The 115,343-nt window shown below is 70.9% G+C and carries 95 protein-coding genes and 4 tRNA genes (2 of these 99 only partly in view); 60 read left to right on the forward strand and 39 right to left on the reverse strand.

What is annotated here, in order from left to right; translation table 11 throughout:
- From nuoL to recQ, 4 genes are all read left to right on the forward strand, one after another.
- Positions 1-1,319, forward strand: the 3' portion of a protein-coding gene (gene nuoL / locus OG272_RS29605) for an NADH-quinone oxidoreductase subunit L (protein ID WP_327728226.1). 577 nt of this gene lie to the left of the window's left edge; the window shows 1,319 of its 1,896 coding nt (coding positions 578-1,896); the start codon falls outside the window, past its left edge; the stop codon is at positions 1,317-1,319.
- 5 nt (positions 1,320-1,324) lie between these two features.
- Positions 1,325-2,896 (forward strand): NADH-quinone oxidoreductase subunit M, encoded by a 1,572-nt coding sequence (locus tag OG272_RS29610; protein WP_327728225.1) that lies wholly within the window; start codon positions 1,325-1,327, stop codon positions 2,894-2,896.
- Positions 2,893-4,542, forward strand: a complete 1,650-nt coding sequence (gene nuoN / locus OG272_RS29615) for an NADH-quinone oxidoreductase subunit NuoN (RefSeq protein WP_327728224.1) — start codon at positions 2,893-2,895, stop codon at positions 4,540-4,542. The genes OG272_RS29610 and nuoN overlap by 4 nt, the downstream gene beginning before the upstream one ends.
- Before the next feature lie 227 nt (positions 4,543-4,769).
- Positions 4,770-6,866 carry a DNA helicase RecQ gene (gene recQ / locus OG272_RS29620; RefSeq protein WP_328223848.1) on the forward strand — a complete coding sequence of 699 codons (2,097 nt, stop codon included), beginning with the start codon at positions 4,770-4,772 and terminating at the stop codon, positions 6,864-6,866.
- A gap of 452 nt (positions 6,867-7,318) precedes the next feature.
- Here the strand turns inward: recQ and fahA are convergent, their stop codons facing one another.
- The gene (gene fahA, locus OG272_RS29625) at positions 7,319-8,563 is read right to left on the reverse strand and encodes a fumarylacetoacetase (RefSeq protein WP_327728222.1); all 1,245 of its coding nucleotides are present in this window, start codon (positions 8,561-8,563) and stop codon (positions 7,319-7,321) included.
- A gap of 204 nt (positions 8,564-8,767) precedes the next feature.
- Here fahA and OG272_RS29630 point away from each other — a divergent pair, with 204 nt between their 5' ends.
- The 3 genes from OG272_RS29630 (at position 8,768) to OG272_RS29640 (ending at position 12,377) form a co-directional block, all read left to right on the forward strand.
- On the forward strand, positions 8,768-10,033 hold the full coding sequence (locus OG272_RS29630; protein ID WP_327728221.1) for an ATP-grasp domain-containing protein: 1,266 nt from the start codon (positions 8,768-8,770) through the stop codon (positions 10,031-10,033).
- 95 nt (positions 10,034-10,128) lie between these two features.
- Positions 10,129-11,331 carry an NAD(P)-binding domain-containing protein gene (locus OG272_RS29635; protein ID WP_327728220.1) on the forward strand — a complete coding sequence of 401 codons (1,203 nt, stop codon included), beginning with the start codon at positions 10,129-10,131 and terminating at the stop codon, positions 11,329-11,331.
- Between the two features lie 239 nt (positions 11,332-11,570).
- On the forward strand, positions 11,571-12,377 hold the full coding sequence (locus OG272_RS29640) for an HAD family hydrolase (RefSeq protein ID WP_326578967.1): 807 nt from the start codon (positions 11,571-11,573) through the stop codon (positions 12,375-12,377).
- A gap of 127 nt (positions 12,378-12,504) precedes the next feature.
- Here the strand turns inward: OG272_RS29640 and OG272_RS29645 are convergent, their stop codons facing one another.
- Positions 12,505-13,239 (reverse strand): LysM peptidoglycan-binding domain-containing protein, encoded by a 735-nt coding sequence (locus OG272_RS29645; protein WP_327728219.1) that lies wholly within the window; start codon positions 13,237-13,239, stop codon positions 12,505-12,507.
- An 857-nt stretch (positions 13,240-14,096) separates the two neighbouring features.
- Here OG272_RS29645 and OG272_RS29650 point away from each other — a divergent pair.
- The 4 genes from OG272_RS29650 (at position 14,097) to OG272_RS29665 (ending at position 18,683) form a co-directional block, all read left to right on the forward strand.
- A complete protein-coding gene (locus tag OG272_RS29650) occupies positions 14,097-15,107 on the forward strand; it encodes a polyprenyl synthetase family protein (RefSeq protein WP_326578963.1) in 1,011 nt (336 codons plus the stop codon).
- 247 nt (positions 15,108-15,354) lie between these two features.
- A complete protein-coding gene (locus OG272_RS29655) occupies positions 15,355-16,722 on the forward strand; it encodes a DUF2092 domain-containing protein (RefSeq protein ID WP_327728218.1) in 1,368 nt (455 codons plus the stop codon).
- Between the two features lie 70 nt (positions 16,723-16,792).
- Complete coding sequence (locus tag OG272_RS29660) at positions 16,793-17,773, forward strand: ATP-binding cassette domain-containing protein (RefSeq protein WP_405895251.1); 981 nt, start codon at positions 16,793-16,795, stop codon at positions 17,771-17,773.
- On the forward strand, positions 17,760-18,683 hold the full coding sequence (locus OG272_RS29665) for an ABC transporter permease (RefSeq protein ID WP_328223855.1): 924 nt from the start codon (positions 17,760-17,762) through the stop codon (positions 18,681-18,683). Before OG272_RS29660 ends, OG272_RS29665 begins: the two co-directional genes overlap by 14 nt.
- Before the next feature lie 56 nt (positions 18,684-18,739).
- Here OG272_RS29665 and OG272_RS29670 read toward each other — a convergent pair whose 3' ends face one another.
- From OG272_RS29670 to OG272_RS29720, 11 genes are all read right to left on the reverse strand, one after another.
- Complete coding sequence (locus tag OG272_RS29670; RefSeq protein ID WP_328223856.1) at positions 18,740-19,336, reverse strand: NAD(P)H-dependent oxidoreductase; 597 nt, start codon at positions 19,334-19,336, stop codon at positions 18,740-18,742.
- A 279-nt stretch (positions 19,337-19,615) separates the two neighbouring features.
- The gene (locus OG272_RS29675; protein WP_405895252.1) at positions 19,616-21,244 is read right to left on the reverse strand and encodes an amidase family protein; all 1,629 of its coding nucleotides are present in this window, start codon (positions 21,242-21,244) and stop codon (positions 19,616-19,618) included.
- Positions 21,245-21,626: 382 nt separating this feature from the next.
- Positions 21,627-22,037, reverse strand: a complete 411-nt coding sequence (locus OG272_RS29680) for a DUF4913 domain-containing protein (RefSeq protein ID WP_328223858.1) — start codon at positions 22,035-22,037, stop codon at positions 21,627-21,629.
- Positions 22,034-23,785, reverse strand: a complete 1,752-nt coding sequence (locus tag OG272_RS29685) for a TraM recognition domain-containing protein (RefSeq protein WP_328223859.1) — start codon at positions 23,783-23,785, stop codon at positions 22,034-22,036. Before OG272_RS29685 ends, OG272_RS29680 begins: the two co-directional genes overlap by 4 nt.
- A 292-nt stretch (positions 23,786-24,077) precedes the next feature.
- Complete coding sequence (locus OG272_RS29690) at positions 24,078-25,532, reverse strand: ATP/GTP-binding protein (RefSeq protein ID WP_326585667.1); 1,455 nt, start codon at positions 25,530-25,532, stop codon at positions 24,078-24,080.
- Positions 25,533-25,567: 35 nt separating this feature from the next.
- Positions 25,568-27,061, reverse strand: a complete 1,494-nt coding sequence (locus tag OG272_RS29695; protein ID WP_326578948.1) for an SCO6880 family protein — start codon at positions 27,059-27,061, stop codon at positions 25,568-25,570.
- 155 nt (positions 27,062-27,216) lie between these two features.
- Complete coding sequence (locus OG272_RS29700; RefSeq protein ID WP_326578945.1) at positions 27,217-28,410, reverse strand: hypothetical protein; 1,194 nt, start codon at positions 28,408-28,410, stop codon at positions 27,217-27,219.
- A 1-nt stretch (position 28,411) separates the two neighbouring features.
- Positions 28,412-29,215, reverse strand: a complete 804-nt coding sequence (locus OG272_RS29705) for a hypothetical protein (RefSeq protein ID WP_327728213.1) — start codon at positions 29,213-29,215, stop codon at positions 28,412-28,414.
- 31 nt (positions 29,216-29,246) lie between these two features.
- On the reverse strand, positions 29,247-29,543 hold the full coding sequence (locus OG272_RS29710) for a hypothetical protein (RefSeq protein WP_037693804.1): 297 nt from the start codon (positions 29,541-29,543) through the stop codon (positions 29,247-29,249).
- 439 nt (positions 29,544-29,982) lie between these two features.
- Entirely contained in the window at positions 29,983-30,243 is a 261-nt protein-coding gene (locus OG272_RS29715) for a hypothetical protein (RefSeq protein WP_326578939.1), read from the reverse strand.
- Complete coding sequence (locus OG272_RS29720) at positions 30,240-30,764, reverse strand: DUF6668 family protein (RefSeq protein ID WP_326585666.1); 525 nt, start codon at positions 30,762-30,764, stop codon at positions 30,240-30,242. The genes OG272_RS29715 and OG272_RS29720 overlap by 4 nt, the downstream gene beginning before the upstream one ends.
- Before the next feature lie 291 nt (positions 30,765-31,055).
- Here OG272_RS29720 and OG272_RS29725 point away from each other — a divergent pair, with 291 nt between their 5' ends.
- The 4 genes from OG272_RS29725 (at position 31,056) to OG272_RS29740 (ending at position 36,429) form a co-directional block, all read left to right on the forward strand.
- Positions 31,056-32,090: a peptidoglycan DD-metalloendopeptidase family protein gene (locus OG272_RS29725; protein WP_326578937.1), complete on the forward strand. Its 1,035-nt coding sequence runs from the start codon at positions 31,056-31,058 to the stop codon at positions 32,088-32,090.
- Positions 32,091-32,170: 80 nt separating this feature from the next.
- Positions 32,171-33,058, forward strand: coding sequence for a hypothetical protein (locus tag OG272_RS29730; protein WP_328223860.1), 888 nt, complete (start codon positions 32,171-32,173; stop codon positions 33,056-33,058).
- A gap of 7 nt (positions 33,059-33,065) precedes the next feature.
- Positions 33,066-35,807, forward strand: coding sequence for a hypothetical protein (locus OG272_RS29735; RefSeq protein WP_405895253.1), 2,742 nt, complete (start codon positions 33,066-33,068; stop codon positions 35,805-35,807).
- Entirely contained in the window at positions 35,797-36,429 is a 633-nt protein-coding gene (locus tag OG272_RS29740) for a hypothetical protein (RefSeq protein ID WP_327728210.1), read from the forward strand. Before OG272_RS29735 ends, OG272_RS29740 begins: the two co-directional genes overlap by 11 nt.
- A gap of 51 nt (positions 36,430-36,480) precedes the next feature.
- On the opposite strand, the gene OG272_RS29745 is transcribed toward OG272_RS29740, so the two are convergent.
- The 3 genes from OG272_RS29745 to OG272_RS29755 all read right to left on the reverse strand — a co-directional run bounded on the left by OG272_RS29745 (position 36,481) and on the right by OG272_RS29755 (position 39,674).
- Positions 36,481-37,437, reverse strand: a complete 957-nt coding sequence (locus OG272_RS29745) for a M28 family metallopeptidase (RefSeq protein ID WP_326578929.1) — start codon at positions 37,435-37,437, stop codon at positions 36,481-36,483.
- 121 nt (positions 37,438-37,558) lie between these two features.
- Positions 37,559-38,581: an EamA family transporter RarD gene (gene rarD, locus OG272_RS29750; protein WP_327728209.1), complete on the reverse strand. Its 1,023-nt coding sequence runs from the start codon at positions 38,579-38,581 to the stop codon at positions 37,559-37,561.
- A gap of 238 nt (positions 38,582-38,819) precedes the next feature.
- Positions 38,820-39,674: an SDR family oxidoreductase gene (locus OG272_RS29755; protein WP_327728208.1), complete on the reverse strand. Its 855-nt coding sequence runs from the start codon at positions 39,672-39,674 to the stop codon at positions 38,820-38,822.
- 91 nt (positions 39,675-39,765) lie between these two features.
- On the opposite strand from OG272_RS29755, the gene OG272_RS29760 reads away from it, so the two are divergent.
- On the forward strand, positions 39,766-40,188 hold the full coding sequence (locus OG272_RS29760; protein ID WP_327728207.1) for a helix-turn-helix domain-containing protein: 423 nt from the start codon (positions 39,766-39,768) through the stop codon (positions 40,186-40,188).
- A gap of 46 nt (positions 40,189-40,234) precedes the next feature.
- Here the strand turns inward: OG272_RS29760 and OG272_RS29765 are convergent, their stop codons facing one another.
- The 5 genes from OG272_RS29765 to OG272_RS29785 form a co-directional block, all read right to left on the reverse strand.
- Positions 40,235-41,323, reverse strand: a complete 1,089-nt coding sequence (locus OG272_RS29765) for a 2-oxoacid:ferredoxin oxidoreductase subunit beta (protein ID WP_405895254.1) — start codon at positions 41,321-41,323, stop codon at positions 40,235-40,237.
- Positions 41,316-43,253 (reverse strand): 2-oxoacid:acceptor oxidoreductase subunit alpha, encoded by a 1,938-nt coding sequence (locus OG272_RS29770; RefSeq protein ID WP_327728205.1) that lies wholly within the window; start codon positions 43,251-43,253, stop codon positions 41,316-41,318. Before OG272_RS29770 ends, OG272_RS29765 begins: the two co-directional genes overlap by 8 nt.
- Before the next feature lie 305 nt (positions 43,254-43,558).
- Positions 43,559-44,218, reverse strand: a complete 660-nt coding sequence (locus tag OG272_RS29775; protein ID WP_326585665.1) for a response regulator transcription factor — start codon at positions 44,216-44,218, stop codon at positions 43,559-43,561.
- An 860-nt stretch (positions 44,219-45,078) separates the two neighbouring features.
- A complete protein-coding gene (locus OG272_RS29780; protein ID WP_405895255.1) occupies positions 45,079-46,410 on the reverse strand; it encodes a sensor histidine kinase in 1,332 nt (443 codons plus the stop codon).
- 286 nt (positions 46,411-46,696) lie between these two features.
- Entirely contained in the window at positions 46,697-47,938 is a 1,242-nt protein-coding gene (locus OG272_RS29785) for a sensor histidine kinase (protein WP_405895256.1), read from the reverse strand.
- A 309-nt stretch (positions 47,939-48,247) separates the two neighbouring features.
- Here OG272_RS29785 and OG272_RS29790 point away from each other — a divergent pair, with 309 nt between their 5' ends.
- From OG272_RS29790 to OG272_RS29850, 13 genes are all read left to right on the forward strand, one after another.
- Complete coding sequence (locus OG272_RS29790; RefSeq protein WP_326578913.1) at positions 48,248-48,667, forward strand: NADH-quinone oxidoreductase subunit A; 420 nt, start codon at positions 48,248-48,250, stop codon at positions 48,665-48,667.
- A complete protein-coding gene (locus tag OG272_RS29795) occupies positions 48,658-49,434 on the forward strand; it encodes an NADH-quinone oxidoreductase subunit B (protein ID WP_405895257.1) in 777 nt (258 codons plus the stop codon). Before OG272_RS29790 ends, OG272_RS29795 begins: the two co-directional genes overlap by 10 nt.
- On the forward strand, positions 49,431-51,299 hold the full coding sequence (locus OG272_RS29800) for an NADH-quinone oxidoreductase subunit C (RefSeq protein WP_405895258.1): 1,869 nt from the start codon (positions 49,431-49,433) through the stop codon (positions 51,297-51,299). The genes OG272_RS29795 and OG272_RS29800 overlap by 4 nt, the downstream gene beginning before the upstream one ends.
- Positions 51,296-52,264 (forward strand): complex I subunit 1 family protein, encoded by a 969-nt coding sequence (locus OG272_RS29805; RefSeq protein WP_327728200.1) that lies wholly within the window; start codon positions 51,296-51,298, stop codon positions 52,262-52,264. The genes OG272_RS29800 and OG272_RS29805 overlap by 4 nt, the downstream gene beginning before the upstream one ends.
- A 113-nt stretch (positions 52,265-52,377) precedes the next feature.
- Positions 52,378-52,887: a 4Fe-4S binding protein gene (locus OG272_RS29810; protein WP_327728199.1), complete on the forward strand. Its 510-nt coding sequence runs from the start codon at positions 52,378-52,380 to the stop codon at positions 52,885-52,887.
- 50 nt (positions 52,888-52,937) lie between these two features.
- Entirely contained in the window at positions 52,938-53,660 is a 723-nt protein-coding gene (locus tag OG272_RS29815; protein WP_405896091.1) for an NADH-quinone oxidoreductase subunit J, read from the forward strand.
- The gene (gene nuoK / locus OG272_RS29820) at positions 53,660-54,076 is read left to right on the forward strand and encodes an NADH-quinone oxidoreductase subunit NuoK (RefSeq protein WP_326578905.1); all 417 of its coding nucleotides are present in this window, start codon (positions 53,660-53,662) and stop codon (positions 54,074-54,076) included. The genes OG272_RS29815 and nuoK overlap by 1 nt, the downstream gene beginning before the upstream one ends.
- A complete protein-coding gene (locus tag OG272_RS29825; RefSeq protein ID WP_328223868.1) occupies positions 54,073-56,067 on the forward strand; it encodes an NADH-quinone oxidoreductase subunit L in 1,995 nt (664 codons plus the stop codon). Before nuoK ends, OG272_RS29825 begins: the two co-directional genes overlap by 4 nt.
- Positions 56,068-56,073: 6 nt before the next feature.
- Positions 56,074-57,681 (forward strand): NADH-quinone oxidoreductase subunit M, encoded by a 1,608-nt coding sequence (locus tag OG272_RS29830; protein ID WP_327728197.1) that lies wholly within the window; start codon positions 56,074-56,076, stop codon positions 57,679-57,681.
- Positions 57,678-59,234, forward strand: a complete 1,557-nt coding sequence (locus OG272_RS29835) for an NADH-quinone oxidoreductase subunit N (RefSeq protein ID WP_328223869.1) — start codon at positions 57,678-57,680, stop codon at positions 59,232-59,234. Before OG272_RS29830 ends, OG272_RS29835 begins: the two co-directional genes overlap by 4 nt.
- Before the next feature lie 162 nt (positions 59,235-59,396).
- A complete protein-coding gene (gene htpX / locus OG272_RS29840; RefSeq protein ID WP_326578897.1) occupies positions 59,397-60,260 on the forward strand; it encodes a zinc metalloprotease HtpX in 864 nt (287 codons plus the stop codon).
- Positions 60,257-60,655: a YccF domain-containing protein gene (locus tag OG272_RS29845; protein WP_327728195.1), complete on the forward strand. Its 399-nt coding sequence runs from the start codon at positions 60,257-60,259 to the stop codon at positions 60,653-60,655. Before htpX ends, OG272_RS29845 begins: the two co-directional genes overlap by 4 nt.
- 13 nt (positions 60,656-60,668) lie before the next feature.
- Complete coding sequence (locus OG272_RS29850; protein ID WP_326578893.1) at positions 60,669-61,838, forward strand: barstar family protein; 1,170 nt, start codon at positions 60,669-60,671, stop codon at positions 61,836-61,838.
- A 63-nt stretch (positions 61,839-61,901) separates the two neighbouring features.
- On the opposite strand, the gene OG272_RS29855 is transcribed toward OG272_RS29850, so the two are convergent.
- Positions 61,902-63,158, reverse strand: coding sequence for an APC family permease (locus tag OG272_RS29855; RefSeq protein WP_326578891.1), 1,257 nt, complete (start codon positions 63,156-63,158; stop codon positions 61,902-61,904).
- 220 nt (positions 63,159-63,378) lie between these two features.
- Between OG272_RS29855 and OG272_RS29860 the strand changes: the two genes are divergently transcribed.
- Positions 63,379-63,645: a GlsB/YeaQ/YmgE family stress response membrane protein gene (locus OG272_RS29860; RefSeq protein WP_327728194.1), complete on the forward strand. Its 267-nt coding sequence runs from the start codon at positions 63,379-63,381 to the stop codon at positions 63,643-63,645.
- A gap of 112 nt (positions 63,646-63,757) precedes the next feature.
- Here the strand turns inward: OG272_RS29860 and OG272_RS29865 are convergent, their stop codons facing one another.
- On the reverse strand, positions 63,758-64,246 hold the full coding sequence (locus OG272_RS29865) for a YajQ family cyclic di-GMP-binding protein (RefSeq protein WP_286256176.1): 489 nt from the start codon (positions 64,244-64,246) through the stop codon (positions 63,758-63,760).
- Positions 64,247-64,412: 166 nt separating this feature from the next.
- On the opposite strand from OG272_RS29865, the gene OG272_RS29870 reads away from it, so the two are divergent.
- Together OG272_RS29870 and OG272_RS29875 are read left to right on the forward strand one after the other, a co-directional pair.
- Positions 64,413-64,494, forward strand: a tRNA-Tyr gene (locus OG272_RS29870).
- 123 nt (positions 64,495-64,617) lie between these two features.
- On the forward strand, positions 64,618-64,824 hold the full coding sequence (locus tag OG272_RS29875; protein WP_326578885.1) for a hypothetical protein: 207 nt from the start codon (positions 64,618-64,620) through the stop codon (positions 64,822-64,824).
- A 25-nt stretch (positions 64,825-64,849) separates the two neighbouring features.
- Here OG272_RS29875 and OG272_RS29880 read toward each other — a convergent pair whose 3' ends face one another.
- A complete protein-coding gene (locus tag OG272_RS29880) occupies positions 64,850-65,506 on the reverse strand; it encodes an NAD(P)H-binding protein (protein WP_326578883.1) in 657 nt (218 codons plus the stop codon).
- A gap of 133 nt (positions 65,507-65,639) precedes the next feature.
- On the opposite strand from OG272_RS29880, the gene OG272_RS29885 reads away from it, so the two are divergent.
- Entirely contained in the window at positions 65,640-66,713 is a 1,074-nt protein-coding gene (locus OG272_RS29885) for a hypothetical protein (RefSeq protein WP_326578881.1), read from the forward strand.
- 222 nt (positions 66,714-66,935) lie between these two features.
- On the opposite strand, the gene OG272_RS29890 is transcribed toward OG272_RS29885, so the two are convergent.
- On the reverse strand, positions 66,936-68,231 hold the full coding sequence (locus OG272_RS29890; RefSeq protein WP_405895259.1) for an amidohydrolase family protein: 1,296 nt from the start codon (positions 68,229-68,231) through the stop codon (positions 66,936-66,938).
- Positions 68,232-68,607: 376 nt separating this feature from the next.
- On the opposite strand from OG272_RS29890, the gene OG272_RS29895 reads away from it, so the two are divergent.
- The 6 genes from OG272_RS29895 to OG272_RS29920 all read left to right on the forward strand — a co-directional run bounded on the left by OG272_RS29895 (position 68,608) and on the right by OG272_RS29920 (position 71,555).
- Positions 68,608-68,680: transfer RNA gene (locus tag OG272_RS29895), tRNA-Thr, on the forward strand.
- A gap of 46 nt (positions 68,681-68,726) precedes the next feature.
- Positions 68,727-68,799: transfer RNA gene (locus tag OG272_RS29900), tRNA-Met, on the forward strand.
- A 91-nt stretch (positions 68,800-68,890) separates the two neighbouring features.
- Positions 68,891-69,055, forward strand: a complete 165-nt coding sequence (rpmG, locus tag OG272_RS29905) for a 50S ribosomal protein L33 (RefSeq protein ID WP_006347275.1) — start codon at positions 68,891-68,893, stop codon at positions 69,053-69,055.
- Between the two features lie 118 nt (positions 69,056-69,173).
- The gene (locus OG272_RS29910) at positions 69,174-69,626 is read left to right on the forward strand and encodes a MaoC family dehydratase N-terminal domain-containing protein (RefSeq protein ID WP_328506297.1); all 453 of its coding nucleotides are present in this window, start codon (positions 69,174-69,176) and stop codon (positions 69,624-69,626) included.
- Positions 69,627-69,633: 7 nt separating this feature from the next.
- Positions 69,634-70,062, forward strand: coding sequence for a MaoC family dehydratase (locus tag OG272_RS29915; RefSeq protein WP_328223886.1), 429 nt, complete (start codon positions 69,634-69,636; stop codon positions 70,060-70,062).
- A gap of 437 nt (positions 70,063-70,499) precedes the next feature.
- Complete coding sequence (locus OG272_RS29920; protein WP_405895260.1) at positions 70,500-71,555, forward strand: UDP-N-acetylmuramate dehydrogenase; 1,056 nt, start codon at positions 70,500-70,502, stop codon at positions 71,553-71,555.
- 46 nt (positions 71,556-71,601) lie between these two features.
- Here OG272_RS29920 and OG272_RS29925 read toward each other — a convergent pair whose 3' ends face one another.
- Together OG272_RS29925 and OG272_RS29930 are read right to left on the reverse strand one after the other, a co-directional pair.
- Complete coding sequence (locus tag OG272_RS29925) at positions 71,602-72,633, reverse strand: adenosine deaminase (protein ID WP_326578867.1); 1,032 nt, start codon at positions 72,631-72,633, stop codon at positions 71,602-71,604.
- A gap of 133 nt (positions 72,634-72,766) precedes the next feature.
- Positions 72,767-73,993 carry a pyridoxal phosphate-dependent aminotransferase gene (locus tag OG272_RS29930; protein ID WP_326578864.1) on the reverse strand — a complete coding sequence of 409 codons (1,227 nt, stop codon included), beginning with the start codon at positions 73,991-73,993 and terminating at the stop codon, positions 72,767-72,769.
- A 251-nt stretch (positions 73,994-74,244) separates the two neighbouring features.
- Between OG272_RS29930 and OG272_RS29935 the strand changes: the two genes are divergently transcribed.
- The 11 genes from OG272_RS29935 to OG272_RS29985 all read left to right on the forward strand — a co-directional run bounded on the left by OG272_RS29935 (position 74,245) and on the right by OG272_RS29985 (position 88,590).
- Positions 74,245-74,317: transfer RNA gene (locus OG272_RS29935), tRNA-Trp, on the forward strand.
- A 114-nt stretch (positions 74,318-74,431) separates the two neighbouring features.
- Positions 74,432-74,719, forward strand: a complete 288-nt coding sequence (gene secE / locus OG272_RS29940) for a preprotein translocase subunit SecE (protein ID WP_326578862.1) — start codon at positions 74,432-74,434, stop codon at positions 74,717-74,719.
- Between the two features lie 77 nt (positions 74,720-74,796).
- Entirely contained in the window at positions 74,797-75,657 is an 861-nt protein-coding gene (gene nusG / locus OG272_RS29945; RefSeq protein ID WP_327728187.1) for a transcription termination/antitermination protein NusG, read from the forward strand.
- A gap of 179 nt (positions 75,658-75,836) precedes the next feature.
- Positions 75,837-76,271: a 50S ribosomal protein L11 gene (gene rplK / locus OG272_RS29950; protein ID WP_020132675.1), complete on the forward strand. Its 435-nt coding sequence runs from the start codon at positions 75,837-75,839 to the stop codon at positions 76,269-76,271.
- Positions 76,272-76,374: 103 nt separating this feature from the next.
- Entirely contained in the window at positions 76,375-77,100 is a 726-nt protein-coding gene (rplA, locus tag OG272_RS29955) for a 50S ribosomal protein L1 (RefSeq protein WP_033528317.1), read from the forward strand.
- A 184-nt stretch (positions 77,101-77,284) separates the two neighbouring features.
- A complete protein-coding gene (locus tag OG272_RS29960) occupies positions 77,285-78,151 on the forward strand; it encodes a hypothetical protein (RefSeq protein ID WP_405895261.1) in 867 nt (288 codons plus the stop codon).
- An 82-nt stretch (positions 78,152-78,233) separates the two neighbouring features.
- A complete protein-coding gene (locus OG272_RS29965; RefSeq protein WP_327728185.1) occupies positions 78,234-79,130 on the forward strand; it encodes a hypothetical protein in 897 nt (298 codons plus the stop codon).
- Between the two features lie 293 nt (positions 79,131-79,423).
- Complete coding sequence (gene rplJ, locus OG272_RS29970) at positions 79,424-79,954, forward strand: 50S ribosomal protein L10 (protein ID WP_326578849.1); 531 nt, start codon at positions 79,424-79,426, stop codon at positions 79,952-79,954.
- A 125-nt stretch (positions 79,955-80,079) separates the two neighbouring features.
- Complete coding sequence (gene rplL, locus OG272_RS29975; RefSeq protein WP_326578847.1) at positions 80,080-80,463, forward strand: 50S ribosomal protein L7/L12; 384 nt, start codon at positions 80,080-80,082, stop codon at positions 80,461-80,463.
- A 647-nt stretch (positions 80,464-81,110) separates the two neighbouring features.
- Positions 81,111-84,596, forward strand: coding sequence for a DNA-directed RNA polymerase subunit beta (rpoB, locus tag OG272_RS29980; protein WP_326578845.1), 3,486 nt, complete (start codon positions 81,111-81,113; stop codon positions 84,594-84,596).
- A 94-nt stretch (positions 84,597-84,690) separates the two neighbouring features.
- Complete coding sequence (locus OG272_RS29985; protein ID WP_046913803.1) at positions 84,691-88,590, forward strand: DNA-directed RNA polymerase subunit beta'; 3,900 nt, start codon at positions 84,691-84,693, stop codon at positions 88,588-88,590.
- 91 nt (positions 88,591-88,681) lie between these two features.
- On the opposite strand, the gene OG272_RS29990 is transcribed toward OG272_RS29985, so the two are convergent.
- The 6 genes from OG272_RS29990 to OG272_RS30015 form a co-directional block, all read right to left on the reverse strand.
- On the reverse strand, positions 88,682-89,689 hold the full coding sequence (locus OG272_RS29990; protein WP_327728184.1) for a M48 family metalloprotease: 1,008 nt from the start codon (positions 89,687-89,689) through the stop codon (positions 88,682-88,684).
- A gap of 35 nt (positions 89,690-89,724) precedes the next feature.
- Positions 89,725-90,231 carry a Pycsar system effector family protein gene (locus tag OG272_RS29995; RefSeq protein ID WP_326578840.1) on the reverse strand — a complete coding sequence of 169 codons (507 nt, stop codon included), beginning with the start codon at positions 90,229-90,231 and terminating at the stop codon, positions 89,725-89,727.
- Positions 90,228-91,202 (reverse strand): hypothetical protein, encoded by a 975-nt coding sequence (locus tag OG272_RS30000; protein ID WP_328223888.1) that lies wholly within the window; start codon positions 91,200-91,202, stop codon positions 90,228-90,230. The genes OG272_RS29995 and OG272_RS30000 overlap by 4 nt, the downstream gene beginning before the upstream one ends.
- Positions 91,203-91,246: 44 nt before the next feature.
- Positions 91,247-93,391: a hypothetical protein gene (locus tag OG272_RS30005; protein ID WP_327728182.1), complete on the reverse strand. Its 2,145-nt coding sequence runs from the start codon at positions 93,389-93,391 to the stop codon at positions 91,247-91,249.
- On the reverse strand, positions 93,388-94,143 hold the full coding sequence (locus tag OG272_RS30010; RefSeq protein WP_327728181.1) for a hypothetical protein: 756 nt from the start codon (positions 94,141-94,143) through the stop codon (positions 93,388-93,390). Before OG272_RS30010 ends, OG272_RS30005 begins: the two co-directional genes overlap by 4 nt.
- Before the next feature lie 146 nt (positions 94,144-94,289).
- A complete protein-coding gene (locus OG272_RS30015; protein WP_326578832.1) occupies positions 94,290-95,018 on the reverse strand; it encodes a Crp/Fnr family transcriptional regulator in 729 nt (242 codons plus the stop codon).
- A gap of 312 nt (positions 95,019-95,330) precedes the next feature.
- On the opposite strand from OG272_RS30015, the gene OG272_RS30020 reads away from it, so the two are divergent.
- The 7 genes from OG272_RS30020 to OG272_RS30050 all read left to right on the forward strand — a co-directional run bounded on the left by OG272_RS30020 (position 95,331) and on the right by OG272_RS30050 (position 104,930).
- Complete coding sequence (locus OG272_RS30020; RefSeq protein ID WP_326578830.1) at positions 95,331-95,825, forward strand: DUF1707 and DUF4190 domain-containing protein; 495 nt, start codon at positions 95,331-95,333, stop codon at positions 95,823-95,825.
- A gap of 289 nt (positions 95,826-96,114) precedes the next feature.
- On the forward strand, positions 96,115-96,486 hold the full coding sequence (gene rpsL / locus OG272_RS30025) for a 30S ribosomal protein S12 (protein ID WP_003948652.1): 372 nt from the start codon (positions 96,115-96,117) through the stop codon (positions 96,484-96,486).
- 2 nt (positions 96,487-96,488) lie between these two features.
- Complete coding sequence (rpsG, locus tag OG272_RS30030; protein ID WP_005481264.1) at positions 96,489-96,959, forward strand: 30S ribosomal protein S7; 471 nt, start codon at positions 96,489-96,491, stop codon at positions 96,957-96,959.
- Between the two features lie 39 nt (positions 96,960-96,998).
- Positions 96,999-99,125: an elongation factor G gene (gene fusA, locus OG272_RS30035; RefSeq protein WP_326578767.1), complete on the forward strand. Its 2,127-nt coding sequence runs from the start codon at positions 96,999-97,001 to the stop codon at positions 99,123-99,125.
- A gap of 155 nt (positions 99,126-99,280) precedes the next feature.
- Positions 99,281-100,474, forward strand: a complete 1,194-nt coding sequence (gene tuf / locus OG272_RS30040) for an elongation factor Tu (RefSeq protein WP_327728180.1) — start codon at positions 99,281-99,283, stop codon at positions 100,472-100,474.
- Between the two features lie 167 nt (positions 100,475-100,641).
- A complete protein-coding gene (locus OG272_RS30045; protein ID WP_405895262.1) occupies positions 100,642-103,815 on the forward strand; it encodes a glycosyl hydrolase 115 family protein in 3,174 nt (1,057 codons plus the stop codon).
- Between the two features lie 26 nt (positions 103,816-103,841).
- The gene (locus OG272_RS30050) at positions 103,842-104,930 is read left to right on the forward strand and encodes an endo-1,4-beta-xylanase (RefSeq protein ID WP_405895263.1); all 1,089 of its coding nucleotides are present in this window, start codon (positions 103,842-103,844) and stop codon (positions 104,928-104,930) included.
- Positions 104,931-104,942: 12 nt separating this feature from the next.
- On the opposite strand, the gene OG272_RS30055 is transcribed toward OG272_RS30050, so the two are convergent.
- From OG272_RS30055 to OG272_RS30065, 3 genes are all read right to left on the reverse strand, one after another.
- Complete coding sequence (locus OG272_RS30055) at positions 104,943-105,542, reverse strand: Uma2 family endonuclease (protein ID WP_326578760.1); 600 nt, start codon at positions 105,540-105,542, stop codon at positions 104,943-104,945.
- Positions 105,543-105,591: 49 nt separating this feature from the next.
- Positions 105,592-106,503 carry a helix-turn-helix domain-containing protein gene (locus tag OG272_RS30060; protein WP_326578758.1) on the reverse strand — a complete coding sequence of 304 codons (912 nt, stop codon included), beginning with the start codon at positions 106,501-106,503 and terminating at the stop codon, positions 105,592-105,594.
- Positions 106,504-106,650: 147 nt separating this feature from the next.
- Positions 106,651-107,202 carry an ATP-binding protein gene (locus tag OG272_RS30065; protein WP_326578756.1) on the reverse strand — a complete coding sequence of 184 codons (552 nt, stop codon included), beginning with the start codon at positions 107,200-107,202 and terminating at the stop codon, positions 106,651-106,653.
- Positions 107,203-107,357: 155 nt separating this feature from the next.
- On the opposite strand from OG272_RS30065, the gene OG272_RS30070 reads away from it, so the two are divergent.
- Both OG272_RS30070 and OG272_RS30075 read left to right on the forward strand, forming a co-directional pair.
- The gene (locus OG272_RS30070) at positions 107,358-108,221 is read left to right on the forward strand and encodes a helix-turn-helix transcriptional regulator (protein WP_326578754.1); all 864 of its coding nucleotides are present in this window, start codon (positions 107,358-107,360) and stop codon (positions 108,219-108,221) included.
- A complete protein-coding gene (locus tag OG272_RS30075) occupies positions 108,218-108,427 on the forward strand; it encodes a DUF397 domain-containing protein (protein WP_326578752.1) in 210 nt (69 codons plus the stop codon). The genes OG272_RS30070 and OG272_RS30075 overlap by 4 nt, the downstream gene beginning before the upstream one ends.
- 425 nt (positions 108,428-108,852) lie before the next feature.
- On the opposite strand, the gene OG272_RS30080 is transcribed toward OG272_RS30075, so the two are convergent.
- The gene (locus OG272_RS30080; RefSeq protein ID WP_327728175.1) at positions 108,853-110,838 is read right to left on the reverse strand and encodes an ATP-binding protein; all 1,986 of its coding nucleotides are present in this window, start codon (positions 110,836-110,838) and stop codon (positions 108,853-108,855) included.
- Between the two features lie 176 nt (positions 110,839-111,014).
- Between OG272_RS30080 and OG272_RS30085 the strand changes: the two genes are divergently transcribed.
- Positions 111,015-111,842, forward strand: a complete 828-nt coding sequence (locus tag OG272_RS30085) for a hypothetical protein (RefSeq protein ID WP_328223891.1) — start codon at positions 111,015-111,017, stop codon at positions 111,840-111,842.
- A 6-nt stretch (positions 111,843-111,848) separates the two neighbouring features.
- Here OG272_RS30085 and OG272_RS30090 read toward each other — a convergent pair whose 3' ends face one another.
- Both OG272_RS30090 and OG272_RS30095 read right to left on the reverse strand, forming a co-directional pair.
- A complete protein-coding gene (locus OG272_RS30090) occupies positions 111,849-114,773 on the reverse strand; it encodes a poly(A) polymerase (protein WP_405895264.1) in 2,925 nt (974 codons plus the stop codon).
- 6 nt (positions 114,774-114,779) lie between these two features.
- Positions 114,780-115,343, reverse strand: partial view of an RNA ligase family protein gene (locus OG272_RS30095; RefSeq protein ID WP_405895265.1) — the final stretch only. The gene runs 1,128 nt beyond the window's last position; the window shows 564 of its 1,692 coding nt (coding positions 1,129-1,692); its start codon lies beyond the right edge, outside the window; its stop codon occupies positions 114,780-114,782.

Here is a 115,343-nt window from a genome sequence, read left to right on the forward strand (position 1 = left end):
CCTTCGGGACCTTCGCCTTCGGGCCGGTCCTGGAGGCCACCGGTGAGACGAGCGAGGGCACGCTCACCGCCATCGCGCTGATGCTGCTGCTCGCGGCCTGCGGCAAGTCCGCCCAGGTGCCGCTGCAGTCCTGGCTCGGGGACGCGATGGAGGGCCCGACCCCGGTCTCGGCCCTCATCCACGCCGCGACCATGGTCACCGCCGGCGTCTACCTGATCGTCCGCTCCGCCGACATCTTCAACGCCTCGCCGGACGCCCAGCTCGTCACCACCGTGGTCGGCGCGGTCACGCTCCTCTTCGGTGCGATCGTCGGTTGCGCGAAGGACGACATCAAGAAGGCCCTCGCCGGCTCCACGATGTCGCAGATCGGCTACATGGTGCTCGCCGCGGGCCTCGGCCCCATCGGCTACGTCTTCGCGATCATGCACCTGGTCACGCACGGCTTCTTCAAGGCCGGCCTGTTCCTCGGCGCCGGCTCGGTCATGCACGGCATGAACGACGAGGTCGACATGCGCAAGTACGGCGGCCTGCGGACGTACATGCCGATCACCTTCGTCACCTTCGGCCTCGGCTACCTCGCGATCATCGGCTTCCCCGGTCTGTCCGGCTTCTTCTCCAAGGACAAGATCATCGAGGCGGCCTTCGCCAAGGGCGGCACCGAGGGCTGGATCCTCGGCGGCGTGGCCCTGCTGGGCGCGGCGATCACCGCGTTCTACATGACGCGCGTGATGCTGATGACGTTCTTCGGCGAGAAGCGCTGGCAGCCCGACGAGCACGGCCACGAGCCGCACCCGCACGAGTCGCCCAGGGTCATGACGATCCCCATGATCGTGCTGGCCGTCGGATCGGTCTTCGGCGGCGCGTACTTCAGCATCGGCGACCGGTTCCTCCACTGGCTGGAGCCCGTCACCGGCCACAAGCACGGCAACCCGCCGATCAGCGCCCTGACGGTGACGATCTCCACGGTCGCCGTGATGGTCATCGGCGTCGGCCTCGCCTGGCTCCAGTACGGGCGGGGGCCCGTCCCCGTCGTCGCCCCGCGCGGATCGCTGCTCACCCGGGCCGCCCGGCGCGACCTCCTCCAGGACGACTTCAACCACGTCGTCCTCGTACGCGGCGGAGAGCACCTCACACGCTCCCTCGTCTACGTCGACCACACCCTGGTCGACGGCGTCGTCAACGGCACGGCGGCCTCGATGGGCGGCCTCTCCGGGCGGCTGCGCCGGATCCAGAACGGCTATGCCCGGTCGTACGCGGTCTCGATGTTCGGCGGTGCTGCGATCCTCATCGCCGCGACCCTGCTGATGAGGGCGGTCTGATACCGATGTCCTTTCCTCTGCTGACAGCGACGGCGGCGCTCCCGGCCCTCGGGGCGATCGCCACGGCCGCCGTACCGGCCGCGCGGCGATCCGCCGCGAAATGGCTGGCGCTGATCGTCTCGCTGGCCACGCTCGTGCTCGCCGCGATCGTCCTGGTCCGCTTCGACCCGGGCGGCGACCGCTACCAGCTCACCGAGTCCCACGCCTGGATCGCGGACTTCGGGGTGCGGTACCAACTGGGCGTGGACGGCATCGCGGTGGCGCTCATCGCGCTCACCGCCCTGCTGATCCCGTTCATCATCCTCGCGGGCTGGCACGACGCCGACCCGCTGGAGACCGGAAGCAAGCGGTGGCGGCCCACTCAGGGCTTCTTCGCCCTGATCCTGGCCGTCGAGGCGATGGTGATCATCTCCTTCGAGGCCACCGACGTCTTCCTCTTCTACATCTTCTTCGAAGCCATGCTCATCCCGATGTACTTCCTCATCGGCGGCTTCGGGGACCGTGCCCACCAGCACGGCGAGGAGACGGCGGCGACGCAACGCTCGTACGCCGCCGTGAAGTTCCTCCTCTACAACCTGGTCGGCGGCCTGATCATGCTGGCCGCGGTGATCGGCCTGTACGTGGTCGCCGGGAACTTCTCGCTCCCGGAGATCGCCGAGGCCCGCGCCAACGGCTCGCTGGAGATGGCGACCAGCACCGAGCGATGGCTGTTCCTGGGCTTCTTCTTCGCCTTCGCGGTGAAGGCACCCCTGTGGCCGCTGCACACCTGGCTGCCCAACGCCATGCAGGAGTCCACCGCCCCGGTCGCCGTCCTCATCACGGCGGTCGTCGACAAGGTCGGCACCTTCGCGATGCTCCGCTTCTGCCTCGGGCTGTTCCCCGAGGCCAGTGAGTGGGCCACACCCGTGATCCTCGTCCTGGCGCTCATCAGCATCATCTACGGGGCGCTGCTCGCGGTCGGCCAGCGGGACATCAAGCGGCTGGTGGCGTACGCGTCGATCTCGCACTTCGGGTTCATCATCCTGGGCATCTTCGCGATGACCAGCCAGGGCCAGTCCGGCGCGACGCTCTACATGGTCAACCACGGCATCTCGACCGCCGCCCTGATGCTGGTCGCCGGCTTCCTGATCTCCCGGCGCGGGTCGCGGCTCATCGCCGACTACGGCGGGGTGCAGAAGGTCGCGCCGGTGCTCGCCGGCACGTTCCTGATCGGCGGCCTGGCGACCCTGTCGCTGCCCGGACTCGCCCCGTTCGTCAGTGAGTTCCTGGTCCTGGTCGGCACGTTCGCGCGCTACCCGGTGATCGGGATCATCGCCACCGTCGGCATCGTCCTCGCCGCGCTCTACGTCCTCGTCCTCTACCAGCGGACGATGACGGGCCCGGTGAAGGCCGAGGTCGAGGGGATGCCCGACCTGAGGGTGCGGGAGCTCGTGGTGGTCGCCCCGCTGATCGTTCTGCTGATCTTCCTGGGCGTCTACCCGAAGCCGCTCACCGACATCGTCAACCCGGCGGTCGAGCACACCATGTCCGACGTCCAGAAGAAGGACCCCCAGCCCGAGGTGGAGGCGGCCAAGTGAGCGCATCAGCCGTCCACAGCCTGTGGACAACCGCGGCCGACCCGATCTCCAAGATCGACGCGCCGAAGATCGAATACGGGCAACTGTCGCCCACCCTGATCGTCATCGGGGCGGCGATCATCGGGGTGCTGGTCGAGGCCTTCGTCCCGCGCAAGTCCCGTTACTACGCCCAGGTGTTCGTCTCCGTCGTCGCCCTCACGGCATCCTTCGCCGCGGTGGTCGCCCTCGCGGCGGGCGGATACGGCACCACGAAGGCCGGTATCGCGGCCATGGGCGCCATCGCCGTGGACGGACCGGCCCTGTTCCTGCAGGGCACGATCCTCCTGGCCGGCATCCTCGGCGTCTTCACCTTCGCCGAACGGCGCCTCGACCCCGAGACACACGGCAACAAGGTCGACTCCTTCGCCGCCCAGGCCGCCTCCGTGCCCGGCAGCGACAGCGAGAAGGCCGCCGTGAAGGCCGGGTTCACCACCACCGAGGTGTTCCCGCTGCTGCTCTTCGCGATCGGCGGCATGCTGATCTTCCCGGCGGCCAACGACCTGCTGACCCTGTTCATCGCCCTGGAGGTCTTCTCCCTCCCGCTCTACCTGCTGTGCGCCGTGGCCCGCCGCAAGCGGCTCATGTCGCAGGAGGCCGCGGTCAAGTACTTCCTGCTCGGCGCCTTCGCCTCCGCCTTCACCCTCTTCGGCATCGCCCTGCTGTACGGCTACGCGGGCTCGGTGAAGTACGCGACGATCGCCCAGGTCGTCGACGGCACCATCAGCGACATCAACCCCGCCCTCGCCGACACCATGGGCAACGACGCGCTGCTGCTCATCGGCGCCGCCATGGTCGTCATGGGCCTGCTGTTCAAGGTCGGCGCGGTGCCGTTCCACATGTGGACGCCGGACGTGTACCAGGGCGCGCCCACACCGGTCACGGGCTTCATGGCGGCGGCGACCAAGGTGGCCGCCTTCGGCGCGCTGCTCAGGCTCCTGTACGTCGTCCTGCCCGGCCTGCGCTGGGACTGGCGGCCGGTCATGTGGGCCGTCGCCATCGTCACCATGCTGGGCGGCGCGATCGTCGCCATCACCCAGACCGACATCAAGCGACTGCTCGCCTACTCGTCGATCGCCCACGCCGGCTTCATCCTCGCCGGTGTCATCGCGGCCTCACCCGACGGCGTCTCGTCCGTCCTCTTCTATCTGGGCGCCTACTCGTTCGTGACGATCGGCGCGTTCGCCGTGGTGACGTTGGTGCGGGACGCGGGCGGCGAGGCCACCCATCTGTCGCAGTGGGCCGGGCTCGGGCGCAGGTCACCGCTGGTGGCGGCCGTCTTCGCGGTCTTCCTGCTGGCCTTCGCGGGCATTCCGCTGACCTCCGGGTTCGCCGGGAAGTTCGCCGTGTTCAAGGCGGCGGCGGAGGGCGGCGCGGGCGCGATCGTGGTGGTCGGTGTGATCTCCTCGGCCATCGCCGCGTTCTTCTACATCCGCGTCATCGTGCTCATGTTCTTCAGCGAGCCGCGCCCCGAGGGGCCGACCGTCGCCGTGCCGTCGCCGCTGACCATGACCGCGATCGGGGTCGGGGTCGCCGTCACGCTGGTGCTCGGCGTCGCGCCGCAGTACTTCCTGGACCTGGCGGGACAGGCGGGGGTGTTCGTGCGCTGACGCTCCGCTCGGGAGCGGTGCGTGCGCCTGTGATGCGACGACGGGACTCGGCCTCCTTCCTGGGGGCCGGGTCCCGTCGTATATACGGGTTGTCGTACGTGGGCGTGGTGGGCCTCATGCGGGTGGAGCCTGTGGATAACTCTGAGGCTGTCGGTGCGGGCGCCTATGGTGGCAAGGGCTGGAGGAACCACGGGCGGTACAGGACGCAAGGGCGCGGGGGACGGGCGATGATCGGGACGGGCGGGACGAGTGTGATGGCGGACGAGGACAGGACGACCGGGACGGACAGCGAGGCGCTGGCCGTGCTCCACCGGGTCTTCGGGTACGACGCCTTCCGGGGCGAGCAGGGCGCGGTCATCGAGCATGTGATCGCGGGCGGCGACGCCGTCGTCCTCATGCCGACCGGCGGCGGAAAGTCGCTCTGCTACCAGATTCCTTCCCTGGTCAGGCCCGGCACGGGCATCGTGGTCTCCCCACTGATCGCCCTGATGCAGGACCAGGTGGACGCGCTGCGGTCGCTGGGCGTGCGCGCCGGGTTCATGAACTCCACGCAGGACTTCGACGAGCGGCGCGTGGTCGAGGCGGAGTTCCTCGCGGGCGAGCTCGACCTGCTGTATCTCGCTCCCGAGCGGCTGCGGCTCGACGCCACGCTGGATCTGCTCGGGCGCGGCAAGATCTCGGTGTTCGCGATCGACGAGGCACACTGCGTGGCCCAGTGGGGACACGACTTCCGGCCCGACTACCTGTCCCTCTCCCTGCTGGGCGAGCGCTGGCCGGACGTGCCGCGCATCGCGCTCACCGCCACCGCCACCCACGCGACGCACCGGGAGATCACCGAGCGGCTGGCCATGCCCCGGGCCCGGCACTTCGAGGCCAGCTTCGACCGGCCCAACATCCAGTACCGGATCGTGCCCAAGGCCGACCCGAAGAAGCAGCTCCTGTCCTTCCTCCGCCAGGAGCACGCCGGCGACGCGGGCATCGTCTACTGCCTGTCCAGGAACTCCGTCGAGCGGACGGCGGAGTTCCTGAGCAAGAACGGCGTCGAGGCGGTGCCCTACCACGCCGGTCTCGACGCGGGCACGCGCGCGGCACACCAGTCGCGGTTCCTGCGCGAGGAAGGACTCGTGGTCGTCGCCACGATCGCCTTCGGCATGGGCATCGACAAGCCCGATGTCCGTTTCGTCGCCCACCTGGACCTCCCGAAGTCGGTGGAGGGCTACTACCAGGAGACCGGCCGCGCCGGCCGCGACGGACTGCCCTCCACGGCATGGCTGGCCTACGGCCTGAACGACGTCATACAACAGCGCAAGATGATCCAGGGCAGCGAGGGCGACGAGGCGTTCCGTCGCCGGGCCGCCAGCCACCTCGACGCCATGCTGGCGCTCTGCGAGACCGCCCAGTGCCGGCGCGGCCAGCTGCTCCAGTACTTCGGCCAGGAACCGCAGGCCGACGGCTGCGGCAACTGCGACACCTGCCTCGTACCGCCGGAGACCTGGGACGGCACCGTCGCCGCGCAGAAGGTGCTCTCCACCGTGGTGCGGCTGCAGCGGGAGCGCGGGCAGAAGTTCGGCGCCGTGCAGATCGTCGACATCCTGATGGGGCGGCGGACCGCGAAGGTCATCCAGTTCGACCACGACCAGCTCTCCGTCTTCGGCATCGGTGAGGAACTGGCCGAGGGCGAATGGCGGGGCGTCGTACGGCAGTTGCTCGCCCAGGGGCTCCTCGCGGTCGAGGGCGAGTACGGCACGCTCGTGCTGACCGAGGAGAGCGGGGCGGTGCTGCGGCGCGAGCGGGACGTGCCGCTGCGCAAGGAACCGAAGAAGCCGGTGACCTCGCGGTCGGCGTCGGGCGGCGGGTCGGGTTCCTCCGGCTCCGGCCGGGGCGACCGCAAGGCCAAGGCGCCGGTCGAGCTGCCCGACGACCTGCTCCCCGTCTTCGAGGCCCTGCGCGCCTGGCGCGGCGAACAGGCCCGCGAACAGGGCGTCCCCGCCTACGTCATCTTCCACGACGCCACCCTCCGCGACATCGCGGCGACGGCTCCCGCGTCCGTCGCCGAACTCGGCACGATCAGCGGAATCGGCGAGAAGAAGCTGGCGACGTACGGGGAGGGGGTGTTGGGGGTGCTGGCTTCACTGGGCGGGGCTTCCGGCGGGTCGTCGGCGTCGGCGTCGGCGGTGTCTGGATCTGGATCGGGATCGGGATCGGGATCCGCGCCGGCTCCGGTCGGCGGCGGCGAGTCCGGCCCGGCTTCGACGGGTGACGCGGGCGGGGACTTCGACTGGCCCGATGCGGAACCGGAGCCCGAGCACGATGACTGGGCCTAGGGGGCTTCTGAACGGCATGACGGGCAGGGCGGGCAGCGGGTTGGTGTACCGGGCGCGGATACGGCGGCAGCCATGACGCAGGGGGCACGGCCGCTGTCCGCAGCCGTGGACCGCGCCCCGAAGGGGTGCGGGGAACCGCGCAAGCAATCACGGCGGACGGAACCCGGCCCCCGACATGGCACCCCCACGGCGAAGAAGCGCCCCGCCACCGAAGCTCCCGTCCGCGCTCGAAGCCGCCGCCCGCCACCGAAGCTCCCGCCCGCGCACGAAACCGCCGCCCGCGCTCGAAGCTCCCGCCCGCGCTCGAAGCTCCCGGCCGTGTACGAAGCCGCCGCCCGAGCACGCAGCCCCGGCCACGTACGAAGCCGCCGCCCGCGCTCGAAGCTCCCCGGCCACGTACGAAGCCGCCGCCCGAGCGCGCAGCACCCGCCTCGCCGCCGGAGGCGTACCGCCTACTCCCGGGCCCTGACCCGGCCCGTGACCTCGCCGAGGCCCACCCGCGTCCCGCCCGGACCCGGGGCCCAGGCCGTGAGGGTCACCTCGTCGCCGTCCTCCAGGAACGTGCGCTTGCCGGTGGGGAGGTCGAGGGGGTCGCGGCCGTTCCAGGTGAGCTCCAGCAGCGAGCCCCGTTGCGCGGGGGAGGGCCCGCTGACCGTGCCGGAGCCGTAGAAGTCGCCCGTCCGGAGCGAGGCGCCGTTGACGGTCATGTGGGCCAGTTGCTGCGCGGCGGTCCAGTACATCGTGGAGAAGGGCGGCTCGGAGACGACGTGCCCGTTGACGGCGACGCTCAGGCGGAGGTCGTACCCCCCGGGGTCGATGTCCGGCGTGGAGTCGTCCAGGTAGGGCAGGAGCGGATGCGTGCGCTCCGGCGGCGCCACCCGCGCCTCGTCCAGCGCCTCCAACGGCGTGATCCAGGCCGAGACCGACGTCGCGAAGGACTTGCCCAGGAACGGCCCGAGGGGCACGTACTCCCAGGCCTGGAGATCGCGCGCCGACCAGTCGTTGAGGAGGCAGAGCCCGAAGACGTGGTCGCGGAAGTCGCCCAGCCCCACCGGCCGCCCCATCTCCGAGGGCACCCCCACCACGAACCCGACCTCCGCCTCGATGTCCAGCCGCACGGACGGACCGAACACCGGCGCCGCGTCGGTGGGCGCCTTGCGCTGACCGGACGGCCGTACCACCTCCGTGCCGGACACGACGACCGTGCCGGACCGCCCGTGGTAACCGATGGGCAGATGCTTCCAGTTGGGCGTCAGCGGATCCGGGGAGTCGGGCCGGAAGATCCTGCCCACGTTCCGCGCGTGGTTCTCGGAGGCGTAGAAGTCGACGTAGTCGGCCACCTCGAACGGCAGATGCAGGGTCACGGCGGACAGCGCGTGGAAGTGCGGCGCGATCGTCTCCCGGTGCGAGGGCACCGTCAGCCACGCCGTCAACGCCCGGCGGAGGTCCGACCAGGCCGTGCGTCCCGCCGCCAGCAGGGGGTTGAGCGTGGGGTGGCCCAGCAGCGCGGCGTACGGGGAACCGAGGGCGTGGGCGGCCGCCGCGGCGTCGAGGACGTGGTCGCCGAGACGGACACCGACCGTACGGGCGTCCGAACCAGCGGGGGAGAAGACGCCGTAGGGGAGGTTGTGCGGACCGAAGGGGTGGCCCTCGGGGACGTCGAAGGGATCTCCTTCGCGGACATCGAAGGGGGGCATCGGGTGCTGCCTCGCTCTCGTGCGTTCCGTCGTACCACTGGTCGCGCCACACGTTACGGGGCGGTGCGGAGATCGGGGAGTGTCTAAAGAGTTCGCAATGTCCTGATAGGGGAGGGTCGGAAGGAAAGGTTCCGGCTTAGCGTCCTGTGGGGGACGCGGACGGGGTGGGTCCGGGTCCGGTAGGGGGGACACGTGGGGGGACCCGTGGCCAGGGGCACTCGGGGTGCGCCGGTACAGGCGGACCGAGACGTTCCGGGGCTCGTCGTGAAGCTCGGCGACTATCCGCTGCACCATGGCGGCGTCGGTGCCATCCGCAGCCTGGGGCGGCTCGGCGTGCCGATGTACGCGATCACGGAGGACCGGTACACGCCGGCCGCCGTCTCGCGCTATCTGCGGCGGGCGTTCGTGTGGCCGACCACCGGGACGGAAAAGCCCGAGTGGCTGGTGGACGGCTTGCTGCGCATCGGACGGCGGATCGGGCGGCCCGCCGTGCTCATTCCCACCGACGAGGAAGCCGCGGTGCTCATCGCCGAGCACCAGGAGGAACTGGCGACCCGGTTCCTCTTCCCCCGCGTCGACGGGAAGCTCCCTCGCCGGCTCGCCAGCAAACAGGGGCTCCACGAACTGTGCGTGGAGCACGGCATCGCCAGCCCCGTGAGCTCGTTCCCGCAGTCGTACGAGGAGGTCGAACGGTTCGCGGAGCGGGCCCGCTTCCCCGTGGTGGCCAAGAACCGGGAGGCGTTCGAGCGGCGCAGGCGGCCCGCGGTGAACGGGACGACGCGGATCGCCGACCGGGAGTGTCTGCTGCGGCTGGCCCGCGGCTGGGGCGAGCGGCCCGGGGTGATCCTCCAGGAGTACCTGCCCCGGGAGGACGCCGAGGACTGGATCGTGCACGCGTACTTCGACGCCGACTCGACGCCGCTCGCGATGTTCACCGGGGTGAAGGTGCGGTCATGGCCGCCGCACGCGGGGATGACGGCGAACGCCTACGTCGTCGACAACCCCGAACTCGCGGACATCGCCGCGCGGTTCATCAAACAGATCGGGTTCGCCGGGGTCATCGACCTCGATCTGCGGTTCGACCGGCGGGACGGGCGGTACAAGCTGCTCGACTTCAATCCGCGCATGGGCGCGCAGTTCCGGCTCTTCGAGAACGAGGCCGGGGTCGACGTCGTACGCGCCATGCACCTCGATCTGACCGGGCGGGCGGTGCCGGAGGGGGAACAGCTCGCCGGGCGGCGGTACATCGTGGAGAACATCGATCTGCCGGCCCTGCTCGCCTACCGGCGCAGCGGGTACACCACACCGCACGCGCCGGCTCGCGCGAGCGGTACGGAGCTGGCGTGGCTCGCGGGTGACGACCCGCTGCCGTTCCTCACGATGCTCGCGCGCTTCGTGCGACCGGGCGCGAAGCACCTGTACCAGATGTGGCGGACCAACCGCCTCGGCAACGCCCATGTGCGCCCCTAGCCGGGCGCCCCCGCGGTGGGCAACCATGCGAGGAACACACGAAAGCCGCACAGAACAACACGAAGTAGGCACAACGCGTCCTGGGGAGGGACTTCGTGATTCAACCGGTAGCAGTCATCGGTGCCGGCCCGTTCGGGCTGTCCACCGCCGCGCATCTGCGTGCGCACGGCATTCCGGTCCGTGTCTTCGGCGAACCCATGGTGAGCTGGCGGGACAACATGCCCGCCGGGATGCTCCTGAAGTCGACCCCGGTGGCGTCGAACATCGACGCCCCGCAGCACGGTCACACGCTGGCCGACTACTGCGACGCGGCGGGCATCCGGCGGCTGGTGACGGACGAGGACCTCATCCCCGTCGACACCTTCATCGCGTACGGGGAGTGGTTCCAGCAGCGGTTCGTGCCCGAGCTGGAGCGGGTGCGCGTGGTGTCCGTCGACCGCGGCAAGGGCGGCGGCTTCGAACTGAAGCTGGACTCGGGGGAGTTGTTCGCGGCACGGGCCGTCGTCGTGGCGAGCGGGCTGTTCGGGCTGGCGCATCTGCCGGCCGAGCTGGCGGGTGCGGCCGTGGACGGACCCACCCCCACGGGGCCCGTCTCGCACAGCTCCCAGCACCCCGACCTGAGCCGGTTCAAGGACAAGGACCTGATCGTCGTGGGCGCGGGGCAGTCCGCCCTGGAGGCGGCGGTACTGGCGGCCGAGGCCGGCGCACGGGTGCGGGTCGTCGCGCGCGGGCGGGGGGCCGTGGCTTTCGGCGCGCCCCCGTGGAAGCAGCCGAGGCTGCGCCCCGAGTCGCCGTTCGGGCGGGCCTGGTCGCTGTGGGCGCTCAGTTACTACCCGCACCCCTACCGGTACCTGCCCGCCACCACCCGGCACCTCCTGGTCCGCCGGGTGCTCGGGCCGCTCGGCGCCTGGTGGTTGCGCGAGCGGTTCGAGGGGCGGGTTGAGGTGCGGGAGGTGGCGCGGGTGGTGCGATCCGGTGTCGTCGACGGGCGTCCGCGGCTCTCCCTCCAGGGACACGACGGCCGTATCGAGGAAGTGTCCGCCGACCATGTCATCGCGGCGACCGGGTACCGCGTCGACCTCGGGGCGATGGGGTTCCTCGGGCATGAACTCCGTACGGAGCTGGTGGTGAGCCGGGGGACGCCGGTGCTCGGGGCGGGGTTCCGGTCGTCGATACCGGGGCTGTACTTCACGGGGTTGCCTGCGGCGGCGTCGTACGGGCCGGTGATGCGGTTCGTGTGCGGGACGGAGTTCGCGTCGCCTCGGCTGGCCCGGCATCTGGCCCTGGCTCATGGGTGAGACGCATCCGGGATGAGCTCGGGTGGGGGCGGTGCGTCGCGGGGGCGGGTCGTTCGTGGCTGATCGCGCGGTCCCCCGCGCCCCTTCGGGGCGCCGCCCCGAGCTGCGGCCGTGCGGTACCGCTGAACGGCGGTTCGGGAAAGGGATGTTGACGTACGGGGGCGGTGGGGCGGTCGGGATGCCGGACGTCGTCCGGTTCGCGTCGAACCGATGGGGCGCGGCATCCGTATTCTCTGATCATGGCCGCACCCACCGCATATTCACTCATCGCCACTGACCTGGACGGAACGCTCCTGCGCAGTGACGACACGCTCTCCGACCGGTCCCTCGCCGCGCTGGCGCGGGCCACGGGGGCCGGTGCTCAGCACCTCGTGGTGACGGGACGGCCCGCGCCGAGAGTGCGCCCACTGCTGGAGGACCTCGGCAGCAGGGGGCTCGCGGTGTGCGGGCAGGGCGCGCAGTTGTACGACACCGGCGCGGACCGGTTGCTCTGGTCCGTCACCCTGGACCGGGAACTCGCCGAGACCGCGCTCGGCAAGATCGAGGCCGAGGTCGGACAGGTGTACGCGGCCGTCGACCAGGACGGGGTCGACGGCCTCACCCTGATCGAGCCCGGCTACCTCATGCCACACCCCACGCTGCCCGCCGTACGGGTGCCACGCCGGGACGACCTGTGGTGCGAGCCGATCAGCAAGGTGCTGCTGCGCCACCCCTATCTGTCCGACGACGAGTTGGCCTCGGCGGCGCGGATGGCGGTCGGTTCGCTGGCGACGGTCACCATGTCGGGGCCCGGCACCGTCGAACTCCAGCCATGCGGTATCACGAAGGCGACGGGCCTCGCCCTGGCCGCCGACCATCTCGGTCTGACGCCGGAGCGGACCATCGCCTTCGGTGACATGCCCAACGACATCCCGATGTTCGACTGGGCCGCGCACGGGGTCGCCATGGCCAACGCCCACCCCGAACTCAAGGCCGTCGCCGACGAGGTGACCCTCTCCAACGAGGACGACGGGATCGCGGTGGTGCTGGAGAAGCTCTTCCCGTGAGCGGCTCTTCCCGTGAGCAGCTCTTCCCACGGGTGTCTCTTCCGGTGAGCGGCTCTTCCCGCGAACGACTGTTCCCCTGGGTCCGCCGACCCAGGGGAACAGAGTGAAGAAGGGGGAACCGGAAGGGTCAGTACGCCCCGAACACGTTGTCGATCGAGCCGTACCGGTCGGCGGCGTAGTTGCACGCCGCCGTGATGTTCGCGACCGGGTCGTAGGGGTCGTACGGGGTGCCGGACACGTGGTACGCGGCGAACGTCGGGTCGATGACCTGGAGGAGGCCCTTCGACGGGGTGCCCGCGGCGGCGTTGGAGTCCCAGTTGTTGATGGCCAGCGGGTTGCCCGACGACTCACGCATGATGTTGCGGTGGATCCCGTCGTACGACCCGGGAATTCCCTTTTGCGCCATGATGTCCAGCGACTCGCGGATCCAGCCGTCGAGGTTGTTCGTGTACGTCTTGACCGACGCCTGGGTGGCCGTGGTGGTCTGGGCGGCCGTGGACGCCTTCGTCGCGTTCAGCTTCAGTTTCAGGCCCGGGCGGATCAGTGCCGGGTTGTCACCGACGGCCGCGCGGTTGTCCCGGTAGAGCCGCTGCCAGCCGCCCTTCGTGTCGTGCTCGCGCGCGATGGAGGAGAGCGTGTCGCCGGAGACCACGGTGTACGTCGTGGGCTGGGGCTGCGCCACGGCGGGCGCGGACTGCGGGGCCGACTGTACGGAGGCGGCGGCCTGGGTCGGGGTGGCGGCGTTCGCGGTCGTGGCGAGCGTGAGCGGGAGGGCCAGTGCGGCCCCGCCCGTTCCGGCGGCGACGACGCCACGGGTCAACGCGTTGCTTCTTGGGCGGCGGTGCTTGCCTCGTGCGGGCATGGGGGGTTCCTCTCCGTCGCCTGCGGGGTGAGCTGTCGGGTTCGGGCTGGAGATGCCCGGCCGCGCGCTTCGTCCCGGCGGTCGCTGTGCGTGCCGCGTCCGCTGGGCGTACTGCGCGTGGCTTGACCCCTAGCCGGTCCGTGGGGGAAATCCGGACCGGCGGTTTACCTGGGTCCCCCGCTCCTGCCGTGCGTGGATGTGTTGAGGGGTGGGGAGTCCGGGGCGGCGGCAGGATTCGGCGGTCCGTCCGGACGGGGTGTGAACGTATGCGAGAGCACACGACGGGAACAAGTCCCGGTTTGGCGGGTTGGTCCAGTTGACCTTGAGTTTGCTGTGATTCGCCCCTCGGTTTCCGGTGCGGTTCACGGCTCAACTTGCCTACCGCAAAGGGAAACTCGAAGGGGTGGGGCGGGGGTGTCGCGTGAGGGGCGCGTGACTCAACTCACGGGAGGAGTCGGGTGAAGTGCGGGGTAAGCGGCAAATCGGTCAACTCGGGCTGGGTGAAAGGGGTGCATAGGGGCCTGAAGGGGCGGGTGTGCGGGTGTGGATGCGCGCGGCCGTGGAGCGCGTGGGCGTCTCCGGGGGAGGGGCGGGTACCCGGGGCGGGCCGTCGCGGGCGGGCGGGCGCGCATGCGCGTCGGTGGATATCGCCGCGGACCAGTTGATCAAGAATATGGAGAGTGCGGTCTCATACCACCCGGGGCGAAGCCGTGGGCGCTCGTGGTGATCGAAAGGTGACCGGATACGCTGACTCGGGTGATGGCAGCGACAGATCGACAAACCGTGTCATCGACCGTGAGAGCGACCTAGACCGACCGTGTGACCGTCATCAGACGTCAGCAGACAGGAGAACCCTCGTGACCGTCGTCGAGCCGTTTGGGCTGAGCGCGCGGGACCAGGCTCTCGAAGCCGATGTCCAGGCCGGAATGACGGCCGTCGAGGAGGGTCTGCTGGAGGCGACCAAGAGCGAGGTCCCCTTCATCCAGGAGGCCGCCCAGCACCTGCTGCGCGCGGGCGGCAAGCGGTTCCGGCCGCTGCTGGTGATGCTCGCCGCGCAGTTCGGTGACCCCTACGCGCCGGGTGTCGTGCCCTCGGCGGTGGTGGTCGAGCTGACCCATCTCGCCACGCTGTACCACGACGACGTCATGGACGAGGCCGAGGTGCGCCGGGGCGTGCCGAGCGCGAACGCCCGCTGGGACAACTCCCTGGCCGTCCTCACCGGCGACTTCCTCTTCGCCCGCGCCTCGCACGTCCTCGCCGACCTCGGTCCCGACGCCGTCCGTATCCAGGCCGAGGCCTTCGAGCGGCTGGTCACCGGACAGATCCTGGAGACAGCGGGGCCGCGCGACGGACGCGACCCGATCGAGCACTACCTCGACGTGCTGGGCGGCAAGACCGGGTCGCTGGTCGCGGTCGCCGGGCGGCTCGGCGCGCTGATGGCGGGCGCCGACGAGACCGTGGTCGACGTGCTGACCCAGTACGGGGAGCGGCTCGGCGTCGCCTTCCAGCTCGCCGACGACGTCCTCGACATCGCCTCCGACTCGCACGAGTCCGGCAAGACACCCGGCACGGATCTCCGCGAGGGCGTGCCGACGATGCCGGTGCTGCGGCTGCGCGAGCGGGCGGGCCGACTGGGGCTGCCGGACGACATCGCCCTCTGCGAGCTCCTCGAATCCGACCTCACCGACGACGCCCGCCACGCCGAGGCCCTGGCCCGGCTGCGCGTCCACCCCGCGCTGGAGCAGGCCCGCCGCGACACGATCCGCTACGCGGAGGAGGCCCGCGCCGTCCTCGCACCGCTGCCGGAGTGCGACGCGAAGGCGGCGCTGGTGGAGCTGTGCGACGCGGTGGTGCACCGCGCCGGATAGGCACCCGCCCGGTCCGGCCGGCGGCGCCGTCCCTGACGACCCCTACGGGGTGCGGGGCGGCCCCGCCTCGCCATGTCATCCCTCACGGGTCGCCATGTCATCCCGTAGCAGTACGTCGAGTTGAGTCCCGAGTCTGACGATTCCCGTCGGCCGATTTGGTCAGATGGGTATCACCACTCCTCACCGATTCGGGTGAGAATGGCGGCTCCGAGTAGACGCCGCCGCCGACGACGGAGGTAAGGCACACATGGCACCGTACGAAACCGACGACAGCGACCGGTCCGGCGACGCCGCCGCGCTCGCGGCCGAGGCCGACGAGATGCGCTCGGCCCGGCGACGCAGGGCCGCGCGGTACGTCGTCCCGGTCACCGTGCTGGGCGTGGCCGCGGCGACCATCGGGCTCGTCCCGGCCTTCGCCGGCTCCGGTGACCCCGATCTGCCGAAGATCAGCGCGCAGGAACTCATCGAGAAGATCGCCGCCTCGGACGTACAGCAGGTGTCCGGCACGGTGAAGATCACCACGGATCTGGGCCTGCCCGACCTGGGCGGCCTCGCGGGCGGCCTGGCCTCGCAGGCGCCCTCCGGGGGCGACGGCGGTTCGGCCGCCGACCCCTCCGCCAAGCTCCTCGAACTCGCCACCGGTACCCACACGTTGAGGGTCGCCGCCGACGGCCCCGACAGGCAGAAGCTGTCGCTGCTGGACGACGCCGCCGAGTACAGCGTCATCCACAACGGCGACGACCTGTGGGCGTACGACAGCGCCTCGAACGAGGTGTACCACGCGAAGGATGCCGGCGAGGGCAAGGACCGGCGAGCCGGGAAGGACGCTCCCGACACCGCCGAGGACGTGCCCGCCACGCCGCAGAAGCTCGCCGAGGAGGCCCTGAAGGCCGTCGACGACACCACGTCCGTGACCGTCGACGGGACCGCGCAGGTCGCCGGGCGGGACGCGTACAAGCTGGTGATCGAGCCGAAGCAGTCCGGTTCGACGGTCGGGGCGATCTCGATCGCCGTCGACGCGAAGACGGGGCTGCCGCTGAAGTTCACGCTCACCCCGGCGAGCGGCGGCGCGGCCGTCGTGGACGCGGGCTTCACGAAGGTCGACTTCGGCAGGCCGAGCGCGTCGACGTTCGACTTCACGCCGCCGAAGGGCGCGAAGGTCACCGAGGCCGACGAGGTCGAGAAGTCGGGCCACCACGAGTCCGGGTCCGGCGACTCCGTGTTCGAGGGGCCCGGTAAGGACGGTGCGTTCAAGGACGGCAAGGGATCCGAGGGACTCAAGGGACCCAAGGGTTCCAAGGACTCCGAGGGCTCCGAGGAGGAGTTCGCGAGCGGGCTCGACGGGCTGAAGACCATCGGCAAGGGCTGGAGCACCATCGCCGAGTTCGACAGCGGCGCCGAGGGCGGCATGCCCACCGGCGGCGACGACTCGTCCGGCGACGCCCGGGTCGACGGGTTCCTGAACTCCCTCGGCGACCAGGTCAAGGGCGAGTTCGGCTCGGGTACGGTCTTCAAGACCCGACTGATCAACGTCCTCTTCACCGACGACGGCAAGGTGTACGCGGGTGCCGTCACCAAGGACGCGCTGGTGAAGGCGGCCAACGCGGCGAAGTAGCGACGCCCGGCCGGTGGGCCGGGACGGCGACACCGCCGTCCCGGCCCACCGGCCGTACCCGAGGGGAGCCATGAGCGACGCAGCCATCCACACCCAGGGGCTGACCAAGACCTTCCGCGGCGGCCAGGTGGCCGTGGACCACCTGGAACTGACGGTTCCCGGCGGCAGCGTCTTCGGCTTCCTCGGCCCGAACGGCTCGGGCAAGACCACCACCATCCGCATGCTGATGGGCCTGATCGAGCCGACCTCGGGCACGGCCCGGGTCCTCGGCCGGCCCATGCCGCGCTCCGTGCGAACCGTGCTCCCGCAGGTGGGCGCGCTCATCGAGGGGCCCGCGCTGTACGGGTTCCTCTCCGGCCGCGACAACCTGATCCGCTACGACTCCGCCGACCCGACCGCCGACCCGCGCACCCGGCGTACGCGCGTCGCGGCCGCCCTCGACCGGGTGGGGCTCGCGGCCGCCGCCGGCAAGAGGGCGAAGGCGTACTCGCTGGGCATGAAGCAGCGGCTGGGCCTCGCCGCGGCGCTGCTCCAGCCGCGCCGCCTCCTCGTCCTCGACGAGCCGACGAATGGTCTCGACCCGCAGGGCATGCGCGAAATCCGCGCGCTGGTACGGGAGTTGGCGTCCGACGGCACCACCGTCTTCCTTTCCTCGCACTTGCTCGACGAGATCGAGCAGGTGTGCACCCATGCCGCCGTCATGGCCAAGGGCCGACTCATCGTCCAGGGCCCGGTGACCGAACTGGCCGCCGGGGCGCGCGGGCGCCTCGTCGTCACCACACCCGACACGGCGGACGCGGCCCGTGTGCTCAAGGAACAGGGCATCGGGGACGTGGTCGTGACCGAGGGAGACGGCCGCAGTGACGGTCGGAACCCGGGCGAGGGGGGCCGGGTGACGGCCGAACCGCCGCCACCGGACCGCGACCTCGCCGAACTGAACGCCGCACTGGTCACCGCGGGCGTCCGCGTCCGCGGCTTCGGCCTCGAACGGGCCTCCCTGGAGGACGCGTTCGTGGCGCTCACGGGGGAGGGCTTCGATGTCGCGGGTTGATGCGGATGCGTCGCAGGGTGATGCGGTGCGTGCTGTCACGCCGGGTGGCCGGACGCCCAGTCTCCTCTGGACCTTCGGGCTGTTCCGCAGCGAGTTGGTGACCACCTTCCGGCGGTGGCGGACCATCGCGCTGCTGGGTGTGCTCGCGGCGGTGCCGGTACTCGTCGGGATCGCGGTGAGGATCGAGACGGGTGACGGGTCGTCGACGGGCGGTGGACCGGGCGGCGGAGGCGGGGGCGGGCCCGCGTTCATCGCGCAGATCAGCAACAACGGGCTGTTCCTGGTGTTCACGGCGCTGGCCGCGACGCTCCCCTTCTTCCTGCCGATGGCCGTCGGCGTGATCGCGGGGGACGCGATCGCGGGCGAGGCGAACGCGGGCACCCTCCGCTATCTGCTGGTCTCGCCCGCGGGCCGGACCCGGCTGCTGCTCACCAAGTACGCGACCACCATGACCTTCTGCCTGGTCGCCACCCTCGTCGTGGCGGCGTCGGCGATGGCCGTGGGGGCCTTGTTGTTCCCTCTCGGCGATCTGACGACGATCTCCGGCACGCGGATCGGCTTCGCCGAGGGCCTGCTGCGGGCGCTGCTGATCGCGCTGGCGGTGGCCGCGTCACTGATCGGGATCGCGGCCCTCGGCCTGTTCATCTCCACCCTCACCAACAGCGGCATCGCCGCGATGGCCACCACGGTCGGGCTCCTCATCACCGTCCAGATCCTCGACCAGATCCCCCAGCTGGACGCCCTCCACCCGTACTTCTTCTCCCACTACTGGCTCTCCTTCGCCGACCTCATGCGCGAACCGGTCTACTGGGACGACCTCCAACGCAACTTCGGCCTCCAGGCCCTGTACGCGGCGGTGTTCGGATCGGCGGCCTGGGCGAGGTTCACGGCGAAGGACATCACCGCGTGACGCGACGACCCGCGTGACGCGGCTTTGGCCCGGCGTGACGGCCCGCCCGTCGGGGCTCAGACGGCGGCCGCGTCCGTGTCGTACGGGAAGCGCGCGAAAGGCGCTTCCCCGGCGAGAAACGTCTTCGCGCGGGTCAGGGCCGCCGTGTCGTGGAGGACGTCCCCCGGCTTGCTGCCGTTGCCCAGCAGCACTCCGCCGAAGCGCATGCCCAGGTACGCGGCGGAGTGGTTGAGCGTCCCGATCAGCGGCTCGGCGACCTCCTCCTCGTCGTGCGCGAGCGCGGTGACGCCCCAGAGGGTGCGGCCGGCCATCGTCTGCTTGAAGTCGAGCCCCGGGGTGCGCAGCCAGCCCGCCCAGTGGTCGAGGTAGCGCTTGACGGGGGCGGACACGGAGTACCAGTACAACGGCGACACGATCACGAGGTCCGTCGCCGCGAGCGTGGCCTCCAGGAGCAACGCCCTGCTGTCCCCCTCCGGCCGCACATGATCGCTGTCGTGCCGCAGGTCCTCGAAGTCCGGCAACGGGTGGCGCGCCAGATCGATCCACACCTGCTGGACGTCGTCCGGTAACTGCTCGGCGGCCGAGCGGGCCAGCATCTCGCTGTTGCCGTCCGGCCGGCTGCTACCGAGAACGAACAGGAAGCGGCGGGTCATGGGGTCCCCCTGGGTACCTGGCGTCCGGGTACCGGCGTACCGATGTGTGGCGTACGCCGATTGCATGCATCGACAATATATGCACATGCATGCGACGGCAAGGATGCGGTTCCGCAGCCTACGGACGACGCCCGGGCGCCCTCTCCGGCAGCAGGGCCATGACGCCGACGAGGGGGCGCCGTCACCAGGGGCCCGGCGCCGCCGACGCCCAGGGGAACCCGCAGTGGCCACTGGAGCAGTTCCCGCAGCGCACCCGGGCGAAGCGGTGGCGCCCGCGTCTCATGCCGGGGCCTCCGGCGCTCGGGCGGGGTGAATCCGGACGGCTTCGGCGGCACCTGCCATCCGCAGCAACAGTGCCTCCTCGCCGTGTCGCGCCACCAGGTGGAGCCCGACCGGGCAGCCGTCGGCGTCGAAGCCCGCCGGGATGCTGATGGCCGGGTGGCCACTGAGGTTGAACGCCCAGGTGAGCGCCGTGGAGTAGCGGTCACCCGGGCCGTCGTGGCCGTGTGGGGCGTTGGGCGTGGTGGGGGTGAGGAGCAGATCGGCCCCGGCGAAGAGCGCGGCGAGCCGCCTGTCGTTCTCGGCGCGGAGCTCCTGGGCGGCCTGGAGGATTGCCGGGTCGGCGTCGGGTGCGGCGCGGAGGGCGAGCCAGGCCGGCCCGGGGTCCTCCAGGCGAAGCGGCCGCGGATGCGGCTGCGGCTCGGGGTGCCGCGCGGGCGCGTTCGCCGTGTGTGAGGGAGCGGCGTCCCCCGGTACGGGCGCGTTCGCCCGCCGTACCGGCGGCCGTACGACCCCGGCGAGCCGTATGAGACCCGCGTCCGCGAGGCGGAGTGCGGCGCTGTGGGCGATCGCGGCGGGCTGGGGGTCGGTGTCGGCGAACCCGAGGTCGGCCGACCAGAGGGCGGTGAGGGGAGCCGGGACATCGCCGACCGCCTGTGCCGCCCCGACCGCCTGTGCCGCCCCGGCCGCGTACGGCGCTTCGGCCCTCGCGACTGCCCTCGCAGAACCGGCCGTCCCTGCCCTCCCTGGCGTCCCTGCCGTCCCGGCCGTCCCTGCCGTCCCGGCAGCGCGTGGTGCCTCTACCGTCCCTGCCGTCCCGGCCGCGCGGGGTGCCTCGGACGTCCCGGCCGGGCGCGTCGCTTCGGCCTCCTGGGCTGTCCCGGCCGGGTCCGGCTCCTTCTGCCGGTCGCGCTCCGCCCCGCCCCCTCCCACGTCTCCGGAGCCCGGCGCGTCGACCGCCGCTGTCACGCAACGCCAGTACGCCGCCGCGTCCGAGGCGTAGCGGGTGAGGACGCCGGCCGCCGCGAGGCCCGTACGGTCGGCCGAGGGCAGGCGTCCGTTCGTGGTCTTCAGGCCGACGACGCCGCACCACGCGGCCGGGATCCGTACCGACCCGGCGCCGTCCGTGCCGGTCGCCATCGGCACCAGGCCCGCGGCGACCGCCGCCGCCGACCCGGCCGAGGAACCGCCCGGCGTCCGGTCGGCCCGCCAGGGGTTGACGGTCCGGCCGCCGGCCCCGAGTCCCCAGGTCTGCCAGGGGGTACCGGGGCCGGGCACGGAGGTCGCCCCCACGGGGACGCACCCGGCCGCGACGAGCGCCCGCGCCGCCGCGGCCCGCAGCCCGGCCCGCCCCTTCACCCCGATCGGCACCCCGGCCAGCGGCAACCACACCCCTGCGGCCACCTGCGCGTCCACCTCCGCCGCCCGCCGCGACGCCTCCTCGGCCCACACCTCGACGAACGCGCACAGCGCGGGCTCGGCCTGCTCGATCCGGGCGAGCGTGTCCGCGACGACGTCGACGGCCGACAGCTCACGCGCGCGCACGGCGGCGGCGATCCGTACGGCCGAGGGCGTCGGAAAGCCGTTGGGCGGGAGGGAGTCGGGTGGCAGGGAGGTGTGCGGTCGCATGGCCTTCTCGGGTCTCTCGGCTTTTTCCTCGGCGGCTCGGCGGCTCGGCGGACAGCGGTCACCGGCTCGGTCAGCCCTGCGCGGGCGGCTCCGGCAGGGGGCAGATGGAGCAGGGGGCAGATGGGGCACGGGGCGCGGGCCAGTGCGGAGGGCCCGGCGCTGGGATTGGCGGTGGGGTTGGCGGAAGGGGGGACCGTACCGGGGCCGATACCCCCGTTCCCGGCCCCGGTACGGAGTTCGGTCGACCTGCGGGATGTCGTAGGCGGCGGAGTTCTGCTCCTCGTCGGCACTCCCGCCGGACGCCGCCGCTCACGGAGGCGTCGGCGGAGGTGGTCGGTGACGGAGACGGTCGGGGCGGAGCCGCGGGCCGGGGGGCGGCGGATCAAGAGGGCGTCCCGTACGGCTCCGCGGTCGGCGGCTGCTTCGCGCGGTGGGCGCCCGTCTTGCAGCCCGCGAACGGGCCGTTGGGGGAGCGGAGTTCGGCCATGACGGGGCCGAGGTGGTCGCGGTGCCACACCGCCGGGCCCGACGCGCCCGCCGTCGGGTCGGTGAGCTCCTGCCAGGCCAGCCACAGGGCGTGCAGCCGAGCCACCGCCTCCAGGTGCTCCCACCAGCGCGGGCACCAGGGCTGCTGCGAGGTGACCTCGCGGCCGTAGACCGGGAGGAGCAGGTCCCCGACCCAGACGGCCAGGGCGTGCATCTCGTCGGCGTACTCGGCGCCGTCGAGGTAGAGGATGAACGGCGGGGCGGCGAGCGGCTGTTCCGGGCTGTGCTGTTCGACGGTGGTGGTCATCGGGGGATCCTTTCCGCGGCCCTGGCCGTGATGGCCTTGACCTCGGCCTGGGCGGCGAGGGCGACGCGGTCGGCGCCGGGTTCGGCGTACCAGGGGCGCAGGCGGACGAGGGCGGGTCTCACGCCGGTGGCGAGGAGGAGGGCGGTGCCCTTGGGGAGGGCGCGGATGCGGTCGGCGGGGAGGATGCGTTCGAGGCGGTACGAGGTGGAGCGGGAACGGCCGTCCTTGCCGCGGGAGTAGCTCACCGTCGACACGTCGTGCTCGCCCACCAGCCGCGAGACCTTCTCCACGAAGTCCGCGTCGTCGAGGCCCGCGCCGAGCAGTTTGATGGTGGCGGCGCTCCACAGCGCGTCCATCCCGGTCTCGCCCCACACCCGTGTGCCCTGGCGGTAACTCTGCAGCAGGGTCACGACGTTGATGCCGCGCGAACCGAAGTGGGAGTAGAGGTCGGGCAGGTCGGAGATGCGGCAGACGTTGGCGGCCTCGTCCAGCACCGCCGTCATCGGCGGGTCCAGGCGACCGCCCGTCCGCTCCGCCGCCACGACCCCCGCGCGCAGGACGGAGTCCGCGCACGCGGCGATGACACCGGCCGCCGAGCCGCCGCCGTCCTTGGAGAGCAGATAGAGCGTGTCGGGCGCGAGGACGTGCCGCTCGGGCAGGAACTGCGGCAGCTCCGGGTCCGGGCTCACCCAGGCCGCGATCGCCGGGTCGAGCAGGCACGCCACGCACTGGCGGGCCGTCTCGTAGATGCCGTCCCGGGTCTCCACCGCGCCCTGGACGGTGCCCTGGAGCTGGTCGGCGAGCGCCGCCATGCCCGCGTCGCGGAGCAGGTCGACCGGTGTACGGTCGGCCGGGTCCGCCAGCCAGGCCAGCACCTCGTCCACCTGCCGCCTGCCCCGGTTGGCCGCGTGGAACAGGGCCGTGAGGGTGTTCTGGGCGGCCGAGATCCAGAAGTCCCGCTTGGAGGCGTCGTCGTTGACCGCGCCGACGAAGTGGCCGGCGAGGCGGCGGGCGCCCTCGATGGTGGCGGCGTCGGCCAGCATGTCCCACCACAGGCCGCGTGCCGTGTGGGCGATGCCCTGCGGGTCGAACGTCCACACCGTGCCCACGCGTTCACGTTCCGCGCGGGTCACGCTGTACACGTCCGCCTTGTTCGACGTCAGCAGCACGCTGCCGCGGGCGCGCAGGACCCGCGGGACGGCGATGCCGGTGGACTTGCCGGCCCTCGGTGCCATCAGGTCCAGCTCCACGTCCTCGTAGCTGCTGCGGAGTTCGGGGCCGCCGGGTTCCAGGTTGCCGAGGAGGTTGCCCGTGTCGTCCGGGGGGAGCTTGCCCGACTTCGGCAGGGAGGGGCGGAGTTGGCGGGCCCTGGTGGTGGCGCCCTTCGGGAGGAGGCCGGAGAGTTCGCGGCGGCCGGCGAGACCGCTGGGCCTTCTGCCGCGGCGGCGGATGAGGACGACGGGGGCGACGAGCAGGGTGAGGGTGGCGCCGAGGACCGTGCCCATGCCGGTGGTGAGCGCGCCGGGTGACGTCGTCGGCCATACGGCTGTCGGGCCCTGCGTGATGAGGGTCTTCATCGTGGTCAGGGCGAAGGGTGGGGGGTTCCAGCCGGCGCCGGTGAGGGCGGCGGCCAGGGTGCCGCCGAGCCAGGCTCCGAGGAAGAGGGTGCCGATGAGCAGGGCGGCGCCGGGGATGATCCAGGGCAGTAGGTCGTCGCCGGTGGTGTGCTGTTGCTTGCGTGTGCTCATTTCTGTTCCCCCGTCAGCTGATCGGACTTTCTTCGCCCCCGCCGCCCCTACCCGTCCCTTCCCCAGGGGCTGCCGCCCCTTCGACCCCGCACGCCGGAGAGCTCGGGGGTGCTGGTGCGTCGGCGGGTGCGGGTCGCGTCGTGGTTGCTCGCGCAGTTCCCCGCGCCCCTGAAAAGCAGGGGCTGCGCCCCGTGCTTTTCGGCCCGCAGGGGCCGTGTCCTTCAGGGGCGCGGGGAACTGCGCGACCAGCCCCCACTCGCCCGCGGTCGCCCGACAACCGCACCCCCAGAGCTCATGGGCGCCCCGTCTTGGAAAGGACCGGCTTCGGGGTCCACCTCGTGTTCGTGTTGTGCAGGTCCCTCTCCGTGTCCGTGATCGACACCTTGATCGGGATGCCGGGCCGTCCACCCACCTTGATCAGGAAGCGCCCACGCCCCGGCGGCTCCTCGTTGCCCCCCGCGCTCGCCCAGCCCGGCGGCGACGACCACGACGACACCAGGTCGATCTCGCGTTCCGACAGTCCGACGATCTCGCCGAGTTCCCTCATCTCCGTACGGGGGAGGCCCGCGCACACCACCATCCCCGCCCGCTCGACGAAGCCGCGCGCCTTCGCCCGGTCGGCCTCGCTGCCCAGCGCCTCCGCGTCCTTCAACGTGTGCGTGATCTTCGCGTCGCCGAGACCGAGGGAGCGGTTGAGGCGGGTGAGGGCGTCGATGCGTTCGACGATGCCGGAGGCGGCGCGCAGGGGGCGCCAGAGTTCGTCGAGGACCGTGAAGAACCAGCGCTGCGGCGCCAGGCCCGCGTCCGCGAGGGCGTGGGCCGCCGCGACCGTGCCGAGGCCGTCCGACCATGCCGCCAGCATCGCCGCCGCCGTGAGCTGCGTGTCCGCCTCGCCGATGCGGGAGATGTCGACGCAGACGGCGGGCGAGGCCGGGTTGATACGGGTGGAGGTCTCGGAGGCGAAGGTGTCGCCGAGCGGGCCGTCCAGGACGCCGAGGAGCGAGCGGTGGAGCGGGTCCACCGCCTCCTGGTAGCGCGCCATGTCGCCCCGGTCAAGGGTGACCGCGCGGACCCGGTCCGGACCCTCGTCCAGCACCTTCAGCAGGTCGGGCAGCAGCGGCGGCCGCCCCGGCTTCGTCCGTTCCGTGAGGTGGTGCAGGCAGGCAGAGAGGACCGACTGCTCGTGGTCGTCCATCGGGCGGCCCCGGACGATCGTGATCAGCGCCGCGACCATGTTCAGGACACGGCCGTGCGCCTCCGCCGCCAGGATCCGGCCCCGTTCGCCGCCGATCCGGAGTGCCGCCTCGCCCATCGCCCCGGGGTCGAGGACGTTGATGCCGCCCACCCCGCGCCCGATGGAGATCACCTGGCCGCCGAGCGCCCGTACGGTGTCGGCGTAGTCCGGCTTCAGGTCGCCGAGGACCAGCGGGGTGATACCGGTCGCGCACATGCCGATCAGCATCCGGTTGACCAGCGTGGACTTGCCGAGGCCCGGCATGCCCAACATGAAGAGGGACGGGTTGGAGATGTAACGGGCGCGGGTGAACCAGGAGATGGGGTCACCGCAGACCGTGGCGCCCGTGTGCAGGTGCTGGCCCAGCGGCACCCCGGTCATGGGGGCGCCGGAGCCCGCCGCGAAGGGCCACAGGCCGCACGCCTGGACCGTCGTCGCCCGCCACAGCGCGGGCGGGTCGACATGACCGACCTGGCCGCCGCCGGGGCCGAACCACCCACGCGGGGGCGCCATCTGGGGACGAACGGGACGTACGGCAGCGCGCTTGCTCACAGCGCCTCCCTGATCTGGTACGGGACGAGGGTGTGCTCCCACGGCAGCAGGCCGACAGGGAGGGTGCAGGTGAACGCGGAGGCCTGCATGCGGTCGGCGGGGCGCATCAGGATGCGGGACGACGCCTGGAGGTTGCGTACGGTGATCGCCGCGTCCGGCAGTTGCTCCTCGCTGTCCACGGTGACCGTCACCATCAGCGAGAACTCCACGAGCCCGGCGCCCGCCGCCTCCTCGGCCGCCGTCTGCTCGGCCGCCTGCATCTCGGAACTGGCCCGCGCCTGGACCAGCCCCCGCTTGGAGCCCGCCATGAAGTGCGCGGTCCGCCGGTCGGCCTCCACGATCCGGGCGGAGGTCGCCGGGTCGATCGGGCGGTAGACCAGCGAGACCCGCTTGCGGCGGGTGCCCGTCGCGGGCTCCAGCAGGCCCCGCAGCACGCTCGACCGGACCGTGCCGCGCGGTGCCAGCGTCAGCATCCACGTCCGCGACACGCCCGAGTCGTGCTTGTACGCCTGGACCGACTCGACGGCGGCGGCCGGGCCCGCGTCCGACCAGTCGAGGCCGGTGGCGGAGTGCTCGGCCCGCGTGCTCAGGACATCGGGGCCGACGGCCGGGTCGTACGCCACGCGCACGATCTCCGCGAGCCGCTCGGCGGAGAGCGGGTACGCGGCGCCGCCGCCGGCCGCGACCAGGCCCGACAGCAGGCCGGGCAGCCGCATGGACAGGTCGGTGATGACGTCCTGGACGTCCCGCTTGGGGCCACCGGTGGGGCCGTAGGTGAGGGCGATGTAGGTGTGCATCTCGGAGGAGGCGGAGGGGTAGCGCGCGACGACCTCCTCCATGACCGCGCGGGCCGCCGCCGGGGCGTCCGGCGAGATGCGCGGCAGGACCTCGGCGGCCAGCCGCGTCCCGGTGTCCGGCGCGGTCTCCACGACGACCTGGGCGCCGCGCAGGCCCGGCTCGTGCGAGAGCCGGGCGAGCCAGTCGCCCCAGGACGCCACCCAGATGTCGACCTGCTCGGGGTCGACCAGCGAACCGCCGTCCGGCTCGCAGGCCAGCACCACCGTGCAGAGGTTGCGGCCGGGGTGGTGGATCACCCCGAAGGCGCGGTTGTAGGCGTCGCGGCCCTCGTACATCTTCGTGCGGGCCAGCAGGCCCGGCGGGTGGTAGCGGCCGCCGGGACGCCTGGAGAGCGGGCCGGAGACGTACGTGGTCGAGCCGTTCGCCTTGCGCCTGAGCCAACCGATACGCACCGCGACCACCTGGTAGATGTTGCGGCCGTCCACCGTGCGCAGCGCGAGCGGGGCGAGGAAGAGGCCGAGGGGGATGAGGACGAGGATCGCGGCCAGCAGTGAGACCAGCGAGGCGAGGAGTGCGACCAGGAGTCCGCCGAAGGCCACGACGGTGCCGAGGAGGCCCAGCGGGCCGAGGCCCGGGCGGCGGGGTCTGCGCCAGTTTCCGTAGGTGGGACGCGTGAGGGCGTCGGTGGACATGGGGTTCCTTCTTCCGGCTGAGGTCGCTGGGTCGAGTGCCGACGAGCTCGGGTGGTGCTGTGTCGGACGGCGGCCGCGGGTGGGTGGGGGCTGATCGCGCAGTTCCCCGCGCCCCTGGAAAAGAGGGCCCGCGGCGCCTTTTCCAGGGGCAGGGGCTACTGGTTGTGGCCCTTCATGCCGTCGTTGTCGTCCAGGGAGTTGGCGACTTCGGTCGCCGCCGCCACGCCCGTCTGTACGGCGACCGCGGCGGCCTGGACCGCGAGGGCCGCGCCCCCGGTGGCCGCGCCCGCGGCCGCTGTGCCGGCCGCCGCGCCTGCGCCTCCGGCGGCTCCACCTGCTCCGCCCGCGGCGCCCGCGGAGGAACCGGCGCCCGAGGAGGGCGAGCCCTGGGGGCCCGCGGAGCCGCCGCCTCCACCGCCTCCGCCGCCCCCCGCGGAGCCGCCGGCGATACTGACCGCGCCGGAGGCGATGTTGTTGGCGGCGCCCAGCGCGACCGTGCCGCCGGAGGTGCCGCCGAGGGCGGCCGTGGCCGGGACGATCAGCTTGAGGAGGGCGGGCAGGGCGAACACCGCCATGATCAGCATGCCCATGCCGGCGATGACCGAGTTCAGGTTCTTGGTGTCCTTGGTCATCGCGGTGGCCGCGTAGATGATCAGGGCCGCGGCCGGCTTGTACAGCAGCCAGGCCGCGAGCCAGCCGATGTGCTTCTTCCACCAGCCCTCGCCCCACCCGGTCATCGAGGAGGCGGCGGCCAGCGGCAGCGTGCCGACCAGCATGATCAGGACACCGATGCGGATGTACATCAGCACGATCTGCACGAAGCTCGACAGCATCACCAGCAGACCGAAGATGAGCACCAGGCCCGGCTGGTTGAGACTCAGCACACCCAGCATCGTGGCGGCGTTGTCACCGAGGTCGGATCGCTCGTACACGTCCTTGGCGTACGCGTCCGATGCCGCCATCAGGGCCGTGACCACGGGGACGGAGGCCGCGCCGACGAGGATGACCTTCCACATCCCCATGAACGCCTGCTTCATGGACTGGCCCTTGCGGTCCACCGCCATGCGGATCGCGGCGAGCAGCAACGAGGCCACCGCCACATAGGCGACGATCCAGTTGACCTCGGCGGTGATCTGGCCGATGGGACTGCCTGCGGCCGCCTGGCCGTGGCCGCCGCCGTTTCCCGCCGGGTCCCGCACGTCGACGCTCAGCCAGACGCCGTTGAGCGACTTCAGCACCTCCGCCGCGCCGTCGCCGATCGCCTTGGCGAAGACGACCACGGCACCCTCGGTGAACTGCTTGCCGCCCTCTTCGATGACGCAGTCGTAGAGCTTCCAGGAGCAGGCCATCTCACGCCTCCCAGGTGACGAAGCCGTTGGTGCCGCTGACCTGCGACACACCGCTGTAGACCGTGCCGTCCGGGTCGGGCGAGAGCTTCCAGTCGCCGCCCTGCCAGCGCATGGTCACCGAGGCGGAGCCGAAGCCGCCCTCGCCCATGCCGCGCACCAGGACCATCACGGTCGCCTGCGTCTCGTCGTACGACAGGACCGTGAAGCCGGCGTAGCCACCGGCGTCCGGCGAGCCCGTGGTGGACTGGTCGGCCTCCTGGGAGCGGCTCGCGATCAGCGCGTCGCGGCCCGCGCCCGGCACGACCTGCCGGTCGACGACCTCGCGCCAGCCGTCGTAGCTGAGATGGTCGGTGATGGAGTGGGCCGCCATGACGGCCCCCAGCGGGGTGTGGGCGAAGCAGGACCAGACCGGTCCGTCGTACTTGAGCGGGCCCGCCGCCTTGGAGACCGGGACCAGGCCGGTGCCGTTGGCCTTCCAGTGGAAGTCGTGCGGCGCCTCGGTGGGCTTGGCCTGGTCGCTGTCGTCGGTGCGGCAGCCGGCGGGCCGGGCGTCCGCACGGCCGTTGCCCTTGCCCTTGCCGTCGCCGCTGCCGCCGTCGCCGGAGTCCGACGTCGAGGTCGGCGCCGGGCCCGGGTCGCCGGACGAGCCGGCGGACCCCTCGCTGCCGTTGCCCGTCACCGCGAAGAGGACCGCGAGGACGAGCAGCACCACCAGGAACCCGGCCGACAGGATCCAGCCCCGCTGCTGCCAGAACGGCTGCTCCCACTCCCCGCTGCCCCCTTGGGCCCGGCCGGAGTTCAGCATCGTCGCTCCCCCTTTCGACGTGCTCGGACGGCTAGAAGACGAAGTTCACGAGCGGGCCGGCGGTGGCGACCAGCACACAGCCGCCGAGGACCATGCCGAGCCGGCCCATGTGCTCCGAGCCCTCGCCGCGGCGCATGGAGATCGCCATCATCGCGCCGGTGATCAGCACACCCGCGACGCCCGCCGCGGTGCCGGCCCAGGCGACGATGCCGAGCACGGTGTCGACCTTGCCGGTGAGTTCGGCGGGGGCGTCGCGGTTGGGGTTGGGGACCGTGCCGTCGGCCAGGTAGAGGGACTGATGTGCCTTGGCGGCCATCGCGTGCAGCATGTGGTTTCTCCCCGTTGTCTCGGCCGGCCCGCCGTGGGCGAGCGGGCTGACGTCAACTGATGTGAGCGGATGGGACATTGGGATGCTCGCGGGGCCGGCGTGACGTGCCCGGGTTCCCGGTCGCCCTGTGAGCTTGGCGACTCCTGTGAGCCGAAACCAAGGGATGTAGTGATCCAGCACCTGTCGGTGACGTGCTCGTGACAGACGGGAAGCTCTCGTCATGTCCGGGACAGTGACGTGCCGTCAGCATCGCCCGGACCTGCGGCGAAGCGGAGGGGCTCGTACCGGTGTTCGTCCCTGGGGTGGCCCACGTACGACGACGGCCCGCCGGTTGACGAGTAACCGGCGGGCCGTCGCCCCTGTCCTGCTCACGGGTTCTTTGCAGCACGACTCCCTGCAGCACGAGCCCCTGCAGCACGAGCCCCTACAACACGAACCCCTACAACACGAACCCCACGATCGGCCCCGCCGTCGCGCCGATGATGCAGGCGCCCATGACCATGGCGAACTGGCTGAGATGCTCGTCGCCCTCCCCGGACCGCAGGGAGACGGCCATCCGCGAGCCGACGATCAGCAGCCCGCACACACCGGCCGCGGTGACCAGCCAGGCGAGGATGTTCAGGACGTAGTTGAGCTCACGGGTGACCACGGCCGGAGGTCCGGCCAGTGTCGTGGCGGCGGCGTACAGGGTGCTGCTCATGGGGTCCTCCCGGTCAGACGGGCCAGCGCCGCGCTCTCCCGCGGCGGCGGTCCGGTGAGATCGCCGGTGCGCCAGGCGGGCACCCAGGGCACGCGGTAGACGTCTATGACGGAACCGATCACCTTCACGCGCTGCACGAGCTGCCGGGGCAGCCGGCCGGGCGCGTCCGCGACCAGCACGATCGCGTCGAGGTCGAGCCCCGGCGGCGCGTCGCCCCGCCGGAAGATGTCCAGGGTGTGCGAGACCGCGTCGAGCCCGGCGGCGTGCGTGCGCCCCACCAGGAGCACCGACGCCGGATCGCCGTGTTCGGGTTGCGGCCAGTTGCGGCCCGCGTCATGGCCGCCGAAGACCGTCGCGAGGGTGGTCGTCCCGGCGCCGCCGTGCGTGGCGACCCAGGAGAACCGCCGTGCGCTCGCGGCCGCCAGGGGTGGCGGGTCCTGCGGCCGTGCCTCCGGTTCCGCCACCGGCCCCCGCACCCAGATCTCCGGCCCGGCCGCCGCCTGTCCCGTGCCCGGCTGCATCACCGCATCACCGCTCTCCACCACTCCCCGTTTCCGCCGCTGATCACAGCAGTCTTCCTGAGTTCGTCGTGCCCGTCGCACCCGGCGCGGTGCTCGCCGCCGGTTCCGTGCCCGGCGAGGCGCCCACCCCCGATCTTCACGGCCCGCGGGCGGCTTGGGAATCGGGACGTGAGTTCCTGCGACGAGCCTGTGACGCGCTGGTGACGCACGCGGCGGGGGTGAGCGGGGAGACTCGACTGCCTGGCCACAAGTGGCAGGAACATGACTGGACTTCGACGCTGAGGGGAGCGCATGTCCAACGGGGGAGGGTCCGTCACGACCTGGGTCGTCGGCGGCTGCGTGGCGGCCGTGATGATGCCGGTGGTCATGATGGTCGCGGTGAGCGGGGGCGGCGAGGCCGACGCCGAGGAACAGGGCGTCGGCGGCGGCCTCAAGACCGGTCAGGTGCCGGCGGAGTACGTGCCCTGGGTGCTCAAGGCGGGCGCCATGTGCGACGTCATCAAGCCGGCCGTGATCGCCGCGCAGATCGAGGCCGAGTCGGGCTGGAACCCGAACGCCAAGTCCCCTGTCGGTGCCGAGGGGTTGAGCCAGTTCATGCCCGGCACCTGGCCGAGCTGGGGCAAGGACGACGACGGCAACGGACGCGTCTCCCCGTACGACCCCGGTGACGCGATCATGGCCCAGGGCCGCTACGACTGCGCCCTCGCCAAGCAGGTCCAGGGTTACAAGGACCGGGGCGAGGCGACCGGCGAGACGCTCGACCTGGCGCTCGCCGCGTACAACGCGGGCCCCGGCGCCGTGCACCAGTACGGCGGTATCCCGCCCTACACCGAGACCCGGAACTACGTCGCCCGCATCAAGTCGCTCATCGCCAAGTACGAGTCGGTGGACGACCCGCCGGGCAAGCTCCCGGACGGCAAGGAGATGGCGATGCCGCTCTCCGGCAACCCGCCCGTGACCTCCCCGTACGGCTGGCGCATGCACCCCATACTCGGGGTCCGCAAACTGCACACCGGCACCGACTTCGGCGTGGCCGAGGGCAAGCCGGTCCTCGCCGCCCGCGACGGCGAAGTCACCTTCGCGGGCTGGACCAACGGCTACGGCAACCGCGTCGTCATCTCCCACGGAACCATCAACGGCGACCGCGTCTCCACGACCTACAACCACATGCTGCGCGGCCTCAGCGTCCAGGCCGGCGACAAGGTGAAGGTCGGTCAACGCGTCGGCCTGGTCGGCTCGACGGGCTACTCGACGGGCGCGCACCTCCACTTCGAGGTGATGCAGAACGACAAGTACGTGAATCCGGCGCCCTGGTTGGGGCTGTAGTGATGACGTGGGCGATGCGGGCACGGCGTTCGACGTGGACGACGCCATCGGCGAGGCAGGACACTGAGGTGAGGAGGGGAATGCGGGTGAACACGATGCGCGATGCGCGCGGCGGGCGCGGGGAGCGTGACGAGCGCGGGGGGCGTGACGAGCGCGGCGGACCGCATGTGCCCGGCGGGCCGTACGGGGTCGGGGTCGGGGTCGGAGCCGTGGCCGGAGCCGGAGCCGTGGCCGGAGCTGTGGCCGGCGGACTCGGCAGGGCGGTCCGCAGGGCGGTCGCGGTCGCGCTCGCGACGGTGACCGGAGTGGCGGTCCTCGCCGCGTGCGGCCTGGAGGACCACCGCGAGACGGCGGGCGGCGGCACGGCCTCGTCCGAACCGCCCTTCACCCCCAAGGCCCCCCTGCCGTCCGGTAAACCGCTCGGCTCCGACGCGCGGGTCCCGAGCCCCAGCGGCGTCGACGACACGGACGCGACCGCGGTCGCCGAGGCCTGGACCGAGGTCGCGTACGGCTACGACACGAAGTACGACACCGGCCCGCACGACGCCGTCCTTCGCTCCGCGCGCTGGTTCACCGCCGCCAGGGCGAAGGCCGAGCACTCGTACCACCCCGCGAGCGGCGCGGGCGAACAGTGGAACTCCTGGGCCGCGCACGAGGCGTGGACCACCGTCGACGTGGAGCTGGACGACGACGGCGACGCACCCCCCGACTCGGCGCGGGACGCCTACCGCGCCCTCTTCGTCGACGGCACGGCGCACGGCCGCGACGGCTGGACGGGGACCGGACCTCAGGCCACGGTGTACGTGAAGCTGGTTCGCTCGGGCAAGGGCGAGCCGTGGCGGGTGGACGAGGTGCGTACGGTGGAGGCAGAGGTATCGGCACCGGAGCCGTCCGGGGCAGACTCCGCCGCCTCGTCCACGCCTTCTCTTTCTCCTTCCCCTTCTTCTCCTTCTGCCCGACCCGAGTGAGGGAACGATGACTCGACTCAGCCGCGAACAGAAGCGGGAACTCAAGCGCGCGGGGCGTGCGCCGGCCGGACTGACCCCGATCGACGTACGCGTCTCCGCCGAGGCCGGCGCGACGGTCGGCGGCATGTCCGTGCCCCCGGCGGCCGGGGAGTCCCTCCAGGCCGCCGCACTCGACTATCTCCACCGCCTCGCCCTCGCCACCGGCCACCCCGTCCTCGCCACCGTCCACGACGAACGCATCGGCTACGTCGTCCCTCTCCAGATCCACGTCGACGGCTCCAGCCACTACGCCGGGGAACCGGTACGGGTGGGAGAGCCGAGGGGGTTCGCGGGAGCGCCGCCGGTGAGTGAGCGGGAGGGGGCGGTGCCGGGTGCGGGGGTGCGTGGGCATGTGGCTGCGGATCCGGGCGTGCGTACGCCCGGGATCCCGCCCGCGCCCGCGGTCGGGCCCACGCCCGTGGCCGGCCGGTCGGGTACGGCCGCGGCGGCCCACCTCGGCGAGGAGGCGGCCCGATGGGCGGCGCCGGAGGCTCCCGAGCCGTCGGCTCCCGCACACGGCCCACGCCGTGACCGGTCGACACATGTCCTGCGCGCGGTGCCGGAGTCGGCAGCCGCGGGCCCTGAACTCCCGGACGACCAGGACCGATCGAACCAGCCGACCGGTACGGCACCCCATGCGCAGCCGCAGCCGCAGCCGCAGCAGTACGCGCAAGCCCAGCCGGAGCCGAGTTGGCAGGCGCAGGCGCAGGCGCAGGCGCAGGCTGAGCGTCGACCGCAACCGGAAGTGCTGCCCGAGGTGCAGCCCGAGCGGCAGCCGCAGCTGGACGGAGAGCCGCAGCCGCAGCCGTACGCGCAAGCCCAGCCGGAGCCGAGTTGGCAGGCGCAGGCGCAGGCGCAGGTGCAGGCTGAGCGTCGACCGCAACCGGAAGTGCTGCCCGAGGCGCAGCCCGAGCGGCAGCCGCAGCTGGACGGAGAGCCGCAGGCCCAGGCCCAGCCGCAGTGGTCGGCGCAGGCCGGGCCGGAGTCGTCGGCGCACCCCGAGCGCCAGCCGCACCCGCACCCGCAGCCGCAAGCCCAGCGGGACGTGCAGCCGGAGGCCCAGCGGGACGTGCGGCCGGAGTCGCGGACGCACTCTCAGGAGCAGCCGAGGCGGGAGCCCAGCACGATGCGGTTGGCCGCGGGGAAGCCGGTGCCCTCGGCGGAGTCGGCCGCGCCGGAGCCCGAGCGGCCGAAGCGGGAGCCGAGCACGCTGCCGCTGTCGGCGGCGAAGCCGGCGCCCGCGGTCGCACCCCCGCACGCGATGCCGGAGTCGTCCGTCGCCCCCGGGGCGCAGTCGGACCGGCCCTCGGCGGAACCCGTGGCCGCGGCGGCCCCCGAGGTGAAGCGGGAGCCCCGCACGATGCCGCTCACGGCGGCGAAGGAGAAGCAGGGGCAGCAGGGGCAGCCGTCGGACCCGGTGTCCGGCGGGGTCGCGCCCTCGACGTACGTGCTGCGCGCGGTGCCGGAACCGAAGGAGGGGCCCCTGGCACGGCCGCCCCGCACCCCGGGGCTCCCGCTGACCCTGCCGGGCATTCCGGTGGACCCGGACGGCAAGCCCTCGTCGGCCGAGCCCACCGGCGACGCCGCCGCGGCCTCCGGCACCGAGCCGACCGGCGACGCCGCCCCGACCCCCGGCACCGTCTCGCCCCCGACAGGCGAGTTCGGCCCGGTCATGGACCCGGAGCTGCTTCAGCCTCCGGCCCGGACGACTCCCCGGCCCTGGCACCCGGAGCAGGCCACCACCCCGCCCGACATCTCCTCCGACACCCCACGGTCGGCATCGGCCTCCCTGAACCCGCAGCCCTGGCCCCCGGCACCGGCCGAGGACCCCACCCCGCAGCCGACGCACCAGCCGTCCCCGTCCCCGTCCCCTGCCTCGGAGGCGGCGCCGGAGTCGGGGCCCGCCACGCTGGAGCCCCAGCCCTGGCCGCCGACACCGACACCGACACCGACACCGGCCCCGACGCCGATGCCGATGCCGACGCACACGACCGCCCCCGCTCCCACCCCTGAACCCGCATTCGCACCCGCACCCGAACCCGCATCCGCATCCGCATCCGCATCCGCACCCCCCGTACTGGCCCCTCCGGAGGAGTCCGCCACCGATGCCTACTCCGCTCCCGAGTGGAAGGTGCTGGAGGAGGACAGCGCGCCGAAGCCCGCGCCGGTACGGGAGTTCGACGCGGTCGCCGAAGCGGTGCTGGACACGGCGGAGGAGGGCGGCGACACGGCGTCACCGTTCGCGGAGCCCGTGTCGCGCATCAACGAGGCGGTGAAACTGGGCCGGATCCAGGAGGCCGCGGAGATGGCCGAGCAGACGGTCGCGCAGGCGACGGCGACGCTGGGCCCACAGCACCCCGAGGTACTGAAACTTCGCGAACTGACCGCCTACATCGCCTACTTGGCCGGCGACGCCCTCCGCTCCTTCCACCTCTCCCTCGACCTGGCCGTCCTCCGCCACCGTCTGCGCGACCAGCGGGCCGCGTACGGCAACGTCCAGAGCGCGGCGGCTGCCTGGCGCGCGGTCCGCGACCCGCTCCAGGGTCTGCACCTGGGCCGCGACCTGATCGCCGTCTGGGCCGACCTCGCCGCCGACGCGGGTCCCGCCGCCGACGACCTGGAACAACTCGAAAAGGCCCGCACCCGCATGACCCGCCTCACCGAACGGGCCCGCGCCCTCGACCCCGCCCCTTACGCCCATGGCCAGTGACCACTCCGGACGACGAGAACCGGACGCCCGGCGGCTCCTCGGAGCCGCGCAGAGCGCCGGGTCCGGGTCCGCCGCCGAGGCCGCCCGCCACCGCTCCCCGGGCTCGCCCGCCACCACCCGCCGCCCCCGGGTCGAGGTCCACGTCAACGAGCTGACCGGCACGATGAGTTGGCGCACCGTCGACCACCCGACGAGCAGCGGGGGCCGGCGGCAGCACGAAGGAGCAGGCCGGCGTGTCCCGGACGCGGCACCCTGGAACGCCCGCGCCGCGGCCCTGCGTTCCGCCGGCCTGGACCCCTCCCGGGCCCCCGCGCAGGGCGCCGCGCCCATCCCGACGCACCCCGCGGCCGTACGGGCCGCTCTGGGTGCCGACGTCGCCTCGCTCAGCCCGGAACAGCGGCAGAGCCACCTGGCCCGGGTCGGCGCCCTCCGTTCCGGAGCGGCCGCCGATCTCGCCCACGGCACCCGGATGCCCACCTCGGTCGCGTCCCGCCTCAGGTCGACGAGCGCGACCCCGGCCCACGCCCACGCCCTCGCGGCGGAACGCACCTCGGTGATCAACCGCACCCGCGCACCCGCCGTACCGCAGGGGCCGGGGCCGGCCGCGGGTCCACGCCGCTGACCGACCCCGGAACCACACCACCTGAAGCTCTGCCTACGAGAGGCGCCGCCCCTACTCCGACAGCTCCCACACCGCGTACGCCAGCGCGTCCCCGTTTCGGTCGAGCGCCGTGTCGTTGATGTTGGACGTGGTGTCGCAGGAGGAGTGGTAGCACCGGTCGAAGGCCTGGCCGGACGTGCCGCCCCACTTGGCGACCTGCGCGGCGGTCTTCGCGCGGCTCGCCCCCGTGAAGAGGCCGCCGACGGGAACGCCGGCGCTCTTGAAGGGCGCGTGGTCGGAGCGGCCGTCGCCCTCGGTCTCGATCTCGGTCGCGACACCGATCCCGGTGAAGTAGTCCTTGAAGGTCTGCTCGATGACGGCGTCGTCGTCGTAGACGAAGTACCCGGGGTTCGGCGAGCCGATCATGTCGAAGTTGAGATAGCCGCTGATGCGGGCCCGGTTCGCGGTGGACAGGTTGTTGACGTAGTAGCGGGAGCCGACGAGGCCCAGCTCCTCCGCGCCCCACCAGGCGAACCGCAGGTGCTTCGTGGGCTGGTAGTTCGTGCGGGACACGGTCAGCGCGGCCTCCAGTACGGCGGCGGAACCCGAGCCGTTGTCGTTGATGCCGGCACCCGAGGTGACACTGTCCAGATGTGAACCGGCCATGACAACCTGATTCGTGTCGCCGCCTGGCCAGTCCGCGATCAGGTTGTAGCCGGTGCGGCCGCCGGAGGTGAAGGACTGCGTGGTGGTGACGAAGCCCGCCGCGTCGAGCTTGCCCTTCACGTAGTTCAGCGAAGCGAGGTAGCCGGCGCGGCCGTGCGCTCTGTTGCCGCCGTTGGCGGCGGCAATGGACTGGAACTGGGTCAGGTGGGCCTTGACGTTGGCCACGGGGAGGTCGGGCGCGGCGGCGACCGTCACGTCCGGGGCGGGCGCCGCCCCGGCTATGGACCCGGTGGTGAACAGCGTGGCCACCGCGACGGCGGCGGCGACGGCGGTGCGTCCCGTGGCTGGAACGGAGAGCTTCATAGTGGGGGGCTCCGAATTCCATGGGGATCGCCATGGACGACACTGTTGATGTGTCCATGGCGATCCCGGCTGAATGAGGTGCCTGGATGGTGCGGGTGGGACTGACTCTCCGTCAAGAGTGCTATTTGGCCAGGGGGGTGGGCACACCGGAGGCCTCGGTGGCCGCCGACGGCCCCTCCCGCTCGTCCCGCTCGTCCCGCTCGTCCTGCTCGTCCCGTCCCTCCGAGTCCTCCAACTCCGCCAGCCGCCTCCGCGCCACCCGTGCCGTCCGCAGTGCGTCCCACGTCAGCAGCGACAGCGCCAGCCACACCAGCGCGAAGCCGGCCCAGCGCTCGGGCGGCATGGCCTCGCCGAAGTAGAAGACCCCCAGCAGGAACTGGAACACCGGCGCCAGGTACTGCAGCAGCCCCAGCGTGGACAGCGGCACCCGGATCGCGGCCGCCCCGAAGCAGACCAGCGGCAGGGCGGTCACCAGTCCGGTCGCGGCGAGAAGCAGGGCGTGTCCCGTCCCCTCCGGACCGAAGGTGGCGTCCCCTCGCGACCCCAGCCACAGCAGATATCCCAGCGCGGGCAGGAACTGGATCGCGGTCTCCGCGGCGAGCGACTCGACACCGCCCAGGTTGACCTTCTTCTTCACCAGCCCGTACGTGGCGAAGGAGAAGGCGAGGCAGAGGGAGATCCACGGCGGCCGCCCGTAGCCGATCGTGAGGACGAGGACGGCCGCGAAGCCGACGCCGACCGCCGTCCACTGGACGGGCCGCAGCCGTTCCTTCAGCAGCAGGACGCCGATGGCGATGGTGACCAGCGGGTTGATGAAGTACCCGAGGGAGGCCTCGACCACCTGGTGGGTGTTCACGGCCCAGATGTACACGCCCCAGTTGACGGTGATCGTCGCCGCCGCGACCGTGATCAGAGCGAGCCTGCGTGGCTGTCGCAGCAGCTCACCGGCCCAGGACCAGCGCCGCAGCACCAGCAGCGCGACACCGACGACCGCGAGGGACCAGACCATGCGGTGGGCGAGGATCTCCACCGCGCCGGACGGCTTCAGCAGGGGCCAGAAGAGCGGGACGAGCCCCCACATCCCGTACGCGGCGAAGCCGTTCAACAGGCCTATCCGGTGTTCGCCCCTCGGCTGCGCAGCCACGGCCCCTCCTCCTCGCCCGGCCGCGCCACCGCGACCCCCGAACCCTCGGCCTCCCGAAGGTAACGCCGAGCACCCCCGGCTGTCATGCCCGTATCGGGATACGGTCATGACAGCCGGGGGTGGGTGCCCCGAGGGGGAGTCCGGGGCGCCGACCGGAGTCTTACGGCTCCGGAGTCCTACGGCCCCGGAGCCGGGCCGGACGGCTGGGCCCCGGGCCGAGCTGCTCGATCCGGGCGGGTCACGCCTTCAGTGCCACCGCGATCGAGTCCGCGATCGGCGTGGTCGGGCGGCCGATGAGGCGGGAGAGGTCACCGGAGGAGACGACCAGCTCACCCTTCTCGATGGACGCGTCCACGCCCGCGAGGGTCGCGGCCAGCGGCTCGGGGAGCCCGGCGCCGGTCAGGATGCCGGTGAGGGCCTCGACCGGGACGGGGTTGTTCGCTATCTCCTTGCCGGTCTGCTTGCTCAGCTCGGCCGCGTACTCGGCGAAGCTCCAGGCGGTGTCGCCGCCGAGCTCGTACGTCTGGTTCTCGTGGCCCTCGCCGGTCAGCACGGCGACCGCGGCTGCCGCGTAGTCCGCGCGGGCCGCGGAGGAGACCCGGCCCTCGCCGGCGGCGTGGGTGACGGCGCTGTACTCCAGCACCGGCGCGAGCTGCTCGGTGTAGTTCTCGTTGTACCAGCCGTTGCGCAGCAGGGTGGACGGCAGACCGGAGGCGAGCAGCGCCTCCTCGGTGCCCCGGTGGTCGTTGGCGAGCGCGGCCGTCAGGCTGCCCGGCGCGCTGGTGTACGCGAGGAGCGCGACCCCGGCCGCCTTGGCGGCGTCGATCACGACCTGGTGCTGGGCGACGCGGTTCTTGTCGAGTTCGCTGCCGGAGACCAGCAGCACCTTGTCGCCGGCGGCGAAGAGGCCGTCGAAGGTCTCGGGGGTGTTGTAGTCGGCCACGGCGATCTTCACGCCGCGCGCCGCGAACCCGGCGGCCTTCTCCTCGCTGCGGACGACGGCCGTGATCTGCTCGGCCGGGACCTTCTCCAGCAGACCCTCGACGACGATCTTGCCGAGGTGTCCGGTCGCTCCGGTGACGACGATGCTCATGGTGAAACTCCTCCAGGGGGGCGGGTGCGCCACTAACCCTAGGGGGTGCGCTAACTCTGCGAAAGTACCCACTTTGAAGTAAGGTACTGGCATGGCCGTAAGTAAGGTGTCGACACAGCCCGCGACCAAGCACGACAAGGGACACAAGGATCACAAGGACGACAGGGACGGCGAGGGAGTCTGTCCCTACCGCCTCGTCCTGGAGCATGTCACCAGCCGTTGGGGTGTCCTCGTCCTGATCGAGCTGCTGGAGCGGCCGTACCGCTTCAGTGAGCTGCGCCGGGCCATCGGCCGCGTCAGCGAGAAGATGCTCACCCAGACCCTCCAGACCCTGGAGCGCGACGGCCTCGTCCACCGGGACGCCAAGCCCGTCATCCCGCCCCGCGTCGACTACTCCCTCACCGACCTCGGCCGCGAGGCCGCCGAACAGGTGCGTGCCCTGGCGGGCTGGACCAAGGACCGCATGGACGACGTGCAGCAGGCCCGGCAGGCGTACGACGAGGCCCGGGCCTGAACCGGCCCGGGCCCCTGGGGTGACCATGCTCAGCTGACGGTCGTGGTCACCCGACGACGGTCCACGTGTCCCCGCCCGCCAGCAGCGCCGACAGGTCTCCCTTGCCGAACTGCTCGATGGCGGAGTCGAGTTGGTCGGCCATCTGGGTGTCGTAGACGGGCCGTTCGACGGATCGCAGGACGCCGATCGGGGTGTGGTGGAGGGTGTCCGGGTCGGCGAGCCGGGAGAGCGCGAAAGCCGTGGTCGGGGACTGCGCGTGCGCGTCGTGGACCAGGATCCGCGACTCGTTCTCCTCGGTCACGGTGACCACCTTCAGATCACCGGACACCTCGTCCCGTACGACCCCCCGCGTGCCGGCCGGCCCGAACCGGATCTGCCTGCCGTGCTCCAGCCGGATGACGGCCTCCTCCGCCTGCTGCCGGTCCTTGAGGACCTCGAAGGCGCCGTCGTTGAAGATGTTGCAGTTCTGGTAGATCTCGACGAGTGCCGTCCCCGGGTGGGCGGCGGCCTGCCGCAGTACCTCCGTCAGATGCTTGCGGTCGGAGTCGACGGTCCGCGCCACGAACGACGCCTCCGCCCCGATCGCCAGCGACACCGGATTGAAGGGCGCGTCCAGCGACCCCATCGGTGTCGACTTGGTGACCTTCCCGACCTCCGACGTCGGGCTGTACTGGCCCTTCGTCAGGCCGTAGATGCGGTTGTTGAAGAGCAGGATCTTCAGGTTCACATTGCGGCGCAGCGCGTGGATCAGATGGTTGCCGCCGATGGACAGCGCGTCGCCGTCACCGGTCACCACCCACACGGACAGGTCACGCCGCGAGGTGGCGAGCCCGGTCGCGATCGCCGGCGCCCGCCCGTGGATCGAGTGCATCCCGTACGTGTCCATGTAGTACGGGAAGCGGGACGAGCAGCCGATGCCCGAGACGAAGACGATGTTCTCCTTGGCCAGCCCCAGCTCGGGCATGAAGCCCTGGACGGCGGCGAGGATCGCGTAGTCACCGCAGCCGGGGCACCAGCGCACCTCCTGGTCGGACTTGAAGTCCTTCATGGACTGCCGGGCCGTGGCCTTGGGCACGAGGTAAAGCGCCTCGATCGTGCCTCCCGTACCCGCGCCTTCCGTGGACCTCTCAGCCATCGATGGCCTCCTTGAGAGCCGTGGCGAGCTGCTCCGCCTTGAACGGCATGCCGTTCACCTGGTTGTACGAATGGGCGTCGACCAGGTACTTCGCCCGGATGAGCAGGGCGAGCTGCCCGAGGTTCATCTCGGGGACCACCACCTTGTCGTAACGCCTCAGCACCGCACCCAGATTCCGCGGGAAGGGGTTGAGGTGCCGCAGATGGGCCTGTGCGATGGACTCCCCGGCCGTACGCAGCCGCCGTACCGCCGCCGTGATCGGCCCGTACGTCGACCCCCAGCCCAGCACCAGGGTCCGGGCCTCGTGCGGATCGTCGACCTTGACGTCGGGCACGTCGATCCCGTCGATCTTCGCCTGCCGGGTGCGCACCATGAAGTCGTGGTTGGCCGGGTCGTACGAGATGTTGCCCGTGCCGTCCTGCTTCTCGATGCCGCCGATCCGGTGTTCGAGGCCGGGCGTGCCCGGGATCGCCCAGGGGCGGGCGAGGGTCTCCGGGTCGCGCTTGTAGGGCCAGAAGACCTCGGTGCCGTCGTCGAGGGTGTGGTTGGGTCCCTGGGTGAACTGCACGGTCAGATCCGGCAGTTCGTCGATCTCGGGGATGCGCCAGGGCTCGCTGCCGTTGGCCAGGTAGCCGTCCGACAGCAGGAACACCGGCGTGCGGTACGTCAGCGCGATCCGGGCGGCCTCGATGGCCGCGTCGAAGCAGTCGGCCGGAGTGCGCGGCGCGACCACCGGCACCGGCGCCTCCCCGTTCCTGCCGTACATCGCCTGGAGCAGGTCCGCCTGCTCGGTCTTGGTCGGCAGCCCGGTGGACGGTCCGCCGCGCTGGATGTCGATGACGAGCAGCGGCAGTTCGAGCGAGACGGCGAGCCCGATGGTCTCCGACTTGAGCGCCACCCCGGGACCGGAGGTGGTCGTGACCGCCAGGGAACCCCCGAACGCGGCCCCCAGCGCGGCCCCGATGCCCGCGATCTCGTCCTCGGCCTGGAAGGTCCGCACACCGAAGTTCTTGTGCCGGCTCAGCTCGTGCAGGATGTCCGAGGCCGGCGTGATCGGGTACGAGCCCAGGTACAGCGGCAGATCCGCCTGCCGGGACGCCGCGATCAGCCCGTACGACAGCGCCAGGTTCCCGGAGATGTTCCGGTACGTGCCGACGGGGAAGGCGGTGGCGGCCGGCGCGACCTCGTAACTGACGGCGAAGTCCTCGGTCGTCTCGCCGAAGTTCCACCCGGCGCGGAAGGCGGCGAGGTTGGCGGCCGCGATCTCGGGCTTCTTGGCGAACTTGGCCGCCAGGAACTTCTCGGTGCCCTCGGTCGGCCGGTGGTACATCCACGACAGAAGGCCGAGCGCGAACATGTTCTTGCTGCGCTCGGCCTCCTTGCGGCTGAGGTCGAACTCCTTGAGGGCCTCGACGGTGAGGGTGGTCAGCGGCACCGGATGGACGCTGTATCCGTCCAGCGACCCGTCCTCCAGCGGGTTGGCCGCGTACCCGACCTTCTGCATCGCCCGTCTGGTGAATTCGTCCGTGTTGACGATGATCTCCGCGCCGCGCGGCACGTCACCGATGTTCGCCTTCAGGGCGGCCGGGTTCATGGCGACGAGCACGTTGGGCGCGTCACCCGGGGTGAGGATGTCGTGGTCGGCGAAGTGCAGTTGGAAGCTGGACACACCCGGGAGGGTGCCGGCGGGGGCGCGGATCTCGGCGGGGAAGTTCGGCAGGGTGGAGAGGTCGTTGCCGAAGGAGGCCGTTTCGGAGGTGAAGCGGTCGCCGGTGAGCTGCATACCGTCACCGGAGTCCCCGGCGAAGCGAATGATCACCCGATCGAGTCGGCGGACGTCCTTCGTCCCCGCCGGTTTGCGCTGTTCCCTCAGTTCTCCCAGAGCGGCCTCGTCGGCCGGCTCCGCTGGGCTGCTGACCTGGCTGGTCACTGAACTGGACCTCCCTTGAGGCGGCTGTCCGGGAACGGCCGTCCCGCCGGCCCTCCCCGGACCAACCCTACGTCGGCGAGGGTGGCCTTCCCTCGTCCTTTCGCCTGATGGACGCTGTTTTGAGACTGCCTGACGCCCTGACTTGTCATGATTTACCCGCCCCTGCCGCTTCCTTCGGAGACGCGCACCGCCGACCGATGGTTCTCGGTCCGGACGGAGGACGGGCAGGGGGTGGGCGGAGAGCGGGTGGGGTCCGGGTGGAGGGCGGGCGATCGACCGCCCCTTGCTGACACAGTGTCAGACGGTCATGAATTGAGGTAGGTGAGCACCGCCAGAACGCGCCGGTGGTCCCCGTCGCTGGGGGACAGCCCGAGCTTCAGAAAGATATTGCTGACGTGCTTCTCGACGGCACCGTCACTGACGACCAGCTGCCGGGCGACCGCCGAGTTGGTCCGCCCCTCCGCCATCAGCCCCAGCACCTCGCGCTCCCGGGGGGTCAGCCCCGCGAGCACGTCCTGCTTCCGGCTCCGCCCGAGCAGCTGCGCGACCACCTCCGGGTCCAGCGCCGTGCCGCCCCGGGCCACCCGCACCACCGCGTCCACGAACTCCCGCACCTCGGCGACCCGGTCCTTCAGCAGATACCCGACGCCGCGACTGGACCCCGCGAGCAGTTCGGTGGCGTACCGCTCCTCCACGTACTGCGACAGCACGAGCACCCCCAGCTCAGGGTGCTGCTTCCGCAGCTGTACGGCGGCCCGCACACCCTCGTCGGTGTGCGTCGGCGGCATCCGCACATCGGCGACGACCACGTCCGGCAGATCCCCCTGCGCGGCGAACTCGGTGATCGTCTTGATCAGGGCGTTCCCGTCCCCGACCCCCGCCACGACGTCGTGCCCCCGGTCGGTCAGCAGCCGCGTCAGCCCCTCTCGCAGCAGCACCGAATCCTCGGCGATGACCACCCGCACCCTGTCCTCCACGCCCTGTCCCCCCACGACACCCGCACCACCCCCGACCGGCCACCAGCTTCGGCCCGGCCCGAACAACAGCCCCCAGCATTCCAGCATCGGCACGCCCAGGCGCCGCCCAGCCAAGAAAAGAGAGACAGAAACAGCCTACGAACTGGCCGAACACCACCCGCGTCCCTCCCAGGCGGGGGTTCCGGGGCGCGGTGGCTCCGCTCGAAGGGGTGGAGTGGCGCGGGCGCGGGCGTGGGTGGGGCGGGGAACGGTGAGGTGGGCCGCCCGCGCCCACGGAGCCACTGCCGCCGCCAGAGGATCGTCGAGTGTGTCCGGCGGGAACCACGGCAGTGCGCAGGGGCAGAATCGGGTCGCGCGCAGGGGAGCCACGGCCCACGCGTATGGAGCCGCGGTCCCCGCCCGCCGAGCGCGTCCGGCAGGGAACCACGGCAGTGCGCAGGGGCAGAATCGGGCCGCGCGCAGGGGAGCCACGGCCCACGCGTATGGAGCCGCGGTCCCCGCCCGCCGAGCGCGTCCGGCAGGGAAACACGGCAGCGCGCCCAGGGTGTGACCCCTGGACGCGCTCACCGCGACACCCTTCACACGCCCCCGGCGCGGCGCCGAGGCCGCCGCCAGGGCGCCTCAGGCGATCACCGGCGGACCCATCCGCCCTCGTTCCACGACACTCGGGCCGCAACCGTGAGGCACCGCCCTCGGACCACCACCATCAGGCACCCGCCCGAGCCCGAGCCCGAGCCCGAGCCCGAGCCCGCGCCCGGACCCGGATCCGCACCCTCCCCTTTCCCCCGTACCCCGCCATCGCCTGGCACCGTTCTCACGCCGCGTACCCCCACCCCCACCGCACCGCCTCACGCAGCCCGCCACGGCAACTCCGCCGTCACCCGGGTCGGCCCCCCGGCCGGTGAGTCGACGACCAGGATCCCGTCGACCGCCCTGATCCGCTCGGCGAGCCCCGCCAGCCCGGAACCGCCCCGCGTGTCGGCGCCGCCGACCCCGTCGTCGATGACCTGGAGCATCAGCCGGTTCTCGACCCTCCAGACATCCACGGTCGCCCGCGTGGCCCCCGCGTGCTTGCTGACGTTCTGCAGCAGCTCGGAGACGGTGAAGTAGGCGATGCCCTCGATCGCCGGCACCGGCCGCGCCGGCAGGTCCACGTCCACCACCACCGGCACCGCACACCGCGAGGCGACCGCCGACAGCGCCGCGTCGAGCCCCCGGTCGGTCAGCACGGCCGGATGGATGCCCCGCGCGAGATCCCGCAGCTCCTGCAGCGCCGTCTTGACCTCCCCGTGCGCCGAGTCCACCATCACCGCCGCCGCCCGGGGGTCCTCCGCCAGCTTCTCCTTCGCCAGCCCCAGATCCATGGCCAGCGCCACCAGCCGCGCCTGCGCCCCGTCGTGCAGATCCCGCTCGATCCGCCGCAGATCAGCGGCGGCCGTGTCGATCACGACCCCCCGGTCCGACTCCAGCTCGACGACCCGGGCCCCCAGCCGCGACGGTCCGAGCATCCCGCTCACCATCACCCGGTCGACCATCGTCAACCCCCGCACGATCCACGGCGTGGCCATCGTGAAGAGCAGCCCCACCAGCGCGGTCACGGTCACCTCGAACGGATTGTCGAGGTACACGGCACGCGTCTCGTCCCCGTACAGCTGCAACCCGTCCTGCCCGGCCCACAGGGGGAAGACCCAGAACCACAGCGGATACGTCAGCAGCGCCCACCCGTACGTCCAGAAGGTCACCGCCACCACGAACGAGAACACCGACCACGGGAACTGCACGACCGCGTACAACAGCTGACGCCACGACGACCCGCTGCGCAGCATGGCGCCCATCCACGCCATCGCCCCGCGCCCCTTGACCCGCAACGGCTCCGGCGCGGCCACCTCCACCCCGAGCAACGCCCGCGCCCGCGCCCGCTCCAGCGCACCGAACCCCCGGCACCCGGCCAGCCCCGCCGCCAGCACCGGCACCCCGAGGAACGTGACCAGCAGCCCCGCACCGACCGACACCATCGTCACGGCGTACGTGAACAGCAGGATCCCGACCGGCAGCCCCAGCAGCACATACCCGAACTCCCGCCAGCTGCGCGCCTCGAACGGCGCCCGCAACCCGGCCGGCACACGATGCCGCCGCTCCTCGCCCCAACTCCCGTACCCGTCCCCGTACTCCGTGGCCATCACCGTCGCCCGCCTTCACTCGTCCCGCACTCCCGATGTCGTACTCCCACCCTGCTCGCCCCCGACCCCCGGGACCATGGAGCGAGTCGGCGTCTCGATACGGGGGTTTTCCCCACCCCGAAAAGGCAGTTCCCCGCGCCCCGAAAGGGGCGCGGGGAACTGCGCGAGCAACCACGACGAACCAGCCCCCCGCCCACACCGCGACACCCCCACGGCGAAACGGCGAACAGACACCCACGACAGAAGAGCCCTCCGCCCCCAGGCCCCCGGCCGCGCACACCCCCGGTCAACCGCCGGCGGCATCCCGTCCACGCCAGGGCAACTCCGCGGTGACCGTCGTGGGCCCGCCCACCGGAGACTCGATGACGAACAACCCGTCGACCGCCCCGAGCCGCTCCGCGAGCCCGGCGATACCGGTCCCCCCGTCGAGACGAGCACCCCCACGCCCGTCGTCCCACACCTGTATCAGCAGCCGGTCGTCGGAACGCCAGACATCCACCGAGGCCGCCCTCGCCCCACTGTGCTTACTGATGTTCTGCAGCAACTCGGACACGGTGAAGTACGCGATCCCCTCGATGGCGGCGGCAGGCCGCGCGGCCAGATCGACGGTCACCTTCACCGGCGCCGTACACCGCGAGGCCACCGCCGACAACGCCGCGTCGAGCCCCCGGTCGGTCAGCACCGCCGGATGGATCCCCCGAGCCAGATCCCGCAGCTCCTGAAGCGCGAGCTTCACCTCACCATGGGCCTCCGCCACCATCGTGGCAGCCGCGTCCGGGTCCTCCAGCAGCTTCTCCTTCGCGAGCCCGAGCCCCATCGCCAGATTCACCAGCCGCGCCTGCGCCCCGTCGTGCAGATCCCGCTCGATCCGCCGCAGATCGGCCGCGGCCGTGTCGACGACGACCCCCCGGTCGGACTCCAACTCCGCGATCCGCCGCTCCAGTTCGTCGGAGGGCGACAACAGCGACCGCACCATGACCCGGTCCACGTTCGTCAGCCCCCGCACGATGTACGGCAGCACCGGCCACGCCACGAACAACCCCGTCAGAGTGATGACGAACGTGGCGATGCCCCACGGCATCCGGATCAGCTCGTACAGCATCGAACGCCAGCCGACCGGATCCTTCACGCTCATCCACACCTGCGCGAAGAACCCCTCGTCCGCCCGGCGCCCGCCCCCGCGGAACGGCAGCGGACTCGGCTCGTCCACCCGCACCCGCAGCAGCGCCCGCGCCCGCATCCGCTCCACCCGGCCCAGCTGCCGGGCCCCCATCAACGCGGCGGCGAGCAGCGGAAAACCGATCACCGTCAACGTCAGGAAGGCACTGGTGAACAGCACGGTCGTCACGTACACGAACCCGAGCAGCGCGAGCGGCAGGTTCGCCAGCAGATGCGCGATCTCCCGCCACGTCTGCCCCCCGAACGCGAACCGCGCGGGCGGCAGCGGTTCGGAGGGCGTGCGGCTGGAGGGCAGCGGACGACCGTACGGCCGCCCGGAGCCGGTCGGGGAGGAGAGGGGATCGGTCATGCCCACCAGCCTGCCCGCCCGCCCCCGCCCCGCGCCATGAGGCGGACCGCCCCGGCCACCCTGGGGAAAACCCCACCCCGCCCCGTCCCGCCCCTTCACGATCCGGCTCCCTTCGCCCGGTCCCGCCCCGTCCCGACCCGGCCCGTCCCGGCCAGGACGGCACTCGGGCGTGCCGACCTGTGACGGGCTGCTTACGGTCTCTTTAGCAGGGCCTAGACTCGCGTGCGTACAGATCGTCGAACAGCGAAGTACGTACGGCGTCCGCATCACGTACGTACGAATCGCCAGGCCAGGGAGCGAGGGACGGACGTGCCGGAACCGACCGTCGCCGTAGCGGCGGAACCGACCGTCGCCGTAGCGGCGGACTACTTCCAGTCCTATTCGGTGGTCGGACTGCTCGCCGCCGTGGGCGTGCTCTTCGTCGCCGTCGCCTTCGGCGCGGGACGGCTGTTGCGGCCCGAGGTCCCCACCCGGGAGAAGCTCCTGACGTACGAGTGCGGCGTCGACCCCGTCGGCGAGGGCTGGGCCCACACCCAGGTCCGCTACTACGTCTACGCCTTCCTGTACGTCATCTTCGCCATCGACTCGATCTTCCTCTTCCCCTGGGCGACGGTCTTCGCGGACCCCGGCTACGGTGCGACGACCCTCGTCGAGATGTTCGTCTTCCTCGGTTTCCTCGCCGTGGGCCTGCTCTACGCATACAAGAAGGGCGTCCTGGCATGGACGTGACGCCAGAAACGAACGCGCCGGAGCCGGGCGCCCCGCAGCCGGGCGCCCCGCAGCCCGTCCTCCTCCCGGAGCCCAAACGGCTGGGCGCCCTGGCCCGTCTCGCCCCCGAGCCGATGAAGGTGATCCTCAACTGGGGTCGCCGCTACTCCCTCTGGGTCTTCAACTTCGGCCTCGCCTGCTGCGCGATCGAGTTCATCGCCGCGTCCATGGCCCGCCACGACTTCATCCGCCTCGGCGTCATCCCGTTCGCTCCCGGACCGCGCCAGGCCGACCTGATGGTGGTGTCGGGGACGGTCACGGACAAGATGGCCCCGGCGGTGAAGCGCCTGTACGAGCAGATGCCGGAACCGAAGTACGTCATCTCCTTCGGTGCCTGCTCCAACTGCGGCGGCCCCTACTGGGACTCCTACTCGGTCACCAAGGGCGTCGACCAGATCATCCCGGTCGACGTCTACGTCCCCGGCTGCCCGCCCCGGCCGGAGGCGCTCCTCCAGGGCATCCTGAAACTCCAGGAGAAGATCGCCCGGGAGTCACTGAGCGAGCGCTACGGCAACGGCACAGGCTCCGGCTCCGGCACGGGGGCGGCGGCTGCGGCCGGCCCCCGCCCGTCCACGGCGGCCCTGCAGAGCGACCTGGTGAAGCCACCGGCGGCCGATGCGGGTGCCGGTGCCGGTGCCGGTGCCGGTGCCGGTGCCGATGGCGATGGCGATGGCGATGGCGGTGCCGAAACGGCGACCGGCGGTGGCGCTGAAGTGGGGGACAAGTGACCGGCTGGCTGCCCACCCCCGCCGAGGAACTCTTCGGCCCCGAGGCCACGGCGGAGGAGTCGTACGGCGTTCTCACCGTGGACGTCCCGCCCGCATCCTGGACGGAGGCGCTGCGCACGGCCCGCTCCACCCTGGGCTGCACGTATTTCGACTGGCTGAGCGCGGTCGACGAGCCGGGCACGGGTTTCCGGGTGTCGGCCCACGTGGTGGCCCTCGCCCCGGTCCGACGCCTCCTCGTCCGTACGACCGTCCCCCACGAGTCCCCGGTCCTGCCCACCGCCGTCGACATCTACGCCGGCGCGGCCTGGCACGAACGCGAGACCCACGAAATGTTCGGCGTCCGCTTCGAGGGCCACCCCGCCCTGGACCACCTCCTCCTCCCGGAGAACTTCGAGGGCCACCCCCTCCGCAAGGACTTCGTCCTCGCCGCCCGTGTGGCCAAGGCCTGGCCGGGCGCGAAGGAGCCCGGGGAGCCTGCGGCGGGTGCGGCGCACGGCGCACCCAAACGCCGCCAGATGCTTCCGCCCGGCGTCCCCGACCCCAACGAATGGGGCCCCCTCAAGGGACAGCTCCCCCCGGCCCCGGCCCGCCCCTCCCGAGGCGCAGCCACCCGCCCGGCCGGAGACCGCCCCGCCCGCCGCCCCCGCCCGACCGACGAGGGCTCAGCCCCCCAGCCACCGACCGACACCCCACCCTCCCCCCGCCGCACCCGCACGGCAGCGGAGGGCTCGGCCAGCCAGACGGCTGCCGGCTCGGCCCCGGACGCGAGTGGCAGTTCTACGCCTGCACGCCGCGCCCGCACGGCAGCGGAGGGCTCGGCCAGCCAGGCGCCTGCCGGCTCGGCCCCGGACGCGAGTGGCAGTTCTACGCCCGCGCGCCGCGCCCGCACGGCAGCGGAGGGCTCGGCCAGCCAGACGGTTGCCGGCTCGGCCCCGGATGCGAGCGGCAGTTCTACGCCTTCCCGCCGCGCCCGCAGTGCGAGCGAGGGCTCAACCACGCAGCGCACCCAGCCGCCGGCTCAGCCCCCGGCCGCCTCCACGGCCCCCGGGTCCCAGACCGCCGCCGGGGAACAGCCCGCCTCTCAAGAGCACGCCGCACCTGGAGACCCGGCCGCCCCCTCCGGGCAGCAGCCGCCTTCCGGCCACGAGGCGGCCCCCGCTGAGCGAGCCGCCCGGCCCGAGCGAACGTCTCCCGCCGGACCGCGCCGCGCCCGCAGCGCATCGGGAGGCTCGGCGAGTCAGCGCGCGACCCCTACGGAACCCTCCGGCACCGGCGAGCCCCCGGCGCAGCCGCGCCCCACCCGTCCCACCGCCCGCAGCACGGACGCGCCCTGGCACCACGCCCGCCCGGCTTACGACGAGCCCGGACCCGAACACGAGCCCCAGCCGAAGGCCGAGCCCGCACCGAAGGCCGAGCCCGAGCCCGAGCCGGAGCGCCCCACCAGCCCCGCAGCCCCCCAGCCGGATGCCACACCTGGTGCAACAGCGGAACCCGATCCGGCCGGTGCCGGTGCAGATACCGGTGCCGGTGCCGGTGCAGATACCGGTGCCGACGCTGATGCCGGTGCCGACACCAATGCCGACACCGGTGCCGCCGTACAGGCCACCCCCGAATCAGCCACCGCTGACGAGCGCGCCCCCGCCCCGGACACCCCGCCGCAGCAACCCGAGTCGCCCGGCACGCCCCCGGCCAAGGCCCCGCCCGGCGAGGCCACCGACGAGGGGGCACCCGCCGACCCCGCCGACGCCGACCCTGACGACGGCGCGCCCCAGGACAACACCGACCCCGCCGACGACACCCCCGAAGACCCGCCCAACCCCAACCCCAACCCCAACCCCAACCCCCCTACGGGAGGCACGCAGTGAACGACGCTCTGGACGTCGCCCTGCGACTCCTCATCGTCTTCGTCGTCTTCCTGACCTTCCCCTTGATCATCGGCCAGACCGAACACAAGGTGATGGCCCACATGCAGGGCCGCCTCGGCCCCATGTACGCCGGCGGCTTCCACGGCTGGGCCCAACTCGTCGCGGACGGCGTCAAGTTCGCCCAGAAGGAAGACATCGTCCCGGCCGGAGCCGACCGCCGTGTCTTCCAGCTCGCCCCGGCCGTGGCCCTCCTCCCGTACCTCCTCGTCCTCCTCGCCATCCCCATCGGCCCGGGCGAGGGCGCCGTCGGCGTGGTCATCGACGCCGGCATCTTCTTCGTCCTCGCCGTGATGGGCGTAGGCGTCCTCGGCTCGCTGATGGCCGGCTGGGCCTCCGCCAACAAGTTCTCCCTCCTCGGCGGTCTCCGCACCGCCGCCCAGCTCCTCGCCTACGAACTCCCGATGCTCCTCACGGCCGCCTCCGTGGCGATGGCGGCCGGCACGGTCTCCCTCGTCGGCATCGTCGATGCCTTCGAGTGGTGGTGGCTGCCCTGGCAGATCGTCGGCGCGATCGTCTTCTTCGTCGCCGGCCTCGCCGAACTCCAGCGCCCGCCCTTCGACATGCCCGTCGCCGACTCGGAGATCATCTTCGGCGCCTACACCGAGTACACCGGCCTCCGCTTCGCCCTGTTCCTCCTCGCCGAGTACGCCGGCATCGTCGTCCTGTGCGGCCTGACCACCGTCCTCTTCCTCGGCGGCTGGCACGGCCCGTGGGGCGCCGACGGCCTCGGCTGGGTCTGGACCCTCCTGAAGACCGCCGTCCTCGCCTTCGTCGTCATCTGGCTCCGCGTGACCTACCCCCGCCTGCGCGAGGACCAGCTCCAGAAGCTCTCCTGGACCCTCCTCGTCCCTCTCTCCCTCGCCCAGATCGCCCTCACCGGCGTCGTCAAGGTGGTGATCCAGTAACCATGTCCCGCCCGTCGCCCGACCCCCACCCCTCAACGACGCCCTCCGGGCGGCCCCGGCTGTCGATTCCCGGTAGTGGTCTCGCCAAAGGCCTGGCCGTCACCCTCCGCACGATGACGAGGAAGACCGTCACCGCGCAGTACCCGGACGTCCAGCCCGAACTCCCGCCCCGCACCCGTGGCGTCATCGGTCTCTTCGAGGAGAACTGCACGGTCTGCATGCTGTGCGCCCGTGAGTGCCCGGACTGGTGCATCTACATCGACTCCCACAAGGAGACGGTCCCGCCCGCCGCCCCCGGCGGCCGCGAGCGCAGCCGCAACGTCCTCGACCGCTTCGCCATCGACTTCGCCCTCTGCATGTACTGCGGTATCTGCATCGAGGTCTGCCCCTTCGACGCCCTGTTCTGGTCCCCGGAGTTCGAGTACGCCGAGACCGACATCCACGAACTCACCCACGAGCGCGACAAACTCCGCGAGTGGATGTGGACCGTCCCCTCCCCACCGGCCCTCGACCCCTCCGCCGAAGAACCCAAGGAACTGGCCGCCGCCCGCAAGACCGCCGAGAAGCTCGCGGCGGCCCAGCAGGCCAAGCCGGACGAATCCGAGGAGGGAGCGGACTCGTGACCCTCACCCCGGCGCCCCACGACTTCCTCGCCCAGACCTCGCACAGCCTCCTGGCCCAGGCACAGCAAGGATTTCTCGCCCAGGCACAGCAAGGATTTCTCGCCCAGGCGCAGCAAGGCTTTCTCTCCCCGACCGGCGTCGAGATCGCCTTCCTCCTCGTCGGCCTCGTCACCTTCGGCGCCGCGATCGTCACCGTCACCACCCGGCAGCTCGTGCACGCCGCCCTGTGGCTGGTGGTGGCGCTCGGCGGGCTCGCCGTCGAGTACCTCCTGCTCACCGCCGAGTTCATCGCCTGGGTGCAGGTCCTCATCTACGTCGGTTCCGTCGTCGTCCTCCTCCTCTTCGGACTGATGCTCACCAAGGCCCCCATCGGCCGCTCCCCGGACGCCGACTCCGGCAACCGCTGGGCCGCCCTCACCGTGGCCGTCGCCTCGGCCGCCGCCCTCGTCTGGGTCGTCGTCGACGCCTTCCGCACCACCTGGATCGACCTCGACGGCCCCGCCGCCGGCTCCACCGAGGCCACCGGCGAGAGCCTCTTCCAGAACTGGGTCCTCCCCTTCGAGGCCCTCTCCGTCCTCCTCCTCGCCGCGCTGGTCGGCGCGATCGTCCTCTCCCGCAAGGAGAAGCCGGACACCCCGGCCCCCGCGACCACTCCCTGCCCCCGCAACGGCACCCCGCCCGAGCCGCCGACCGGAACCCGGACCGAGCCGCCGACCGGAACCCGGACCGCGGCGGCATCCGAGACCGGCACCGACAAGGGAGGCGTCCGCTGATGCACCTCGCCTATCCCGTCGTGCTCTCCGCCCTCCTCTTCTGCACGGGCCTGTACGGCGTCCTCGCCCGCCGCAACGCGATCCTCGTCCTGATGTCCGTCGAGCTGATGCTCAACGCCGTCAACCTCAACCTCGTCGCCTTCGACGTCTGGCTCAGCAAGACCGCCGAGGAGACCCTGCACTCCGGGCAGGCGCTGACCCTGTTCACGATCACCATCGCCGCCGCCGAGATCGGCATCGGCCTGGCGATCGTCCTCGCCGTCCACCGCAACCGTGGCACCGCGGACATCGACAAGCTCCGCGACACCGCCGAGGGTCACGGGACCGACGGCCCGGACGCCCCCGACGAGGCCACCGGCACGGCAGGCACGGCCGACCCGTCCGGCCGGACCGAGAAGGCCGAGGCCACCGCGTGACCACGACCACCCTCGCCGTCCTCGTCCCCCTCCTCCCGTTCCTCGGCGCCGCGGCCGGCCTGCTCCTGGGCCGCACCGCCCCCGGTTTCGTCCGCCCCCTCGCCGTACTGCCCACCCTGACGGCCCTCGCCCTGGCCGTCCTGGTCGCCGTACGCCAGGGCGGCGACCGGGCCGTCGAGGCGGCCACCCAGCTCACCCCCACCGGCTCGGTCCCGATCGACCTCGCCCTGTACATCGACGGCTTCGCCGCCCTCGTCGCCGTCCTGGTCGGCCTGGTCGCGACCTGCGTGCAGATCTACTCGACGGGCTATCTGCGCGAGGACCCGCGCTACCCCTCGTACGCCGCTCTCGTCTCCCTCTTCACCTCCGCGATGCTCCTCGTCGTCTACTCCGGCGACCTGATGGTGCTCCTGGTCGGCTGGGAGATCATGGGCATCTGCTCGTACTTCCTGGTCGGCCACTACTGGGAGACCCCTCAGGCCCGCGCCGCCTCCCTCAAGGCCTTCCTGGTCACCAAGCTCGGTGACGTCCCCTTCCTGATCGGTCTGTTCGCCCTCGCCACGGACGCCGGGTCCTTCCGCATCACCCGGATCCTGGCCACCGTCGCCGACGGCGGCCTCGACCACCCGACGCTGATCGCCCTGCTGCTCCTCGCCGGTGTCGCGGGCAAGTCCGCCCAGTTCCCCCTCCACACCTGGCTCCCCGACGCGATGGCGGGCCCCACGCCCGTCTCCGCGCTGATCCACGCCGCGACGATGGTCGCCGCCGGTGTCTACTTCGTCGCGCGCCTCCTCCCGGTCTTCGCCGCCTCCTCGGCGGCCCTGGTCGTCCTCGCCGTCATGGCCGCGATCACCATGACGGGCTCGGCCCTCGCCGCCCTGGCCCAGGACGACATCAAGCGCGTCCTCGCCTACTCGACGATCGGCCAGCTCGGCTACATGACCGGCGCCCTCGCCGTCGGCGACCGCGGCGCGGCCGTCTTCCACCTCATCTCCCATGGCGCCTTCAAGGCGCTGCTGTTCCTCGCGGCCGGCGTGATCATCCACGCCGCCGGCACCAACTCCCTGGCCGCCATGTCCCGCATGAGCCACCTGCGCGCCCGCGTCCCCGACGCCTTCTGGACGATGACCGTGGCCCTCCTCGCCCTCGCCGCGATCCCGCCGTTCAGCGGTTTCTTCTCCAAGGAGTCCGTCCTCGGAGCCGCCGAGCACGCCGCCACCGGCCACGCCGAGCACGTCCCCGGCGCCGCGGGCTGGACCGTCCTCGTCGCCGGCGTCCTCACGGCCCTGCTCACCGCCGCGTACGCCACCCGCCTGTGGCTGCTCACCTTCCACGGCAAGGGCGCCGAAGCCCCCGACCACGGCCGCCAGCCGCGCACCATGACCGTGGTGCTGTGGGTGCTCGCCGTCCCGTCCCTCGCCCTCGGCGGGCTCGCCTACGGCAGGCTCCCCGACTGGTTCGACGGCGACGACCTGGCCCCCACCCTCACCACGTCCGTCGTCGGCACGGGCGTCGCCCTGATCGGCGCCCTGGTGACGTACGCGGCCTGGCGGTCCGCCAGGGCCAAGGCGGCCCGCGCCCCCCTCGGCGCGGTCGCGGCGCACCCCGAGGCGGACGCCGCCACGGTCGAGGCGGAGGCCATCGCCAGCCACACCCCCGCCTACGGAGACGTGGCCTCGGCACCCGACCCGGCGGACCCGGGCCGCCTCCTGCTCGGCCCGCTGCACCGCCACGCCGCCGCCGGCTTCCACCTGGACGCCGTCTACTGGGCCCTCTTCGTCCGCCCGGTCCAGGCCGGCGCGAGTCTCGTCCGGTTCCTCGACCGCGAGGTCGTCGACACCTACGTACACGGCGCGGGCGCCCTGCCCCGTCTGCTGGGCGCGGCCGTACGGCGGGCCCAGACCGGCAACGTCCAGACCTATGTGAGCGCGCTGCTCGCCGGCACCGTCGTCCTGGTGGTCGCCGCCCTCGTCGTCGCCACGGGAGCGTGAGCAGGCGTGATCGATATCAACGAGTCCGTGATGCAGGTCCTTCTGGCGTTGATCGTCGTCGGCCCGCTCATCGGCGCCGCCGCCGCTCTCCTGCCGGCCCCGCCCGGACTGAAGGGGAAGTCACCCGAACAGGCCGTGCTCCGCCACGGGATGACCGTGACCGGCGCGGTCCTCATCGCCGCGATCGTCCTCGCGCTCGGCTTCGACCACGACCAGCCGTCGAAGATGCAGGCGAGCACGGACATCAGCTGGATCCCCGCACTCGACGTGCGCATCCACCTCGGCATCGACGGCATCTCCCTCCCCCTTCTGGTCCTGACCGCGCTGCTGACCTTCCTCTGCGCGCTCTACTCCTACTTCAAGCAGCAACATCAGCGGCTGACGCCGCGGGCCGCGGGCCCGTCCCCGAAGGCCTTCGTCGCCCTGCTGCTCGTCCTGGAGTCCGGCACCCTCGCGACCTTCGCCGTCCTCGATCTGCTGCTGTTCTTCCTCGCGTTCGAGATGGTCCTCATCCCGATGTACTTCCTCATCGCCCGCTGGGGCGGTGAGCAACGCACGCAGGCCGCTTGGAAGTTCATCCTCTACACCCTGCTCGGTTCCGTGGTCATGCTGCTCGGCCTGCTCCTGATCGGACTCAGGGCGGGCACGTTCGACATGGTGGCACTCGCCACTGACAATCACCCCGAGCTCACCACATCCGTGCAGGTCATCGCCGTTCTGTCGATCGGGATCGGGCTCGCGGTCAAGACCCCGATGTGGCCGCTGCACAGCTGGCTGCCGGACGCCCACACCGCCGCCCCGACCGTCGGCTCGGTCCTGCTGGCCGGCGTCCTGCTGAAGATGGGCACGTACGGGTTCGTCCGCATCCTGCTGCCCATCACGCCCGAGGGCATGAGCACCTTCGCCCCCTACCTGGCCGCCTTCGCGGTCGTCGGCATCATCTACGGATCCCTCGCCTGCCTCGCCCTCGCCCGGCAGGGCGCCAAGGGCGACCTCAAGCGCCTCATCGCGTACTCCTCCGTCGGCCACATGGGCTTCGTCCTGCTCGGCATCGCGACGATGACCCCGACCGGCGTCAACGGCGCGCTGTTCGCCAACATCGCCCACGGCCTCATCACCGGGCTGCTGTTCTTCCTGGTCGGCGCGCTGAAGGACCGCACCGGCAGTACCGACCTCGACACCCTCGCCCGGGAGACCGGCGCCGCCCTCTACGGCAGGGCCCCGCGCCTCGGCGGCCTGCTCGCCTTCGCCGCCGTCGCCTCCCTCGGACTGCCGGGACTCGCCGGGTTCTGGGGCGAGATGCTGGCCCTGTTCGGCGCGTTCCGGCCCGCCGAGGGCCTCAGCCGCCCCGCCTTCCTCACCTTCATGTCGATCGCCGCGTTCGGCACGCTCCTCACCGCCGCGTACCTGCTGATCGTGGTCCGCCGTGTCTGCATGGGCGCCGCCCCGCAGGAACCGGAGGAGGGGCCGCGGCTCGCCGACGTACAGACGTACGAGTTCGCGGCCTGGACCCCGCTCGTCGCCCTCACCGTCCTCGCCGGCCTCTGGCCCGCGGCCCTCCTCGGTCTGACCGATCCGGCCGTGCAGCAGCTCCTCGCAGGAGGCACCCGTTGAGCCCCTTGGCCCAGCCGCCGGTTCAGGACCAGGCCCGGACCCTGGCCGAGTCCGTCGTCCAGTCCGTCGACTGGCTCGCGATCGCGCCGCCCACGATCGCCGCGGTCGTCGGCCTCGCCGTGCTCGTCGCCGACCTCTTCGTGGGCGACGGCAGGAAGACCCTGATCGGCTGGGCCTCCGTCGCGGGCCTCGTCGTCTCCCTGCTGGCCCTGCTGCCCCTCCTGGACGGCGACCGCGCCACCTTCTGCCTGACCGGCGCCCCGGACGTCTGCAGCTACACCGCGGACCGCTTCACCCTCGTCGTCCAGTTCCTCGCCCTCGGCGGCGCCCTCCTCGCCGCCCTGCTGTCGATGACGGCCCTGACGGACGAGAAGAAGACCCTGCCCGCAGGGGAGTTCTGGTTCCTGCTGCTGTCGTCCGCCGCCGGCGCCGCCCTCCTGCCGGCCTCCCGCGACCTGGCGACGCTCATCGTGGCCCTGGAGGTCGCCTCCCTGCCCGCCTTCGCCCTCGTCGGCATCCGGCTCGGCGACAGGCGGTCCTCCGAGGCGGCCCTGAAGTTCTTCCTGTCGTCCGTCACCGCCACCGCCGTCAGCCTGCTGGGCATCAGCTTCGTCTACGCCACGACAGGCACCCTCTACCTCACCGAGATCGCCGACCGGATCCAGAACGTCGACGGCCAGCTGCACACCGTCACCCAGGCCGGCGTCGTCCTCACCCTCATCGGCTTCGCCTTCAAGACGGCCGCCGTACCGTTCCACTTCTGGGTCCCCGACACCTACGTCGGCGCACCCCTGCCGGTGGCCGCCTACCTGTCGGTCGTCGGCAAGGCGGTCGGCTTCTCCGGGCTGATCCTCATCACCGTCGTCGCCCTCCCGTCGTACGCCGACGTCTGGGGCCCCGCCCTGGCGGCCCTGGCCGCCCTCACCATGACCGTCGGCAACGTCGGCGCCCTGAAGCAGCAGTCCACGCGCGCGTACAGCGCCGTCCGGCTGCTCGCCTGGTCCTCCGTCGGCCAGGCCGGCTACCTCCTGGTGCCGATCGCGGCGGCCGCGTACGCCGAGAACACCGACGACGCCGAGAAGGCCATCGGCTCCACCGTCGCCTACGCCCTGATGTACGCCGCCGTGAACCTCGGCGCCTTCGCCGTGGCCGCCCTGGTCGGCCGGACGAAGCTCCTGAACCGCGTCAGCGACTACCGGGGCCTCTACGCGACGAACCCGCTCTCCGCCCTCCTCCTGGCCTTCTTCCTGCTCTGCCTCGCGGGTCTGCCGCCGGGCATCATCGGCCTGTTCGCCAAGGTCACCGTCTTCTCGGCGGCCGTCGACGCGGGCCTCGGCTGGCTCGCCGTCGTCATGGCCGTCAACGTGGTGATCGCCCTCTTCTACTACCTCCAGTGGACGGCCCTGCTGTTCCGCGCCCCCGAGAGCGAACCCGAGCCGCACCGCGTCCCGGCCCCCCTGACGGTGGCCATCGCCCTCACCGGGATCGTCGGCATCGCCCTCTCCGGCGCGCCCCAGGTCATCCTGCGCTTCGCCGACACCGGCCTCTTCTGACGGCCCCGCCGTCACCCGGACGGCCCCCGGCGGGGCCGCGCGCACAAGGGAACTAGTACTCCCCGCCTGGCGTTGACCAGTACGGGAAGGTCCACTGAGAGGTGGAGTCGACAGCTACAGCAAGCAAAGGGTTCCCCTGCCGCACGACCTGGAGGGCGTACCGTGCACCGCCGGCACAACGGGCTCAGGACCGCCGTACTCCTCGGGGGACTGTCCGCACTCATCATCGTCATAGGAAGCTTCTTCGGCCGTACGGGTCTGATCATCGCGGTCCTCATCGCCCTCGGCACGAACGCGTACGCGTACTGGAACAGCGGCAAGCTGGCTCTACGCGCGATGCGTGCCCGCCCGGTCAGCGAGTTCGAGGCCCCGGCGCTCTACCGCATGGTCCGCGAGCTCTCCATGCAGGCCCGCCAGCCCATGCCCCGCCTGTACATCTCCCCGACGGACGCCCCGAACGCCTTCGCGACCGGCCGCAACCCCCGCAACGCGGCCGTGTGCTGCACCGACGGCATCCTCCGCCTGCTCGACGAGCGCGAGTTGCGCGGCGTCATCGGCCACGAACTGAGCCATGTCTACAACCGCGACATCCTGATCTCGTCGGTCGCCGGCGCCCTCGCCTCCGTGATCATGTTCCTGGTGAACTTCGCCTGGCTGATCCCGATCGGCCGCTCGGACGACGACGACGGCCCCGGCCTCCTCGGCCTGCTGCTGATCATGATCCTGGGCCCGCTCGCCGCGTCCCTCATCCAGCTCGCCATCAGCCGCTCCCGGGAGTACGAGGCGGACGCCTCCGGCGCCCAGCTGACCGGCGACCCGCTGGCGCTGGCCAGTGCCCTTCGCAAACTGGAAACGGGTACCAAGCAACTCCCGCTGCCCCCCGAGCCCCGTATCGAGACCGCGAGCCACATGATGATCGCGAACCCCTTCCGGCCGGGCCGGGGATTCTCCAAAATGTTCTCGACACACCCGCCGATGGCGGAACGCATCGCCCGACTCGAGAAGATGGCAGGTCGCCCCCAGTGAAGACCATTCTGAACATCATCTGGCTGATCCTCAGCGGCTTCTGGCTCTTCCTCGGCTACCTGTTCGCAGGCTTGCTTCTGTGCATCACGATCATCGGCATCCCCTTCGGCATCGCGTCGTTCCGCATCGGCATCTACGCCCTGTGGCCCTTCGGGTACAGCGCGGTCGAGCGCCGGGACGCGGGCGCGCCCTCCTGCCTCGGCAACATCCTGTGGCTGGTCCTGGCGGGCTGGTGGCTGGCGCTGACCCACATCTTCACGGGCCTCGTGCTCTGCGTCACGATCATCGGCATCCCCTTCGGCATCGCCAACTTCAAGCTCGTCCCCGTCTCGCTGATGCCCCTGGGCCGCGAGATCGTCCGCTCCGACCAGCCATTCGCCCAGCAGCGCTGGTAGCGGCACGCCGGGGGTGGGCGACACGGAGCGACCGAAGTACGTCCTGCTGCCGTACGGCGCCGCAGCCGAGTTCGACGGCGCGGACGGCTACGAGGCGACCTGGGCCTCCTGCACGGACACCGAGAACCTCTTCGGCGACCCGCCCCCGCCCCCGCGCGGCACGTACGAACTCCTCGGCTGCGCCCCCGAGGGCGACCTGGAAACAGCCCTCACGCGCGCGCGTGCCGACGGCTCCGCACCCCTCGGCCGCCTCGTCCTGGAGATCCCGGGCGAGCGGGGTGAACCGGTCCATGAGTGGTGTCTGGACGACGTACGCGTCCTCGGCGACCGCCCGAGCCCGAGCGACCCGTCGCTGCGGGACATCACGATCGAGGGCGCGCCGCACCCCGCCGACCCGTCCGGCCTCCCGCGGCGCCGCCCGCTGTCCCGGGGCTTCCGGCTCCTCGGCCCGGAGTCCGAACCGCACGGCTCGTGCGAGGACTTGGCCCATCTCGGCGACGACGACCCGTCCGAGTCGGCCGATCCTCCGGTACGACTCCTCGGCTGCGTGCCACGCGGCGCCCTGCGGGCCGCGCTGGACGCGGGGGAGGAGGACCTGGGCCACGCCGAGCTGCTGCGCCTCGACACGCACGGCCGCCCGGTGCAGGCCGCCGTGGAGGGCGAACTCACCGCGTGGATCCCGTCGGCACGCGGCCCCGGCCTCGTCGACCTCACCCTCGAACCCTGGTCGGACCGGCCGCCGACCGCCGCCGAACAGGTCTGGTCCCTGTGGGACCGAGGCCGTCCCACCGAACCCAACCTCTGGGCCCACTGCGGTACCGCCGGCCGCGGGTTCTGGCTCGACACGGCCCTGGCGAACCGTGACACGAGCGGAGCCGACGCTCCCGCCGGCACCACGTACCACCTCGACGGCCGTCACATCACCGACGACGCGGCCTTCTTCTGCGCCCTCGGCGAGGCCGTCAACGGCCCCGGCGGCTACTTCGGCCACTGCCTCGACGGCGTCCGGGACGCCCTGCGCGGCCACTTCGGCGCCACCTCGCCCTTCACCCTGGTCTGGCACGACGCCCCCACAGCCCGCGCGTGCCTCGGCCTCGCGCCCCGCACCGACATCCGCCAGGCGACCTTCGAGCAACTCCTCGAGTTCTTCGCAGCGCACGGCATCGATGTACGCCCCGACTGAATGCCCCAACTGAACGGCCCGAGTGACCGCCCGAGTGACCGCCCGGCGTGACCGTGCCCGGGCTCAGCGGCCCCGCCCCGCCCACCACAGCCGTACGCCGTACGCCGCCGCCCCCACACCCAGGACAGCCGCCCCCGCGCCCACGGACGACGCGGGCAGCGCGAACGCCAGGACAGCGCACCCGACGAGCCCCACCACCGGCACCACCCGGGACACGGGCGCCGAACTCAGCGTCCAGGCGGACGCGTTGGCGACCGCGTAGTACGCGAGGACTCCGAAGGAGGAGAACCCGATCGCGCCCCGGACGTCGACGGTGGCGGCCAGGACGGCGACCACGGCGCCGACGGCCAGCTCCGCCCGGTGCGGTACCTGGAAACGGGGGTGCACGGCGGCGAGGGCGCCCGGCAGATGCCGGTCCCGGGCCATGGCGAGGGTCGTGCGGGAGACGCCCAGGATGAGCGCCAGCAGCGAGCCGAGCGCGGCCACGGCGGCCCCCACCCGCACCACGGGCACCAGCCCCGGCACCCCGGCCGCCCGCACCGCGTCGGCCAGCGGAGCCGCGGCCCGGCCCAGCCCACCGGAGCCCAGCACGGCGAGGACGGCGACCGCCACGGCCGCGTACACGACCAGCGCGATGCCCAGCGCGAGCGGGATCGCGCGCGGGATGGTGCGCGCCGGATCCCGTACCTCCTCACCGAGGGTCGCGATCCGCGCGTATCCCGCGAACGCGAAGAACAGCAGCCCGGCCGCCTGCAGCACCCCGCCCGCGCCCCCCGACGCCCCGCCGCCCAGCCGCCCGGCGTCGGCTTCGCCCGACCCCAGGCACACGACCACCACGGCCGCCAGGACCGCCAGCACCACGGCCACGATCGCCCGCGTCAGCCAGGCCGACTTCTGCACGCCGCCGTAGTTCACCGCGGTCAGCGCCACCACGGCCGCCACCGCCACGGCGTGTGCCTGTCCCGGCCACACGTACGCCCCCACGGTCAGCGCCATCGCCGCGCACGAGGCCGTCTTGCCGACGACGAACGACCAGCCGGCCAGATACCCCCAGAACGCGCCGAGCCGCTCACGCCCGTACACATACGTGCCGCCCGACGCCGGATGGACGGCCGCCAGCCGCGCCGACGACATCGCGTTGCAGTACGCGACCACCGCGGCGACCCCGAGCCCGAGGAGCAGCCCCGACCCGGCCGCGTGTGCCGCGGGGGCCAGCGCGGCGAAGATCCCCGCGCCGACCATCGACCCGAGCCCGACGACCACCGCGTCCCCGACCCCGAGCGTGCGGCGCAGCTCAGCGCCCGATCCGGCCTGTGTCATGTGCCGCACCCTACTGATCGCCGCAACCGCCGGACGTCACCGAGGCGTCCTCCCCGACAACAGGAGACGACGCCTACGCACGACGACTCCGGGCACGACGACAAGGCACGACGACAAGGCACGACAACAGAGCCGGACGGCAGGACACCTGGCACCTGGCACCCGGTCTCTGTGGGGGGAAACACAGCACAGTTACGGCACGAAAGGGCAGGTTCACGGCATGAGCATCATCGGCTGGATCGTTCTGGGGCTGTTGGCCGGCGCCATCGCCAAGTTCCTGCTGCCGGGCCGGGACCCGGGCGGCTTCATCGGCACGACCCTCATCGGCGTCGCGGGCGCCTTCATCGGCGGCTGGATCTCCTCCCGCTGGCTGGACCACCCGATCTCCGAGAACTTCTACGACGGCGCCACCTGGGCGGCGGCGATCGGCGGCTCGCTGGTCCTGCTGATCGCCTACCGCCTCCTGTTCGGCCACTCCCGCCGCTGAGCGCGTACGCGCGCACCACACCCGGACCCGCGGCCGGCGGACGAGGAAGGGCGGGCACCACGGCCTCGGCCGTGGTGCCCGCCCTTCCTCGTCAGGCTCCGACTACCGATGATCACCGGTAGTTGACGAACTGCACCGCGAAGTCGAAGTCCTTGCCCTTGAGGAGGGCGATCACGGCCTGCAGGTCGTCGCGGCTCTTGGAGCTCACGCGGAGCTCGTCGCCCTGGACCTGGGCCTTGATGCCCTTGGGACCCTCGTCACGAATGATCTTCGCCACCTTCTTGGCGTTCTCCTGGGAGATGCCTTCCTCGATCGACGCGAAGATCTTGTACTCCTTGCCGGACAGCTGGGGCTCACCCGCGTCCAGCGACTTCAGGGAGATCCCGCGCTTGATCAGCTTGGACTGGAAGACGTCGAGGATGGCCTTCACACGGTCCTCGGAGTTCGCCTCCATGAGGATCTTCTCGCCGGACCACGAGATCGAGGCGCCGACGCCCTTGAAGTCGTAGCGCTGCGAGATCTCCTTGGCGGCCTGGTTGAGGGCGTTGTCGACCTCCTGCCGCTCGACCTTCGAGACGATGTCGAAACTGGAGTCGGCCATGTGCTGTGGCTCCTTGTATCGGTGTATCGGGAGGCGACAAGCCTAGCCACCCCACCCCTCCGAGTACTGATCAATCAGGTGGCGAAGCACCCCCGAGCATCAGGTATCGTTTACGTCGTCGCCACGGAGCGCCGCCGAAAAGCGGTTCGAAGGACGACAAATCCCAGGCGGTGTGCCCGAGTGGCCAATGGGAGCGGACTGTAAATCCGTCGGCTTAGCCTACCCAGGTTCGAATCCTGGCGCCGCCACGTGGAGGGAAGCCCCTTCCGGACTGTGAGAGCAGTTCGGAAGGGGCTTCTTCGTGTGCGTGGACGGCTTCGACGGTGTGACGGGCAAGGGGAGTCGGAACGGTCGCGAGGCACACTGACTGCATGTCATCGCGTCGCAGACACTGCCCCGAATGCCGTCGTGAGATCGCCGTCGTGGCGGGGCGGTTCGCGCGGCACGATCCGCCGGGGGCGAGCGGGGAGCTGGTCTCGTGTCCCGGGTCGCGCAGGCAGGCCCGGATCGGGGAGGCCCAGCCCGCGCTCGACGGTTTCGTCGTTCCCGAGTTCCCCGGTCAGCTGCCGCTGTTCTGAAGCGCCGCTCCCCGGCTCGGAACGGTCAGTTGCCCGCCACCGACTTCACCGCCACCGACACCGGCGTCGAGCCGCTGACGAGCTCCAGGGTCAGACCGGCGGTGGCGGGGGTGTCGAGGAGTTCGACGAGCGTCGCGGCCACGTCGTCGCGAGGGATCGGACCGCGGCCGGTCGACGCCTCCAGACGTACGAGGCCGGTGCCGGCGTCGTCGGTCAGCATGCCGGGGCGCAGGATCGTCCAGTCCAGGGCGTCCAGGCCGCGCACATACGCGTCGGCCTCGCCCTTCGCCCGCTGGTAGGCGTCGAAGATCTCGTCGCCCCGGTGCTCGGGGTCGGCGCCCATGGACGAGACGACGACGTGGCGGCGTACGCCCGCGCGCACCGCGGCGTCCGCGAACAGGACCGCTGCCGCGCGGTCGACCGTGTCCTTGCGGGCCGCCCCACTGCCCGGCCCGGCACCCGCCGCGAACACGGCGGCGTCCGCGCCCAGCAGATGCGCGGCGACCTCCTCGGCCGACGCGGACTCCAGATCGCACAGCACCGGTTCGGCACCGGCCGCGCGCAGATCGTCTGTCTGTTCGGCGCGGCGGATGATCCCCGCGACCTCGTCACCGCGCGCGGCGAGCAACCGCTCCAGCCGCAGCGCGATCTGACCATGACCTCCAGCGATGACAATGCGCATGCTTCCGACCGTACGCCCGAGCGGACGCGTTTGCCGCGCAACCATCCCGCGGTCTCAGGTGTCTCAACAGTGTTCGCCGTGTCGGCGAGCGCCGGAATCACGGGGGGACCCCATCACCACCATGCGTAAAGCCATGCGCAAGACTGTTGTACGTACGTCCATGGAGCGCGCGTCCGCCGCCGGAACGCCCGTGGTCCGCCGCGCCGTCACCGGGGTCGGCTGCGCCGCGGCCGTGCTCGTCACGGTGGCCGCGTGCGGCACGGTCCAGAACCTCACGGCGGGTCAGAAGGTCGACAGCGCCGTCGAACGGCTGGGCGAGCAGAAGTCACTGGCCTTCGGGATGCGGCTCGACGCCGACCCGGACGACCTCGTCGCGCTCATGGGCGAGGACAGCGAGGAAGTGCCGCCGGACATGGCGGAGTTCTTCACCGGGCTGCGCGTCGACGTGTCGGTCAGGTCGAAGAAGCCGCTGGCCGACTCCGGTGAGAAGGACATCGCCGGCGTCGCCATGAAGGTCTCGGGTGACGAGGGCGTGTTCGCCGAGTACCGGATGGTCGGCGACTACCTGTACTACCGCGCCGACATGCAGGCCATGGGCGACGCGATGGGCATGCCCTTCCCGACGGCCGACGAACTCGACGAACTCCCCGAGAGCGAGCAGCACTTGCGGCCGGTCCTCGAGGGCGACTGGGTCAAGATCAACAAGACCGAGCTGCAGGAGGTCGCCGAGGACGCGGGGGGCTCCGGCTCGGGCGGCTCCGACGAGATCGACGCCAGGACCCAGAAGAAGATCCTCGACGCCGTCCGCGGTGTCGTCGCCCGTGAGGTCGACTTCAAGACCAAGAACGGCGAGAACGGCACCGAGGTCATCACCGCCAAGGCCAACTTCCGCGACCTGCTCACCGGCATCGTCGACAAGCTCCAGCCCATCGAGGGCGACCTGCCGCCGGGGGCCGAACTCCCCACGGGCAAGGACCTGAAGGACGCCCCGAACAAGAAGGTCGCGGTCGACTTCACCCTCAAGAACGGCGACCTGACCCGTATCGAGACCGACCTCGCCGTCCTCGCCGACGACCCGAAGGGCGCCAAGGCCCCCCTCGTGCTCACCTTCGGCAAGGCCGGCGACATCAGCGCCCCCAAGGGCGCCTCCGAGATCCCGGTCGACGACTTCGGCGGCCCGCTCGGCGGCGGGATGTTCGGCGTCTGACCGGCGGTCCCAGCGGGACGCCCGGTATCCGAGCAGCAGCCGCCGAGCGCGACGGCTGCCGCTGCTCACTTCGGGCACGCGCGTGTGGAGACACGAGAACCCCCACGCGCGCGTGCCCGCACACTCATCTGCGGCTCGCCCACGCCCGCATGCCCACACGCGCCCCGCGCCCCTCACGTACGCCCTGCGAGCCACCCACCACCCCATCCCTCCTCACTCTCCTCACGACGGCTCCCCCCGCCCCTGCCGAGGCAGGTCCACCGCCGCGCTCGTCGCCGAGCCGCAGTACTCCCGTACCGCGCTGGTGCGCGCCACCACGCGCCCCCGGTGCACGACGATCCGGCTGTACGCGAGGGACAGCACGCCCGCGAGCCGGGCGCCGCGTACGGCGAGCAGTTCGGCGGGGAAGCCGGCCTCGACGCGCACCTCGGGCAGCCCGAGGGCGGCGCGTGCCGCCCCGCTGACGGTGTCGTACGCCTCCTCGGGCCGCAGCCCGTACCGCGAGGCCAGCAGGTAGGCCGCCTCCAGGGGGTCGCCGCGGCCGACGGGGTTGGACACGTCCCGCAACGCTCCGCTGCCCGCCGCGACGCGTACGCCGGCCGCGCGCAGGAGCCGTACGGGCGCGGTGCCCCGGCGGTCCACGGTGCCGCAGCCGCCCTGGGGGAGACAGGCGACGGTCACGCCGGCCGCGGCGAGCTGGTCGGCGGCGCGGGACGCGGCCTGGGAGGCGAGGCGGGCCAGGCCGCCGCAGGGGCCCAGGGTGACGCCGGGCCGCAGGCCGCCCGCCATGGCCGTGAGCCGGGCGAGGCGGGCCGGGTCGTCGCCGTCGGTGTGCAGGTCGACGGGGCAGCCGTATTCGGAGGCGATCTCCAGGACCGCCTCCACGTACCCGGTGGGGTCGGGGTCCAGATCCGGGCAGCCGCCGACCACCGAGGCGCCCATCTTGACCGCGTCCCGCAGGATCGCGAGCCCGTCCGCCCCGGCCACCCCGGTCAGCACCCGGGGCATCGCCACCGTCGTCAGCTCGACGAGCCCGCGCAGCGCCCGCCGCGCCTGGAGCACCGCCGTCAGCGCCCCCAGACCCTGCACGTCGCCCACGTGCACGTGCGAGCGCACCGCCGTGGCGCCGTGCCCGAGCTGCAGCAACGCGGCCTCGGTGGCCCGCCGCTGGACGTCCCGACCGTCGTACGGGACCGGCCCCTCGAAGTCGGCCGACAGGGCCGTGTCGCCGTGCGCGTGCGGCTCGGCGGGGGCCGGCAGGAGCAGATGGCCGCCGAGATCCACCCGGGTGGCGGACGCCCCTGACGCCCCGGGCGCCCCGGGCGCGGCGGTCCCGGCGGTCCCGGCGCCCAGGCTGCCCGCCGTGCCGACCGCCTCGATACGTCCGCCGCCCAGCCGTACGTCCACCACCCGGCCGTCGGTCAGCCGCGCACCGCACAGCAGCAGGGCGCCTGCCTCGTCCGGGCCCGAGGGCGGGCCGGAGGAGGAGTGGGACGGCTGCGGCTGGCTGTCGGGCATCGCACTCCCGGGGCTCGGCGACGGCTGTGCGGTGGCGCACATGGTGGGGACACAGCGGGGGACACAAGATCACGCAGAGTGAGTCGAGCCTAGGCGGGCCACCCGCCCTCGTCTCGGAGGAGCGCAATAGTCGTACCGGTGTGGTTCACCTGCCGGGGGATCGTCGGGAGGGCCGGGCACGGTGGTGCCCCTGAGACCCACGGGACCTCGGGAAACGGGACGGACGAAGCCCTCCGGGGCGCTCTCAGGGCGCGCTCCGGACGCCCTCCGAATGATCCCTGGTCGACCCTTGGACGACCCGTGGACGGCCCACGGAGGGAGGCGGGGAAACGGATTTGGGCGATCGGTGGTGGGGCGTGTAATGTCTTCATCGCTCGCCCCAATAGCTCAGTCGGCAGAGCGTCTCCATGGTAAGGAGAAGGTCTACGGTTCGATTCCGTATTGGGGCTCTGGTGTGAATGGTTCCCGTCGCAAGGCGGGATCCGATCGCATCACAGCGGTGTAGCTCAGTCGGTAGAGCAAGCGGCTCATAATCGCTGTGTCACCGGTTCAAGTCCGGTCACCGCTACTGACAGTAGCCGATTGCGGGGTCGGTCCTTCGATCGGCTACTCTTCTGTGCGTTGAACCCTGTCCCATCCGTTCGTCAAGGAGCACTCACGTGGCTGCCACCGACGTCCGCCCAAAGATCACGCTGGCCTGCGTGGAGTGCAAGGAGCGGAACTACATCACCAAGAAGAACCGGCGTAACAACCCGGACCGACTGGAGATGAAGAAGCACTGCCCGCGTTGCAAGGCGCACACCGCGCACCGCGAAACGCGATAGAAAATCAGGCTCGTACACGAGGCCGTCCCCGAGAGATCGGGGGCGGCCTCGCGTCGTTGAGTGACCCGTACCGGCCAGTACCGCCGTATCCGCCGAGCAACCAGGAGGTGCCGAGCCCATGGCGCTCGACCAGTCCTTCGTGGGGCGTTCCTACCCGCCCACCGACCCCTACGAGGTCGGCCGGGAGAAGATCCGCGAGTTCGCGGAGGCAGTGGGGGACACCAACCCCGTGTACACGGACCCGGAGGCCGCCAAGGCGCTCGGGTACGCCGATGTGATCGCGCCGCCGACCTTCGTGTTCTCGATCACCTTCAAGGCGGCGGGGCAGGTCGTCCAGGACCCCCAGCTGGGCCTCGACTACAGCCGGGTGGTGCACGGCGACCAGAAGTTCGCCTACCGGCGCCCGGTGCGCGCCGGTGACCGCCTCACGGTCACCTCCACCATCGAGGCGATCAAGTCCCTGGCGGGCAACGACATCCTGGACATCCGCGGCGAGGTCCACGACGAGGCCGGCGAGCACGTCGTGACCGCCTGGACCAAGCTCGTGGCCCGCGCGGCCGAGGAGGCGTGAGGACCCGATGACCGCGAAGATCTCCTACGACGACGTCGAGGTCGGCACCGAACTGCCCGCCCGCACCTTCGGCGTGACCCGCGCCGCCCTCGTCCAGTACGCGGGCGCCTCCGGCGACTTCAACCCGATCCACTGGAACGAGCGGTTCGCCAAGGAGGTGGGCCTCCCGGACGTCATCGCCCACGGCATGTTCACCATGGCCGAGGCGATCCGCGTCGTCACCGACTGGACCGGCGACCCGGGCGCGGTCGTCGAGTACGGCGTCCGCTTCACCAAGCCCGTCGTCGTCCCCGACGACGACCAGGGCGCCACCATCGAGGTCAGTGCCAAGGTCGGCGCCAAGCTCGACGACAACACCGTCCGCGTGGACCTCACGGCGATGAGCGCCGGCCAGAAGGTACTGGGCATGTCCCGCGCGGTCGTACGACTGGCCTGACGGCCCACGCGGCGCAGCCGCGCCTGGCACGGTCCCCCGCCCCCTCCCGGGCGCGGGGGTATCAGCTGGCTTGTTAAGGAGTGCGTACGAGGTCGAATTAGCTCGATCGTGTGATGGTCGGTTTCCGGGCTTGCGGTGTCCTGGGCCGTTTGGGTTAGCGTGATCGTGCGATCTGGGACGTGAGGTATGGCGTCAGCGTGCGGGGCCCCGCTCCACCGGAGTGATGGTTCAGGGCCTCCCCGTCGCCTCTGGCCGTACCTGAGGGCCAGGTCGCGTAGGGAACCGGCCTCCGGGGCCCGGACCACGCACAGGATGCGTGTCGCCGCCCCCCGGGTCGAGTACGCCGGGGACCAGCTCGCCCAAGACCGTTCGGGGCGCGCGGCCGAACGGACTCACCCCCGCTCAGTCCACAGGAACGGTCTCGTACTCTTGAGCCCGTGCAGGAACTCCACGACGCTCCCCTCGCCCCGCTGACCACCTTCCGGCTGGGCGGGCCCGCGCACCGGCTGATCACCGCGACCACCGACGACGAGGTGATCGCCGCCGTCCGCGAGGCCGACGACACCGGTACGCCGCTGCTGCTCATCGGCGGCGGCTCCAACCTGGTCATCGGTGACAAGGGGTTCGCCGGGACCGCACTGGTCATCGCCACGAAGGGCTACGCGCTCGACGGGACGCGGCTGGAGCTGGCCGCCGGCGAGGTGTGGACCGACGCGGTCGCCCGGACCGTCGAGGCCGGGCTCGCCGGGATCGAGTGCCTGGCCGGCATCCCCGGCTCCGCGGGCGCCACGCCGATCCAGAACGTCGGGGCGTACGGCCAGGAGGTCGCCTCCACCGTCACCGAGGTCGTCGCCTACGACCGCCGCACCCGCGAGACGGTCACCGTCCCGAACGCCGAGTGCGCCTTCTCGTACCGCCACAGCCGCTTCAAGGGCGAGCCCGAGCGGTATGTCGTGCTCCGGGTCCGGTTCGAACTGGAGGACGCGGACGGCCTGTCGGGGCCGGTCAAGTACGCCGAGACGGCCCGCACGCTCGGCGTCGAGCCCGGCGACCGGGTCCCCCTCGCCGACGCCCGGGAGACCGTGCTGAAGCTGCGGGCCGGGAAGGGCATGGTGCTCGACCCCGAGGACCACGACACCTGGTCGGCCGGGTCGTTCTTCACCAACCCGATCCTCACGGACGCGCAGTTCGCCGCGTTCCACGCGCGCGCGCGGGAGCGGCTCGGGGACGGCGTCACCCCGCCCGCGTACGCCGCGGGCGACGGCCACACCAAGACCTCCGCCGCCTGGCTGATCGACAAGGCGGGCTTCACCAAGGGGTACGGCACCGGCCCCGCCCGGATCTCCACCAAGCACACCCTGGCCCTCACCAACCGGGGCGCGGCCACCACCGAGGACCTGCTCGCCCTGGCCCGCGAGGTCGTCACCGGAGTTCGCGAGGCCTTCGGCATCACCCTGGTCAACGAGCCGGTGACCGTCGGCGTCAGCCTCTGACCGGCCAGAACCTCTAGCCGGCCAGCCAGTCGTCCACCCCGGACAGCTAGCCGGCCAGCCAGTCGTCCACCCCGGACAGCAGCTTCGTCCGCTCCAGCTCCGGCGCCGCCGACGCCCGGATCGACTGACGGGCCAGCTCCGCCAACTCCGCGTCCGTGAAGCCGTGATGGTGGCGGGCGAGCTCGTACTGGGCCGCGAGGCGTGAGCCGAACAGCAGCGGGTCGTCCGCGCCGAGCGCCATCGGCACCCCGGCCTCGAACAGAGTCCGCAGGGGGACGTCCTCGGGCTTCTCGTAGACGCCGAGCGCCACGTTCGAGGCCGGGCACACCTCGCAGGTGATCTGCTGCTCGGCGAGCCGCTTCAGCAGGCGCGGATTCTCCGCCGCGCGCACCCCGTGCCCCAACCGGTCCGCGTGCAGGTCGTCCAGGCAGTCACGCACCGACGACGGGCCCGTCAGCTCGCCGCCGTGCGGCGCCGACAGCAGACCTCCCTCGCGGGCGATCGCGAAGGCCCGGTCGAAGTCCCTCGCCATGCCCCGGCGTTCGTCGTTGGAGAGCCCGAAGCCGACCACACCCCGGTCCGCGTACCGCACCGCCAGCCGGGCCAGGGTGCGCGCGTCCAGCGGGTGCTTCATCCGGTTCGCGGCCACCAGCACCCGCATCCCGAGCCCGGTCTCCCGCGCCGTCGTGTCGACCGCGTCGAGGATGACCTCCAGCGCCGGGATCAGCCCGCCCAGCCGGGGCGCGTACGACGTCGGGTCCACCTGGATCTCCAGCCAGCCCGAGCCGTCCCGCACATCCTCCTCCGCGGCCTCCCGCACCAGCCGCTGGATGTCCTCGGGCTCCCTGACGCACGAGCGCGCCGCGTCGTACAGCCGCTGGAACCGGAACCACCCTCGCTCGTCCGTCGCCCGCAGCTTCGGCGGCTCCCCGCTGGTCAGCGCCTCCGACAACGCGTCGGGCAGCCGCACCCCGTACTTGTCGGCCAGCTCCAGCACGGTCGTGGGCCGCATCGATCCCGTGAAGTGCAGATGCAGATGGGCCTTGGGCAGTTCAGAGAGATCACGTACACGCTCCATTGAAGGATCCTGCCGCACCTCCGAGCCGTACCGAAAGCGGAATCCCCGAACGTGGTCTTGCTCGCACACATGAAGGAGGCGCTGCACCTCCGAGAATTCGGAGGTGCAGCGCCCCGGTCGGCAGCTCAGGACGTCAGTCCGTCGCCTCCGCCAGCAGCTTCTGGATACGCGAGACACCCTCGACGAGATCCTCGTCACCCAGGGCGTACGACAGCCGCAGATAGCCGGGGGTGCCGAAGGCCTCGCCGGGTACGACGGCGACCTCGGCCTCCTCCAGGATCAGCGCGGCCAGCTCGACCGTGTCCTGCGGGCGCTTGCCCCGGATCTCCTTGCCGATCAGGTCCTTCACCGAGGGGTAGGCGTAGAACGCGCCCTCGGGCTCCGGGCAGAGGACGCCGTCGATCTCGTTGAGCATCCGCACGATCGTCTTGCGGCGGCGGTCGAAGGCCTCCTTCATCCTCTCGACGGCCGACAGGTCGCCGGAGACGGCGGCCAGCGCGGCCACCTGCGCCACGTTGGAGACGTTCGACGTGGCGTGCGACTGGAGGTTGGTCGCGGCCTTGACGACGTCCTTGGGGCCGATGACCCAGCCCACGCGCCAGCCGGTCATCGCGTACGTCTTCGCGACACCGTTGACCACGATCGTCTTGTCGGCCAGCTCCGGCACGACCACCGGCAGCGAGTGGAACTCCGCGTCGCCGTAGACCAGGTGCTCGTAGATCTCGTCGGTCAGGACCCACAGGCCCTTCTCGGCGGCCCAGCGGCCGATTTCCTCGATCTGCGCGCGCGTGTAGACCGCGCCGGTCGGGTTGGAGGGGGAGACGAAGAGCAGCACCTTGGTGTTCTCCGTGCGGGCCGCCTCCAGCTGCTCGACGGAGACGCGGTAGCCCGTGGTCTCGTCGGCGACGACGTCGACCGGGACACCGCCGGCGAGACGGATCGACTCCGGGTACGTCGTCCAGTACGGGGCCGGGACGATGACCTCGTCGCCCGGATCGAGGATCGCGGCGAACGCCTCGTAGATGGCCTGCTTGCCGCCGTTGGTGACGAGGACCTGCGACGGGTCGACCTCGTAGCCGGAGTCGCGCAGGGTCTTCGCGGCGATCGCGGCCTTCAGCTCCGGCAGACCTCCGGCCGGCGTGTAGCGGTGGTACTTCGGGTTCTTGCAGGCCTCGACGGCCGCCTCGACGATGTAGTCCGGGGTCGGGAAGTCGGGCTCACCGGCGCCGAAGCCGATCACCGGACGCCCAGCGGCCTTGAGGGCCTTGGCCTTGGCGTCCACGGCGAGGGTGGCGGACTCGGAGATCGCGCCGATACGCGCGGATACCCGGCGCTCGGTGGGAGGGGTTGCAGCGCTCATGGGGCCCATCGTTCCAGACCGGAAACGCGCCCGGCACGCGGGTTTCACACAGTGAGCAGCCCGGGAACAACCGTCCGTATCCGGACCGGCGAACGGTCGATCTTCGGCGGGCAACGCCCCTACGGACGCTTTCTGTTCGACGACAGGCCTCGGACCACGTATGCTCTCTCCTCGTTGGCCTTCACCGGCCGCGCCCGGCAGGTGCACACCGAGCACTCGGTCGGATGCGGTACGTTGGGGGAGAAACACAAAGGGTCGTAGCTCAATTGGTAGAGCACTGGTCTCCAAAACCAGCGGTTGGGGGTTCAAGTCCCTCCGGCCCTGCTACACACTCCTCACGCCAGGATGTGTGCGCATGTACGTACAGCAATGTTCCGCCGTGCGGCTCAGACCGGGCGCGGCACGGCCACGACCCGGACCGGAATCAGGTGAGGATGAATGACGGACGCCGTGGGCTCCATCGACACGCCTGATGCCCAGGACGAGGTGCCCGAGGACAAGAAGAAGACCCGCAAGGGCGGCAAGCGTGCCAAGAAGGGCCCGCTGAAGCGCCTCGGGATCTTCTATCGCCAGATCGTCGCGGAGCTGCGGAAGGTCGTCTGGCCGACCCGCTCCCAGCTGACGACGTACACCTCGGTGGTCATCGTCTTCGTCGTGATCATGATCGGTCTCGTTACCGTGATTGACTTCGGCCTCGACAAGGCCGCCAAGTACGTCTTCGGCTGAGCCGAAAGCGAAGGGCGCCGTAACCTGGCGCCCCTTTCGCGTGTTCCACCCCCATGTATCCAGGAAGAAGCAGCCACGTGTCTGACCCGAACCTGAACGACGCCATCGAGCCGGACGAGTCCGTGGATGATGAGCTCGACATCGTCGAGGGAGCGGACGAGGTCGACGAGTTCGAGGCTGCCGAAGCCGAGGCGGGGGAGCCGGCCGAGGAAGAGGCCGTGCACGTCGAGGATGACGCCGAGGCCGAGGACGCCGACGCCGAGAGCGACACCGAGGACGAGGACGCAGCCGAAGAGGCCGTCGAGGAGGAGACCGAGCCGGTCGACCCCGTCGAGGCCCTCCGTCAGGAACTGCGGGCCCTGCCCGGCGAGTGGTACGTCATCCACACGTACGCCGGTTACGAGAACCGCGTGAAGACCAACCTCGAGCAGCGCGCCGTCTCGCTGAACGTCGAGGACTTCATCTTCCAGGCCGAGGTGCCGCAGGAAGAGGTCGCGCAGATCAAGAACGGCGAGCGCAAGACCATCCGTCAGAACAAGCTCCCCGGCTACGTCCTGGTGCGCATGGACCTGACGAACGAGTCCTGGGGCGTCGTCCGCAACACCCCCGGCGTCACCGGCTTCGTGGGCAACGCCTACGACCCGTACCCGCTGACCCTGGACGAGATCGTCAAGATGCTCGCGCCGGAGGCCGAGGAGAAGGCGGCCCGCGAGGCCGCCGAGGCCGAGGGCAAGCCGGCCCCCGCCCGCAAGGTCGAGGTCCAGGTGCTGGACTTCGAGGTCGGCGACTCGGTCACCGTCACGGACGGCCCGTTCGCCACGCTGCAGGCGACCATCAACGAGATCAACGCGGACTCGAAGAAGGTCAAGGGTCTCGTCGAGATCTTCGGCCGCGAGACGCCGGTCGAGCTGTCGTTCGACCAGATCCAGAAGAACTAGCGCGCACCGGCCACTTCTGGAATCGCTGCTTCCGACCAGGTCAGACGGGCTGTCAAAAGCTTGTCTGACCTGCTCGGTTTTTGGCCGCGCATCTATACCCGTTATCGTTGTGCGGTATGCCTTCATCCGGGACGCGACCCGGGTGAGGGTGCACTCGAATCGAAAGGACCCGGAGAGCAATGCCTCCCAAGAAGAAGAAGGTCACGGGGCTCATCAAGCTCCAGATCAACGCCGGTGCGGCGAACCCCGCCCCGCCGGTCGGCCCCGCGCTCGGTCAGCACGGCGTCAACATCATGGAGTTCTGCAAGGCCTACAACGCCGCGACCGAGTCGCAGCGTGGCTGGGTGATCCCGGTGGAGATCACGGTCTACGAGGACCGCTCCTTCACCTTCATCACCAAGACGCCGCCGGCCGCGAAGATGATCCTGAAGGCCGCGGGTGTCGAGAAGGGCTCCGGCGAGCCGCACAAGACCAAGGTCGCCAAGATCACCGAGGCGCAGGTCCGCGAGATCGCCACGACCAAGCTTCCCGACCTGAACGCCAACGACCTGGACGCCGCGTCGAAGATCATCGCCGGCACCGCCCGTTCCATGGGCATCACGGTCGAGGGCTGATCACCGCAGTTGTAGAACCATGCGGCCGCCGTACGAGCGGTCGCACGTGGCAGGGCCTGCTCGGCCCGTACCACGACTCCTTTCAGAACACTCAGGAGCAGTTGTGAGCAAGCGCAGCAAGGCTCTCCGCGCTGCGGACGCCAAGGTCGACCGGGACAAGCTCTACGCCCCGCTCGAGGCCGTCCGTCTCGCCAAGGAGACCTCCACGTCCAAGTTCGACGGCACCGTCGAGGTCGCCTTCCGTCTGGGTGTCGACCCGCGCAAGGCCGACCAGATGGTCCGTGGCACCGTGAACCTCCCGCACGGCACCGGTAAGACCGCCCGGGTCCTGGTCTTCGCGACCGGTGACCGTGCCGAGGCCGCGACCGCCGCCGGCGCCGACATCGTCGGCTCCGACGAACTGATCGACGAGGTGGCGAAGGGCCGTCTGGACTTCGACGCCGTCGTCGCCACCCCGGACCTCATGGGCAAGGTCGGCCGCCTCGGCCGCGTGCTCGGTCCCCGTGGTCTCATGCCGAACCCCAAGACCGGCACCGTGACCCCGGACGTCGTGAAGGCCGTCAACGACATCAAGGGCGGCAAGATCGAGTTCCGCGTCGACAAGCACTCGAACCTGCACTTCATCATCGGCAAGACGTCGTTCGACGACACCAAGCTGGTGGAGAACTACGCCGCGGCGCTGGAGGAGATCCTCCGTCTGAAGCCGTCGGCCGCCAAGGGTCGCTACATCAAGAAGGCCGCGATCAGCACCACGATCGGCCCTGGCATTCCGATCGACTCGAACCGCACCCGCAACCTCCTCGTCGAGGAGGACCCGGCCGCCGTCTGAGCCTGACGCTCACCGGCCGCCGCGTCGCGGACGCACAGCCCGAGGACGAGCCCCGCAACCTTTCGAGGTGCGGGGCTCGTCCCTTTTCGGCGTACGGACCTTTTCGGCGTACGGGTGGGCATCCGCGCGCGGGTGTGCTGCCCTGGTGTGCGGAGCACGGCAATCTCCCTGGGGGTGGGGACGGATGACCAGCACGACCGGGTGTCGCCGTACGGTCCTGTCGTTCGCGGTGGTCGCCGCCCTGACGGGGGTGGCCGCCTGCGGGTCCTCGGACCCGGGCGAGGGCGGGGGCGACCTGATCGCGGCGCTGAAGCTCGCGGACAGGTCCACCGGCGACGCCGACTCGTCCAGGATCGAATCCACCGGGGACATGGGTGACCTGATGTCCATCGAGGCCGACGGCGAGATCGACTGGGCCGACGGTCTCAACGGCACCATGACCATCACCTACACCGGCGGCCAGGCGGCCGACCAGATGAGCCGGCTGGGCGTCACCTCGATGCAGGCCCGCTATCTCCCCGACGCCTACTACGCGGACATGGGCGACCTCTTCGCCCGGCAGTACGGCGGCAAGCGGTGGATCAGGTACGCGTACGAGGGCATGGACGAGATGATCGGCGGGGCCTCCGGCGCCTATGTGCAGGAGTACTTCAAGAGCGTCACGCCGAACCAGTCCGTACGCCTCCTGCTGGCCTCCGGCGACGTCGAGAAGGTCGGCGAGGAGGACGTACGGGGTGAGCGGACCACGCACTACGCGGGCACGGTGAAGGTCGCCGACGTCCAGGAGCGGAACGCCCGCCTCGGCGAGGAGGCGCGGGCCGAGCTGGAGGAACAGCTCAAGGCGTCCGGCATCACCACCGTGGACATCGACCTCTGGATCGACGACGACGACCTGTTGGTCAAGAAGGTCGAGAAGGGTGACACCGCGAACGGGGTGGTGAACTCCACGGTCCACTACAGCGACTACGGCGTCGACGTCTCCACCGAGGAGCCGCCGGCCGACCGGACCGTCGACTTCAAGGACCTGATGAACTCCCTGCCGACGAGCTGAAAACGGGCGACGGCCGCGACCGGGCGGCGCTAGTGTCCTTGCCGTTCCCACAGGGGTGGGGCGTGAGGTTCCAGGGGGACACATGAGGTTTGCCGCACACGGCTCCGTACGTCGTCGCAGAGCCGTCGGCATCGCCGTCGTGGCCGGGCTGCTCGGCGGTGCCACCGCCTGCGGCACGGAGTCGGGGGCAGGGGCGGTGTCGTTGACGCCCGCCGAGGCCGTGGTCCGGGCCGCGGAGTGGACGACGGAGGTGGAGTCGCTGAGCTACCGGGTGAGCGGGACCCTGCCGCAGCACGGGAAGGTGCGGGCCGAGGCGTCCATGACCGTGCGGCCGTCCGCCCTGGACATGGAGCTGACCGGGTTGGGCGAGAGCGAGGGCAAGCCCCTGACGGTGCGGTTCGCCGAGGGGGTGCTGTACGCCGGGGGCGACACCGCGGCCATCGGTGTCGCGGGGGACAAGGAATGGCTCAGTGCGGAGCCGGCCGTGTGGGGCCGTGGCGCGGCCGACAACAACACCTACCGTGTCCTGCCCCGCCCGCTGGAGGCGAGCCCGCTCCCGCAGTCCACGCTCCTGGCAGGCGCGAAGGACGTGCGGAAGGTCGGTGCCGGGACGGTCGACGGCACCGGGACCACGCACTACCGGGGAACGGTCACGACGAAGGGCCTGCGAGCCGCCCAGACGGCCGCCGAGGACAAGGCGACCCGGGAGCTGCTGACCACCAGCCTCGACCAGTTCGCGGTGCTGGGCGTGAAGGGCACCCTCACCGTGGACCTGTGGGTCGACGGCGACGGCCGCGCCAAGCGGTACCGCGTACAGGGCGAGACCTATGCCCTGAAGGAGGGCCGCATGGTCGACGGAGGCCCGCTCGACCTGACCGTCACCCTCCTGGAGGTCGACCGGCCGGTGACCGTCGAGACCCCGGCGGCCGAGGACACCATGGACGTCGCGGAGCTGGTGGACGGGGCCGAAGAGGGCTGAGTGGCGGCCCCCGGGACCGGATTTGCCCGACGGGGATGCGGTCCCGTACTCTTCCGGAGAAGCCAAAGACCGCTGGTCGTTGCCGTGTGCTCGTGAGAGGGCGCGGTGGCCGAAGGATCCGCTGAACTGCGGACGACCCGCGCAGGTGACTGTGGAAGTTGCTCCTGGTCCGGTTCCGTCGTCGTACGGGATTCGTCCGGTCGAGCTACGCCCCGAGCGCCTGCGCCGGGGCGTTTCGTTTGTCCCAGCCCCTTCTGAGCGGTCCTCATCACCCGGAAGGAGGCCGACGCTCTATGGCAAGGCCCGACAAGGCTGCCGCGGTGGCCGAGCTCACGGAGCAGTTCCGTAGCTCGAACGCTGCCGTGCTGACCGAGTACCGGGGTCTCACCGTGGCGCAGCTCAAGACGCTGCGTCGTTCGCTCGGTGAGAACGCCCAGTACGCCGTGGTGAAGAACACGCTGACCAAGATTGCGGCCAACGAGGCCGGGATCACGACGCTCGACGACCTGTTCAACGGTCCGACGGCGGTCGCCTTCGTCACCGGTGACCCGGTGGAGTCGGCGAAGGGTCTTCGTGACTTCGCCAAGGACAACCCGAACCTCGTCATCAAGGGCGGTGTCCTTGACGGCAAGGCGCTGTCCGCCGACGAGATCAAGAAGCTTGCGGACCTCGAGTCCCGCGAGGTTCTGCTCTCCAAGCTGGCGGGTGCCTTCAAGGGCAAGCAGTCCCAGACTGCGCAGCTCTTCCAGGCGCTTCCCTCGAAGCTCGTCCGCACCGTGGACGCCCTTCGCGCCAAGCAGGACGAGCAGGGCGGTGCCGAGTAACTCGGCTCGCGAAATGATCGCCGCCTGAGGCTGCCGCCTCCGGAAGCGGTCGTAGCGGGCCGAACGTACGCCCGCCAGACATGTACCTACCGGCACCAGCCGAATTAGTGGAAGGATCGCCCACCATGGCGAAGCTCAGCCAGGAAGACCTGCTCGCGCAGTTCGAGGAGATGACCCTCATCGAGCTCTCCGAGTTCGTGAAGGCGTTCGAGGAGAAGTTCGACGTCACCGCCGCCGCGGCCGTCGCCGTCGCCGGCCCGGCCGCCGCTGGCGCCCCGGCCGAGGCCGAGGCCGAGCAGGACGAGTTCGACGTCATCCTCACGGGTGCCGGCGACAAGAAGATCCAGGTCATCAAGGTCGTGCGTGAGCTGACCTCCCTGGGTCTGAAGGAGGCCAAGGACCTCGTGGACGGCGCCCCGAAGCCCGTCGTCGAGAAGGTCGCCAAGGAGGCCGCCGAGAAGGCTGCCGAGTCCCTCAAGGCCGCCGGCGCCTCCGTCGAGGTCAAGTAAGGCCTCGCTGGTCCGCCAGCTCCCCTGGATCCGCGAGGATCCGTGCGAGACAGTTCCGGGACGAGTGTCAAAATCTCGTTCGAGGCTGTAACGCGAACGTACCGAAGGGCGATCACCCAACTGGGTGGTCGCCTTTCGGCGTTCGGGGACGTCGAGCGACGGCTGCCTTGCACTGTCGGTGGCGACGAGTATGGTGATCTTCGTCGTGCCTCCGAACACCCCGGGTGACGAACCGCGAGTGACGATCGCGGCACAGGGATCGGGCATGAGGGGCCTTGACGAACTGCACGCAGCGCGCAATTCTCAGGACGCGTCGTCACACCGATCCGAACTCCGAGGCATGGATCGACGGCGAAGAGGGCAGTATCAACGTGCATTGAGGGCGTGGGCTTGCGTAGGTGTCGAGAACAACGAGGGTCTCGAGAAACCCGAACTGGACATCAGTGTGCCAAGTGGCTACACTGACCCTTTGCGCTGCCTGTTAGCTGTCCCCTGCCCGTCACCAGGGGCATGCCCTCGCTTGAGCATCGACGAACAGACCATTCCCGACCTGGCCTTTTGATCAGTTCAGGAACAGCCTGCTCTCTTTGCGCATAAGAGGGGCCGGTACGCGCGTAGTGAGTCCGAGCCCTCGGAAGGACCCCCTCTTGGCCGCCTCGCGCAACGCCTCGACCTCGAATACGAACCCCGCCGCCAGCACTGCCCCGCTGCGCATCTCTTTTGCAAAGATCAAGGAGCCTCTCGAGGTTCCCAACCTGCTCGCGCTGCAGACCGAGAGCTTCGACTGGCTGCTCGGCAACACCGCCTGGCAGAGTCGGGTCGAGGAGGCTCTGGAGAACGGACAGGACGTCCCCACCAAGTCCGGTCTGGAGGAGATCTTCGAGGAGATCTCCCCGATCGAGGACTTCTCCGGGTCGATGTCGCTGACCTTCCGCGACCACCGCTTCGAGCCGCCGAAGAACAGCATCGACGAGTGCAAGGACCGCGACTTCACGTACGCGGCCCCGCTCTTCGTCACGGCCGAGTTCACCAACAACGAGACCGGTGAGATCAAGTCCCAGACGGTCTTCATGGGCGACTTCCCGCTCATGACCCACAAGGGCACGTTCGTCATCAACGGCACCGAGCGTGTCGTGGTGTCGCAGCTGGTCCGTTCGCCCGGTGTCTACTTCGACTCCTCCATCGACAAGACGTCCGACAAGGACATCTTCTCCGCCAAGATCATCCCGTCCCGGGGTGCCTGGCTGGAGATGGAGATCGACAAGCGCGACATGGTCGGTGTGCGCATCGACCGCAAGCGCAAGCAGTCCGTGACCGTCCTCCTCAAGGCACTCGGCTGGACCACCGAGCAGATCCTGGAGGAGTTCGGCGAGTACGAGTCCATGCGCGCCACCCTGGAGAAGGACCACACCCAGGGGCAGGACGACGCGCTGCTCGACATCTACCGCAAGCTGCGTCCGGGCGAGCCCCCCACGCGTGAGGCCGCGCAGACGCTCCTCGAGAACCTGTACTTCAACCCCAAGCGCTACGACCTCGCGAAGGTCGGCCGCTACAAGGTCAACAAGAAGCTGGGTGCGGAGGCTCCGCTCGACGCGGGCGTCCTGACCGTCGAGGACGTCATCTCGACGATCAAGTACCTGGTGAAGCTGCACGCGGGCGAGACCGAGACGGCCGCCGACAACGGCCAGACGATCGTCGTCGAGACCGACGACATCGACCACTTCGGCAACCGTCGTCTGCGCAGCGTCGGCGAGCTCATCCAGAACCAGGTCCGTACGGGTCTGGCGCGTATGGAGCGAGTCGTCCGCGAGCGCATGACGACCCAGGACGTCGAGGCGATCACGCCCCAGACCCTGATCAACATCCGGCCGGTCGTCGCCTCCATCAAGGAGTTCTTCGGCACCAGCCAGCTGTCGCAGTTCATGGACCAGAACAACCCGCTGTCGGGTCTCACCCACAAGCGCCGTCTGTCGGCCCTTGGTCCGGGTGGTCTCTCCCGTGAGCGGGCCGGCTTCGAGGTCCGTGACGTGCACCCGTCCCACTACGGCCGTATGTGCCCGATCGAGACGCCCGAAGGCCCGAACATCGGTCTGATCGGTTCGCTCGCCTCCTACGGCCGCGTCAACGCGTTCGGTTTCGTGGAGACGCCGTACCGCCGGGTCACCGACGGTGTCGTCACCGACGAGGTCGACTACCTGACGGCCGACGAAGAGGACCGGTTCGTCATCGCGCAGGCCAACGCCACGCTCGACGACGACCTGCGCTTCACCGAGAACCGCGTCCTGGTCCGCCGTCGTGGCGGCGAGGTCGACTACGTCCCCGGTGACGACGTGGACTACATGGACGTCTCGCCGCGCCAGATGGTGTCGGTCGCGACGGCCATGATCCCGTTCCTCGAGCACGACGACGCCAACCGTGCCCTCATGGGCGCGAACATGATGCGTCAGGCCGTTCCGCTCATCAAGAGCGAGGCCCCGCTCGTCGGCACCGGCATGGAGTACCGCTCCGCCGTCGACGCCGGCGACGTGGTCAAGGCCGAGAAGGCGGGTGTGGTCCAGGAGGTCTCCGCGGACTACATCACCACCGCCAACGACGACGGCACGTACATCACGTACCGCCTGGCCAAGTTCGCCCGTTCCAACCAGGGCACCTCGGTCAACCAGAAGGTCATCGTCAACGAGGGCGACCGGATCATCGAGGGCCAGGTCCTGGCCGACGGTCCGGCCACCGAGAACGGCGAGATGGCGCTGGGCAAGAACCTGCTCGTGGCGTTCATGCCGTGGGAGGGTCACAACTACGAGGACGCGATCATCCTGTCGCAGCGCCTCGTGCAGGACGACGTCCTCTCCTCGATCCACATCGAGGAGCACGAGGTCGACGCCCGTGACACCAAGCTCGGCCCCGAGGAGATCACCCGGGACATCCCGAACGTCTCCGAGGAGGTCCTCGCCGACCTCGACGAGCGCGGCATCATCCGCATCGGTGCCGAGGTCGTCGCCGGCGACATCCTCGTCGGCAAGGTCACGCCCAAGGGTGAGACCGAGCTGACGCCGGAGGAGCGTCTGCTGCGCGCGATCTTCGGTGAGAAGGCCCGTGAGGTCCGTGACACCTCGCTGAAGGTGCCGCACGGCGAGATCGGCAAGGTCATCGGCGTCCGCGTCTTCGACCGTGAAGAGGGCGACGAGCTGCCGCCGGGCGTGAACCAGCTGGTTCGTGTCTACGTGGCGCAGAAGCGCAAGATCACGGACGGTGACAAGCTCGCCGGCCGGCACGGCAACAAGGGTGTCATCTCGAAGATCCTGCCGATCGAGGACATGCCGTTCCTGGAGGACGGCACCCCGGTCGACATCATCCTCAACCCGCTCGGTGTGCCGTCCCGAATGAACCCGGGACAGGTTCTGGAGATCCACCTCGGCTGGCTCGCCAGCCGCGGCTGGGACGTCTCCGGTCTCGGCGACGACTGGGCGAAGCGTCTGCAGGTCATCGGCGCCGACTCCGTCGCCCCCGGCACCAACGTCGCGACCCCGGTCTTCGACGGTGCCCGTGAGGACGAGCTCGCCGGTCTGCTCCAGCACACCATCCCGAACCGCGACGGCGAGCGCATGGTGCAGCCGACCGGCAAGGCGAGGATGTTCGACGGCCGCTCCGGTGAGCCGTTCCCGGACCCGATCTCGATCGGGTACATGTACATCCTCAAGCTCCACCACCTGGTCGACGACAAGCTGCACGCCCGGTCGACCGGCCCGTACTCGATGATCACCCAGCAGCCGCTGGGTGGTAAGGCCCAGTTCGGTGGCCAGCGCTTCGGTGAGATGGAGGTGTGGGCGCTGGAGGCTTATGGCGCCGCGTACGCCCTCCAGGAGCTGCTGACCATCAAGTCCGACGACGTCACCGGCCGCGTGAAGGTCTACGAGGCCATCGTCAAGGGCGAGAACATTCCCGAGCCCGGCATCCCCGAGTCCTTCAAGGTGCTCATCAAGGAGATGCAGTCCCTGTGCCTCAACGTGGAGGTGCTGTCCTCGGACGGCATGTCCATCGAGATGCGCGACACCGACGAGGACGTCTTCCGCGCTGCGGAGGAGCTTGGCATCGACCTGTCCCGGCGTGAGCCGAGCAGCGTCGAAGAGGTCTGACGGGAGTTCGGAGGCCTTCGCCATGAAGGCCTCCGGCCCCAGGACCCCCGTATCAGACCCCATGACTTACAACCCTGAGAGGGATTGACGCATAGTGCTCGACGTCAACTTCTTCGACGAGCTCCGGATCGGTCTGGCCACCGCTGACGACATCCGTCAGTGGAGCCACGGCGAGGTCAAGAAGCCCGAGACGATCAACTACCGCACGCTCAAGCCCGAAAAGGACGGACTCTTCTGCGAGAAGATCTTCGGTCCGACCCGGGACTGGGAGTGCTACTGCGGCAAGTACAAGCGTGTCCGCTTCAAGGGCATCATCTGTGAGCGCTGTGGCGTCGAGGTCACGCGCGCCAAGGTGCGCCGTGAGCGGATGGGCCACATCGAGCTTGCCGCTCCCGTCACCCACATCTGGTACTTCAAGGGCGTTCCGTCGCGGCTGGGCTACCTGCTCGACCTCGCCCCGAAGGACCTGGAGAAGGTCATCTACTTCGCGGCGTACATGATCACGTACGTCGACGAGGAGCGCCGCACCCGCGACCTGCCGTCGCTGGAGGCCCACGTCTCCGTCGAGCGTCAGCAGGTCGAGAACCGTCGCGACGCCGACCTCGAGGCCCGCGCCAAGAAGCTCGAGACCGACCTGGCCGAGCTCGAGGCCGAGGGTGCCAAGGCCGATGTGCGCCGCAAGGTGCGCGAGGGCGCCGAGCGTGAGATGAAGCAGCTGCGCGACCGTACGCAGCGCGAGATCGACCGTCTCGACGAGGTGTGGACCCGGTTCAAGAACCTCAAGGTCCAGGACCTGGAGGGCGACGAGCTCCTCTACCGCGAGCTGCGTGACCGCTTCGGCACGTACTTCGACGGTTCGATGGGTGCCGCGGCGCTGCAGAAGCGCCTGGAGTCCTTCGACCTGGACGAGGAGGCCGAGCGCCTCCGCGAGATCATCCGCACCGGCAAGGGCCAGAAGAAGACCCGTGCGCTCAAGCGCCTCAAGGTCGTCTCCGCGTTCCTGCAGACCAGCAACAGCCCCAAGGGCATGGTGCTCGACTGCGTGCCGGTCATCCCGCCGGACCTCCGCCCGATGGTGCAGCTGGACGGTGGCCGCTTCGCGACCTCCGACCTGAACGACCTGTACCGCCGTGTGATCAACCGGAACAACCGCCTGAAGCGGCTTCTCGACCTCGGCGCGCCCGAGATCATCGTGAACAACGAGAAGCGCATGCTCCAGGAGGCCGTCGACGCGCTGTTCGACAACGGCCGTCGTGGTCGCCCGGTCACCGGTCCCGGCAACCGCCCGCTGAAGTCCCTCAGCGACATGCTGAAGGGCAAGCAGGGTCGATTCCGTCAGAACCTGCTCGGCAAGCGTGTGGACTACTCCGCGCGTTCCGTGATCGTCGTCGGTCCGCAGCTGAAGCTGCACCAGTGCGGTCTGCCGAAGGCGATGGCGCTGGAGCTCTTCAAGCCGTTCGTGATGAAGCGGCTCGTGGACCTCAACCACGCGCAGAACATCAAGAGCGCCAAGCGCATGGTGGAGCGCGGCCGCACCGTCGTGTACGACGTCCTCGAAGAGGTCATCGCCGAGCACCCGGTGCTGCTGAACCGTGCTCCCACCCTGCACCGCCTCGGCATCCAGGCCTTCGAGCCGCAGCTGGTCGAGGGCAAGGCCATCCAGATCCACCCGCTCGTCTGCACCGCGTTCAACGCGGACTTCGACGGTGACCAGATGGCCGTCCACCTGCCGCTCTCCGCGGAGGCGCAGGCCGAGGCCCGCATCCTGATGCTGTCCTCGAACAACATCCTCAAGCCCGCCGACGGCCGTCCGGTGACGATGCCGACCCAGGACATGGTCCTCGGTCTGTTCTTCCTCACCACCGACGGCGAGCTCCGTGACACCAAGGGCGAGGGGCGTTCGTTCGCCTCCACGGCCGAGGCGATCATGGCGTTCGACGCCGGCGAGCTCGCGCTGCAGTCCCAGGTGGACATCCGCTTCCCGGTGGGCACCATCCCGCCGCGTGGCTGGATGCCGCCGGCGCGCGAGGAGGGCGAGCCCGAGTGGCAGCAGGGTGACAGCTTCCGTCTGAAGACCACGCTCGGCCGTGCGCTCTTCAACGAGCTGCTGCCCGAGGACTACCCGTTCGTCGACTACTCGGTGGGCAAGAAGCAGCTCTCCGAGATCGTCAACGACCTGGCCGAGCGCTACCCCAAGGTCATCGTGGCGGCGACGCTCGACAACCTGAAGGCGGCCGGCTTCTTCTGGGCGACCCGTTCCGGTGTCACCGTGGCCATCTCCGACGTCGTCGTTCCCGAGGCGAAGAAGGAGATCGTCAAGGGCTACGAGGCGCAGGACGAGAAGGTCCAGAAGCAGTACGAGCGCGGTCTGATCACCAAGGAAGAGCGCACGCAGGAGCTCATCGCGATCTGGACCAAGGCGACCAACGAGGTCGCCGAGGCGATGAACGCGAACTTCCCCAAGACCAACCCCATCTTCATGATGGTTGACTCGGGTGCCCGAGGAAACATGATGCAGATGCGGCAGATCGCCGGTATGCGTGGTCTGGTGTCGAACGCGAAGAACGAGACCATCCCGCGTCCGATCAAGGCCTCGTTCCGTGAGGGCCTGTCCGTGCTGGAGTACTTCATCTCCACGCACGGTGCCCGTAAGGGTCTGGCGGACACCGCCCTGCGTACCGCCGACTCGGGTTACCTGACCCGTCGTCTGGTGGACGTCTCGCAGGACGTCATCATCCGCGAGGAGGACTGCGGCACCGAGCGCGGTCTGAAGCTGCGGATCGCCTCGAAGGACGAGACCGGGGTCCTGCGCAAGGCCGAGGACGTCGAGACCAGCGTCTACGCCCGCATGCTCGCCGAGGACGTCGTCATCGACGGCAAGGTGATCGCGCCGGCCAACGTGGACCTGGGCGACGTGCTCATCGACCAGCTCGTGCACCACGGTGTCGAGGAGGTCAAGACCCGCTCGATCCTGACCTGTGAGTCCAAGGTCGGCACGTGCGCCATGTGCTACGGCCGCTCCCTGGCCACCGGCAAGCTGGTCGACATCGGTGAGGCGGTCGGTATCATCGCCGCCCAGTCCATCGGTGAGCCCGGTACCCAGCTGACGATGCGTACCTTCCACACCGGTGGTGTGGCCGGTGACGACATCACGCAGGGTCTGCCGCGTGTCGTCGAGCTCTTCGAGGCCCGTACGCCGAAGGGTGTCGCCCCGATCTCCGAGGCGGCCGGTCGCGTCCGCATCGAAGAGACCGAGAAGACCAAGAAGATCGTCATCACGCCGGACGACGGCAGCGACGAGACGGCGTTCCCGATCTCGAAGCGTGCCCGTCTGCTGGTGAGCGAGGGCGAGCACGTCGAGGTGGGCCAGAAGCTCACCGTGGGTGCCACCAACCCGCACGACGTGCTGCGCATCCTGGGTCAGCGTGCCGTCCAGGTCCACCTGGTCGGCGAGGTCCAGAAGGTCTACAACTCGCAGGGTGTGTCGATCCACGACAAGCACATCGAGATCATCATCCGGCAGATGCTCCGCCGCGTGACGATCATCGAGTCCGGCGACGCCGAGCTGCTGCCCGGTGAGCTGGTCGAGCGCTCGAAGTTCGAGACCGAGAACCGTCGTGTGGTCCAGGAGGGCGGTCACCCGGCCTCCGGTCGTCCGCAGCTGATGGGTATCACCAAGGCCTCGCTGGCGACGGAATCCTGGCTGTCGGCCGCCTCCTTCCAGGAGACGACCCGAGTCCTGACGGACGCGGCGATCAACGCCAAGTCCGACAGCCTCATCGGCCTCAAGGAGAACGTCATCATCGGTAAGCTCATCCCGGCCGGTACGGGTCTGTCCCGCTACCGCAACATCCGGGTCGAGCCGACCGAGGAGGCCAAGGCCGCGATGTACTCGGCCGTCGGCTACGACGACATCGACTACTCGCCGTTCGGCACGGGCTCCGGCCAGGCCGTCCCGCTGGAGGACTACGACTACGGTCCGTACAACCAGTAGGCGAGCGGCTGTGGTTGCTTGAGTTGAGGGGCGGTCACCTTCGGGTGGCCGCCCTTCGGCGTTGCCCGGGGCGTTCCGTCGGCCGGGCCCGTCAGCGCCCGCTCTCCAGGCGGACCCGCAGGTGGTGGAGCCGGGTGTGCGTGTCGGGGTGGGAGGCGAGGAGCCGTGCGATCACTCCCTCCTCGTCGAAGCGGACGCCGATGGCCGAGGCGCCGGCGCGTGCGGTCTCCTCGCGGCCGAGATCCTCGCTCAGTACGGCCATCAGCTGCTGGGCGTAGCCGAGCCCGGCCGCGTGCGCGTCGGCGCGGAGTTCCGCGCGCCGGGAGACCGCCGCCAGGAGGTAGGGCGTGGCCAGCGGCAGGAAGACCAGACCGTACGTGGCCGTCGCCAGGGCGAACAGGACGGCGCCCAGGACGCCGATCACGACGGCGGCGACGCCCACGGAGACGCGGTCGACGCGTGAGGCCAGCCACCGCAGCAGCCGCCAGGCGATCCGGGCCGGCAGCGCGTACCAGAACGTGAGCAGCGAAGCCCAGGCGTGCCCTCCCACGTGGTGGCCCAACTCGTGCGCGAGCACGCCGGCGAGCCGGCCGGGCGTCAGCGTCCTCAGCGAGTGGCTGGTGACTCCGACGATGTGGCCCGCGGCCGCCATGGCGTTGATGCCGGTGCTGTCCTCGACCCACAGCTGGTAGGCGTCCGCGTCCACACCGGCCCGGGCGGTCACCCGGCGCCACACCGCCCTCAGCTTTCGGTCCTCCTCGGGCGTCGGGTAGCGCAGCCGGTACAGCCGGCGGGCGAGGAGGTGTTCGCAGGGGCGGTGGAAGGCCAGTGCGCCGCTGACCACCCAGCAGGCGAGCGGGATCCACCAGGAGGGCCCGAACAGGATGTCGACGGCGTACGACACGACGAAGACGACGGCCAGGCTCGTCAGCACCAGCGGCAGCTGGAGCGCGAGGCGCCCGAGCGTGGTGGCGTCCACGCCCCGGTGGCGGGCCGATATGTGGACGCGGCCCGCGCGGGAGGCGAGGTCGTCGTGGGCGTGGGCGGGGGCGGGGGCGGGAGGCTTGCGGTGGTGCTCGGACTCGTACGGGACGGACATGGCGCTCCTTGTCGCGAGCGGGACGGGGGCGAGGTTCAGGTCATGAGCGCGGATGCGGGGAGCAGCACCGCGGCGCAACCGAAGGCGATCAGGCCCGTCCTGATGCAGAGGTGTTTGCGGGCCACGATGCGGCTCGTCTCGGCCAGCGCCAGGAAGAGGCCGAGGGCGGGGTCGCGGCCGGTCTCCGCCACGGCCGCGGCGAGCCCGCCGGCCCGGGCCGCGCGGCGTATGTCACCGAAGTAGGTGAGGGGCCGACCGGGCTCCCAGGTGCTTCTGCGGTAGCGGGGCAGCACCGCCAGCAACAGGGCGAACAACGCCGTGACCAGCGATGTCGCGCCCGCCCACCACAGGATCGTGGCGGTGGGGGAGAGCGCGGCGGGGCTCCAGCGGTGCCCGCCCGGCAGACCGGCCATGATGCCGAGGGCCCCGGCCAGGACGGAGGCCTTGGTGTCGGCGCGGGCGATCTCGGCGCGCAGGTCGGCGAGCAACCGCGCGCCCGCCTGTACCTCCTGGACGACCACCTGTGCGGGTACGGCGCTCATGCCGAGGCACCTGGCGTCTCGTCCTCGGGTGTCGTGCCGGACCTCAGGACGGTCGTCATCCACTGGGCCGTGAGCTCTCGTGGCTCCTGGAGCTGGTAGCTCTCCAGCCCTTCCTTGTCGAGCACCCGGTCGATCAGGTGGCGCTGGGTCTCGATGAGTTTCCCGCGTTCCTCGCCGAGGTGCTGCAGAACGAGCCGGGTGTCCTCGGGGTGCTCGGTCAGATGGAGCGCCAGCGCCGCGGTGTCGCCCCTGGCCAGGCAGTCCTCGTAGAACGTGATCCGCTCCGCCCGGACGTGGGCCTCGTGCCGCTGCCGCTGGATCGAGACCGCGTGCTCGGGTGAGGCGGCCTCCGCCTCGTGCCGCGCGGTGCGCAGCCGCTCCTGGTGCGTGCGTTCGGCGGCGTCGCGCCGCAGGCGGACCGTGACGGTGGCCCGCAGGCCCTGGCGGCCGCCGACCGGTGCGGCTTCGTCGACCGCCCGCTGCACGGCCTGTTCGGCGTGGGAGCTCTCGGCGATGGCGTGGTCGCGGCTCGCGCTGCGCATCAGCGGGACGAGTTCGCCGATGAGGAGGCCGGGTACGTCCCGTTCCTGGCTGGTGACGAAGCGGGCCGGGTCCGTGACGCGCCAGGTGATGTCGGCGAGGGCCTCGAAGGCGAAGGTGTCGACCTGACTGGGCAGGTGTTCCCGCAGCCGGAAGGAGTGGGCCTCGGTGTTCACCTCGTACAGGGCGACGTAGCGGCGGACGGTGGTGGGGCGGGCGGGGGGCAGGAAGGTCTCGTACGAACCCTTGCGGGTCACGCAGACCAGGGCGTGGTCGATCCGTCCGACGAAGCGGCGGCCGCCGAGGCGGAGGCGGGGCAGCGCCCAGACCCTGAGGACGGGGTCGGGGAAGGGGGCGGACGGGGACGGGAGGGTCTCCTCCGCCAACCAGTCGGGTTCGTCGGGCCGGGGGCGTGTGTCAGGGGCTTCCATGGGCTGCTCCAGAGGGCAGGTCAGAGGGCAGGTCAGAGGGCAGGTCAGGCGGCGGGGACGTGGGCGAGCAGGCGCGTGGCCACCGGCGGCTCGTCGCCGTCGAAGTCGCGCACGGTGCGCAGGAGATGGGTGACGCGCTGGTGGTTGGCGGGGGTCGTCGCGAGCGCGGGGAGCAGGGAGGTGAGCGCGACCTCGGACTCCCGGTCCCGGTCGGCCGTGAGCACCCAGCCGCGCAGCACCCGCAGGGCCCGGGAGGTCAGCTCGTGGTCGCCGAGCACCGTGGTCCAGAAGGCGGTCAGGTGCCGGACGTCCGCCCTCTCACCGGCCGCCCTGGCCCGGGCGTACCAGTCGAGGACGATCGGGCGGTCGCCGTTCTCCTCGTACTGGGCGCAGGCCTGGACGAAGGCGCGCAGCGCGTGGGAGCGGACGGCGCGGTCGTGGGCCGGGCCGTGGGGATCGAGACGCTCGGCCAGGGCGTGGAGCACCGGGCTCTGCACCGTCAGGAGGAGGAGTTCCAGGGCGTCCGCGAACTGCTTGTCCTCCTCCTTCCTGGCCTTCTCCTTCTTCTTCTCCCGCTGCTTCTCGTCCTCGTCGTCGTCCGAGTCGTCGTTCTCCACGGGGCGGCGGACGGCGTCGAGCAGGGTGCGCAGGGTGATCTCGTGGTGGGCGGTGCCCAGCAGGCCGTAGGCGCGGATGGCGGTCCACCGGCGGCTGTGGTGATCGCCGGTGCACCAGCCGTGCAGGACGTCGAAGGCCGGCGGCACCTCCAGGAGCACGGCCAGAGTGAGGGCGTTCGCGGCGGTCAGCCAGGCGTTGAAGCTGTTCGAGTCGGCCCAGGGCTCGATGAGATGGGCCAGGGTGGACGGGAAGTCGGCCTGGGCGAGCAGCGCGGCGGCGCCGGCCGCCCGGGTGCGCACGAGCGGACGCTTGTCCTTGGCGAGCTGCCGTATCCAGCTCACGAGCGCCGGTCGGGCCGAGGGGTGGAGGTTCCACACCTCGTGCAGCAGGAGCCGGGCGATCCGCTCGTCCTGGAACCGGGCGACGAAGTGGCCGACGACACCCCACTCGGTGGCTTCGGTCTGGACATAGCCCTGCGCACGGGCGAGGTGGAGCCGGTCGGCACGGGAGGTTCCGAAGACCGGGACGCGCGGCCAGACCGAAGGGTCCTCGGTCTTCTGCAGGAGCTTGAAGAGACCGTCGCCGAGTTCGGCGGCCACCGCGTAGGGGGCGTCGTCGAAGACGGCGAGCGAGACGAGGAACGACTTGTCGAGGAGGGCCGGCGTCTCCCCGGTGAGCCATCGTTCGATCTGGGCCGACGCGGCAGCCTCCCCATGGGCGGCCAGCGCCTGCTCGTCGATCTCGCCCCGGTGCAGCGCGACCAGACGCTCCGCGAACCGGGCGGTCTCGTGCGGCGGATGCTCTCGTTCGAGGTACTCCTTGACGTACGGCAGTCCGCTCAGTTCGAGCCAGGGCTGCTCGCCCACGGCCCGGACGACGTGGGAGTGCAGCAGTTCCTCGGTCAAGGGCGGCTCCCACCGCACCGAGGGGATGTCCGTCGGCACCGCGGACGGCTCGACCGTGATCACCAGGTGCCCGTCGGCGCGCTCCAACTGCTCACGCAGGCCGGACAGGAAGGGGGCCCGCAGGGGCCGGTGACGGCTGGTGGCCCAGTTGCACAGGACGTATCCGTCGGGGTGCTCCAACTCCTCGCGCAGGGCGGCGGGGCTGGTGTGCGGATCGAGGTCGCGCAGCCGGTCGACACCGAGCCGGGCCAGCAGCATCATCGCGGCGGACCGGCGGCCCGTGGCGTGTCCGCCGGTCAGGATCACGACCCGCTCGGCGCGCAGCCGGGCGAGCGCCTCGTCGAAGTGGGGGCCGCTTCGGAAGACGGCCGTCAGCTCGGCGACGTCTTCCCGCGGGATCGGTCCCGAGTTCCGGTGGAGGGTCCTGTCGCGGCCTCCGAGGTGGAAGACGTTGTCGCCGTAGTGGGCGCCGCCGGTCTGCCCGAACTGGTCACCGTCGACCAGGGTGGACGAGAACGCGCGGGCCGCGTGCTTGACCAGGTCCTGTCGCGCCTCCCAGGCCTTCTGCCGCTGCTCCGGAGCCTGGGACGACTCCTCCTGTCTCTCGTCCTCGTCCTTCGGTTTCTCCGCGGTCCTCGCCGGGCCGGCCGCCGTGTCCTGGCTCATCGCCGCCCACCCCGGCCGGGCAGGCCGAAGTTGAGGTCGCCGTGGACGGTGCCTCCGGTCACGCCGTACTGGTCGCCGCCGATGTGGGTCTGGGGGTGGGTGTGGGGGTGGGTGTGGGGGTGGGTGTGCGCGGTGCCGGGGTCCGCCGACGCGGCGGTCGTGGCGCCCCCCGCGGCCGTAGCCGCGGCCTCCCCGTGCAGCCAGGCCACCGTCGGCCCCTCCTTCGTCTCCACGGTCACGCGGTGGAAGTCGTCCGGGCGCACCCCCAGCGGCCCGTGGCGTACGACCCCTTGGTAGACGGCGTCGGAGACGCACAGGACGCTGCCCGCGTCGGACCGCTTGAGGGCGTCGCGCAGCGGGTCGGCGTTCAGCAGACGCACGGCGTGGTTGAGGTCCGAGCCGACCCAGCCGTCGAGTTCGTCCACGGCCACGTAGCCGGAGGCGAGCACGATCCGCACCCGCATCCGCGCGCTGCTCGCGAGCAGGCGGTTCTTGTTGTGCAGGAGCGCGGGCGTCTCGGTCAGGAGGGTCTTCACCAGCGCCGGTACCGAGACCCGGGTGTCGATGAGCTCCATGACGGAGTCACCGCGGTCGGCGCGCAGCCGGGCGGTCTCGTCCACGTCGGCGGCGGCCACCGTGGCGTCCACGACGTCGTACAGGACCCGGCGCAGGTACGCCTGTTCGACGTCGTCGCGGCTGCCGAACTGCTCGATGTCGAAGAGGAGGATCGTGCGGAACACGGGGTCGGCCATGTCTGTCCCTTTCCGATGGACGCCTCTCGCGAGGCGGTCCGTTTCAACCGGTACGCAGCACGATGGCGGGTGGAGGGAGCGCGGCCGAGGAACGATGACACGGACGAACTGTGACCGTGTGCACAGACAGACAGACAGACAGAGCGTCAGGCGGAACGCTCGCCGGTGATGCGGCGCAGGACGTCCGGGCGGAGTACGACGATGCGGCGGCGTCTGGTGACCACGACCTGCTTGGTCCGCAGCTCCTTGAGCAGGCGGGCCACGGCCTCGCGGGAGGAGCCCACCGAACCCGCGAACTCCTGCTGGCTGAGTCCGATCGTCAGTTCGATGCCTTCGTCGGTGCGGCTGCCATGGGTGCGCATGAGTTCGAGCAACAGGACGGCCAGGCGTTCGCGCACGCTGAGGGCGGCCCATTCCAGCCGACGGCGGTCGGTCGACCGTTGACGGTCGGTGGCCAGGCCCAGCAACTGCAAGGAGACCTGGGGGCTGCCGGCGAGGAAGGCGGTGAAGCGGGCCTGGTCGATGGCCACCGCCTCGATCGCCTCCAGGGCCGTCACGGTGGCCGCCCTGTGCCGCCCGCTGAGCGCCGCGCCCTCGCCGATGATGTCGCCGGGGCCGCGCAGGGCGAGCAACGCCTCGTAGCCGTTGGCCGCGATGGCCGTGACCTTGGTCCAGCCGTGCAGAAGGAGCACCACGTGGGTGGACGGTTCGTCCTGGTGCATGATCACGCTGCGTGCCCGGTAGCGCAGCGGGCGGCCGGCGGCCAGCAGGGAGACGCGGTCGTCCTTCTCCAGCCGGGCGAGGAAGGGCACGCGGTCGTCGAAACCGTCGTCGTCCCACGCGTGTGTACGTCTGCCGGCCGTACCCCCGGTCATGCCGCCGCCCCCGCGTTCACCTGTGCCGATGCCCCTGACTCCGCAATCAGTCAACGTACTTGAGACGACCGTGTGGGCAACGGGGCGCAACCGGCCAGGTGTGGCCGGAGCCCGTTCTGTCGGAGTGGCCGTCCTCGACGCGCGACGGCCAGGTGTGGCAGAACCGGGACAGAAGTGGGGCGGGGGAACCCGTGCCGTGGGCCGGGCGTTGGAGCATCATGGAGGAACAACCAGTCCGGGGGAGTGTTTCTCGTGTCGAACCCGTCGTGGCAGCCGATCCCGTGGCAGCAGGCGCAGGGCAGTAGTCCTTCGATGCTGGCCGCGCATGCCGACCGTGAGCGTGCCGTCGATGTACTCAAGGCCGGCTTCAGTGAGGGCCGCCTCCCGCAGGACGAGTACGAGAGGCGCGTGGAGAGGGCCTACAAGGCGCGCACCGTGGGGGAGCTGTCCCTTCTGGTCGCCGACCTGCCCCAGGGCCCCTCGGGGATGCAGCCGACCGCCACGGCACACATGGCCCCCATGGTCCCGAGAACCTTCATGCCGGCGCCGGTGCTGCCGCCGCCCACCAACGGCAAGGCCGTCGGGTCGATGGTGTGCGGTGTCCTCACCACCATGACGCTGGGGCTCACCGGCATTCCGGCGGTCATCCTCGGCCACACCGCCCGCGCCGAGATCAAGCGCACGGGCGAGGGCGGTGAGGGCTTCGCCCTGGCCGGTCTCATCCTCGGCTGGCTCTCCGTGGCGGGCTGGGCCTTCTTCCTGATGCTCATCATGATCGCGGGGACGTCGTCGAGCAGCGGAATCTGAGCTCCGCCGGCAGTGCCGGTCGGTGCGGACACGTCCACCCTTAAACCCCCGCCCGCCCATTTGTTTTGACCGTAGCGAATGAGGTAGGTACGCTCAGACCTTGTGCCTGGGGTGTGCCCTGGCTCCCGTGCGTGCCTTCAACCGCACAGGGGGAGCCGTAAGCAGCCACCGCAATCTGCGCCCTTTCTGCCTCGCGGCGGGGGTCTGCAGTATTCGACACACCCGACCGCGTGGGTCGGGGAAGTTCCAGGTTAGCTTCACCATTCGGCACACAGAAACCGGAGAAGTAGTGCCTACGATCCAGCAGCTGGTCCGGAAGGGCCGGCAGGACAAGGTCGAGAAGAACAAGACGCCCGCACTCGAGGGTTCGCCCCAGCGTCGCGGCGTCTGCACGCGTGTGTTCACGACCACCCCGAAGAAGCCGAACTCGGCCCTGCGTAAGGTCGCGCGTGTGCGTCTGACCAGCGGGATCGAGGTCACCGCTTACATTCCGGGTGAGGGACACAACCTGCAGGAGCACTCCATCGTGCTCGTGCGCGGCGGCCGTGTGAAGGACCTGCCCGGTGTTCGCTACAAGATCATCCGCGGTTCGCTTGACACCCAGGGTGTCAAGAACCGCAAGCAGGCCCGCAGCCGCTACGGCGCCAAGAAGGAGAAGTAAGAATGCCTCGTAAGGGCCCCGCCCCGAAGCGCCCGGTCATCATCGACCCGGTCTACGGTTCTCCTCTTGTCACGTCGCTGATCAACAAGGTGCTGCTGAACGGCAAGCGCTCCACCGCCGAGCGCATCGTGTACGGCGCCATGGAGGGCCTGCGCGAGAAGACCAGCAACGACCCGGTCATCACGCTGAAGCGCGCGCTGGAGAACATCAAGCCGACCCTCGAGGTCAAGTCCCGCCGTGTCGGTGGTGCGACGTACCAGGTTCCGATCGAGGTCAAGCCCGGTCGTGCCAACACGCTCGCGCTGCGCTGGCTGGTCGGTTACTCCCGCGCCCGTCGCGAGAAGACCATGACCGAGCGTCTGCTCAACGAGCTTCTCGACGCGTCCAACGGCCTCGGTGCCGCTGTGAAGAAGCGCGAGGACACCCACAAGATGGCCGAGTCCAACAAGGCCTTCGCGCACTACCGCTGGTAGTCGCTACCCCCATCGAGACCGAGAGAAGACCGAAGCCTTATGGCTACCACTTCACTTGACCTGGCCAGGGTCCGCAACATCGGGATCATGGCCCACATCGACGCGGGCAAGACGACCACCACCGAGCGGATCCTCTTCTACACCGGCGTCAGCTACAAGATCGGTGAGGTCCACGACGGCGCTGCCACCATGGACTGGATGGAGCAGGAGCAGGAGCGTGGCATCACGATCACCTCTGCTGCCACCACCTGTCACTGGCCGCTCGAGGACAACGACTACACGATCAACATCATCGACACCCCGGGTCACGTCGACTTCACGGTCGAGGTGGAGCGTTCGCTCCGCGTGCTCGACGGTGCCGTCACGGTGTTCGACGGTGTCGCCGGTGTCGAGCCGCAGTCCGAGACGGTGTGGCGTCAGGCCGACCGCTACGGCGTGCCGCGCATCTGCTTCGTGAACAAGCTGGACCGTACCGGCGCGGAGTTCCACCGCTGTGTGGACATGATCTCCAGCCGCCTGGGCGCCGTCCCGCTCGTCATGCAGCTGCCGATCGGCGCCGAGATGGACTTCAAGGGCGTTGTGGACCTGGTCCGCATGAAGGCGCTCGTGTGGTCCGCCGAGGCCGCCAAGGGCGAGATGTACGACGTCGTCGACATCCCGGCCACGCACACCGAGGCTGCCGAGGAGTACCGCGGCAAGCTGGTCGAGGCCGTCGCGGAGAACGACGACGAGATCATGGAGCTGTTCCTGGAGGGCCAGGAGCCCACCGAGGAGCAGCTGTACGCCGCGATCCGTCGCATCACCATCGCGTCCGGCAAGTCCGACGGCGTCACCGTCACCCCGGTGTTCTGTGGCACCGCGTTCAAGAACAAGGGCGTCCAGCCCCTGCTCGACGCGGTCGTGCGCTACCTGCCGACCCCGCTCGACGTCGAGGCCATCGAGGGCCACGACGTGAAGGACCCGGAGCTGGTCGTCAAGCGCAAGCCGTCCGACGACGAGCCGCTGTCGGCGCTGGCGTTCAAGATCATGAGCGACCCGCACCTCGGTAAGCTCACCTTCGTCCGGATCTACTCCGGTCGCCTGGAGTCCGGCACCGCCGTGCTGAACTCCGTCAAGGGCAAGAAGGAGCGCATCGGCAAGATCTACCGTATGCACGCGAACAAGCGTGAGGAGATCGAGTCGGTGGGCGCCGGCGACATCGTCGCCGTCATGGGCCTCAAGCAGACCACCACCGGTGAGACGCTGAGCGACGACAAGCAGCCGGTGATCCTGGAGTCCATGGACTTCCCGGCGCCGGTCATCCAGGTCGCCATCGAGCCCAAGTCCAAGGGTGACCAGGAGAAGCTGGGTGTCGCCATCCAGCGTCTCGCGGAGGAGGACCCCTCCTTCCAGGTCCACTCGGACGAGGAGACGGGCCAGACCATCATCGGTGGTATGGGCGAGCTGCACCTCGAGGTGCTGGTCGACCGTATGCGCCGTGAGTTCAAGGTCGAGGCCAACGTCGGCAAGCCGCAGGTCGCCTACCGTGAGACGATCCGTAAGGCCGTCGAGCGCGTCGACTACACGCACAAGAAGCAGACTGGTGGTACCGGCCAGTTCGCCAAGGTGCAGATCGCGATCGAGCCGATCGAGGGCGGCGACGCCTCGTACGAGTTCGTGAACAAGGTCACCGGTGGCCGTATCCCGAAGGAGTACATCCCTTCGGTGGACGCCGGTGCGCAGGAGGCCATGCAGTTCGGCATCCTCGCGGGCTACGAGATGACGGGCGTCCGCGTCATTCTTCTCGACGGTGGCTACCACGAGGTCGACTCCTCCGAGCTCGCCTTCAAGATCGCCGGTTCGCAGGCCTTCAAGGAGGCCGCGCGCAAGGCGTCCCCCGTGCTCCTTGAGCCGATGATGGCCGTCGAGGTCACCACGCCCGAGGACTACATGGGTGAGGTCATCGGCGACATCAACTCCCGCCGTGGTCAGATCCAGGCCATGGAGGAGCGGGCCGGTGCCCGCGTCGTGAAGGGCCTCGTGCCCCTCTCGGAGATGTTCGGCTACGTCGGAGACCTCCGCAGCAAGACCTCGGGTCGCGCAAGCTACTCGATGCAGTTCGACTCCTACGCCGAGGTTCCGCGGAACGTCGCCGAGGAGATCATCGCGAAGGCCAAGGGCGAGTAACGCACCGCGTCCACACGCTTTAGGCTTGACTCCGGAGCCTCAGGGGGCAAACACCCGCGAACACGGGTGTTTGCCCAAGGACCCGGACTTTCCAGCAAAGATCACCTGGCGCCGACGCAGTAAGGCGTACCAGAACCACTCCCAGGAGGACCCCAGTGGCGAAGGCGAAGTTCGAGCGGACTAAGCCGCACGTCAACATCGGCACCATCGGTCACATCGACCACGGTAAGACGACCCTCACGGCCGCCATTACCAAGGTGCTGCACGACGCGTTCCCGGACCTGAACGAGGCCTCGGCCTTCGACCAGATCGACAAGGCTCCCGAGGAGCGTCAGCGCGGTATCACGATCTCGATCGCGCACGTCGAGTACCAGACGGAGACCCGTCACTACGCCCACGTCGACTGCCCCGGTCACGCGGACTACATCAAGAACATGATCACGGGTGCGGCGCAGATGGACGGCGCCATCCTCGTTGTCGCCGCCACCGACGGCCCGATGCCGCAGACCAAGGAGCACGTGCTCCTGGCCCGCCAGGTCGGCGTTCCGTACATCGTCGTCGCCCTGAACAAGGCCGACATGGTGGACGACGAGGAGATCCTGGAGCTCGTCGAGCTCGAGGTTCGTGAGCTGCTCTCCGAGTACGAGTTCCCGGGCGACGACCTGCCGGTCGTCAAGGTCTCGGCGCTCAAGGCCCTTGAGGGTGACAAGGAGTGGGGCCAGTCCGTCCTCGACCTGATGAAGGCCGTCGACGAGAACATCCCGCAGCCCGAGCGTGACGTCGACAAGCCGTTCCTGATGCCGATCGAGGACGTCTTCACGATCACCGGTCGTGGCACCGTCGTCACCGGTCGTATCGAGCGTGGCATCCTCAAGGTCAACGAGACCGTCGACATCGTCGGTATCAAGCAGGACAAGACCACCACCACGGTCACCGGCATCGAGATGTTCCGCAAGCTGCTCGACGAGGGCCAGGCCGGTGAGAACGTCGGTCTGCTCCTCCGTGGCATCAAGCGCGAGGACGTCGAGCGCGGCCAGGTCATCATCAAGCCCGGTTCGGTCACGCCGCACACCGAGTTCGAGGCCCAGGCCTACATCCTGTCCAAGGACGAGGGTGGCCGCCACACGCCGTTCTTCAACAACTACCGCCCGCAGTTCTACTTCCGTACGACGGACGTGACCGGCGTGGTGACCCTCCCCGAGGGCACCGAGATGGTCATGCCCGGCGACAACACGGAGATGAAGGTTGAGCTCATTCAGCCCATCGCCATGGAAGAGGGCCTGAAGTTCGCCATCCGTGAGGGTGGCCGGACCGTGGGCGCCGGCCAGGTCATCAAGATCACGAAGTGATCTTGAGCTGACCCGGTAGGACTCTGGGGAGGCCCGTACGACTTCGGTCGTACGGGCCTCTTCGCCGTCTACGAAACTATTCGACGCTCACGACCCGTTCCCCACGCCGGTCACTCCCTTCACTATTTGTCATGCCGCTGACCAAATACGGGGTGGAGGGGTGTGGCATGTCTGGAGGCGTCAGCCGCAGGGGTGTGCTGGGGGCGGGGATCGCCGCTGTGCCGGTGCTGTCGATGGGGGTCGGGGATGCGGGGGCCACAGATGGCGCCGGGGCTGTGCGGATCACGGACTCGGGGGCGTACCTCTCCTTCTCCCCCGTGGCGGGCGCGTTCTCACTGGTCGGCGCCCCGGTCGTGGTCAGCCCCGAGGATCACCCCGGAGTCGTACGGGTCGCGGGGGATCTGCGGGACGACATCGAGCGGGTGACGGGTGTACGGCCGGGGAGCGCGATGGCGTCCGAGGTCGTGCTGGTGGGGACCATCGGCCGCAGCCCGTTGATCGACGGGCTGATCGCCGCCGGGAAGCTCGACGTCGGCGGGGTGCGGGGGAGGTGGGAGACGTCGCTGCAGACGGTCGTCGAGCGGCCGATGCCCGGGGTGGAGCGGGCCTTCGTCGTCGCGGGCAGCGATCCGCGCGGCACGATCTTCGGGGCGTACGACGTCTCGTACGGGCTCGGTGTCTCGCCCTGGTACTGGTGGGACGACGTGCCGCCGGTCCACCGGGACGCGGTGTACGTGCGGCCGGGCCGCTTCAGCCAGGGGACGCCGGCCGTGAAGTACCGGGGCGTCTTCATCAACGACGAGAACCCGGCGCTCGGGACGTGGGCGCCGGCGTACTTCGGGCCGGGGAAGGCGCCGGGGCATCCCGGGGGCTTCAACGCGGACTTCTGGGCGAAGGTCTTCGAGGCGCTGCTGCGGCTGAAGGGGAACTACGTCTGGCCGGCCGTGTGGGGCCGGGCCTTCGCCGAGGACGATCCGGAGAACCACGCGCGGGCGAAGGAGTACGGGATTGTCATGGGCACGTCCCATGAGGCGCCCATGATGCGGGGGATCGAGGAGTGGAACCGGCACGCGGTACCCGCGGTGCGGGACGGCGCGGGGAACATCGTGACCCCCGGGCGGGACCCCTACGGGGGCACGGGGGAGTGGTCGTACCGGCGCAACGCCGAGGCCATCCGGGCGTACTGGCGGGACGGTATCCGGCGCATGGTCGACGAGGACTTCGAGGGCGTCGTCACGCTGGGGATGCGGGGGAACGGCGACACGAGCCTCCCCGACGGCGACGGCATCGAGCTGATGCGGGAGATCATCACGACCCAGCGGGGCATCATCGCCGAGGTGACCGGCCGGCCGGCGGAGGAGACCCCGCAGGTGTGGACCCTGTACAAGGAGGTCCAGCGGTACTGGGACCGGGGGCTGCGGGCGCCGGACGACGTCACGGTCGTCCTCACGGACGACAACTGGGGGAACATCCGTAGGCATCCCGATCCGGGGGAGCCCGTACGACCTGGGGGCTACGGGTTGTACTACCACTTCGACTACGTCGGCGTCGGGCGCAACTACAAGTGGGTCGACACGGCGAACCTCGCGAACCTGTGGGAGCAGCTGCACGAGGCGGACGCGTACGGGAACCACGGGCTGTGGGTGGTGAACGTCGGCGACCTGAAGGGGAACGAGCTGCCCACCGAGTTCTTCCTGAACCACGCCTGGAATCCGGAGCGTTGGGGGCTGGAGGACCTGGCGGACCTGGAGGAGTGGGAGCGGGGGTTCGCGCGGCAGAACTTCGGGGGCGGTGGGCCGGGGGCCTCGTCGGACATCGCCTCGGAGATCGCCGAGGTGCTGAGCGCGTACGGGCAGCTCCAGGCCCGCCGGAAGCCCGAGTTGCTGAACCGCCGGATCACCCTGGACACCTCGAAGGACCCGACGGATCCGGCGACGGGCGAGCGCGCGATCGTCTACGACGACCAGGAGACGCCCTTCTTCTTCGGCCACCGGGAGCTGGAGCGGGTCACGGAGGAGTGGCGGGCCCTGGCGAAGCGCGCCGAGCGGGTGGGGAAGCGGCTTCCCGCGGCCGTTCAGGACGCGTGGTTCGAGCTGGTGGGGTACGCGGTGCTGGCCACGGCGAACCTGTACGGGTTGCGGGAGGCCGAGTTCCAGAATCTGCTCTACGCCGGACAGGGAAGGGCGGCGACGAACGGCCGGGCGGAGGCCGCGGAGGCGGGGCTTGAGCGGGACTTCGCGTTGGCCGACCGCTTCAACTCCGAGGTGGCGGGCGGGAAATGGCGGGGCTTCCAGACCCAGCCGCACATCGGATACGGGGACGTCGAGCGCTACGGGCCGAACGCGGGCTGGCAGCAGCCGGAGCGGAACAACGTGGCGCTGCCGGACGAGATCTTCCCCAAGGTGCGGCGGATCGAGGTGCCGCGGGCCGCGGAGCTGGGGGTGACGGTCGACGGGGCGGACGACTCGGGGGAGTGGTGGCCCCGGTCCACCGCGGCGGCGGTGCTTCCGGTGTTCAGCCCTCACCAGACCAGGCCTCAGCAGTACGTGGAGATCTTCAACCGGGGGCGTACGCCCTTCTCGTACCGGATCGAGTCGTCGGCGCCGTGGCTGGTGGTGGAGCGGTCGCGGGGGCGGGTCGAGGAGCAGGTGCGGGTCGGGGTCCGGGTGGACTGGGGGCGGGTGCCGGCGGGGGGTGCGGAGGCTTCGTTGACGGTGAGCGGGGCCGGGGCCTCGGTCACCGTGAAGGCCGTCGCGCAGAAGCCGTCGGCGCGGGAGGCGCGGCAGTTGCGCGGGTTCGTCGAGGCGGGCGGGTACGTGGCGATCGACGCGGCGCACTACGCGCGGGCAGTGGGGTCGGCCGACGGGCGGGTGCGCTGGCGCCGGATCGAGCGGATCGGGCGTACGGGGGCGGGGGTCACACCGTGGCCGGTGACGGCGGCTCGGCAGACGCCGGGTGGGGTGGGGCCGCGCCTGGAGTACGAGGTCAGTGTCCTGTCGGCCGTGGACGAGGTGACGGTCTGGGCGTACGTCTCGCCACGGAACCCGGCGCCGGCCACGGGCGGGCTGCGCTATGCCGTGTCCTTCGGCTCGGGGGCTCCGCAGGTCGTCGACATCAACGCCGCCACCGGCGCCGACGACGGGCTCATGAACAGGCAGTGGGCGCGCAACACCTCGGACAACGTGAACAGGACGGCCACCAGACACGCGATCGCCGGGCCCGGAGTGCACCGGCTGACGTTCTGGATGGTCGACCCGACGGTGGTGCTGCAGCGCCTGGTGATCGACACGGGTGGGCTGACGCCGACGTATCTGGGGCCGCTGGAGTCCCGCCGCGTCTGAGAACGGATCCGAGAAGGGACCCGCACATGAAGAGGCACACGAACCGCTTCCGCATGCCCGTGCTCGCGCTGGTCGCCGGGGCGCTGCTGTCCACGGCGGTGGCCGTGCAACCGGCCTCGGCGCACGACCGGTCCGGCTCGTCCGGCCCGTCCTTGAGGGCGCTCGCCGACCGGGCCGGCGTACGCATCGGCACGGCCGTCGACATGGCGGCGCTCGCGGACGACACGACGTACCGCAGGACGACCGCCCGCGAGTTCGATTCCGTGACCGCCGAGAACGTCATGAAGTGGGAGTCGGTGGAGCCGCAGAGGGGCGTCTACGACTGGAAGCCGGCCGACGACCTCGTCCGCCACGCCCGCGCCCACGGCCAGGTCGTCCGAGGTCACACCCTCGTCTGGCACAGCCAGCTGCCGGGCTGGCTGACCTCGGGGGTGGCGGACGGGTCGATCGGCCCGGCGGAGCTGCGGGGCATTCTGCGGAAACACATCACTACGGAGGTGAAGCGGTACAAGGGGAAGATCCAGCAGTGGGACGTGGTGAACGAGGTCTTCGAGGAGGACGGCAGCCTGCGGAACTCCCTCTGGTTGCAGCAGCTGGGCCCCTCGTACATCGCGGACGCCTTCCGCTGGGCCCATGCCGCGGACCCGAAGGCGAAGCTCTTCCTCAACGACTACAACGTGGAGGGCGTCAACGCGAAGTCCACGGCGTACTACGAACTGGCGAAGCGGTTGCGTGCGGAGGGCGTACCCGTCCAGGGCTTCGGCATCCAGGGGCACCTCGCGATCCAGTACGGATTCCCGGGGCAGGTGGCGGAGAATCTGGCCCGCTTCGAGGCGCTGGGCATGCAGACGGCGTTCACGGAGGTGGACGTGCGGATGATCCTGCCGGTGGACGAGACGAAGCAGGCCACCCAGGCGAGTTACTACCGCCGCCTGCTGGACGCCTGTCTGGGCGCCCGGAGCTGCAGGTCCTTCACCGTGTGGGGCTTCACGGACAAGTACTCCTGGGTGCCGGGCGTCTTCGAGGGCCAGGGCTCGGCGACGCCGATGGACGAGACGTACGTCCGGAAGCCGGCGTACGGGGCGCTGCGGGAGGGGCTGGCGGCCGGGAGGTGACCGGCGTCGCCCTCAGCCCTTGTCCGGGTAGCGGGGCAGGTTCTCCGTGGAGATGGTCCAGTCGGCGATGGTGACGTCCTCGCCGTAGACGAAGTCCTTGCGGGTGGCGTAGCGCGGGCCGTCCGGGGTGGCGTGGATGTCGGTGAGGACGGCGCCTGTGCCGGTGCGGGGGTCGAAGACGGCGTAGACGGGGATGCCGAGCAGCGGGTAGTCGCGCATCTTGGCGACCCAGTCGTTGTCGGGGTTGGAGCGGGAGACGACTTCGATAGCGGCGATGAGCGTCCGTGGGTCGAAGGAGCCCGGGACGTCCATGTCCGCCCAGGCGATCACCATGACGTCGGGGTGGCGCATGATGCCCTCGGGTTCTGCCTCTACGTCAGGCGTCCCTGTGTGAGCGACCAGCTCTTCCGGCATGACCTTTTCAAGGCGCTTCCGGAGATGCAGCGTGGTCAGCTCGTGCGGGCCGACGGGCGCCATCATGTCGTGGACGATCCCTTCCTTGGTGATCTCGAATTTCCCGGGGAGGGTGTCGTCCATCGACTGAACGAAGTCCCGCATGGCTCGGTAGATGTGGGGGGCGCCGTGTTGCGCGTCGTCCGGGGCGATGGTCATGGCGCTCGCTCCTCGTCTGGGCCCGTGGGCAAGGATCGTCACGTTCATGCTAGGTGGCCTCCATGAGGTCGGGCATCAGGTCGGGCATGGGGTCGGGCCCGCAGTCGCGGCAACGGCTGCCCTTCGGTCCCCGGAAGCCGCGGTCGCAGCCGTCGCAGTTCGTCATGGGGTACTGGACGGTAGGGGCAGGCGGGGACGCGGGCGCCCGGAACGGCGGCAGGGGCGGCAGCCGGTCCGTGAGCCGGTGGGCCAGGAGGGCGGCCGGGCGGTGGAGCGGTTCGTTCGGGAGGCCGCCGGTCAGGGCGTGGCGAACGGCGGTGGGGGTGAGGTCGCGCTCCAGCCAGGCGGCGACCCCCGGGGCGAGGTGGGCCGTGTCGCAGGCCGAGAGGAGCAGGCGGGGGTCCGTGCGGCGCAGGTCGGCGAGGAGGTCGGTGGCGGTCTGGAGGAGGGTGGGGGAGCGGTAGGCGGGTTGGGGGACGCTGGGGAGGGGCTTGCGGGGTGCCTTCTTCTGCCGGGGCGCGTGTGCCGGGCGTCCGGGCTCGTCCTCCGCGCGGCTGTGGCTGCGGCTGTGGCCGGGCTGGTTGCAGGAGGTCGTACGGGTGATGACGCGGCCGGTGGGGGTGCGTACGCGTTCGCGGCGCAGGTAGCCGTGGGTCTCCAGCTCGCGCAGCGCGGCGGCGATCCGGGTCGCGCCCTCCTTGAAGCGGGCGGCGAGGCTCTTGATGTCGACGCGGGCGCCCCTCGGCAGCGACTGGATGTGCGTCGCCAGTCCGATCGCGAGGAGGGACAGCTCCGGGTGCTGGGCGAGGTGGTTGCCGATCACCGTGAAGCGGGTGCTGTGGCGGGTGTGGTCGTGGATCAGACCACCGCCGGAGTGAGGGTCCGGGTGCCGGTTCGGGTGGTTGTTGTCGGCAAGCCGGGCGCGGGCGCGCGGGGGCGCGCTAGGGTGCTGCGTATCCATCGGGAAGGGTCCACTTCCTTGGTGGTCAGGCCCTCGCACTGGGATTGCCGTCCCGGCGAGGGCCGTCGCATGTCTGCGGTTGTGTGGTCCTGCTGCGCTGAGCGTAAGGGCATCAACCGGCTCCGAATCCAGCCGAGTCGGCGATGTTCACCCGCGAGGGTGAGACCGCCCGCCGGGCGGGAGGAGGGGTGGGGTTTGGTGGGGTTCTTTCTCTCCCGGGTCCTTTGGGGAAAGACCGCCCGTCGCACCGGAGCGCACATCTGCGGGTTCCGGTGCCTGTCGGACGGTGACCTCGGCCCAGACCGTCTTACGTGGCGGCAGTCCCGGCGCGGTGCCCCATCGGTCGGCCAGCGCCTCGACGAGGAGGAGGCCCCGGCCGGACTGGGAGTCCGGGGAGGGGGGTTGGGCTGTGGGCAGCCGTTCACACGTGTCCGTGACCTCGATGCGGAGGGTGCCGCCGACCACGTAGAGCGTGAGTCCGAAGTCGCGGCCCTGCGCCCGACCGTGCGTGGCCGAGTTGGCCGCCAGCTCGGCGACGATGTGCCGCGCCGGGTCCAACGGCAGCCCCCATGCGCGCAGTTGCTCCGTCGCCAGCAGGCGGGCGAGACGGGCTCCGCGTGGTGTGGGGGACAGTCGCACGCTGAAGTTGCGGATGGGGCTGTGCGGTTCGGCCTCAGGGGCGGCGGTTTCCGTATTCACGTTACTCAGCGTGGCGGTGCGTGCTTACCGTGAACAGTGACTGCGCCGGTACGTACGGTTACTGTCCAGGGCTTGTCCGGCGCTGTCCAGCCTGTCCGGAACCGGTGCACGGGTAGGGGGCGTTGAGTCACTGCGGTACGGCGGAGAGGTGCGCGATGCACGTGGACGGGCTCAAGGACGCGACGGACGAGCCGGGTTGGGAGGTGGACCCCGACGATGACTGGGGCGTCGCCGTCGTCGAGACCGTGGGGCGACAGCTGAAGCTGCGGCGGGAGGCCGTAGGCATGCGGGTGGCCGACTTCGCTGTGGCGATCGGGTACGGAGAGGACCTCGTCTACAAGATCGAGGCCGGGAAGCGGATTCCCCGGCCGGAGTACCTGGACAAGTCCGACGAGGTGTTGGAGGCGGGCGGGCTCATCTCGGCCACCTGGGAGGACGTGAAGAAGGTCCGGTACCCGAAGAAGGTGCGGGAGCTGGGGAAGCTGGAGGGGCAGGCGGTTGAGATCGGGGTGTACGTCTGCAACAGCCTCAGTGGGCTGCTGCAGACGCCGGAACACGCGCGGACCCTGATCGAGGCATGGAAGCCGGCGTACTCGCCGGACGACGTGGAGCGGATGGTGGCCGCTCGTGTGGCCCGCCAGGCGGTGTTCGACCGTGACCCGGCGCCCTCGATTGCCTTCGTGCTGGAAGAGGCCCCGCTGCGGCGCGAAATCGGGGGCACAATGGTGTGGCGGCAGCAACTCCACCGTCTGCTGGAGGTGGGCCAGATGCGTAATGTGACGCTCCAGGTGATGCCGACCAACAGTGGTGCTCACCCGGGGCTGGACGGCCGGGTCGAGGTGCTGAAGTTCGACGACGGTACGGCAGTGGGCCGCGCCGATGGTGTCTTCCAGGGTCGGCCTGTCTCCGATCCACGACAACTCCGCGTTATCGAGCTGCTGTATGGCACCATCCGGGCGCAAGCTCTCCCGACGCGGGAGTCGCTGGCCTTCATCGAGCAACTGCTGGGAGAGACATGATCCGCAAGGCCTCCGCTGAGGACGCCCCCGAACTGGCGTGGTTCAAGAGCAGCTACAGCGACGGCACCAACGGCGAGTCATGCGTCGAGATCGCCCACGCCCCCGGCACCGTCCACATCCGCGACTCCAAAGACATACGGCTCCCTCAGCTCGCGCTCACGCCGACCGCCTGGGCGGACTTCGTGTCGTACGCGGCCGGGGGCTGAGCCGTCAGGGTCGGTCGACGCACGGCGTGAGACGGACAGATGGCGACCCTGGGCGACGTAGCCGGGCCAGGGGGCCCGATCGGGCTCCGACGCATTCGCCGGACGGCGAATGCGTCGGCGAGATCGCTCACAGGCCGGACCGCTCCCGCTCTTCGAGGGCGCCGAAGTCGATGAACTGTTCCGCATTCGCCTGGAGCCAGAGCAGCGCTCGTGCGCGGTCGTGCTCTGGCACACGGCACCTCCGACCGATGGGCAACCCACGCAGCGACGTGTTCTGAGGTGTACCTCACTCGTTTGCCCTGCGCCAGCTTCGAGATCAGGTTCGACGCGTCGTCGCACAGGTGATCGACACGGACCGTATCGACAACGACGTCTCCCCTATAGCACCGCGGCGTCCTCCTCCTGACTGCGGGCCGGTCAGACCGTCACTGTGTGACGTCGGCGACACCGACACTTCGAGGGCTGGGAACCGTCCCGTCGGCGACCAGTTCCGCGACCGCCTCGCCGTGGTTGCGGACCAGGTAGTCCATCGCGTGTTCGGTGGAGGACTGGTACTCCAGCTGCGCGCTGTGGAACCGCAGGCGTTCCTGGCAGTCCTCGATGATCTCGCCCCAGGTCTTCACCATGATCCGGAAGCGCGGGTTGGAGACGGCGCACCCTGGGACACGGTCCATCTGGTGGGCCATCTGCCGAAGGGTTCTGTCCATGGCGTTGCCCACGAGCCAGAAGTCCCACGTCACCGCCGGTTCACAGAAGCGGTCGTCGGACATCACCGCCTCCGCGTAGCTGTTGATCTGGCCGAACTCCGTCACCCCCAGGACAACGCTGGGGCGCTTCAACTCGACGACCAGATGGTGCCGTTCGCCTTTCCGGTGCCGAGCGGCACGGGACAGCATCAGATCGACCCTGCCGCGTCGCCCGTCCTCACGCAGGACCGGTTCCGGTGCGGGGGCGTCACGGCCGAGGAGTCGGCAGTGCTCGGCGAGCACGACGTTGAGACTGCGGTCGCTGACATGGAGTGCGTACTCTTCGCCGAACACCCAGCATTGATCATCCAGAATCCGGTGGAGTTCGTCCCGCTCGGTCACGCGTCGCTTCGCTTCCGGCGTGAAGACAAGGTGCTCCAGCGCCGCCAGGAAGTCGATACGGTTGGCTGCCGCGGTGGACGCCTTGATCAGGGCTGACAGCGTGGTACGCCGCAGAAGCCGGTTGAGTTCATCTCGTTCCTGCTTGGAGAGCGAGAACAAGTCGTCCGCGATCCGCAGCACGTCCGAGGGCTCGTGCGCGAGGACGGACCGGAGCAGGGCGAAGGTGGTGCGCCGCGTCCCCTGGGACCTCGGCAGATGCCGGAAGACGGTGGTGGCGACGGCGTCGAAGGTCTCGCGTTCCGCTCGCTCCTTCTCGCTGGCGGCATTGTCCGCGTACGGGTAGATGCCTTCCCGACGCCATTCCGCGACCTGTTCCCGCCGTCGTTCGTCCACGCGTGCCCGGAAGTGGGCCTTGAGCTGGTCACGGGCCGCCGCGAGTACTTCGGCGAGCGGTCCGTGCGACGCCCACTCGGTGAAGGCGAGGTCCTCGGAGTCGACATCGTCGAAGCCGGACCAGCTGAGATGCGCCGTGAACTCGAAGCCGGGGGCCTGGATGCCAGGCTTGAGCTGCGCCCGCGACATGCCTTCCCCGTCGCACAGGAAGAGCGCGCGGGTGACGGACCTGCGCCATTCGACGACCTTCAGCCGTGCGGGGTCGCCGCCCCAGTCGGCGGGGGACGGCAGGACGTAGTCGCGCACGTGCGACTGCTCGGCGGCCGGGTCGAGGTCCTGGCCGTCGTACTCGATGCGTACGTCCGGGTACTTCTCCAGGTACGTGGCGAACGCCGTGGTCAGTGACGACCTGGCGCGCTCGTCGGCCAGGAGGTTCAGTTGCTCATCTCCGCCGAACGCCTCGAAGAGCGTGCCGGTGGGGTCGTCGGTGGGTTCCGGGTCGCCGATGTCGAACTCGTCCATGGAACGCCGGTCCGCCTCTATCACCAGCTGCTGCCGGCCTCCGAAGGCGTCGCTGACGCTGGTCCAGCGCACCTGGGTACCGAGTGCGAAGGCGCGTACCCGGCCGCGTCCGTTCTTCCCGTGCAGGGCACGCTTCTTCACCGGGCTCCCCTGCGAGCGTTTCTTCCAGGAGGCGCCGATCGGCCGGAAGTACTCCTCGCAGTGCTCAGCCGACATCCCGCTGCCGTCGTCCTGAACACGAACCCTGTCCACACCGCCCAGGTCGTTGCGCTCCAGCGTGACGACGACGTACCCGGCGTCTGCGTCGACGCTGTTCCAGATCAGCTCCTCGACCGCGCCGACGGGATCCCGCAGCCGCGCCAGCTCGGCAACGTGCTCCCGGCTGGTCTCCAACCGCACCTTCACCATGACGTCGGCTTCTCCACTCCCTGTCGTGCGTCCCTGATCGGGAGCACAGTTTGCCCTCTCCGGGGTGCTTGACGTGTGGAATCGCCGTGACGTCACTCTCGTACCACCTTGCAGGGCATGATCACGTCATTGGTACTCTGCCGCCTCCCATATCGGCATCCTCCGAAGAGGTGTGAATGAAGTCAGGCAGACGGGCCGTCGCGGTGGCCACGATCGCGGGAGCGCTGGCTCTCTCGGTGCTGAACGCGCCGGCGGCCCACGCGGCGGACACCGGCATCACCGTGTCGGACATCGTCATCAACAAGGGCAAGCCGATCGTGGTCGGCACGTCGAAGGAGGTGAGGCCGCCCGTCACCTTCAAGATCGCCCTGCCGGCCGGCTACACCACCGCGGACCCGTTCCGCTACACCGCGCACCCCTTCATCTACCGCGGCAGCCCGAAGACGGCCGCCGAGAGCGCGGACAACTACATAGGGCCGGGCATCTACACCTGCTTCGAGACCGACTCCAAGCACGCCCGGTGCGAGGGCACCTTCCACATCGACCCGCACCCGAGCCGGAAGCAGGTCGACTCCAACAACGACGCCACGACCTGGAAGACCGCCGTCGTGCTGCGCCTGTGGAAGGCCGACGGCGGCCTCAAGACCGAGGAGTACGAGACCCGGTCCCAGACCGTCCAGCTCAAGCGCGCGGCCAAGGCCACCGTCAACGCCACGCCCGAGCCGGTGGCCAAGGGCAAGGCGATCACCGTCACGGGCAAGCTGACCCGGGCGAACTGGAGCACCAAGACGTACGGCGCCTACGGCGACCGCACGGTCAGCCTCCAGTTCCGCGCCAAGGGCGCCGACACCTTCACGACGGTCAAGAAGGCCACCACCAGCAGCACGGGCGCGCTCAGGACGACGGTCACCGCCTCCACCGACGGCTCCTGGCGCTGGGTGTACTACGGCAACTCGACGACCGGCGTCGCCACCAGCGCGGCCGACTACGTCGACGTGCTCTGAACCGTCTCAGTACAGGGTCGGGATCTCGCCCCCCTCGGCCCGTGTGAGCGTGACCCCCGCCAGACCCCGGAGCCGACGCTCTGCCACGGCGGTCAGATCGGCGGCGGTCGGTGGGGTCGGGCCCAGGCCGATGGCGTAGCGGGCGGGGGCCGTGGTGAAGGGGCGGGGCCAGGCGTGGCACCCCGGGGCCGCCTCGGCGAGGTCGGTGATCAGGGCCCGCATCCTGCCCCGTACCCGGCCCGCGTCCGCACCCTCGTCCGCGCCTCCGCCTCCGCCTCCACCCACCGTCACGACCGCCCAGGCGGCGTGGCGGCGGTGGAGTGGGGGAGGGGCGAGGAGTTCGGCCCACGCGTTCCCCCCCTCCAGCAACTCCCAAGCCCGGAACAGCTCTTGGGTGATGAGGTCGCGCATGCCCTCCGTGACCTGGTCCGTGCAGGAGCGGACCGGGGCAGAGGGCGTCGCGATGGTGAGGGGGAGGGCCTGGGAGGACCCGGTGGTGGGTCCCACCGGGTCGCGCCAGTCCCATGCCGCCCACGTCGCGAAGAAGTGCCGTAGGAGGTCGGCCGACGGCAGGCCGCCCGCCTCGCTCGCGGTGCGGGCCGCCAGGACGGACCAGGCCAGGCCCGGCAGTCCGCCGAACGGTGCCGAGTCCAGGCCCCGGGCCTTCGCCCATGCCTTGACCTGCCTGGCCAGCCGGGCGAAGGCCGGCCCGTGGGTGCCCGCCGAGGCGAGTACCGCGTCGGCGTCGCTCACCGCGCTGAGCGCGATCGCCGCCGCCTCCCCCAGTTCGGCCCGGCGGTCCACCGCCTCCGCCGGGTCCAGCGATCCGGTGGCCACGACGGCCAGGTCCACCTCCAGCCCGTCGAGCCGCAGCCGCAGGCCGGGTACGCGTGCGCCGACCACCTCGCGCGCGTCGGTGGCCTCGCGTGTCATCGCGCCCAACTTCGCCTGTACGGTGGCTAGTTCGACCGCGTCGGGCAGCGCCGCCACCAGGTCCAGGTCGGCTCCGGGCAGCGCGCAGCCCATCCGTCGGGAGCCGACGACATGGACGACGCCGTCGGGGAACGCGTCCGCGACGAGGCGGGTGATCCGGTCGGCCACGGCGGCGTCGGCGAGCCCCTCCCCGCCGGCCCCGTCCGTGCCCAGCCCTTCCCCGCCGGCCTCGTCCGTGCCCAGCCCCTCCCCGCCGGCCCCGTACGGCGTCGGCTCCTCCGCCCCGTCCCTCCAGCGCACCTCACCCGTCCCCAGGTTCACCGTCCCCCGTACCCGCATCGGCTCGTCCCCGCGGCGCGACAGCAGCGCCAGCTCGCCGACCCTGACCGACATGGGGGAGAGCCGGGCCGCGCAGGCCGCGGCCAGGGCGTTCGGGTCGGTGGTGCGGCCCAGGCTCAGGTGCGGGGTGAAGCCCTCGTGGCGGCCCCGGCAGCGCGGGAAGCGGCGAACGAGAGCGCTGTGCAGCGCGGCCCAGGGCTCCCCGCCGTCCGCCGCCGGGTCGAGCCACACCGTCGCGTCGTCCCGGTGGCCGAACCAGTGCACGCCCTCCAGCCTGGCGTCGAACGGGCCCGTCGTTGCCGTCGTGGCCGTCGCGAGGACCGAGGCCGCGTCCTCGAAGGTGTGTTCCGGTACGAAGCCGAAGAGCAGGTTCACGTGGGGCGGCCAGCGATGGATTTGCGGGTCGTGCTCCCGGCGGATGTCCTGCACCGGAGGCCACAGTTCCTCGGGAGGCAGCCACGCCAGTGCCGTACGGGGCGTCGGGTGGGCGTCGAGGCGCGCGGAGGTGTCCGTGCCCGGGGCGAACGGCGCCACCTCGGCCCGCACTCCGTAGTGGTCCGAGATGAACAGCCCCTCCGGCGTCGGCGCGTCCCCGTACAGCTCGGCCCGCCGTACCCGCAGGTCCTCCCCGCGCAGCAGTACCCGGTCCAGCCGGGACGCCCGCCCCGACAGGGACGAGATCGCGGCCAGCGGGTTGGCGGCCGGGTCGAAGGTCGGGGTCGCGTCGGCGGAGCCGTGCGCCTCGCTCCACGCGTCCCGCATGCCGAGGGTCACCTGCGGGGTATCGCCGCCGTCGTTGAAGTCGCCGAGGAGGACCAGGTCGGCGTCCAGGCCCGCCAACCCCTCGGCGACCCGGGCCAGTTCGGCGGCGCGGCGGCCGGCACCGTCGGCGGAGTGGTCGCTGCTCAGGTGCGTCGCCGCGACGACCAGGGGGCGCACGCCGACAGCCGCCTGCTCCACGACCACGGCCGTCACCGCCTTGTGCGGGCCCAGCGCGTGGAACGCGGCCTCGCGGACCGGCAACCGGCTCAGGAGCAGCAGACCGCAGTCATTCACATCCCGCCCGCGCGGGTCCGTCCCCAGCGTCCAGCCCGCCCACAGCCAGGGTTCGCGCAGCAGCATGGCCAGCAGCTCCGCCTCGACCTCCTGCAGCGCGATCACGTCCACATCGGCCTCGCGCAGGGCCCGCAGCAGCAGCGGCCTGCGCCGGGTGCTGTCGACGAGGTCGGCGTCGTACCGGTCCCACAGGGTGTTCCAGGTCAGCACCCGCACACTGCCGGAGCCGGAGCCGGAGCCGGAGCCGGAGCCGGAGCCGGAGCCGGGCTCGGTCTCGTGGGGCGCGGGCGCCCAGCCCTCCCCGTCCCACTTGTGCGGCGTGCGCGCCGTGAAGAACGGCGCCCGGAGCAGGCGAGCCTCCCGTACACGCCCCGCCTCCGTCGCGTCGATCCGGTCCACACCCGTGGCCCGGTCCCAGACCACCTCGCCATCGGCCTCGAAGAAGAGCACCCGGTGCCACGGGATCTCGCCGCCGGGGACGAACGCGGGGAGCGGGACGCGCTTGGGCGCGGCCCCCCGCTGGAGGACGCCCAGCACGAAGCGGGCCGGGTCGAAGCGCGCGTCCCAACGCACCCGGTGGTAGATCTCGTCGCTCGTACGCACGGTTCCTCAGACCTCTTCCTCTAGGGTCCCGCTCGCCCCGACGTACCAGGTGCGGTGCGCGTCGCCCGGATACGGCGGGGCGAAGCGGCGCAGCTGGGCGGTGAGCACCTCGGGCGGTACCGGGTGCTCGCGGCGGGTGTTGCGCCGGATCAGCTCGTCCTCGTCGACCAAGACCACGGCGTGGGTGACCAGGGCGTTGCGGCGGTGGGCGACCGCGTGCACCAGTGAGCGCTGCTGATGGTTGAGCGAGGTGGCGTCCCACACCGTCGTCCCGCCGGCGGCCAGTGCCCCGTCCAGCCGGTCGAGCCCGGCGCGCAGCACGTCCGCGTTGGCCCGCTGGTCGGCGCGCGCGCCGCGCGCCTCGCGCAGATCGTCCAGCGACACATACGCGTCCACGCCCGTGAGCCCCCGCGCGAACGTGCTCTTGCCGCTGCCCGCCGGACCGACCAGCTGGATCAGCCTCGGAAAGGCGCCCGACCGCCAGCGCCAGGTCGCGGCGACGGCCTCCTCGACAGCGCCGGAGCCGCCGCCCCCGCCCATGCGCCCCCGCGCGTACGCCTCCCGTGCCTC

This window comes from Streptomyces sp. NBC_00104, from assembly GCF_045160825.1.
GTDB lineage: Bacteria > Actinomycetota > Actinomycetes > Streptomycetales > Streptomycetaceae > Streptomyces.

Excerpts from the sequence above, each read along its gene's own strand:
- OG272_RS29610 (WP_327728225.1), top strand. The coding sequence starts at position 1,325 with ATGTCCTTTCCTCTGCTGACAGCGACGGCGGCGCTCCCGGCCCTCGGG.
- recQ (WP_328223848.1), top strand. The coding sequence starts at position 4,770 with ATGATCGGGACGGGCGGGACGAGTGTGATGGCGGACGAGGACAGGACG.
- fahA (WP_327728222.1), bottom strand. The coding sequence starts at position 8,563 with ATGCCCCCCTTCGATGTCCGCGAAGGAGATCCCTTCGACGTCCCCGAG.
- OG272_RS29640 (WP_326578967.1), top strand. The coding sequence starts at position 11,571 with ATGGCCGCACCCACCGCATATTCACTCATCGCCACTGACCTGGACGGA.
- OG272_RS29645 (WP_327728219.1), bottom strand. The coding sequence starts at position 13,239 with ATGCCCGCACGAGGCAAGCACCGCCGCCCAAGAAGCAACGCGTTGACC.
- OG272_RS29655 (WP_327728218.1), top strand. The coding sequence starts at position 15,355 with ATGGCACCGTACGAAACCGACGACAGCGACCGGTCCGGCGACGCCGCC.
- OG272_RS29660 (WP_405895251.1), top strand. The coding sequence starts at position 16,793 with ATGAGCGACGCAGCCATCCACACCCAGGGGCTGACCAAGACCTTCCGC.
- OG272_RS29665 (WP_328223855.1), top strand. The coding sequence starts at position 17,760 with ATGTCGCGGGTTGATGCGGATGCGTCGCAGGGTGATGCGGTGCGTGCT.
- OG272_RS29670 (WP_328223856.1), bottom strand. The coding sequence starts at position 19,336 with ATGACCCGCCGCTTCCTGTTCGTTCTCGGTAGCAGCCGGCCGGACGGC.
- OG272_RS29675 (WP_405895252.1), bottom strand. The coding sequence starts at position 21,244 with ATGCGACCGCACACCTCCCTGCCACCCGACTCCCTCCCGCCCAACGGC.
- OG272_RS29680 (WP_328223858.1), bottom strand. The coding sequence starts at position 22,037 with ATGACCACCACCGTCGAACAGCACAGCCCGGAACAGCCGCTCGCCGCC.
- OG272_RS29685 (WP_328223859.1), bottom strand. The coding sequence starts at position 23,785 with ATGAGCACACGCAAGCAACAGCACACCACCGGCGACGACCTACTGCCC.
- OG272_RS29690 (WP_326585667.1), bottom strand. The coding sequence starts at position 25,532 with ATGGCGCCCCCGCGTGGGTGGTTCGGCCCCGGCGGCGGCCAGGTCGGT.
- OG272_RS29695 (WP_326578948.1), bottom strand. The coding sequence starts at position 27,061 with ATGTCCACCGACGCCCTCACGCGTCCCACCTACGGAAACTGGCGCAGA.
- OG272_RS29700 (WP_326578945.1), bottom strand. The coding sequence starts at position 28,410 with ATGGCCTGCTCCTGGAAGCTCTACGACTGCGTCATCGAAGAGGGCGGC.
- OG272_RS29705 (WP_327728213.1), bottom strand. The coding sequence starts at position 29,215 with ATGCTGAACTCCGGCCGGGCCCAAGGGGGCAGCGGGGAGTGGGAGCAG.
- OG272_RS29710 (WP_037693804.1), bottom strand. The coding sequence starts at position 29,543 with ATGCTGCACGCGATGGCCGCCAAGGCACATCAGTCCCTCTACCTGGCC.
- OG272_RS29715 (WP_326578939.1), bottom strand. The coding sequence starts at position 30,243 with ATGAGCAGCACCCTGTACGCCGCCGCCACGACACTGGCCGGACCTCCG.
- OG272_RS29720 (WP_326585666.1), bottom strand. The coding sequence starts at position 30,764 with ATGCAGCCGGGCACGGGACAGGCGGCGGCCGGGCCGGAGATCTGGGTG.
- OG272_RS29725 (WP_326578937.1), top strand. The coding sequence starts at position 31,056 with ATGTCCAACGGGGGAGGGTCCGTCACGACCTGGGTCGTCGGCGGCTGC.
- OG272_RS29730 (WP_328223860.1), top strand. The coding sequence starts at position 32,171 with ATGCGGGTGAACACGATGCGCGATGCGCGCGGCGGGCGCGGGGAGCGT.
- OG272_RS29735 (WP_405895253.1), top strand. The coding sequence starts at position 33,066 with ATGACTCGACTCAGCCGCGAACAGAAGCGGGAACTCAAGCGCGCGGGG.
- OG272_RS29740 (WP_327728210.1), top strand. The coding sequence starts at position 35,797 with ATGGCCAGTGACCACTCCGGACGACGAGAACCGGACGCCCGGCGGCTC.
- OG272_RS29745 (WP_326578929.1), bottom strand. The coding sequence starts at position 37,437 with ATGAAGCTCTCCGTTCCAGCCACGGGACGCACCGCCGTCGCCGCCGCC.
- OG272_RS29755 (WP_327728208.1), bottom strand. The coding sequence starts at position 39,674 with ATGAGCATCGTCGTCACCGGAGCGACCGGACACCTCGGCAAGATCGTC.
- OG272_RS29760 (WP_327728207.1), top strand. The coding sequence starts at position 39,766 with ATGGCCGTAAGTAAGGTGTCGACACAGCCCGCGACCAAGCACGACAAG.
- OG272_RS29765 (WP_405895254.1), bottom strand. The coding sequence starts at position 41,323 with ATGGCTGAGAGGTCCACGGAAGGCGCGGGTACGGGAGGCACGATCGAG.
- OG272_RS29780 (WP_405895255.1), bottom strand. The coding sequence starts at position 46,410 with ATGGCCACGGAGTACGGGGACGGGTACGGGAGTTGGGGCGAGGAGCGG.
- OG272_RS29785 (WP_405895256.1), bottom strand. The coding sequence starts at position 47,938 with ATGACCGATCCCCTCTCCTCCCCGACCGGCTCCGGGCGGCCGTACGGT.
- OG272_RS29795 (WP_405895257.1), top strand. The coding sequence starts at position 48,658 with ATGGACGTGACGCCAGAAACGAACGCGCCGGAGCCGGGCGCCCCGCAG.
- OG272_RS29810 (WP_327728199.1), top strand. The coding sequence starts at position 52,378 with ATGACGAGGAAGACCGTCACCGCGCAGTACCCGGACGTCCAGCCCGAA.
- nuoK (WP_326578905.1), top strand. The coding sequence starts at position 53,660 with ATGCACCTCGCCTATCCCGTCGTGCTCTCCGCCCTCCTCTTCTGCACG.
- OG272_RS29855 (WP_326578891.1), bottom strand. The coding sequence starts at position 63,158 with ATGACACAGGCCGGATCGGGCGCTGAGCTGCGCCGCACGCTCGGGGTC.
- OG272_RS29860 (WP_327728194.1), top strand. The coding sequence starts at position 63,379 with ATGAGCATCATCGGCTGGATCGTTCTGGGGCTGTTGGCCGGCGCCATC.
- OG272_RS29865 (WP_286256176.1), bottom strand. The coding sequence starts at position 64,246 with ATGGCCGACTCCAGTTTCGACATCGTCTCGAAGGTCGAGCGGCAGGAG.
- OG272_RS29875 (WP_326578885.1), top strand. The coding sequence starts at position 64,618 with ATGTCATCGCGTCGCAGACACTGCCCCGAATGCCGTCGTGAGATCGCC.
- OG272_RS29880 (WP_326578883.1), bottom strand. The coding sequence starts at position 65,506 with ATGCGCATTGTCATCGCTGGAGGTCATGGTCAGATCGCGCTGCGGCTG.
- OG272_RS29885 (WP_326578881.1), top strand. The coding sequence starts at position 65,640 with ATGCGCAAGACTGTTGTACGTACGTCCATGGAGCGCGCGTCCGCCGCC.
- OG272_RS29890 (WP_405895259.1), bottom strand. The coding sequence starts at position 68,231 with ATGCCCGACAGCCAGCCGCAGCCGTCCCACTCCTCCTCCGGCCCGCCC.
- OG272_RS29910 (WP_328506297.1), top strand. The coding sequence starts at position 69,174 with ATGGCGCTCGACCAGTCCTTCGTGGGGCGTTCCTACCCGCCCACCGAC.
- OG272_RS29915 (WP_328223886.1), top strand. The coding sequence starts at position 69,634 with ATGACCGCGAAGATCTCCTACGACGACGTCGAGGTCGGCACCGAACTG.
- OG272_RS29925 (WP_326578867.1), bottom strand. The coding sequence starts at position 72,633 with ATGGAGCGTGTACGTGATCTCTCTGAACTGCCCAAGGCCCATCTGCAT.
- OG272_RS29930 (WP_326578864.1), bottom strand. The coding sequence starts at position 73,993 with ATGAGCGCTGCAACCCCTCCCACCGAGCGCCGGGTATCCGCGCGTATC.
- secE (WP_326578862.1), top strand. The coding sequence starts at position 74,432 with ATGACGGACGCCGTGGGCTCCATCGACACGCCTGATGCCCAGGACGAG.
- rplK (WP_020132675.1), top strand. The coding sequence starts at position 75,837 with ATGCCTCCCAAGAAGAAGAAGGTCACGGGGCTCATCAAGCTCCAGATC.
- OG272_RS29960 (WP_405895261.1), top strand. The coding sequence starts at position 77,285 with ATGACCAGCACGACCGGGTGTCGCCGTACGGTCCTGTCGTTCGCGGTG.
- OG272_RS29965 (WP_327728185.1), top strand. The coding sequence starts at position 78,234 with ATGAGGTTTGCCGCACACGGCTCCGTACGTCGTCGCAGAGCCGTCGGC.
- rplJ (WP_326578849.1), top strand. The coding sequence starts at position 79,424 with ATGGCAAGGCCCGACAAGGCTGCCGCGGTGGCCGAGCTCACGGAGCAG.
- rplL (WP_326578847.1), top strand. The coding sequence starts at position 80,080 with ATGGCGAAGCTCAGCCAGGAAGACCTGCTCGCGCAGTTCGAGGAGATG.
- OG272_RS29990 (WP_327728184.1), bottom strand. The coding sequence starts at position 89,689 with ATGTCCGTCCCGTACGAGTCCGAGCACCACCGCAAGCCTCCCGCCCCC.
- OG272_RS29995 (WP_326578840.1), bottom strand. The coding sequence starts at position 90,231 with ATGAGCGCCGTACCCGCACAGGTGGTCGTCCAGGAGGTACAGGCGGGC.
- OG272_RS30000 (WP_328223888.1), bottom strand. The coding sequence starts at position 91,202 with ATGGAAGCCCCTGACACACGCCCCCGGCCCGACGAACCCGACTGGTTG.
- OG272_RS30005 (WP_327728182.1), bottom strand. The coding sequence starts at position 93,391 with ATGAGCCAGGACACGGCGGCCGGCCCGGCGAGGACCGCGGAGAAACCG.
- OG272_RS30010 (WP_327728181.1), bottom strand. The coding sequence starts at position 94,143 with ATGGCCGACCCCGTGTTCCGCACGATCCTCCTCTTCGACATCGAGCAG.
- OG272_RS30015 (WP_326578832.1), bottom strand. The coding sequence starts at position 95,018 with ATGACCGGGGGTACGGCCGGCAGACGTACACACGCGTGGGACGACGAC.
- OG272_RS30020 (WP_326578830.1), top strand. The coding sequence starts at position 95,331 with ATGCTGGCCGCGCATGCCGACCGTGAGCGTGCCGTCGATGTACTCAAG.
- rpsG (WP_005481264.1), top strand. The coding sequence starts at position 96,489 with ATGCCTCGTAAGGGCCCCGCCCCGAAGCGCCCGGTCATCATCGACCCG.
- fusA (WP_326578767.1), top strand. The coding sequence starts at position 96,999 with ATGGCTACCACTTCACTTGACCTGGCCAGGGTCCGCAACATCGGGATC.
- OG272_RS30045 (WP_405895262.1), top strand. The coding sequence starts at position 100,642 with ATGTCTGGAGGCGTCAGCCGCAGGGGTGTGCTGGGGGCGGGGATCGCC.
- OG272_RS30050 (WP_405895263.1), top strand. The coding sequence starts at position 103,842 with ATGAAGAGGCACACGAACCGCTTCCGCATGCCCGTGCTCGCGCTGGTC.
- OG272_RS30055 (WP_326578760.1), bottom strand. The coding sequence starts at position 105,542 with ATGACCATCGCCCCGGACGACGCGCAACACGGCGCCCCCCACATCTAC.
- OG272_RS30060 (WP_326578758.1), bottom strand. The coding sequence starts at position 106,503 with ATGGATACGCAGCACCCTAGCGCGCCCCCGCGCGCCCGCGCCCGGCTT.
- OG272_RS30070 (WP_326578754.1), top strand. The coding sequence starts at position 107,358 with ATGCACGTGGACGGGCTCAAGGACGCGACGGACGAGCCGGGTTGGGAG.
- OG272_RS30075 (WP_326578752.1), top strand. The coding sequence starts at position 108,218 with ATGATCCGCAAGGCCTCCGCTGAGGACGCCCCCGAACTGGCGTGGTTC.
- OG272_RS30080 (WP_327728175.1), bottom strand. The coding sequence starts at position 110,838 with ATGGTGAAGGTGCGGTTGGAGACCAGCCGGGAGCACGTTGCCGAGCTG.
- OG272_RS30085 (WP_328223891.1), top strand. The coding sequence starts at position 111,015 with ATGAAGTCAGGCAGACGGGCCGTCGCGGTGGCCACGATCGCGGGAGCG.